We start from the raw sequence: 115343 nt of genomic DNA on the forward strand, positions 1-115343 counted from the left end.
GCCTCAAGCGCTACATCGTCCGCGAGGTCCACACCGCCCTCCTCGCTGACTTCACCACCCTCAACACCCCTTGACTTCTATAGGAGCATCCCCCGGCCCCCGCCACCCCGCTCCTCGTTGATCAAGGAGTTTGCGTCTGTCCCGGTGCCCCGGCAGACGCAAACTCCTTGATCAACGCTCAGGCCGCGGGGGCCGGGTGGGGGTGGGGTGGGTGGGGTGGGTGGGGTGGTGGTGCTCGATCGGCGGGCAGACGGGGAGCGGCCCGCCCGGTGCGGAGCACTGGGCGGGCCGCTCCTGTCATGCTGCGGTCAGCAGCGGGTGGGGGAGAGGGTGAAGTCCTCGACGGTGGGCGTGGTGGAGTTGATCTTCGTCGGGCGGGTCTGGGGCTTCCAGCCGTCCTTGGCGACGATCAGCGTGAGCGGGTTGTTGCGCCGGTCCATCCAGTAGGCGTACCGGCCGTCGGCGTCGGTGGTGAACGTGTAGGAGCTCGCCCAGGAGTCGACCTGCACGGTCGCGCCCGGCAGCGGGGCGGTGGCGCCCTGGCAGCTCTTGCCGGAGACCGTGCCGGACAGCTTGCCCCAGGTGGTCGGCGGCTGCGCGACCATGGTGACCGCCACCGGCGCCACCGTGTACGGGGTGTTCTCCTTGATCATGATGGACGCCGAGTACGTGCCCGGCTGGTCCACGTTCGCGGTCATGCCGACCGTGACCGTGACCGTCGCGCCAGGTGCCAGCGTGACCTTCGACTTGTCGACGGTCAGCCAGCTCACGTCGGCCGCCACCTCGGCGCACTCGGAGAAGCCGGGCAGGACCTCGCTGTCCTTGGTGGCCGTGAAGCCGCCCGACGAGCCGCCGACCTTGTAGAACCCGCAGGCCGCGCCGCCCCGGTAGCGGGGTGCGTTGGCGTTGGGCAGGTTGGCCCAGGAACTGGTCGCCGGGTCGTACGCGAAACCGGCGTTGGTGATGGCGCCGCCCTGCGACCCGCCGACGACCAGCAACTTGCCGTTCGCCACCGCGTACGAGGCGGCCCAGTTGTCGGCCGGCGCGTCGGCGATCGCGGTCCAGGCGTTGGCGCCCGGGTCGAACGCGTAGCCGGCCTTCTGCGAGTTCGTGCCGTCGTTGCCGCCGGTGCAGTAGACGGTGCCGTCGATCCCGCCGCAGGACAGGAACGCCACCGACTTCGGGTAGGCGGGCAGCGTCTCCCAGGTGTTGGCGCCCGGGTCGTACCGGACGACCGAGTTGGACATCGGCAGGCAGCTCGCCGTGGTGCAGCCACCGATCGCGTACAGCTTGCCGCCCGCGACGGCCTGGCCGGCGGCCGACCGGGGCGCCGGGTTGCCCGCCTTCGCGGTCCAGGTGTTCGCCGCCGGGTCGTACGACCAGGTGGCGCCGTCCGGGCCGGAGGCGCCCCAGCCGCCGGTGGCGACGATCTTGCCGTCGATCACGCCGACCGTCATGGCGGTACGGGCGCCGGGCAGGTCGGCGATGGCGGTCCAGGTCTGCGCGATCGGGTCGTACCGGTAGTTCTTCGCGCTGGACGTGGTGCCGTCGCCGCCACCGATGGAGTAGACCTTGCCGTCGACGGTGACGACCCGGTTGTCCATCACGTTCGCCGGGTAGCCCGGGATGGCGGTCCACGGGTCGGCCTGGGGACCGGCCGACGCGACCGACGTCGAGGACTTGCCGGACGAGCGGGCCGCGAACGACGTCGCCGCGGTCAACCGCTGCGCCGGCGCACCGGTCGAGCCGAGCAGCGCCTGCTCGGAGAGCCGGGACCCGTCGGCGCGTTGCAGCACGAACCCGCCGTCACGCTCGGAGAACTCGACGTCGACCGGCGCGCCGCCGGTGTTGGTGACGGTGAACGTCTTGCTGACCTTGCCGCTGGGCATCCGGGCCGTCCCGGTCAGCGACGTCGGCTGCACCGAGAGCCGGCCGGCGGCCAGTTGGAACGTGGCCGTGGTGGCCCAGTCCGTCTCGACCGTGACCTGCTTGGTCTGGCTCACGTAGTTGCCGGCGCTGGCGGTGAACGGGTGCGTGCCGGTCAGCGACGAGAACATCCAGTAGAAGCCGTCGGGCAGCTCGGTGTCGTCCGGGGTGGCGACCGTGGTGGCCTTCTCCGCCGGGCGGTCCTTGCTGGTCACCGTGGCGCCGTTGACGTAGCTGTTGTCGTTCTTGTCGCGCACGTGGCCGAGCACCAGGCCGCCGTCGACCGGCTTGCAGACCAGCTTGCTGCCGATCAGCACGTTGTCGACCTCCCACCACCACTCCCAACTGGCGTCGTAGTAGTGGAAGCGGACCCGCACCTGCGACTGGTTCGCCGCCTGCGGGATCGGCACCTCGGTCACCTTGCCGCGTACGTCGGCCGCCTGCCGGAGCACGTTGCTCCAGGTGGTGCCGCCGTCGAGGCTCAGGTCGACGTCCGCGCGGTCACTGTTCAGCCAGTTGTAGTCCTGGTTGAACCGGATCACCGGCGTGCTCACCCCGGTCAGGTCGACCACCGGGCTGACCAGCGAGGTGTCCTGCCTCCCGCCGTTGCCGTAGTTGTCGCTGTCGATGATGGCGAAACGGCCGCTGCCGCCGGTCAGGTTGCCGCGCTCACCGGCGTCGGTGAACTCCCAGACCTGGCCGGAGCCGGCGTTGTCCACCACCGACCAGCCGTCCGGCACGCCGGTGCCGTCGAACGTCTCGTACTCGCCGTCCGAGCTGACCGTGTAGCCGGGGGCGGTGGCGCACTTCTCCGGGTCCGCAGGCACCGCGACGTTCGCGGTCAGGTTGCCGGTGCCGACCGTGACCTCCTTGGTGACCGTCAGGTAGCCGGCGTACTGCGGCTCGATCGTGAGCCGGTAGGTCGACCCGGCCGGCACCTTCAGGCTGTAGCGACCGGTGGCCGGCGTGGTGTAGTCCGAGATCGGCGTGCCCGCCACGCTCACCTTCGCGTAGAGCGGCCAGCCGTGCCCCGACCCGTCGGTGACCTGCCCGCTGACCGTGACGCTCGGCACCGCGGTGAGCACCACGTCGAGCGTGGTGGTCGTGTTCTTGGTGACGGTCGCGGTCAGCGTGCGGCTCGCGTACCCGAACGCGGAGACCACCACCTGGTAGTCGCCGGCGGGCAGCAGCGAGGAGTAGGTGCCGTCGGCGCCGGTGGTCAGCGTCCGGTCCGCCGCGCCGGTCAGGGTGACCGTCGCGCCGGCGACCGCGGCGCCGGCCGCGTCGGTGACCTTGCCGGCCAGCGTGCCGTTGTCGCCGATCGGGGCGGCGGCGAGCAGCGCGAGCGCGTCCAGGCGACCCTCGCCGTAGACGTTGTTGTCGCCCGCGGTGCCGCCGCACTGCGTGTCGGCCTTGTCGACCGCCGCGCCGTCGAGCAGCGCGCGCGTCGCGGCGACGTCACCGACGAGCGTGGGCGCCGCGGACCAGAGCAGCGCGATCGCGCCGGCCAGGTGCGGCGCCGCCATCGAGGTGCCGCTGATGCTGGCGTACGAGTTGTCCGGCACGCTGGAGCGGACGTTGACGCCGGGGGCGGAGATGTTCGGCTTGATCTCGCCGTTCTGTCCGGTGCCCCGGGACGAGAAACTGGCGATGTTGTTGTTGATGTCGTACGCGCCGGCCGAGTAGTTGCTGGCCAGGCTGCCCGGCGACCCGCTGGTCTGGCAGGCCGGGCCGTTGTTGCCGTTGGACCAGACACCGAAGATGCCGGACGCGGTCCACGCGTCGGTGACGTCCTCCATGAACGGCTCGTTGGACGGCTGCGTGGTGCCCCACGAGTTGTTGATGATGTTGGGCCGCTTGCTGGCGTCCGGGTTCTCGCCGGCCAGGTCGGTGGGCTCCAGCATCCACTGGCCGGAGGAGATCAGCGCGGCGTCGGTCGGGCAGCACCCGTTCGCGGCGATCCACTTGACCTCGGGGGCGACGCCGATCTGGTTGGCGCCGTCCGAGCCGGCCATGGTGCCCATGGTGTGGGTGCCGTGCCCGTCGGAGTCGCAGGGCCCGTCGTCGCACTCGCCGGCCGCGTCGTACCAGTTGTAGTTGTGGTCGAACGTGCCGTCGCCGTTGTTGCCCCGGTACGCGTTCACCAGCGCCGGGTGGTCGAACTGGACACCGCTGTCGATGCTGGCCACGGTGATGCCGGCGCCCTTGACGCCGTACTGGGACCAGACGTCGTCGGCGTTGATGTTGGCGATGCCCCACTCCAGGGCGTTCGTCGACTTCTGGTCGGTGCCCGGGGTGGTCTCCGGCAGCTTGTACTCCACCGGCGCGTAGATGCCGTCCACCTCGGTGTGGGCGGCGAAGTTCTGCGCCATGGTCAGCGACCCGCCGGTCACCTTGATGGCGTTGGTGACCCAGAACGTCTGGTACTTCGTGCCCGAGCGGTCCAGCTCGGCGCGGATCTTCGCCTGGCTCTCGGCGGCGGTCTTCTTGAGGGCCGCGGCGACCGCCGCGCCCCGCTGGTTCCAGTCCTTGACCGCGCCGGCCTTGCCCAGGTCGGCCTGGTCGCCGAAGTGGATCCAGAAGTCGCCCTCGCTCTTGCCCTGGAGCTGCCGGGTCAGTTCGGGACGGATCTTGTCGCCGGCCGACGCGCCGGCGCCGGTCTGCGCCTGCGCCTGCGCCGGGGCGCCGGTGGCGGCCAGCGCGGTCGCGGCGAGCAGCAGGGCGGTGCCCGCGCTCACCAGCCGCCCGGCCAGTCCCGTTCGGTGTGGACGTCTCAGCATCGGTGCTGCCTCCTCCGATGACCCGCGCTTGATCGAGCCACGACAGAAGGGCCAGGAGACTGCGCTCCCGACTGGTCACACCGGTTTGAGAAACCCCCCAGGCCCCCTGGGCGCCGTGCGGGTCTACGCCGGCCACCCGAGTGGACACTATGATCGACACCAACGGGCGATCAATGACCGTACGTAAGCAACTTGTCACCAACAGGTCCCCGACTCGGTGACCCGGTTGACAGTCACTGTCACGGTGGGGGGCGGCGTGACGACGGACGACCCGGACGCGACGTCCCCCGGCACCGACCCGGCGGGGCACCACTTCTCGCTTGTCATCGGCGTGACACCGTCGCCCGCCGAACGGCTCCGGCTCACCGAGCTGCTGGGCGGCGTGGCACCGCTGCTGCTGGTCGCCGACCTGGACGAGCTGCGCGAGGTGATCGCTCCCGAGGAGGATGGTAGGCGGCGGCCGGCGTCCACGCATCCGGAGGCGGCGGGGGACCCCCGGCCCGACGGCGCGCTGGTGATCGACGTGGCCCGGTCCACCGCCCGCTGGGCCGGCCGGGAGGTCGCCCTGACCCGGCTGGAGCGCGACCTGCTGGCCTGCCTGACCACCGAGCCGGTACGCGTGTGGAGCTACCCGGAGCTGCGCCACGCGGTCTGGCACGACGCGCCGACCCAGCGCCGCGCCGACGTGCAGTCCTTGGTCAAGCGGTTGCGCCGTAAGCTCGGCGAGCTGGGCACCGGCGTCACCATCGTCGCGGTCCGCGGCGTCGGGCTGCGGCTCACCGACCACCGTGGTCCCCGGGTGCGGGGCGAATGACGCGACTCGTCCACACAGGATTCCATTTGGCGAGAAAGGGCAGTATCGGGACATGGCACGCTGGCGTTGGCTCCTGGCGGACCAGCTCGGTCCCCACTTCCTCGACGACGACGCGCAACGCGTCCTGCTGGTGGAGAGCCGAACCCTGTTCGCCGCCCGCCCGATGCACCGGCAGAAGGCGCACCTGATCCTGTCGGCGCTGCGGCACCGGGCCGCCGAACTCGGCGACCGGGCCCGGCTGGTGCGCGCCGACACGTTCCGGACGGCCCTCACCGACCTGGGTGAACCGGCCGAGGTGGTGCACCCGTCGTCGCGGGCGGCGCTCGCGTTCGCGCGTACCGTCGACGGGTTGGCCGTGCTGCCGCCGCGCGGCTTCGTGACCGACCGCGCCGACTTCGCGGCCTGGGCCGACCGGCGGCGGGGCCGGCTCCGGATGGCCGACTTCTACCGGTACGCGCGGGACCGGCACGACGTGCTGCCGGACCTGCCCGCCCCGGCCGGTCGGTCCCGTCGCCGGCCGCCGACCGACGTGCCGCCACCGCCGCCGATCGTCGAGGACGACATCGACGCGGCGGTGCGCCGGGACCTCGACCGTTGGCAGACCGAGGGGATCCGCTTCGTCGGTCGGGACGCCCCGCGCCGCTACCCGGCCACGCACGCCGAGGCGCAGGCCCGGCTCGCGCACTTCCTCGACCACCGGCTGTCCGCGTACGCCGACAGCGAGGGCGTGCTCAGCGACGCCGACGGCCTGCTCGCGCACAGCGTGCTGTCGTCCTCGTTCAACCTCGGCCTGCTCGACCCGGAACCGGCGATCCGCGCCGCCGAGCGCGCCGGCCGCGCCGGGACCGCGCCGCCGGCGGCGGTGCACCGCTTCGTGCGCGGCCTGTTCGGCTGGCGGGAGTTCCTGTGGCAGCTCTACTGGTACTTCGATCCGCGCTTCCGGGGCGCCGACTGGCTCGCCGCCACCCGGCCGTTGCCGGAGTGGTTCGACCGGCTCGACGCGGACGCGGTGGAGGCCCGCTGCCTGGCCGACGTGCTGGCCGGCGTCCGGGACACCGGCTGGGCGCACCAGACCGCGCGGCTGACCGTGCTCGCCAACTACGGCCTGCAACGCGGCTGGCGCGCCGCCGAGCTGGCCGACTGGTTCCGGCGCAGCTTCGTCGACGGCACCGACTGGGTCATGAACGCCACCGTCATCGGCATGAGCCAGTACGCCGACCTGGCCCGCATCGACACCAAACCGTGGGCGTTCGACGGCGGTCACCTGAACCGGATCGGCGACCACTGCGGCGGCTGCCGGTACGTGCCGAAGCAGGTGCTCGGCGACGACGCGTGCCCGTACACCGGTGGGTTCGAGGCGTTCCTGCACCGCAACCGGGAACGGCTCGCCGGTGACCCGCGGCTCGCCGCCGACCTGGCCGCGCGCACCGACCCGCAGCGGCGCGACGCGGTGCTGGCCCAGGAGGAGAAGCGCGGCGACGAGGCCCCCTGAGTCGTCAGGCCGGCGCCCCGTCGAGCGCCGCCAGGAAGTCGGCCACCAGGTCGGCGGTGTCCTCGATGCCGGTGGAGACGCGGACCAGGCCGTCGGCGATCCCGGCGGCGGCGAGCTGCTCGGGGTCCACGATGCCGGCCCACATCGAACGCGGGTGCACCACCAGCGTGCTGACGCTGCCGAGGCTGGCCGCCCGCTTGGCCAGCCGCAGCCCGGCCAGCAGCGCCGCCGCACCGGCCCGCCCGGCGGCCAGCTCGACGCCGAGCACGCCGCCGAAGCCGGTCATCTGCCGGCGGGCCAGCGCGTGCTGCGGATGCGAGGGCAGCCCCGGGTAGCGGACCCGGGCCACCGCCGGGTGACCCGCCAACGCCTCGGCCAGCGCGAGCGCGTTGGCGTTGTGCCGCTGCACCCGCAGCGGCAGCGTCCGCAGGCCGCGTAGCAGCAGCCAGGCGTCGACCGGGCCGAGCGTGGCGCCGGTGACGATCGCCGTCCGCCACACCCGCTCGACCAGGTCCGCGCCGCCGACCACCACCCCGGCGGACACGTCGGAGTGCCCGCCGAGGAACTTCGTGGCGCTGTGCCAGACCAGGTCCGCGCCGGCGGCCAGCGGGCGCTGGTTGACCGGCGTGGCGAACGTGTTGTCCACCACCACCAGCGCGTCGGCCGCGTGCGCGGACGTCACCACGGCGGCCAGGTCGGTCAGCTCCAGCAGCGGGTTGCTCGGCGTCTCCACCAGCACCAACCGCGTCTCCGGCCGCAGCGCCCGGGTGAACGCGTCCGCGTCGGTCTGGTCCACCTGGGTGTACCCGACGCCGAAACGGGGCAGCAGCCCGGTGGCCAGTGAGGTGGTGCCGCCGTAGGTGCTGCGTTGCACCACCACGTGGTCGCCGGCGGCGAGCAGGGCCAGCGCGACAGTGCTGATCGCGCCCATGCCGGACGCGGTGACCAGCCCGGTCTCCGCGCCCTCCAGCTCGGCCACCACGGCGGCCACCTGCGCGTGGTTCGGGTTGCCGTAGCGGGTGTAGAACGCGCTGCCCCGCGCCTCGGTGGCGATCTCGGTGAACCGCTCGTCGGACTCGGCGCTGAACGTGGCGCTCTGCACGATCGGCGGCGCGACCGCCCCGCCGGGAACCAGGCCGTCGTCGCCGTGCACCGCGGCGGTGCCGAAGCCGGTCATCCGCGCGCCACCCGGTCCACCAGCGCCCGGTAGCTGCCCAGCGCGGTGAACTCCGGCAGCGTCAGGTCGCTGCCGTGGCGCTGCCGGAGCAGGGTGACCAGCCGCAGCGCGCGCAGCGAGTCGCCACCGGCGGCCAGGAAGCCGGTCGCCGGGTCACGCGGCGCGGTGCCGAGCACCTCCTGCCAGGCCACCGACACCCGGTCGGCCCACTCCTGCCGGGCGTCGTCGCCGGGCGCCGGCGTGCCCCCGGCCACCGGGGGCAGCGGCGCGTCCGGATCGGCGGCCAGCAGCCGGCGGAAGCCGTCGGCCAGCGCGTCCACCCGGTCGGCCGGGACGTGCCGGTGGTCGTACTGCACCATCAGCCCGAGCCGCCCGTCGGCCAGCTCGGCGTCGACGGCGAGACTGAACGCCACGTCCACGGTGACGCCCCGGCTGTCCACGACGCGACTGCCGCCGTCGACCGGACGCGACGGGAAGTGCGTCCAGTTGAAGAAGTGATCGAAGCGCGGCCCCGCGCCGCCGGCCCGGACGATCTCGGCGAGCGGGAAGCGGTGGTGCCCCATCAGGTCCCGTTCGGCCCGCCACGCCTCGGCGGCCAACTCGGCCACCGACCGGGAGCCCAGCGCCAGGCGCACCGGCAGCGTGTTGAGGAACAGGCCGAGCGTGGCGGCGCTGCCCTCACCCTCCGGCCGGCCGCCGACCACCAGGCCGCTGACCACGTCGTCCCGCCCGGCCAGCTCGCCGATCAGGCGCAGGTGCACGGCGAACAGCCAGGACTTGACCGGCACCCCGGCCGTCCGGGCGACCTCGGCGACCCGCTCGGTGGTGCCGGCCCGCAGCGGCACCCGCTGGGTGGTGGTGGTCCGCGGCTGCGCGCCGCCGAGCAGCAGCGGTGGCGCGGCGCCGGCGCCGTCCAACCAGAACCGTCGGGTCGCCGCGTCGGCCAGGGCCGCCCGCTCGGCGGCCACGTACTCCCGGAACGGCAGCCCTGGATCGGCGGCGGCGGTCACCCCGGCCCGCTCCCCGTCGTACGCGTCGAGCAGGTCGGCCAGGAACAGGTGCAGGCTCCAGCCGTCCAGGACGCTGTGGTGCTCGGCGACCAGCAGCGTGAACCCGTCGGCGTCGGTGCGGACCGCGTGCAGCCGCAGCAACGGCGGCCGGGCCCAGTCGAACGGGCGACGGCGCTCCTCGGCGACCAGCGCGTCGATCCGGGCCTGCCGGGCCGGCGCGTCCACCCCGGTCAGGTCCGTCACCGGCAGCTCCACCGGCACCCGCGCGTGCACGAGCTGCAACGGCTCGGCGTACGTGCCGAGCGCGAAGCCGGTCCGCAGCACCGGGTGGGCGTCCACCAGCGTGGCCAGCGCCCGGCGCAGCGCCGCCACGTCCAGCGGCCCGGCGACCCGGTGCGCGGTGACGTTGTGGTAGACGGCCGGGTCGCCGGTCAGCTCACCGTGGTAGACCATGCCGAGCTGGAGCGCGGTCATCGGGTACGCGTCGGCCAGCCCGTCCGGCAGCCGGTCCCGGTCGGCGGCGGTGACAAGCGAGAACCGGCCGTCGTGGGCGGCCGGCTCGGGCGCCACGCCGTCCAGTGTGATCCGGCCGTGCGTGACCAGGTCCCGGATCGTCTGGTGCGTGAAGATGTCGTTGAGCTGGAACGACAGCCCGCGCTTCTGCGCCGCCACCTGCATCTGGATGCTGCGGATGGAGTCGCCGCCGAGCGCGAAGAAGCTGTCCGTGACGCCGAACGACGCCACCCCGAGCACCTCGCGCCACGCCTCGACCAGGATCTCCTCGGCCCGGTTGGCAGGTGTCGCCGCCGGGTCGCCGGCCGGCCGGTCCAGCCGGGGCGCGGGCAGCGCGGCCCGGTCCAGCTTGCCGTTGCGGGTCAACGGCAGCTCGTCGAGGACCACCACCGCGGCCGGCACCAGGTGCGCCGGGAGCCGCTCCGCGAGCCACTCCCGAGGCGGCGCGACGCGCCCCGCGGCGGGCGCGGCGTCCACCACCGCGCCCCCGGCGGCGGCGTACCCGGGGCGGACCGCGTGCAGCGTGTGCCGGTCGGTGCCGGTCAGCAGGTCGTCCTGGCGGGTGACCACGGTGAAGCCCCGCGCCTCCAGCAACGCCACCAGCCCGGCCAGCCGGCCGGCGGTCGCCGTGCCCGGCGCGTCGTGCACCTCCATGGCGACCTGCGCGACAAGCGGCCAGTGCCGGTCGTCCAGGCCGGCCAGCACGTCCGCCTCGGCCCGCTGCACGTCGATCTTCAACAGGTCGATCCGGGTCGGCGCCAGCTCGTCCAGCACCGCCGACAGCGGCCGGACCGGCACGGTCAGCTCCCGGCCGGCGAAACGCTCGGCGAGCAGCTCGTCCGCGCGGTCGAGCAGCAGGTCCCGCTCGCCCGCTCCGGCGTCCCGCTCGTTGGCCAGGTACCGCTTGATCACCCCGATCTCGGCGTCCGGGTCGGCGTACGCGGCGTGGCCGGACATCATCGAGTAGCCCGGGTAGTAGGTGAACGAGACCTCGCCGGCCGCCCGCGACAGCCCGTACGCGTGCACGGTGGCCGGCACGCCGAACCCGTCGACGTTGCGGCGCAGGACCTCGGCCACGGCCGGCACCGGCTCGAACGCGTGGATCGTCGCGTCCGGGCAGACCTGGTGCACGAAGAGCGAGAACATGCCGATGTTCGCGCCCACGTCGAGCACCGTCGCGCCGGGCCGCAGCACGATCCCGTCCCGCAGGTAGACCCGCTGCACGAAGATCTCGTCGTACAGGTAGCGGGTCTCGTGCGGGTTGACGCCGGCCACCCGGTCGAGGTCGAGCGCGACGCCGGCCCGCGGCCGGACGTAGGCGACCAACCGGTCGCCGTACCCGTCGTCGTCGCGGGCGACCACCGCGGCGTCGGCCACCTCCGGGTGGCCGCGCAGCACGGCGGCCACCTCGCCCGGCTCCACCCGGAAACCGTGGATCTTCACCTGGTCGTCGAGCCGGCCCAGGTAGCGCAGCCGCCGCTCGGCGTCGAAGCGCACCCGGTCGCCGGTGCGGTAGACCCGCTCGACGCCGCCGTCGGGCAGCGGCAGCTCCACGAACCGGCGGGCGGTCGCCGCCGCGTCACCGAGGTAGCCGTCGGCGAGCTGCGGACCGGCGACGCACAGCTCCCCGGCCACCCCCGGCGGCACCGGACGCAGCCGCTCGTCCAGCACCCGCACCGCGACGCCGGGCAGCGGCCGGCCGATCGTCGGCGGGTCCCCGGCGCGGATCTCCGCCGCCGTGGTGTCCACCGTGCACTCGGTCGGGCCGTACAGGTTGACCGCGTGGACGTCCGGCCGCGTCGCCACCGCGTGCCACAGGTCCTCCGGCACCGGCTCGCCACCGACCAGCAGCAGGCCGGGCAGCCGGGAGTCGCCCGCGCCGGCGAGCAGGATACGGAGCTGGGAAGGGGTCAGATCGAGCACGTCCACCCGCTGCCCGGCCAGCGTGGCGGCGAGCGCGGCGCCGTCGCGGCGCACGTCGTCCGGCACCAGGAAGAGGGCGCGGCCGTGGGCGAGCTGCACGAGCTGCTTCACCGAGGCGTCGAACGTCAGCGGCGCGTTGACCGCCACCCGCAGGCCCGGCGCGCGGTCCGCGTACACGGTGGACTCCAGCGCGCCGGTCAGGTGCGCGGCGGCGGCGTGCGACACCCGGACCGGCCGGGGCGTGCCGGTGGAGCCGGAGGTGAAGATGACGTACGCCGGATCGGCCGGGGCCGGCGCGGTCGCGGGCGGCGGTCCGCCGGCCGCGACCAGCTCGGCCACCGACACGGTCGCCGGGCCCCGGTCGCCGACCACGCACTCCGCGCCGACCGCCGCGAGCTGCGCGGCCAGGCGTGGCGGCGGGGCGTCCGGGTCGAGCGGCACGAACACCGCGCCGGCCCGCAGCACGCCGAGGAACGTCACCACGGTCTCCCGGGACCGGACGGCCAGCACGCCCACCGGCCGGCCGGCCAGACCGCGGGCGGCCAGCGCCGCGGCCACCCGCGCGGCCCGCGCGTCCAGCTCCCCGGCCGGGTACGCGCCGTCGGCCGCCACCACCGCCGGGGCGCCGGCGGCCATCCCGGCCAGGCCCGCGTCGAGCAGGTCGACGAGGGTACGCGTCGGCGCGGCTCCCGCCGTGCCGCCGGCCCCGGCCAGCCAGCCGGCCTCCCCGGCGCCGAGCACGGCCAGCGGGGCGTCCCCGGCCAGCGCGGCCGGCAGGCTGCGCAGCACGGCCACCAGCGAGTCGAGCAGCCACTGCCCGCCGGTCACCCGCAGAACGACCTCCTCGTCCCCGGGAAGCACGGTGAGTCGCGGCCCGGCGGGCGGGGGCGGGACCGGCACCTCCACCGCTGTCGCGCCGAGCGCGGCGACGCCGGCCGGCGCGACGGTCGGCTCGACCGCGAAGCCGGCCACCGCGCCGGTGCTCTCGTCGACCGGGTCGACCAGGTGGAACGTCTCGTCGGCGGTGATCGCGGCGGCGCGTACGGCGGCCAGCAGCCCGGCCGGGTCGGCCGGCAGCGGCAACGCCAGCCGCAGCGGCCCGTAGCCGCCCAGCGGGCCGACCACGCCGCCGGTGCCCTCGGCCTGCCGGCCGTCGTGCCAGCGGGCCAGCACCAGGTCTGTCTCCTCGGCCCCGTCCGGCGCCTCGGCCCGGCGGGCCACCGCGAGCGCCCACGCGGCGAGCAGCAGCGTCCCGACGTCGCCGTCGGCGGCGCGGGCGGTCGCGGCCAGCTCGGCGGCCGGCAACGCGGTGGTGACCGTCGCGCCCGGATCGTCGCCGTGTGGCTCGACCAGCCGCGCGGCCGGTGCGCCCGGCGCGGGCGGGGACGCCTGGTCGCGCTCCTCGACCTGCCACTCGGTGACGTCGAGGAACTGCAACGCCTCCGGGTCGGCCGGCGGCAGCTCGCCGGCGTACGCGTGGGCCAGGTCGGCGAGGAGCAGGCGCAGGCTGGCCGGGTCGGCGATCAGCGGGGTGGCGGCCAGCTCCAACGCGTCGTCGGTGAGCGTGACCGACAGCTCGCCCTGCGCGCCGACCGGGACCGTCCGGTCGTCGTCCACGTCCTGCAACGGCACCCGCAGCCCGGGGTGGTGCACCAGCGTCAGCCGCAGCGCCTCGTGCCGGGCCACCACCTCGTCGACGGCGGCCTGCAACCGGGCCCGGTCGAGCGGCCGGTCGAGCCGGACCCGGGCCCGCACCAGATCCTGCTTGCCGGACCAGGCCAGTCGCTGGACCGGGGACAGACGGTATCCGTTCACCACACACTCCGGTTGACGTAGAGGTCGGACATGGCGACCAGGATCTGCCGGTCGCCGGTGAAGGGTTCCCGGCCGTGGGTGGCCAGGAAGTTGTCCACCACCAGCACGTCGCCGCGCCGCCACGGCACGGACAGGGCGTGCTGCCGGTACAGCTCACGGATGCCGGTGACCACCTCGTCGGGGATCGGCTCGCCGTCGCCGTGGTACGCGTTGCGCGGCAGCCCGTCCGGGCCGTACTCGCGTCTCAGCGCGTCGGCCACCTCGGGCGGCATGTTCGACACGTGGAACAGGTGGGCGTGGTTGAACCACACCGTCTCCCCGGTCCGCGGATGGGTGGCCGTCGCCTGCCGTCGCGCCACGGTCCGCAGGCCGTCGTCGCCCAGCCAGGTGAACTCCGTCGCCGACGCGGCGCAGTACGCCTCCACCTCCGCCCGGTCGGTGGTCTGGAACGCCTCCTGCCAGGGCAGGTCCAGGTGCGGGCCGTAGTTGCGCACGTAGCGCACGCCGTCGCGGTCGAACCGCTCCCGCACCTCGGCCGGGATCAGCGGGGTGATCACCCGTTCGGCGGCCAGCGGGGTCGCGCCGCCGTCCCCGGTGGCCGGCTGCGCGCAGTGGAAGAACAGGTGCGTCGGCCAGTTGTGCGAGTACGACATCTCGTGGTGCAGCGGGATCCACTGGGCCGCGTTGAACTCGGTGGAGGTGAACACCCGGTCGGCCACCTCGTGCCGGGGCGCGGCCCGCTCCAGGTAGCCGAGCAGCTCCGGGCCGACCTCCCGGGCGGCCCGGCCGAAGTCGTCGGCGCTGCGCACGTCGAAGCCGCGGAAGAACACCGCCGCGTGCCGGTCCAGGTCGGCCAGCAGCTCGGCCCGCCGCCCGGCGAGCCAGCCGGCCAGGTCGAGGTCGGGCACGGCGGCCTCGACCAGCAGCACGAAGCCGTCCGGGCCGAGCGTGCGCCGGGTCACCGGCGCGGTGACACCGCCGCTCCCGCGCCGCCGCGGTCCCGGGGCGCTCACGCGGCACCACCCTTCGTTCGCGACTGCGGGGCTCGCAGGACCGGCTCACTCCTCGCGCTCACGCGGCACCACCTTTCGTTCGCGACTGCGGGGCTCGCAGGACCGGCTCACTCCTCGCGCTCACGCGGCACCACCTTTCGTTCGCGACTGCGGGGCTCGCAGGACCGGCTCACTCCTCGCGCTCACGCGGCACCACCGGTGGAGGTCAGCTCGGGCGCGGCGACCGGGTCGGCCATCGCGGTGAGGATCCGCCGGGGCGGGGTGAACGGCTCCCGCGCGTGCGCGGCCAGCATGTTCTCCACCAGCAGCACGTCGCCGGCCCGCCAGTCGAACGAGCGGGTCTCCGCCGCGTACGCGGCGCGCAGCTCGGCCAGCACCTCGTCCGGGATGGGCGTGCCGTCCCCGTACGCGGTCTGGTAGGGCAGGTCCTCCTCGGCCAGCGCGGCCCGCAGCCCGGCGCTCACCTCCGCCGGCAGCGACGTGACATGGAAGAACAACGCGTGGTTGAACCAGGTGCGTTCCCCGGTGACCGGGTGCCGGCGGACCGCCGGGCGCACCTGCCGGGTCCGCAGTTGCGTGTCGCCCACCCACTCGACGTCGATCAGCGCCCGCGCGCAGTACGCCTCGACCTCGGCGCGGGAGTCGGTCTGGAACGCGGTCTGCCAGGACAGGCTGATGCCGGGCAGGTAGTTGCGCCGGTAGAGCACGCCGCGCTCCTCGAACTCCGCGACCGTCTCGGGGCGCAGCCGGGCCAGCACCCGACGACTGTCCGCCAGCGGTGTACGCCCACCGGCGGCCGGGGCCACCTCGCAGTGGAACACGATCCGCAGCGGCCAGGTCACCGTGTACGACTGCTCGTTGTGCAGCACGATCGGCTGGTCGGCGGGGTGCTCGGTGGAGGTGTAGACGCCATCGGCGACCCGGCTGCGCGGCGAGGACCGCTCGCCGTAGGACAGCACGTCGTCGGAGAGCGCCGCCATCACGGTGCGGAAGTCGTCCGCGCCGGCCACCGCGAAGCCGCGGAACAGCACCGCGCCGGCGCGACGGGCCAGCCCGTCCACCTCGTCGCGGTGCCCGGCCAGCCAGCCGGCCAGGTCGACGTCGGGCACGTTGGCGTGCACCAGCGCCGGCAACGGGCCGTCCGGCCAGTCCGGCCGTACGTCCACCAGGTTCCGTTCCCGGCCGCGGCGGGGGACGGGCCGCGCGACCCGGATCTGATCGGTCATCTCTCACTCCCAGCGGTGTCGGCGCAGTCGGCCAGACTGCGCCGGGGGTCGGCGGCGGCGGTACGCAGCAGCGCGGTGAGGCGGCGGTGCCACGTCGTCACTCCGTCGTGGTCGAACAGGTCGGTGCGGTAGGTCCAGAGCGCGTCCAGCGCGTCCCGCCGGTCGTCCAGCCAGAGCGTCAGGTCGAGGCGGGCCGCGTCGGGGGTCAGCTCCACGCCGGTGAACTCGCCGCCGGCGACGCTGCGGTGCCGGGCCGGCGGCGCGTTCTGCACCCCGAACGCCACCTGGACGAGTGGGTTGCGGCCCGGCCGGCGGGTCGGGTTGAGCCGCTCCACCAGCAGGTCGAACGGGACGTCCTGGCGGGCGGCGGCGAACAGCGTGACCCGTCGGGCCTCGGCCAGCAGGTCGGCGAATGTCCGGTCCGGGGCCGGGCGCAGCCGTAGCGGCAGCGTGTTCACGTGGCAGCCGACGCCGCGTTCGGCGGCCACGCTGGTGCGGCCGGCGAAGGCCACGCCGACCAGCAGGTCGTCCCGGCCGGTGGCGGCGCCGAGCAGCGCGGCGAACCCGGCCAGCCCGACCATGTGCAGGCTGGCCCGGTGCGTGCGGGCGAGGTCCCGTACCGCCGTGGCGGTCGCCGGGTCCACGGTGGTCCGCAGCGCGGCCCCGCCGGTGTTAAGAAGGGGCCCCTGCTCTACCGCAGGCGTTAAGCGGGGGCCCTTCCTTTCCAGCTCCAGCAGGTGGGGGGCGCCGCGCAGGTCGCGCAGCAGCTCGTTGGTCGCGCGGTGGCCGGCCGGCGAGGCCAGCCAGGCGCGTTGCGCGGCGGCGAGGACGGCCGGGCCGGGCGCCGGCTCGCCGGGCGGCGCGTCCGGGTCGTCGTAGGCCACCGCCAGGTCCCGGACCAGCACCCCGAACGACCAGTCGTCGGCGACCGCGTGGTGCACGACCAGCAGCAGCGCCTCCGCGCGCCCGTCGCCGTCGGGCAGCAGGCACGCGCGCAGCAGTGGCCCGGTGGCCAGGTCCATCGGGGTACGCGTGCCCTCGGCGGCGAGCCGGGCCAGCCGGGCGTCGATCGGGACGCCCGGGTCGGCCGGCGCGACCACGAGGTCCGGCCGGGCGTCGGGGCGGACCACCTGCACCGGCCCGTCCGGTCCGGCGGGCAGGACGGTGCGCAGCGCGGGATGCCTGTCGACCACCCGGTGCAGCGCCCGCCCCAGCCGCTCCGGATCCAGCGGCGCGGCGAACCGGATCGCGAACGCCAGCAGGTAGGACGTGTCGGCCGGGTCGAGCCGGTGCAGGAACCAGAACCGCCGCTGCGCCGCGGACAGCGGTGCGGGCCCGCCCGCCGGCTCACCGGCCGCGTCCCTGTCACCGGCCGGCCCGGTGGTCGTCGGCGGGCCGATGACGTCCCCGCCGCGCCACCCGGGGTCCACCGGCGTGCCGTCCGGATCGGCGGGCACGTCGATCCGGACGGCCAGCGCGGCGACTGTCGGATGGGCGAACAGGTCGCCGGGGTGGACCCGGCGGCCGGTGGCGGCGGTCAGCCGGGTGGCGCAGCGGACCGCCAGCAGCGAGTCGCCGCCGAGCGCGAGGAAGTCGTCGTCCGGCCCGGTGACCGGCACGCCGAGCAGCTCCCGCCAGACCGTCGCGACCAGCGCGCCGGTCGGGCCGAGCGAACCGGGGTCGGCGGCGGGGCCGAACGTCGGCGCGGGCAGCGCGGACCGGTCCACCTTGCCGTTGGGCAGCGTGGGCAGCCGGTCCAGCCAGAGCACGGCCGCCGGCACCAGCGGCGCCGGCAGCACCTCGGCCAGCCGGGCCCGCACGTCGTCGCGCCGCTCGCCGGTCAGGTAGCCGACCAGCAGCGGGTCACCGCTCGGGCCGGGCCGGACGGCGGCGGTCGCCTCGCGTACGCCGGGCAGCGCGGCGAGCCGGGCGGCCACCTCGCCCAGCTCGATCCGGTAGCCGCGCAGCTTCACCTGGTCGTCCAGCCGGCCCAGGTAGGCCAGTTGCCCGTCCGGGCGCAGCCGCACCCGGTCGCCGGTGCGGTACATCCGCTCGCCGGGGCGGAACGGATCCGGCCGGAACCGGGCCTCGGTCTCCGCCGGCCGGTCCAGGTAGCCGCGGGCCAGCCCGGCGCCGGCCAGGTACAACTCGCCGGCCTCACCGGGCGGCGCCGGTCGGCCGTCCGGGTCGAGCACGTACGCCCGGGTGCCCGGCAGCGGCCGGCCGATCGGCGGGTCGCCGCCGTCGCGTGGCACCTCGGCCCAGGTCGAGTAGGTGGTGTCCTCGGACGGGCCGTACAGGTTGCACAGCCGGCGCACGTGCGGGCGGGCCCACACCCGGGCGGCCAGCGCGGCGGTGAGCGGCTCACCGGCCAGGCAGACCGTGCGGACGCCCGGCGGCAGCGCGCCGGCGGTGAGCAGCTCGCCCATCGCCGCCGGCACGGTGTTGACGAGCGTGACGGGCAGGCGGTCCGCGCCGGGCGCGGCCAGCGCCAGCACGTCGTCGACAAGCAGCACCCGCCCGCCCCAGGCCAACGGCCCGAAGATCTCGAACACGGACAGGTCGAAGCAGACCGAGGTGGCGGCGAGCATGCCGCCCAGCTCGGTGTCGTCGAACGTCTGCCGGACCCAGTGCAGCAGCACCGACGCGGAGCGGTGCTCGATCGCCACCCCCTTGGGCCGCCCGGTGGAGCCGGACGTGTAGATGACGTACGCCAGGTCGGCCGGCGTGACCGGGGTCGCCGGGTCGGTGCCGTCCCCGGCCGGGTCGAGGCGGTCGGTCAGCACGGTCGGGCCGGGGAACCGGCCGGCCAGGTCGGCGCGGGTCAGCACCAGCCGGGCCCCCGAGTCGGCGGTCATGAACGCCACCCGGGCCGCCGGGTACGCCGGGTCCAGCGGCACGTACGCGGCGCCGGCCTTGAGCACGGCGAGCAGCGCGACCACCAGTTCCGGCGTACGCGGAAGGCAGACGCCGACCCGGTCGGCGCCTGTCACACCGGCGGCGCTCAGCACCCGTGCCAGCCGGTTCGCCGCCTGGTCGAGATCCCGGTAGGAGAGCGTGGCGTCGCCGTGCCGGACCGCCTCCGCGTCCGGGGTGCGGGCGGCCTGCGCGGCGACCATCCGGTGCAGGCAGTCGACAGGGGCCGCGCCGCCGCCGGTACGCCGGGTGGCGGCGCGGCGGGTCGGTCCGGGTCGGGCGGGCGCGCTCACCGGCCCCCACCCCCGACCGCCGCCGTGAGCCGGCGGTCCGCCTCCTCCTGGATGCGGTCCTTGTCGGCGAGGACCACGCGGCCCGGGTCGTTGTCCGGCAGTTCGTCCTCCAGCCGCCGGATCCGGCGGTACGCGATGCCGCCGGCGGCCAGCGCCAACGCGCAGATCCCGGCCAGGATCGCGGCCAGCGCCATGCCCCGGCCCGGCCCGGTGCCGACCAGCCCGGCGAGCGGACCGCCCGGCCGGGCCAGCGGGGCGAGCACGTGCTCGGCGAGCGGCCCGGCGCTGAGGAACCCGGCCGGCACCATCAGCCAGGACAGCATCTGCGCCATGGCCAGCACCCGGCCCTGCAACTCCAGGCCCACCTTGGCCTGCACGATGGCCAGCCAGTGCGTGTTCACCAGCGCGGTGGCCAGGCCCATGCCGAACAGGCCGAGCGCCGGGAACAGCGGGTCCGGCCGCAGCCCGACGGTGAGCAGCGAGACGCCGAGCAGCACGACGCTGGCCAGGATGCCGGTGGTCCGCCGGGCGGTGCCGCCCCAGACACCCATCAGCACCGACCCGACCACCATGCCGACGCCGCTGGCGGCCAGCACCCGGCCCAGCACCGCCGGGTCGCCGAAGGAGAGCGTGAGCGGCGTGACCAGCACCTCCACCATGGCGAAGAAGTAGTTGAGCGACGCCACCAGCACGACCAGGGCGACCAGCCCGTGCCGGCGGACGATGAACCGCCAGCCGCCCAGCACCTCGCGCCGGAACGGCTCCTCCCGGCGCACGAACAGCGTGTCCGGGAAGCGGACCGACAGCGTGACGGTCACCGCCACCGCGAACGTGACCAGGTCGATCACCACGACGCCGCGCAGCCCGACCGCGAGCACCAGCGCGCCGCCGACCAGCGGGGCCAGCACGGTGCTGGTGGCGGTGCCGAGCGAGACGATGCCGTTGGCCCGGCCGTAGTAGCGCTTCGGCACGAGCTGGGTGACCGCCGCCTGGTAGGCGGGTTGCTGGAACGCGGTGGCCACGGCGGTGACGGTGATCGCGGTGAGGATGTGCCAGAGATGGAGCTGGCCGAGCCAGAGCAGCAGCGCCAGGCTCACCGTGCCGGTGGCCGCCAGGCAGTCCGCCAGCACCATGATCCGTCGGCGGTCCCACCGGTCGGCGAGCGCGCCGGCGATCGGGGAGAGGACCACGGCCGGCAGCAGCGCCAGCACGGTCGCGGTGGCGAACAGCGACACGGACCCGGTGCGCTGGTAGACCCAGAGCCCCATGCCGAACGCGGTCAGCCCGCTGCCGATCAGCGAGACGAGCTGGCCGATCGCGACCAGGTAGAACACCGCCAGGCTGGGCGTCACGCGCCGTGCCGGCCGCCGGGGCGCGACGTCCGCCGCCGGCGGTCCGGGTACGGGTACGGGGACCGTGGCCCCGGTCGGCGTCGGTTCGGCCGGCGGTGGCGCGGCGGTGGGGGCGCAGTGCGCCAGGATGACCGCGGCCAGCTCGGCCGGCTGGTGCTTGGCGAAGTAGTGCCCGGCCCCGTCGATCACCGCCAGCGACACCCGGTCGGCGAAGAACTCCCACTCCAGGTAGCGCTCCTGGTACAGCTCGGTGGCCCGGTCGCCGCTGCCCACCACGCAGACCAGCGGCGCGGACAGCTTCCGGGGCAGCCCGGCGGCGTAGACGTCGGTGTAGTAGTCCTCGCCCCGCGCCGAGTCGGCCAGCACCACCCGCATCACGAAGTCCTTCTCGGCGGCGTCGAAGACCTCGGTGAAGAAGCCCATCGCGCGCAGCGACTCCAGCGTCCGCCGCTTCGACGCCCAGCGCTCCACCGGGAACCACCGGCGCAGCCAGCCGAACACCCGGCCGGGCAAGCGGGGCGCGGGGAAGTGCGCGCCGATCGCCACACCTGTCACGTCGACGCCGGCCGCCTCCAGCCGGCGGGTCAGCTCCACCGCCTCGGCGCCACCGACGCAGTGCCCGTAGACCGCCACCGGGCCGGTGATCTGCTCGGCCACCTCGGCCACGCAGCGGTCCACCAGCTCGTCCAGGTCGAGCATCGGCTCGTCCGGGCGGTTCAGGTCGTGGCCGGGGCGTTCCAGCGCGTACAGCGACACGCCGGCCGGCAGGGCGTCCGCCAGCGGCTGGAACGTGATCGCGGAGCCGCCGCCGAACGGCACGCAGAGCAGCGTCAGCGTGGTCGGGGTGCCCGGCCGGGCCGGGGTCAGCTCGTGCAACAGCTTCCCGGCCGAACCGCCGGTGGCGGTCAGGTGCTCGGTCAGCGCCCGGATGGTCGGGTGCCGGAACAGGTCGAGCACGCTGATCGCCGGGTCGCTGCCGGCCAGCGCCTTGATCGCCCGGAACGAGTCGCCGCCCAGGTCGAAGAAGTCGTCGTCGATGCCGACCCGGTCGTAGCCGAGCACCTCGGCCCAGCGCCGCGCCAGCGCCGCCCGCAGCGGCGTGTCCGGCTCACCGGCGCCGGCCGCGGCGCGGTCCCGGCGGGGCGCGGGCAGGGCCGCCCGGTCGACCTTGCCGTTGGCGTTGAGCGGCATCCGGTTGAGCGGCACGAACGCCGACGGCACCATGTAGTCCGGCAGCCAGGTGCGCGCGTACGCCCGCCACGGCGCCGGGTCGGCGGCGAAGTCGGCGGTCACGTCCCGCCCGGCGTCCGGCTCCGGCCCGTCGGTGAGCGTCAGGTACGCCACCACGGCCTTCTCGCCGGCGTCCTCGCGGACCACCACGGCGGCGTCGCGGACCGCGTCGTGCCGGCGCAGCACCGCCTCGATCTCGCCCAGCTCGATCCGGAACCCGCGCACCTTCACCTGCGAGTCGCCCCGGCCGAGGAACTCGATCCGGCCGTCGGCCAACCGGCGGCCCAGGTCCCCGGTGCGGTACAACCGCCCGCCGCCGGCCGGGTCCGGCACGAACCGCGCGGCGGTCAGCGCCGGATCGGCGTGGTAGTCCCGGGCCAGCCCCGGCCCGCCCAGGAAGATCTCACCCGGCACGCCGACCGGGACCGGATCCAGTCCGGCGTCGAGCACGTGGACCCGCATGTTGGCGATCGGGCGGCCGATGGTGGGCCGGGACCCGTCCGGGGCGATCCGGTCCATGGTGGCCCAGACGGCGGCCTCGGTCGGGCCGTACAGGTTCCACAGCGCGTCCACCCGCTCGGCCAGTTGCCGGGCCAGCGGCGCGGGCACCGCCTCGCCGCCGCAGACCGCGGTCAGCCCCGGCGTGCCGGTCCAGCCCGACTCGATCAGCAGCCGCCAGGTCGTCGGCGTGCCCTGGGCCAGCGTGACGCGCTCGGCGGCGAGCAGCGCCGCCAGCCGGGGCGCGTCGTACGCGACGTCGCGGTCCACCAGCAGCATCCGCGCGCCGACCACCAGCGGCAGGAACAGCTCCGGCACGGACATGTCGAACGCGAAGCTCGCCATCGCCAGCATGGTGCCGTCGCGGGTCAGGCCGGGCCGCTCGCGCATCGTGGCCAGCGTGTTGACCACCGCGCGGTGGCTCACCCGGACGCCCTTGGGCCGGCCGGTCGAGCCGGACGTGTAGATCAGGTACGCCAGGTGGTCCGGCCCGGCCGACGAGGCGACGGCGGTGTCCGGCTCCCCGGTCGGGTCCACCCCGGTCACCACCGTGCCGGCGAAGTCGAGCCGGTCGGCCAGGGCCGGCTCGGTGACCAGCACCGTGGCGCCGCTGTGCGTCACCACGTACCGCTGCCGCTCCACCGGGTACTCCGGATCCACCGGCACGTACGCGCCGCCGGCCTTGAGCACGCCGAGCAACGCGACCGGCAGCTCGGCCGAGCGGGGCAGGCAGACCGCGACCGGCACGTCCGGCCCGACCCCGGCCCGGCGCAGCCGGTGCGCGAGCCGGTTGGCGCGGGCGTCCAGCGTGGCGTAGTCGAGCGTGGTCCCGCCGAACGTCACGGCCGGCCGGTCGGGGCCGGTCGCCACCTGACGCGCGAACAGGTCGACGAGCGTCGGGACCCGGTCGGGCGGGGTGTCCCAGCCGGCCGGCGCCGCGGTGTCGTTCCACTCGGCGAACCGGTCGCGCTCGGCGGCGGTGAGCAGCGGCAGCGCCGCCAACCGGGTGCCCGGGTCGGCGACCGCGGCGGCGAGCAGCGTCTCCAGGTGCCCGACCATCCGGTCGGCGGTCGCCGGGTCGAACAGCGCGGTGTTGTACTCCAACCGGAAGCGCAGCCCCTCGGTCACCTCGTACGCGTACAGCGCCAGGTCCTGCTGGGCGATGCCCGGCTCGACCGCGAACGGCGTCATCCGCACCCCGGCCGCCGTCACGTCCCGCTGCTCGGGCACGTTGAGCAGGTTGAACATCACCTGGAACAGCGGGTTGCGGCTCAGGTCGCGGGGCGCGTCGACCAGGTCCACAAGCCGTTCGAACGGCACCTCCTGGTGGTCGTACGCGCCCAGCGCGGTGCCGCGGACCCGCCCGAGCAGCTCGGCGAACGTCCAGTCGGCGTCCAGCACGGTCCGCATCGGCAGCATGTTGACGAAGAAGCCGACCATCGGCTCCAGCTCGGCCCGGACCCGGCCGGCCACCGGCGTGCCGACGCAGACGTCGCGCTGGCCGGTCCAGCGCCACAGCAGCGTCTGCCACGCGGCCAGCAACGTCATCGCCAGCGTGACGCCGTGCCGCTGGCTGAACCGGCGCAGCTCGTCGGCGGTCGCCGGGGCCAGGACCAGCGTGCGGACCGCGCCGTCGAACGTCTGCACCGGCGGGCGCGGCCGGTCGGTGGGCAGCTCCAGGGCGGCGGGCACACCGGCGAGCTGCCGCCGCCAGTACCGCAGGTCGGGGTGGTCCGGATCGGCCAGCCGGCCACGCTGCCAGCGCGCGTAGTCGCCGTACTGGACGGCCAGTTCGGGCAGCGGGTCGCCGCCTCCGGCGCGGGCGGCGGCGTAGCGGGTGGCCACCTCGCCGGCCACCACACCGAGCGACCAGCCGTCGGAGACGGCGTGGTGCATGGTCAGCGACAGCACGTGCCGGTCGGCGGTGACGCGCAGCAGCACGGCCCGGAACAGCGGCCCGGCGGCCAGGTCGAACGGGCGTCGCACGTCGGCGGCGAGGGCGGCGTGCACCCAGCCGGGCACCGCCGCGGCGACCGCCGGCTCGACGATGCTCACCGGCGCGGCCGGGTCCGGGTCGGTCGGCGCGGTCAGCACCGGCAGGTCCACCGGCCCGGCCGGGAGCACCCGCTGCACCGGGTCGCCGTCCGGCCCGAGCGGGAACACGGTCCGCAGCGCCTCGTGCCGGCGCACCAGCCCGGCCAGCGCGGTCCGCAGCGCGTCCAGGTCGAGCCGGCCGTCGAGCAGCAGCGTGGTGCCGACCGTGTAGGCGCTCTGCGCGTACGCCTGGTCCAGGAACCACAGCCGGTGCTGGCCGGAGGAGAGCGGCGCCGGGCCGGCGTCCGGCTCGGCCCGGGGAATCCGCCCCCCGGCGTCGGACGCGACGCTCGGGTCGGGTGGGCCCGCCACAGGCGGCGTCGCCGGCGCGACAGCGGTCGGCTCGTCGGCGGCGGCGGTCGCGGCGTCGACCGGGACCGCCACGGGCGGCGTCGTCGGCACGGCGGCCACGGTCGCCGGCAGTGCCGCCGCGAGCGCCGCGACGGTCGGCCGGGCGAAGACGGTCTCCAGCGGCACCGCCACGCCGAGGCGGGCGCGCAGCCGCACCACCACCTGGGTGGCGAGCAGCGAGTGCCCGCCCAGCTCGAAGAAGTCGTCGAGCGCGCCGATCGGCGCGATGCCGAGCAGGTCGCTCCAGACCGCCGCCACCGCTTCCTGCACCGCCCCACCCGGCGCCACGAACGCGCTGCTCAGCGCCGGCCGGTTGCCCGTCTCCTCCGCGCGCTGATTCACGGAAAGAGTGGCCATGGCGCCCGGAATAGCCACTCTTTCCGTGAAACAGGCTCCGGCGTCGGTGGGGGTGCGGGTGGGGGCGGGGGCGATCCAGTAGCGGTGCCGCTCGAACGGGTAGCCGGGCAGCGGCACCCGCCGGGTGCCGGTGCCGTGGAAACGGTCCGGGTCGACCGGCACGCCGGCCAGCCAGAGCCGCCCCACCGCGTCGAGCAGCGTGGACACGTCGTCGGACTCGGCGCGGGGATGCCGCATCGCCGCGACCGTCCGGGCCGGCGGTAGTCCGGCCAGCCGGGCCAGCCCACCGAGCGCGTGCCCGGGGCCCACCTCGACCACTACCGCGTCCTGCTCGGCGAGGAACGCGGCCGACTCGGCGAACCGGACCGGCTCGCGTAGGTGCCGCACCCAGTACGCCGCATCGGTGACCAGCCCGGGAGTGACCGGGCCGCCGGTCAGGTTGCTGAGGTAGGGCCGCTGCGGTTCGGCGTACCCGACCCGGGCGGCGTGCGCGGCGAACTCGTCCCGCACCGGGTCGAGCAGCGCCGAGTGGTAGCCCCGGGTCACCCGCAGCGGGCGGCAGTCCACCCCGTCCGCGGTCAGCCGCTCGCGCAGCCGCCCGACCGCCGCCGGGTCGCCGGAGACCACGCACAGCTCCGGGGCGTTCACCGCGGCCAGCGACAGCCCCTCGTCGAGCAGCCCGGTCACCGTCGCCTCGGGCAGGCCCACCGCGAGCATCGCCCCGGCCGGCGTGCGCGCCACCAGCTCGCCGCGCACCCGCACCAGGCGCAGCGCGTCGGCGAGCGGAAGGACGCCGGCCAGGCAGGCGGCCACGTACTCGCCGAGGCTGTGGCCGACCATCAGGTCCGGGGTGACGCCCCGGGCCAGCAGCGTGCGGGCCAGCGCGTACTCCGTCACGAACAGCGCGGGCTGCACCAGCTCCGGGCGGGCCAGCAGATCCTCCGCCGCCGGGTGCCCGCCGGGCGGCGGGTCGAGCACGGCGCGCAGGTGGCGGCCGAGGTCGTCGCCGAGCAGCGCGGCGCACGCGTCCACCTCGGCCCGGTAGGTCGGCTCGGCCCGGTAGAGCCCCGCGCCCATCGCCACGTGCTGGGCGCCGTGCCCGGGGAAGGCGAACACCAGCGTCCGCCGGCCGCCCGGACGGGTCCCGGTGAACCGGCGGGCCGGCGTGTCCAGGGCGGACACCGCGTCGGCCCGATCCGCCGCGACCACGTACCGGCGGTGGGTCAGCGCCGCCCGACGGCCCAGCGCCGACGCGACGTCCGCGAGCAACACCCCGGGGTGGGCGTCGAGGTGGTCGCGGAGCTGCCGGGTGGCGGTCTCCAGCGCCGCCGGGGTACGCGCGGACAGCATCAGCAGGCGCGGCCCCGGCGCGGGCGGGGCGACCGGGCCGGACGGCGCCGGCGGCTCCTCCAGCACCACGTGCGCGTTCGTGCCGCCCATGCCGAACGAGCTGACGCCGGCCCGGCGTGGCCCGTCGGCGACCCACGGCCGCGCGGCGGGCTCGAAGCGGAACGGGCCGGTCCCGACGTCGATCGCCGGATGCGGCCGGTCCAGGTTCACGGCCGGCGGCAGCGTCCGCGTCCACAGGGCCATCACGGTCTTGATCAGACCGGCCACCCCGGCCGCCGCGTCGGTGTGCCCGATGTTGGCCTTGACCGAGCCGAGCGCGCAGAAGCCGCGCTCGTCGGTTCCGCGCCGGAACGCCTCGGTCAGCGCGGCCACCTCGATCGGGTCGCCCAGGCTGGTGCCGGTGCCGTGCGCCTCCACGTAGCCCACCGAGCGTGGGTGCACGCCGGCCGTGGCCAGCGCACGACTGATCACCTCGACCTGTCCGGCGACGCCCGGCGCGGTGTAGCCGGTGCGGCGGGCCCCGTCGTTGTTGATCGCCGAGCCGCGGATCACCGCGTAGACCGTGTCGCCGGCGGCGACGGCGTCGGCCAGCCGCTTCAGCACGACGACGCCCACGCCGCTGGACTCGATGCTGCCGCGTGCGTCGGCGCTGAACGGGCGGCAGTGCCCGTCGGGGGAGTAGATGCCGCCGTCGTGCCACAGGTAGCCGCGCCGCTGGGCCGGGAAGACACTCACGCCGCCGGCCAGCACCACGTCGGACTCGCCGGCCAGCAGGCTCTGCCGGCCCAGGTGTACGGCCACCAGCGAGGTGGAACAGGCGGTGGCCACGGTGACCGCCGGCCCGGTCAGGTCGAGCTGGTATGCGACGCGGCTGAGCAGGAAGTCCTTGTCGTTGCCGAGCGAGAGCTGGTGCTCGCTGAGCCCGCCGGTCAGCTCCGGGTGGCCGCTGAGGTGGTCCAGCAGGTAGGAGCTGCGACCGGAGCCGGCGAACAGGCCGACCCGACCGGGGTGGCGGGACGGATCGTGCCCGGCGTGCTCCAACGCGTGCCAGGCGCACTCCAGCAGCAGCCGGTGCTGCGGGTCCAGCGTCTCCGCCTCACGCGGCGTGAAGCCGAAGAACGCCGCGTCGAACTCGTCGACGCCGGGCAGGAAGGTGCCGGTCCGGACGTACGCCGGGTCGTCGATGCGGGCCGGGTCCGCGCCGTCGGCGAGCATCTGCTCCACGGTGAACTCCTCGACCGACTCCACGCCGTCGCGGATGTTCACCCAGAACTCGTCGACGGTCCGGGCGCCCGGGAATCGGCCGGCCATGCCCACCACCGCGATCGGCCCGTCCGCCGGGGCGGCGGACGCGGTCGCCGCGCGCACCGGCGGGGCCTGCGGCGTCACGCCGGTCGTGGTGACCGTGACCAGGTACGCGGCCAGCGACTCCACGGTGGGGTGGCGGAACAGGTCGGTGGCGGTCAGCACGTCACCGAGCCGGGCACGCAGCCGGTCCAGCACGGCCAGCAGCCGCATCGAGTGGCCGCCCAGGTCGAAGAAGCTGTCCCGGGTGCCGACCTGCTCGACGCCCAGCACCTCGCGCCACACGTCGCCGACCAGGCGTTCCAGGCGTATCCGGTCGGCGTCCCACCGGTCGGGCGTCCCCGCCGTCGGGGTGCTCGTGCCGATCCGGTGGCCGTCCGGGGCGGCACTGCCGGCGCTGCCCGGGGCGGCGGGACCGGCCGGCGTGGCCGGTCCGGCGGGGCGACGGGTGGCCGGGGTGTCGGCCGGCGCGGGCAGCGCGTCGGCGTCCACCTTGCCGTTGCCGGTCAGCGGCAGCGCGTCCAGCCGCACGAACGCGGCCGGCACCAGCCAGGACGGCAGCTCGGCGACGAGCGCGGCGCGCAGCTCCGCCGGGTCTCCCGCGTCGCCGGCCAGGTACCCGACCAGCCGCGGGTCGGTCGGGTCGTCCCGGCGCAGGTGGACGGTCACCTCGACGCCCGGCCGGTGCCGTCGGATCGCCGCCTCGATCTCGCCGCACTCCACCCGGTAGCCGCGCACCTTGACCTGCCGGTCGGTGCGGCCCAGGTACTCCAGGACGCCGTCCGGACGGCGACGGGCCAGGTCGCCGGTGCGGTAGAGGCGCGCGCCGGGCACCCCGGAGAACGGGTCGGGCAGGAACCGCTCGGTGGTGCGGTCGGGCTGGCCCAGGTAGCCGCGGGCCACCCCGGCCCCGCCGACGTACAGCTCGCCGACCACGCCCACCGGTACCGGGTTGCCCCAGTCGTCGAGCACGTGCAGCGCGGTGTTCGCGATCGGCCGGCCGATCGGCACCGAGCCGTCGGCCGGCGTGTCCGGCTCCACCTCGTACGCGGCGCAGCCGACCACGGCCTCGGTCGGCCCGTACTCGTTGACCAGCGCGGTCCGTGGCGCGTGGGTCCGCCACGGCGCGACCTGGTCGGCGCGCAGGTTCTCGCCGCCGATGACGAAGCACCGGGTGCGACCGGCCAGCTCGTCCGGGCGGAGCTGGTGGGTGACCAGTTCGAGCTGGGCCGGTGTGATCTTGACCAGGCCGAACGGCGTGGTGGTGTCGCGCAGCGCCTCGCCCAGCGCCGCCGGGCCGAGGTGCTCGCCGATCATCCGGACCGTGGCGCCGGCGGCCAGCGGCACCAGCAGGCTGGTCACGGTCAGGTCGAACCCGACCGAGGAGTGCAGCGGGACCACGTCACCGGCGCGCAGCCGGTACGCCTGGGTAGCCCAGCGCACGTAGTTGGCCACCCCCCGGTGGGTGACCATCACGCCCTTCGGCCGGCCGGTCGAGCCGGACGTGTGGATGACGTACGCCAGGTCGTCCCCGGTCGGCGCGGGCCGGCGACGCGGCCGACGCCGGGGTCCACCGCCGACGCGCGCCGCGCCGGCCCCGGGCATCGGCGCGTCCGGCCCCGGCACCAGCAGTGCCACGTCGCCGGGCACCAGGTGCGCCAGTTCGGCGCAGGTGAGCACCACCGACGCGGCGGTGTCGTCCATCAGGTGCCGCAGCCGGGCCGGCGGGTTCGCCGGGTCCATCGGCACGTAGGCCGCGCCGGCCCGGAGCACCGCCAGCACCGCCACGGTGAATCCGACCGCGCGGGGCAGCAGCACGCCGACCAGGCCACCGACGCCGACGCCCCGCGCGCGCAGCGTCTCCGCCAACGCCTCGGCCCGCGCGTGCAGCTCCCGGTAGCTCAGCGTGGCGTCGCCGTCGGTCACCGCCACCCCGTCGGGGGTACGCCGGGACTGCTCCTCGATCAACGCGTGCACCAGCTCGTCCGGCTCGGCCGGCGTGGCGGTCCGGTTCCACTCGCCGACCAGCCGCCGGTGCTCCGCGGGGGTCAGCATCGCGACCGAGCCGACCGGCGCGTCCGGGTCGGTCAGCAGCCCCGCCAGCAGCGTCCGGAAGTGGCCGGCGAAGCGGGTCACCAGGTCGGCGTCGAACAGCTCGGTGCGGTACTCCAGCACGGTCCGCAGACCCCTGTCGTCCTCCCGGACGGCCACCGTGAGATCGAACTTGGCGTTCTCGACCGGCACCTCGACGGTGCTCACCTGGAGGCCGTCCAGGCGGGGCGGGGCGGTCTCCCGGCCGTACACGAACATCACCTGGAACAGCGGGCTGAAGCCGGCCCGGCGGGCCGGGCGCAGCGTCTCCAGCACCGTCGAGAAGGGCAGTTCCTCCCGGCTCAGCGCGTCGAGGACGGCGGCGCGTACCCGCTCCAGCAGCGTGGCGAAGGGCGGGTCGTCGTCCAGTCGGGCCCGGATCGCGACGGTGTTCAGCAGCAGGCCGACGAGCCGCCGTGTCTCGGGGCCGCGCCGGCCGGACACCGGCGTGCCGACCACGACGTCCCGCGCGCCGGTCCACCGGGCCAGCAGCACGTGCAGCACCGCCAGCAGCACCATGTACGGCGACACCCGCGCCCGCCGGCAGTACGCGGCCAGTTCCTCGGTGGACACGTCCAGCGGCACCGACAGCGTGCCGCCGGCCCCGGACGGCGCCGCCGGGCGGGGACCCCGGGTGGGCAGGTCCAGCGCGGCGGGCACGCCCGCGAGCTGCTCCCGCCAGTAGTCGAGCTGGGCGGACGCCTCCGGGCCGGCGAGCCACTCCCGCTGCCGGCGGGCGTGGTCGCGGCAGTCGCCCTCGACCGGGTCGAGGGCCGCCGGTCGTCCGGCCCGGTGTGCCGCGTAGAGCCGTTCCCACTCCTCGTGCAGCAGGCCCAGCGACCACTCGTCGACGGCGACGTGGTGGAACGTCAGCAGGAGCACGTGCTCCTCCGGCGCGCAGCGCACCAGGTCGGCCCGGAGCACCGGCCCGCGGGCCAGGTCGAGCGGCTCTCGGGCGGCGGCGCGCAGCCGGGCGTCCACCTCCCGGTCCCGCTGCCAGCTCGGCAGTCCGCTGAGGTCGTGCACCCGCAGCAGTCCCGGGCGCGGCTCGTGGACCACCTGGACGAGCCGGGTGTCCGCGCCGTCGTCGCCCGGGTCCGGCGTTCCGGCACCCGCCGCGGCTCGGTCGACGGCGGGGGGCGGCTCGGCGGCGAGCGTGGTCCGCAGCGCGGCGTGGCGGGCCACCAGGTCGTCAAGCGTCGCGGAGAGCGCCGCCACGTCGAGCGGGCCGTGCAGCCGGTAGGCCAGCGGCACCAGATAGCCGGCCGAGCCCGGGTCGAGGCGGTCCAACTGCCACATCTGGCGCTGCGCGGCGGTCGCCGGCGCGGGGCCGCCGGAGTGGGGCCGCGCCGGTGGGACGGGCACCGGCCGGGCCCGCAGGACGTCGGTCATCGCCTCCGCCTTCGTCGCTGCCGGCCGTCGCGTGGGTCGCATCCGGGCGCGGGCGGTCGCCGCGCCGGACCGTCAGGTCGGCCGGGGTGGTGGAAAGATCAGGATTCCTCGATGGGGAACCGGGTTCATCATGTCACCGGCGATCTTTGTCCGCCGATCCCCGAATCGTGCCGCCGGTCGATGCTTTCGGTGTCGGGCGCTGCACGTTCGGCCAGTTCCCGGCGGCCGGTAAGAAATGTGATTGCGGCGGCTCGACGCGCACTCCGGGGCGGTCCCCGGGGTGATGTCGCCCGTATCGGTCATCGGGAGCTTCCGCCGCCTCGACACCATTGTGGAGGGATATGCCGGATGCGGGCGGCGGGCGGCGACGAGCCGCACCGACTGCTCATTGTGGCTGTTCACGGCGTCGTTGACAGCGTGATCTTCGATGGAATACGGTTCCTGGCGTAGCTGGCGCGGTTTCTGGCCGCCGACAATCGGTGCGCGTTCCGGCGGCGGCGTGCCGAATTTCCGCGATCGATTCGGTAATTGCTCCGACGCGCCCGCTGCTGTCGGATGTTCGGCGTTCGCCGAAAACGGTTTCCCCGCTCGGCGCTTTGTGTCGGCAGGTGACGCCCGACCGTCGTCGGCCCGGTCCTCGCCCCGCCCTCCGCCGCCGCGCCGACGACGGGATCGATCATGGCGGATGGACCGGACGGCGCGGGACGGGCCGAAAGGCGCGACGGGGGTCCGGGCGGTAGGCGGGCGGCCAGCCGATCGGTGGAGCGGGGTCGCCGTGTGGCCGGAATTGATGACGAGCGGTCGATTACCGGTGCGGCAACGTATCGCGAGAACCCCTTGCCTCCTACGGTGACGTCCGGCACGCGGACGGAGGGAAGTCGGGAGCCACCCGAGGGCGCCGTCCGGGCGGACAGGGAGAGTTGTCTCGATGCGAGTTTGGAGTCGCGCGGTAGCGGTGCTCGCCGCCGGCGTGGTCGTGGTGGCGGGGGTGCCGGCGTTGGCCGGCGTCGTCACCGTCACCGACGCCGGTGTCACCGGGCGCACCGGCGCCCAGGCGACGGGGGGCCGCGCCGCGCTCGGCGCCGCCCGGACGGTCGCCACCAGGGCGCAGGTCACGCCGGGGGACACCCGGCTGATGCCGAGCACGCCCCGCACCGACACGCCGCGGATCACCAACGGCGAGATCACCGACATCGAGGTGATCGGCAACCGGGTCTTCATCGCCGGCACGTTCACCTCGATCGCGAACGTCGGCGGCACGGCGATCGCGCAGAAGTCGCTGGCCTCGTACAACCTGGACACCGGCAAGGTGGACACCGGCTTCAAGCCGACCATCGACGGCGCGGTGGCGGCCGTCGAGGCGTCGCCGGACGGCACGTCGCTCTACATCGCCGGCTCGTTCAACACGATCAACGGCGTCACCAAGCGCAAGATCGCCCGGCTCAACCCGACCACCGGCGCGCCGGTGGCCGCGTTCACCGCGACCGCCAGCGCGCGGGCGACCGCGCTGGCGGTGAGCCCCACCGCCGTCTACGTCGGCGGCCAGTTCGCCACCGTCAACGGCGTCGCCCGCAGCGGCCTGGCCGCGCTGAACCCGACCACCGGCGCCGTCGACACCGCGTTCAACCTGCCGGTCACCGGTGGCATCGGCGTCGGCGGCATGCTCACCGTGCAGCAGCTCAAGCTCACCCACGACCGCAGCAAGCTGCTGGTCGTGCACACCGGTCGCCAGATCGCCGGGCAGGACCGCTACGGCGTGGCCCTGATCGGTACGGCCAGCAAGGCGCTGCTGCCGTGGCGGACCCGGCTGTGGGAGGACAACCTCTCCTTCGTCGGCGGCATCCAGCGTGTCTTCGCCGGTGACATCGCGCCGGACGACTCGTACTTCGTGGTCACCAGCGGGTCGGGCGGCGACCGGCCGCCGATCAACGACACCGCCATCGCGTACTCGCTGACCGGAAACGACCACGTCGAGCCGCTCTGGATCTCCCGGCACTTCGACAGCATCTACTCGGTCGCGATCACCGACACCGCCGTCTACGTCGGCGGTCACTTCAGCTGGCAGGAGTCGCCCACCTCGAACGTGCCGTGGCCCGGGCTGGACAACGTCGGCTACGGCACCGGCCAGGGCCTGAGCGGCTACGGCCTCGGCGACCAGGTGGTCCGCCGCGACCACCTCGGCGCGCTGGACCCGCTCACCGGCACCGCGCTGGAGTGGAACCCCGGCTCCAACTCGTACGAGGGGGAGAAGGCGATGCTGGCCACCGCGCGTGGCCTGCTGGTCGGCGGCGACGGCAACGTCAAGGGCGGCAAGACGACCGGTCGGGTCGCGTTCTTCGACCTGTCCAAGGAGCCGGCGCCGGCCGCGCTGGACACCACGATCACCACGCCGATCGAGGGCGCGGTGAAGCAGGCCGGCGAGTCGTTCGACCTGGGTGGCCAGGCGCTCGCCCCGGCCGGCGTGTCCAAGGTCCAGGTCGAGGTCATGGACCGCAACAGCGGACAGTACCTCCAGGCCGACCTGACGACCTGGGGTGCGTTCAAGTCGCTGAACGCCACGGTCGCCGCGCCGAACGCCACGTCCACCACCTGGCAGCTCCCGGTGTCGCTGCCGGCCGGCGTCTACCAGATCCAGGCGAAGACGGTCGGCCGCGACGGGGCCGGCGACACCACCAAGGCGATCAAGAAGATCGAGGCGTTCCGCTTCGACGACCTGCCGCCGGCCACCCGGATCACCGCGCCGACCGCCGGCCTGATCGCCACCCAGAGCTTCGTCGCCACCGGCACCGCGACCGACGACAAGGGCGTCAGCTCGATGATCTACTCGTTCCGCACGCCGGACAACCGGTACCTGCAGGACGACGGCAGCGTCGCGGCGGTCTACAACACGTTCCGGGGCGAGCCGGACGTGCTCGGCGCGACGTCCGCCACCTGGCAGTACGAGGTGACGCTGCCGACCGAGGGGCAGTGGCGGATGACCGCCACCGCGGTCGACACGGCCGGACAGAGCGACCTGCGCGGTGACACCCGGGACTGGACCGTCTCGGCGACCGGTGTCCCGCCGACCGTGGCGATCACCGCGCCGGTGGCGATGACCCCGCCCACCGCCGCCGCGCCGCTGACCGTGGCGCCGGGCGCGACGGTCACGTTCGCCGGCACCGCCGCCGACGAGGACGCGCTGAAGTCGGTCGAGATCTACCTGCGCAACAACACCACCCGCGAGGCGCTGGCCGCGGACGGCACCTGGGGCGCCGACTCGGTCGCCGCGTACCACCGGATCTCCCCGACCAACCTCGACGCCGCCACGTTCGACTGGTCCTTCACCACGGTTCCGCTCACCCCCGGCGTCTACGACTTCCGGGTGCGCGCCACCGACAGGCTGGGCCTGACCACGTCCACCACCAACCTGGGCCGGCTCACCGTCACCGCGCAGGTGCCCGGCGACGCCTTCCCGAACGGGCTGCTCAGCTTCACCGGGACCGACCAGAACGTCGACCGGCTGCACCTCGACCTGGCCGGCACGGCGACCGACGACAAGGGCGTCAAGACCGTCCGGGTGGCGCTGCGCGACCTGGACACCGGCCGGTACGTCCAGCCGAACGGCACGATGGCCGCCGCGTTCGCCACGCTCGACGCGACGCTCGCCGCCCCGGACGCCACCAGCACCACGTTCACGCTCCCGGTCGACCTGCCCACGAAGGGCACCTACAGCGTCGAGGCGTGGGCGGTGGACACGGCCGGCCAGCAGGACGGCTCGACCAGTGGCGCCACCGCGAAGTACCTGGTCTACCCCGGTGACGCCGACCCGACGCTGGAGCCGAGCATCACGCCGGTCGAGGGCGAGGTCTACACCGGTGGCCGGATCGTGGTGACCGGCCGGGCGGTCGACGACGTCGGCATGCAGAAGGTGGAGTTGCAGATCACCAACGCCGCCGGGCAGGGCATGAACGCGGCCGGCACGTTCGGCCGGGCCGGCACGTGGATCGCGGCGTTCCTCACCAGCCCGGGTTCGCCGGGGTCGAACTTCGCGTACACGTCGCCGGTGGTGCCGGCCGGCACGTACACGGTGACGATCCGGGGCATGGACAACTACGGGCAGTACCAGCAGCCGGTCCGTACCGTCTCGGTGACCGTCACCGACTGATCCCCGGTCGGCCGCGGGCCGGTCCGCGTCGGGTCCTCCCGACGTCGGGCCGGCCCGTCGCCGTCAGGGGCGGACGAGCCGCATCCCGGCGGTGGCCGGCCGGTCCATGGTGGCCAGCGCCGCGGGCGCGTCGGCCAGCCCGATGACGCCGGTGACCAGCTCGCCGGGGCGCAGCACCCCGGCGGTGACCAGCCGCAGCAGCTCGGGATAGGCGTGGGCGGGCATCCCGTGGCTGCCCCGCAACTCCAGTTCGTGGGCGATCACCAGATCCATCGGCAGCGCGGGCCGGCCCTGCGCGGCGGGCAGCAGCCCGACCTGCACGTGCCGGCCCCGCCGGCGCAGGCTTTCGATCGAGGCGACGCAGGTGGCGTGACTGCCCAACGCGTCGAGTGAGAGGTGGGCGCCGCCGCCGGTCGCGTCGCGGACCGCGGCGGCCACCTCGCCGGGTCCGCCGAGCGCGGACCCGTCCAGGCAGACCGCGGCGCCGCTGCGCCGGGCCAGCGCCAGCGCGGCGGGCGCGACGTCCACGGCCACCACCCGGGCGCCGCCCGCCGCCGCGATCATCACGGCGGACAGGCCCACCCCACCGCACCCGTGTACGGCCACCCACTCGCCCGCGGCCACCCGGCCCTGCGCGACCACGGCCCGGAACGCGGTGGCGAACCGGCAGCCGAGCGCGGCGGCGGTCCCGTCGTCCACCTCGTCCGGCAGCCGGACCAGGTTGACGTCGGCGTGCCGCACCGCCACGTACTCCGCGAACGAGCCCCAGCCGGTGAAGCCCGGCTGGGTCTGCCGCTCACAGACCTGCTGGTCGCCGGCGAGGCAGGTGGGGCACCGCCCGCAGGCGCAGACGAACGGCGCGGTGACCCGGTCGCCCGGCCGCCAGCCGCGTACGTCGGCGCCGACCGCGGCGACGACACCGGCGAACTCGTGCCCGGGTACGTGCGGGAGCCGGATGTCCGGGTCGTGGCCCTGCCAGCCGTGCCAGTCGCTGCGGCACAGCCCGGTCGCGCCGACCCGGACGACCACCCCGTCGCGCGCCGGGGCGGGGTCGGCCACTTCCCGCACCTCGGGCCACGCGTTGAACTCCTCGAACACCACCGCCCGCATCCCACCATCCTCCCCCGCGCCGGGTGTGCGGAGGGCAAGGGGCAGGGCGCAAGTTGCGGGAAAGCGGCAGAAATATATTGATGCCGGCAAATCTTGACGCGTGTTCGTGTGGTGGCGCACGGTAAGGAAAGCGGTCGGTAGTGCAGGAGGCGGTCATGCGGTTGAATCCGTTCGCGGGAGCGTATCTCACCGACCCGGCCGGCGTCTGGGCCCGCCTGCTGGCCGCCGACGGCGGCGTGCACCACGACGACGAACTCGGGTTGTGGCTGATCACCCGGCACGCCGACGTCCGGCGGGCGCTGGCCGACGCGCGGGCGTTCGGCAACGCGCTCACGCTCGCCCCGGTGTATGACATCTGCCCCGAGGCGCTCGCCCTGGTCGCCGGGATCGACGCGCCACCCACCACCGCCGCGGCCGACCCGCCGGTGCACCCCCGTACCCGCCGGGCGCTGCGGGTCACGTTCGCCAACACCCCGGAACGGGTGGAGCAGCGTTACGGCCGGATCGTGCGTCGCCGGGTGGACGAGCTGGTGGCGCGGCTGGCCGCCCGGGCCGGCGACGAGGTCGACCTGGTCCCGGCGTTCACCGCCGAGCTGCCGCTGCTGGTGCTGCTCGACATCCTCGGCGTGCCGGCGGGCGACGTGCCGCGCATCCGGGCCTGGGCGGACGGGCAGATCGCCCTGATCTGGGGCAGCCCCGACCCGGCCGAGCAGGTCCGGCTCGCCGGCGGGCTGCTGGAGTTCTGGCACTACTGCCAGGACCTGGTGCGGCGCCGGCTGGACGGCGGCGGTGACGACTACGTCGCCGAGCTGCTGGCGTACCGGGGCGGCGACGACGAGGTGCTGACCGTGGCCGAGGCGTCGAGCATCGTGTTCAACCTGCTGGTCGCCGGGCACGAGACCACGGCCGGGCTGCTCGCCCACGCGGTGGACCGGGCGCTGTCCGAGCCGGGCCGGTGGCGCTCGCTCGCCGAGCGTCCGGACCGGGTCCCGGCGTTCGTCACCGAGACGCTGCGCTTCGCGCCCGCCATCGACGGCTGGCTGCGGGTCACCAACCACCCGGTCACGCTGGGCGGCGTGGCCATCCCGGCCGGGGCGCGCTGCCTGTTGCTGATCGGCGCCGCCAACCGGGACCCGGCGGTGTTCGGCCACCCGGACCGGTTCGACCCGGACCGGCCGGACGCGCACGACCACCTCTCCTTCGGTCACGGCCCGCACTTCTGCATCGGCGCGGCGCTGGCCCGGCTGGAGGCGGGCACCGCGCTCGCCCGGCTCGCCGCGGCCCTGCCGGACCTGCGGCCGGCCCCGGGGCATCCCCGCGTCTTCCGGCCCAACCTGGCGTTCCGCGCGCACCGCGGGCTGCCGGTGACCGTCGCGCCGCGGGTGTCGACCGACCGCCGTCCGGTCGCGCGGCCGGTGGCGTGACCGGGCGGCGGCGGCGGACACGCAGCGCAGTCACGTCTTCACACCCGTACGCCGGTGGGTTAAGAATGACCCCCTGCGAACGCCCAGTCATCGCCCGTCCTCGATCTGTTGCCGATGCCGGTCCGGCGTCGCGAAGGTGAGCACATGGATCGCACGCCCGCGTCGAGCGCCGCTCCCTCCGCCGCCAGCCGCCAGTTCCGTGCCGAGCTGCGCCGCTGGCGGACCCGGCGTGGCCTGACCCAGCGGGCGCTGGCCGAGCGGGTGCGGTTCAGCCGGGAGACGGTCGCCGCGGTCGAGTCCGGCCGGCGGTTCGGCAGCCAGGAGTTCGCCGTCCGGTGCGACGAGGTGCTCGCCACCGGCGGGCGGCTCGCCGAGCTGTGGCCGCAGGTCGCCGCCGAGCAGTTGGCGGCGGACGGCCGGCGGGGGCCCCGGCTCGGCGAGGTGGACCCGGCCGGCCCACCGGCCGCGCGGCGCGATCCGCGCGATCCGCAGGCGGTGGTGGCGGCCATCGACGAGCTGCGGGAACTGATCGGTCAGGTGCTCGGACAGCCCGAGCCGGAGGGCCCGCCGCCGTCGGCGGCCAACCGGCACTGACCGGGGTCGATGCCCCGGTCGGGGGTTGCCGTCGGCGTCGCCGCCTCTGGGTACAGATGCTGGTACGGCCTGTTTGTACCACGGTCGGGTCTGGCCTCGGCGCGCGGCTTCCGGCGGAATGAGACGTGCAATCCGCAAGTGCAGATAGAAGTTTGCCGATCAGCGCGGGGAGTCAGCAGTGGCGTCGAGCACGAGGTCCCACGCGGCCCGACCCTACCCGCCCCGCCGCCGTCGGTGGCGCATCGGCGGCCGGATGCGCCTCATCGTGGCGGCCCCGCTCGTCGCCGTGATGGGTTTCGCCGGACTGGCACTGACCGAGAGCGCCCGACAGACCGCCCGCGCCAGCGATCTCGGCCAGCTCGCCCAGCTCGGCGCCGAGGCGGGTGGCCTGGCCCACCGGTTGCAGTACGAACGGATCGTCGCCGCCGACCTGCTCACCCGGGGCGCCCCCGACCAGCAGGACGCGTTCGCGGACGCCACCACCGCCACCGACGCGGCGGTCGCCGGATACCGCCGGCAGCGGGCCCGGGTGCCCGCCGGCACCGCCGCCGAACGGGCCGTCCTGCCGCGGATCGACGCGGCGCTGGCCAACCTCGCCCCGCTGCGCGCGCAGGTCCGCACCGCCGAACGCGCCTCGGTCTCGGCGATGACGTTCAGCTACCGCATCGTCATCGCCGACCTGCTCGGCCTCCGGGAGAGCGTCACGCTCGGCGTGGTCGAGCCGCGGATCGCGGACGGCATCCGCGCCTCCGCCGCGTTGTCCAAAGTGGCCGAGGCGGTCGGCCAGCAGCAGGTGGCCGTGCTGCGCGCGGTCACCGCCGGCCAGGTGACGCCCGCGCTCCAGCAGGACATCACCGCCGCCCGGACCGGCGTCACCGAGGCGTCGCTGGCCTTCCAGGCACTCGCCCGGCCGGCCTGGCAGGGCTGGTGGGAGCAGGCCGGCAGCGGCGAGAACGCGCTGCGGCTGCAACGGCTCCTCGACCAGGTGGCCCGGACGGCGGCCGGCGACCGCCTCGAACTGGACCTCGGCACCTGGCTCACCGCCACCCAGCAGTGGGCGGTCCGCCTGGCCGAGCTGCGCCTACGGGTCGACGGGGCGGTGCTCGACGACATCCGGGCCGCGCACGCGGACCAACGTCGCCGGACCGTGGTGGAGGCGGCGGCTGCCCTGCTGGCCCTGCTGCTCACCGCGCTTGTCACCTGGGCGGTGGCCCGCCAGATCACCCGGCGGCTGCGCCGGCTGCGGGACGCGGCCAACGCGGTCGCGTTCGAGCGGCTGCCCCAGGTGGTGGCCCGGCTCCAAGAGCCGGACAGCGCCTCGGTCGACCCGGACGACCTGGCCCGTCGCCAGGCCGTCGACGCGCTGGAGGTCTCCGGCGACGACGAGATCGGCGAGGTCGGGCAGGCGTTCAACGCGGTGCACCGGGCCGCCGTCCGGACCGCCGCGGAGCAGGCCGTGATGCGGGCCAACACGGCGGAGATCTTCATCCACCTGAGCCGGCGGGAACAGCGCCTGGTCGACGCCGTGCTGGCCCAGGTGGACCGCGTCGAGCGGGACGAGACCGACCCGGACCGGCTGCACCAGCTCTACGCGCTGGACAATCTCGCCACCCGGATGGGCCGGATCAACGCCAGCCTGCTCGTGCTGGGCGGGGTGGGCGTCGGTCGGGTCCGCCACCACGACGTGCCGCTGCCGCAGGTGCTCCAGGCCGCGCAGAGCCAGATCGAGCACTACGCCCGCATCCGTCTCGGCCTGGTCGACGGCGACGTCGCGGTGGCCGCCGAGTCGGTCGACGAGGTGGTGCACCTGCTGGCCGAGCTGATGGAGAACGCCACCGGCTACTCCCCGCCGGCGACCGAGGCGTGGGTGACCGGCCGGAGCCTCGGCGACCGGGTGATCGTGCAGATCAGCGACGAGGGCGTCGGCCTGCCCCCGCACCGGCGGCAGCAGCTCAACGACCTGCTCGCCCAGCCGCCCGCCATCGACGTGGCCACCGTGCGGGCGATGGGACTGGTCGTGGTGGGGCAGCTCGCCACCCGGCTGGGCGCCGCCGTGCAGCTCCGGTCCGGGCCGCGGCGCGGCACCATCGCCGAGGTGGCCCTGCCGGCCGCGCTGCTCCGGCCGCTGCCGCCCGAGGAGTTCCTGCTCACCCCCGAGCGACCGTCCCGCCGGGCGGCCCGCGCAACGGTCGCGTCCCCGGTCGTGCCGGCCACCGTCGTGCCCGCCGGCGCGCGGCCCGCTGCGGTGCCCGCCGGCGCGCGGCCCGCCCCGCAGCCCTGGGCCGGTGGCCCGGCCGCCGACCGGTCGCTCCCGGTCGCTCCGGTGTTCCAGCCGGCGTCGTCGGCCGCCGCCGACGCCCCCACCGAGGAGCTGATCATCTTCGACCAGGTCAACCACTGGTTCCAGGCCGACCGGCCGGGCGACGCCGCGTCCTGGGCCGGCCCGGCGGACGACGCCTGGCGCACCGCGGCGCGCGCCGACGAGCCCCGGGTCGCCGGCACCACCACGTCCGGGCTGCCGCGCCGGCAGCCGCAGGAGCACCTGGTGCCCGGCGGTGTCCCGGCGCCCCGGCAGGCCACCGAGCACCGGGACCCGGCGCGGGTGGCCACCGCCATGGCGGCGTACGCCCGCGGGGTCGCCGGTCGCCGGACCAACCTGATCACCAACTGACCGGACAGGGAGTGCACGTGACCGACCACCAGGATCTCGGCTGGCTGCTGGACGCGTTCGCCGAGCGCGCCGCCGAGGTCACCCACGCGATCGCCATCTCCAGCGACGGTCTGATGGTGGCCGCCACCCGCGGCCTCCCGCCGGACCGGGCCGACCAGTTGGCGGCCACCGGCAGCGGGCTGGTCAGCCTGCTGCGCGGCGCGGCGGCGTTCTTCGACGCCGGCGCGGTGATCTCCAACGTCACCCAGCTGGAGGGCGGCTTCATGTTCTCCATGGCGTTCAACGACGGCGCCTCCCTGCTCGTGCTCGCCGATCCGCGGTGCGACGTCGGCAAGGTCTCCTACGAGATGGCCGAGTTGGCGAACCGCATCGGCGACGCGCTCACCCCCGCGGCCCGGGCGGCCCTGAGCCGCAGCCGCTGACCGCCGGCCTCCCGCCGGACTCCGCATCCCTGACACCTGGAGAGACACCATGTCCCTGACCCTGACCCGGCGCAGCCGTGCCCGCACCGCGGCGCTGCTCGCGCTCGTCCTGCTCGCGGCGCCCGCCTGCGCCGACGACGGCCCGGCCGCCGGTCCCGGCGGCACCGTCAAGATCGGCCTGCTCGCGTCGCTCTCCGGCACCTACCAGTCGGTGGGCAAGGACATCCGCGACGGTTTCCAGCTCTACCTGTCCGCCCACGACGGCAAGCTCGGCGGGCGGACGGTCGAGCTGGTCGTCGCCGACGAGGGCAACGGCGCGGCCACCGCCGTGCCCGCCGCCACCAAGCTGCTCAAACAGGACCGGGTGGTGGCGCTCACCGGCATCGTCGGCGGCGGCTCGGTGGCCGCGGTCCAACCGCTGCTCACCGAGACGAAGGTGCCGTTCGTCGGCTCCAACGGGCGGCCGGAACTCAAGGACGTGTCCCGGGTCTGGCACACCTCCTACCTCTCCGACGAGCCCGGCGAGGCGATCGCGGCGCACGTGCGCGAGGACGTCAAGGGCAGCGTCTACGCGATCGGCCCGGACTACCAGGGCGGCTGGGACGAGTTGCGGGGCTTCACCGAGGCGTACGCGAAGGCCGGCGGGAAGCTCGCCAACCCGGACGGCAAGACCACGTTCACGCCGTTCCCGGCGACCACCAACTTCACCCCGTACTTCGCCCGGATCAAGGCGTCCGGCGCGGACGCGGTCTACACGTTCTACGCCGGCAGCGCCGCCGTCGACTTCGTCAAGCAGTACGCCCGCTCGGAGATCAGGGACGTGCCGCTCTACGCCGCCGGCTTCCTGACCGAGGGCGGTGTGCTCGACGCGCAGGGCGACGCCGCGCGGGACATCTACTCGGTGCTGAACTACTCACCGGACCTGGACAACGCGGAGAACCGAGCCTTCGTGGCCGCCTGGAAGGCCGAGCACGACGGCTCGCCGACGACGTACGCGATGGCCTCCTACGACGCGGCGGCGGTGCTGGACCGGGCGATCGCGGCGGCCGGCGACGACGCCACCCCGGACCGGATCAACGCGGCCGTCGGTCAGCTCGGGCAGATCGCCAGCCCGCGCGGCACCTGGCAGTTCTCGCCGACCACCCACGCCCCGGTGCAGAAGTGGTACCTGCGTCAGGTCCGCCCGGACGGCCGGGCGCTGTCCAACACCGTGGTCGGCGACCTCGCCACCGTGGGCGGCTGAGACGTGCCGGTCGACCCGTACGTCGTCCCGGCCGTGGACGGGGTCGCCTACGGGCTGCTGGTGTTCGTCGCCGCGTCCGGGCTGGTGCTCTGCTTCGGCGTGGCCGGCATCCTGAACCTGGCCCACGGCACGCTGTTCGCGATCGGCGGCTACACCGCCGCCGCGCTGCTGGACGGCGGCTGGGCCAGCCTGGCGCTTGCGCTGGCGGTCGGCGTGCTCGCCGCCACCGCCGCCGGCGCGCTGGTCGCGGTGCTGCTCACCCGTGTCGCGGCGGCCGGGCACCTCACCCAGGCGCTTGTCACCTTCGGCGTCGCGCTGGCCGGCGGCAGCCTGCTGGTGGCCGCGTTCGGCCCGGACGACCCGCCGGTCCGGGTACCGGCCGCGCTGGACGGGTCGGTGGCGGTGGCGGGGCACCGCTACGCCGCGTACCGGCTGGTCTTCATCCTGGTGGCCGCGTTGCTCGCCGGCCTGCTGCACCTGGTGGTGCGTCGCACCCGGGCCGGCATGCTGGTGCGGGCCGCGGTCGACGACGCCGAGATGGTCGCCACGCTCGGGGTGAGCCCGGCCGTGGTGCGGGTCGGCGTGCTGGCCGCGGCCGGTGCGCTGGCCGGGGCCGCGGGCGTGCTCGGCGCGCCGATCATCGGTCCGGGGCCGGGCACCGCCGACGCGGTGCTGCTGCTCTCCCTGGTCGTGGTGGTCCTCGGTGGCCTCGGCTCGATGAGCGGCACGCTGCTCGCGGCGCTGGCGGTCGGCCAGATCCAGACGCTCGGCGTGGCGCTCGTCCCGTCGGCCGCCCCGTTCCTGCTCTTCGCCGCCATGGCGGTGGTGCTCGCGGTCCGGGCGCGCGGCCTGGCCACCGCCCGGCGGGCGACATGAGGGACCGGGCGGTGCGGGTGGCCACGCGGTCCGGTCGGCGCGCGGTGGACGTCGTGCGGGAGCGGGTCGTGGGGGCGCTGCGCGTGACCGTCGCCGTGGCGGTGCTGGTCGGCCTGGTCGCCGCGCCCTGGACGGTGGACGACTACACCGTGGCGTTGCTGGCCCGCACGCTGGCGTTGGGCCTGGTCGCGGTGAGCGTCGCGCTGCTGACCGGCGTCGCCGGGCTGCCCACGCTCGGCCAGACCGCGCCCTACGCGGCCGGCGCGTACGCCGGCGCGGTGGTCGGCGGCCAGCTCTCCGACGTCGGGCCGGTGCACCTGCTCGTCGCGGCCGGGGCGGGGGCGGCGCTGGCCGTGGTGGCGCTGCCGCTGGTGCTCCCGGCCCGCGGCGTGGTGCTCCTGATGATCACGCTGGCGGTCGGCGAGCTGGCGGTGGTCCTCGCCGGCCGGTGGACGTCGGTGACCGGGGGCACGGACGGTCTCGCCGGCATCGCCGCGACCCGGCCGCTGTGGGGGCTGCCGGTGCTGGCCACCGACCGGTCCCGTTACCTCTACACGCTGGTGGTGGTGGCGGTGCTGGCCGGCCTGGTGCTGCTGGTGCTGCGCGGCCGGGTCGGGCTGCTGCTGCGGGCCGGCCGGGACGACGAGGCGCGGCTGCGGGCCAGCGGACACCGGGTGGCGGCGCACGTGGCCGGCGTCCACGTCGCCGCCGGCGCGATCGCCGGCGCCGCCGGCTCGCTGCTGGTCACCGCGCAGCAGTACGTCTCGCCAGCCGACTTCGGGTTCGACACCTCCGCGCTGCTGCTGCTCGGCGTGGTCGTCGGCGGGACCGCCTCGGTCGGTGGCGCGCTGGTCGGCGCCGTGCTGGTGGTCGCCGCCCGGGACTGGTTGTTCGGCGCGTTGCCCGGCCAGGCGCCGCTGGTGCTGGGCCTGGCCTTCGTCGTGGTCGCGCACCTGCTGCCCACCGCCCGCCGCAGCCGCCGGGCCGGGCGTGCCCGGCCGCCGTCCGCCCCGGACGACGCGCGTCCCGGCGACGTCCGCCGGCCACCCGCCGTGACCGGGGTACGCGCATGACGCCGCTGCTCACCGCCGAGGCGGTCACCGTGCGGTACGGGTCGCTGACCGCGCTGGACGGCGTCGACCTGCGGCTGCCGCTCGGGCAGCGGCACGCGCTGATCGGGCCGAACGGCGCGGGCAAGACCACGCTGCTCGACGTGGTGGCCGGCGCCACCCGGCCGACCGCCGGCCGGATCAGGCTGGGCGGGCGGGACGTCACGGGGCTCGGGCCGGCCGCCCGGGCCCGGCGCGGCGTCGGCCGGATCCACCAGCGGCCCGCCGTCTGGGGTTCGCTTACCGCCCGGGAGAACGTGCTGGTCGCCGCGCTGCCCCGGCGAGCCGGCCGGTGGCAGCCGGCGGCGCGACGACGGGCCGCCGGGCGTACCGCGGACGCGCTGCTGGACCGGGTCGGCCTCGGCGACCTCGCCGCGACGCCGGCCGGGCAGTTCGCCCACGGGCAGCGCCGGCAACTGGAGATCGCGGTGGCGTTGGCCGGGCGGCCCCGGCTGCTGCTGCTCGACGAGCCGGCCGCCGGGCTGTCCGCGGCGGAGGTCGGCTGGCTGGCGGAGTTCCTGCGCGGGCTGCCCCGCGCGGTCGCGGTGCTGCTGGTCGAGCACCGGCTGGACCTGGTCTACGCGCTCTGCGACACGGTGACCGTGCTGCGCGACGGCCGGACGCTCGCCACCGGGTCGCCCGCCGAGATCCGCGCGTCCGGCCCGGTCCGGGAGGCGTACGCGGAGGGAGTGACGTGATGCTGCGCATCGACCGGCTCTGCGCCGGTTACGCCGGTGGCACCGTGCTGCACGAGGTGAGCCTCGACGTGCGGCCCGGCACGGTGCAGGTGCTGGTGGGCCGCAACGGCGCCGGCAAGAGCACGCTCGTGCACTGCGTGGCCGGCCTGGTCCGGCCGCACGCCGGGCGGATCGAGCTGGGCGGCGTACCGGTCACCGGCCGGCAGCCGCACCGGATCGCCCGCGCCGGGGTGGGGCTGGTGCCGCAGGGCCGGCGCGTCTTCTCCCGGCTGACCGTGGCCGAGCACCTGGTCCTGGCCGCCGCGCCGTGGCGGGCGGCGACGCCGGGCGGCGAGGGCTGGACGGTCGCCCGGGTGCTGGAGCTGCTGCCCCGGCTCTCCGAACGGCTACGGCACCGGGGCGACCAGCTCTCCGGCGGCGAACAGCAGATGCTGGCGATCGCCCGGGCGCTGCTCGGCCAGCCCCGCGTGCTGCTGCTCGACGAGCCCTGTGAAGGGCTCGCACCGGACCTGGCGCTACGGGTCCGCGACCTGGTCCGGTCGCTGGCCGGGGCCGGGCTGACCGTGCTGCTGGTGGAGCAGCAGATCCGGCACGCGGTCGAGGTCGCCGACCGGGTCGCGGTGCTGGAGTACGGCCGGGTGGTCTACGACCGGCCGGCCGACGAGGCCCGGGCCGACCCGGGCGCGGTGGCGGCGCTGCTCAGCGTCGCCGCGGTCGCGGAGCCACCGGCTCCCCGGCCCCGGCCCGGGCTGCCCACGCCCTCGGGCCCGTGAACCGACCGACCGCGAACACAGGAATGAGGAACGATGCCGACCGACGTCCCCGAGACCGAGTCCGCCCCCGGGACCGACTACGCCTTCGACACCGGCGCCGCCGACGCGGTGCCCCAACTGCACGCGCTCGAAGCCTTCCTCGACCCGATCACCACCGGCCGGCTCGCCGCGCCGCTGCTCGCCCCCGGTGTCAGGTGCTGGGAGGTCGGCGCCGGCGGCGGCTCGGTGGCCCGCGCCATGGCCGCCGCCGTCGGCCCGAGCGGCCGGGTGCTCGCCACCGACCTCGACCTGACGCACCTGCGGCCGGCCGGCAACCTCGACGTCCGCCGGCACGACGTGCGCCGCGAGCCGCCGCCGGGGGACGGGTTCGACGTGATCCACGCCCGGCTGGTGCTGCTGCACCTGCCGGAGCGGCGCCGGGTCCTGCGTACGCTGGCCGGCGCGCTCGCGCCGGGCGGGTGGCTGGTGGTCGAGGAGTTCGACTGCACCGCGCCGCTGCGGGTGCTCACCGCGCCGAGCGACGACGCGGCGAAACTCTTCGCCCAGGTCACGGACGCGATGCTGAGCATCCTCCAGAGCCACGGCGCGGACCTGGCCTGGGCGCAGGACGTGCACGCCGAACTGGCCGCCGCCGGCCTGGTCGACGTCGACACCGTCAGCCACGCGCAGAGCTGGGCGGGCGGCTCCCTCGGCATCTCGCTGTACGGCACGAACTCCCGTCAGCTCGAACCGGAACTGCTCGACGCCGGGCTGTCGCCGGGCCAGCTCGACGCGTTCCGCCGGCTGCTGCGCGACCCCGGGTTCGCGGCGATGTCGTACCAGTTCGTGTCGACCCGGGGCCGACGTCGGGGTCCGGTACGGCGGTGACGCGCGGGCCTCGGCGTAGCGGGCTCCCCGCCGAGGCCAGTGCCACCCGGTCTGGTGGTGCGGGTCGGCCTCGGCGGGTGCTTGGATGGACGGCATGCCCAACCCCGCGATCCTCACCGTCGACGACGACCCGGCCGTCTCCCGGGCGGTCGCCCGCGACATCCGGCGTCGCTACGGCGACCGTTACCGGGTGGTCCGGGCCGACTCCGCCGAGGCGGCGTTGGACGCGCTGCGCGAGTTGAAGCTGCGCGGCGAGCAGGTGGCGGTGCTGCTCGCCGACTACCGGATGCCGCAGATGAACGGCATCGAGTTCCTCGAGGCGGCGATGGACCTGTTCCCCGCCGCGCGCCGGGTCCTGCTCACCGCGTACGCCGACACGGACGCCGCGATCAACGCGATCAACGTGGTGGACCTGGACCACTACCTGCTCAAACCGTGGCACCCGCCGGAGGAGAAGCTCTACCCGGTGCTGGACCAGCTCCTGGCGGCGTGGACCGCGGAGGGCGCCACGGCCACGCCCGAGCTGCGGGTGGTCGGGCACCGCTGGTCGGCGCCGTCGTTCACGGCGCGTGACTTCCTGGCCCGCAACCTGGTGCCGTTCCGCTGGGTGCTCGCCGACGAGCCGGAGGGCGCCGGGCTGCTCAGTGCCGCGGGCGTGACCGCTGAGGACGTACCCCTGGTGGTGACCGCGGACGGCACGTCGCTGGTGCGGCCGACGACGGCCGACCTGGCCGCGCGGGTCGGCCTCGCCACCACGCCGGCCGCCGAGTTCTACGACCTGGTGGTGGTCGGCGCCGGCCCGGCCGGGCTGGGCGCGGCGGTCTACGGCGCCTCGGAGGGGCTGCGGACCGTGCTGATCGAGCGGCGGGCGACCGGCGGGCAGGCCGGGCAGAGCAGCCGGATCGAGAACTACCTCGGCTTCCCGGACGGCGTCTCCGGCGCCCAGCTCACCGACCGGGCCCGCCGGCAGGCGCTGCGGTTCGGCGCGGAACTGCTGAGCGCGCGCGAGGTGGTGTCGCTGGAGAACGCGGGCGGCGCGCGGGTGCTGCGGTTCAGCGACGGCAGCAGCGTCGCCGCGCACACCGTGGTGCTGGCCACCGGCGTCTCCTACCGGATGCTGCCGGCACCCGGGCTGGCCGAGCTGACCGGGCGCGGCTGCTTCTACGGCTCGGTGGCGAGCGAGGCGCCGAGCTGCGCCGGGGAGGACGTCTACATCGTCGGCGGGGCGAACTCGGCCGGCCAGGCGGCGGTGCACTTCTCCCGGTACGCCCGCCGGGTGCACCTGCTCATCCGCGGCGACGACCTGTCCCGGTCGATGTCCAGCTACCTGATCGACCAGATCGCCCGGATCGACGCCATCGAGGTGCACCCGTGCACCGAGGTGGTCGGCGGCGCCGGGCAGGAGCACCTGGAGCGGGTGACGCTGCGGGACATGCGCACCGGCGAGACCCGGGACGCGGACACCTCGTGGCTGTTCGTCTTCATCGGCGCGGAGCCGCACACCGACTGGCTCGACGGCGCGGTGGTCCGGGACCGTCGGGGCTTCGTGCTGACCGGGCCGGACCTCACCCGGGGCGGCCACCGGCCGGCCGGCTGGTCCCTGCCGCGCGACCCCTACCACCTGGAGTCCAGCATGCCGGGCGTGTTCGCCGCCGGGGACGTGCGGGCCGACTCGGTGAAGCGGGTCGCGTCGGCGGTGGGGGAGGGCGCGATGGCGGTCTCACTGGTCCACCGGTACCTGGAGGCGCAATGAGTGCCGATCGGCTCACCACCGACGAGCTTCGCGGGCTGTTCCTGTTCGAGTCGCTGACCCCGGAGCAGCTCGCCCACCTGGCCGAGCACGGCCGGGTGGAGCGGCGTCGCGCCGGCGAGGCGGTCTACGTCGAGGGCGAGCCGGCGAGCTGCTTCTACGTGCTGCTGGACGGCACCGTGGCGATGCACCAGCGGGTCCAGGGCGACGAGGTGGAGGTGAGCCGCACCAGCCAGCGCGGCGTCTACGGCGGCGCCATGCAGGCGTACGTCGGCGACCCGGCCGAGCAGCGCTACCGCAACAGCCTGCGCGCGGTCACCGACTGCGCGGTGTTCGCGCTGCCGGCGGCGATCATCGCGGACGCCATGCGCGGCTGGTTCCCGATGGCCACCCACCTGCTGGAGGGACTGTTCATCGGGATGCGCAACACGCAGACCATCGTCGGCGAGCGGGAACGGCTGCTGGCGCTGGGCGCGCTCTCCGCCGGGCTCACCCACGAGCTGAACAATCCGGCGGCGGCGGCGGTCCGGGCCACGTCGGCGCTGCGCGGCCGGGTGGCCAAGATGCGGCACAAGCTCGCCATGATCGCCGACGGTCGGCTCGACGGGCGGCGCCTGCACGACCTGGTCGCGTTGCAGGAGGAGGCGGTGAAGCGGGCCGCCGCCGCGCCCACGCTGTCGCCGCTGGCGGCCAGCGACGCCGAGGACGAGCTGGCCGACTGGCTCGACGAGCGCGGCGTACGCGGGGCCTGGGAGCTGGCCCCGACGCTGGTGGCCGGCGGGCTCGACACCGGCTGGCTGGCCCAGGTCGACGCCGCGGTCGGCGGCGACGACCTGGAGTCGGCGGTGCACTGGATCACCTACACCATCGACACCGAGCTGCTGATGGGCGAGATCGACGACGCGGTCACCCGGGTGTCCGGGCTGGTCGGCGCCGCGAAGCAGTACTCCCAGCTCGACCGCGCGCCCTTCCAGACGGTGGACGTGCACGAGCTGCTCGACGCCACGCTGGTCATGCTCCAGGCGAAGATCCCGGCGGGTGTCCGGGTGGTCCGGGAGTACGACCGGAGTCTGCCCACGGTGTCGGCGTACGCGGCCGAACTCAACCAGGTCTGGACGAACCTCATCGACAACGCGCTGGGCGCGATGGCCGGCGAGGGCACCTTGACGGTGCGCACCGGCCGCACCGACGAGCGGCTGACCGTGGAGATCGCCGACACCGGTCCGGGCATCCCACCGGCGGTCCGGCCGCGCATATTCGAGCCGTTCTTCACCACCAAGGCGGTCGGCGAGGGCACCGGTCTCGGGTTGGACATCTCGTACCGGATCGTGGTCAACAAGCACCACGGCGACATCCGGGTCCGGTCGGAGCCCGGCGACACCCGGTTCACGGTGCTGCTGCCGCTCACGCCGGCCTGACCGGGCGCGGCCGGCCCGTGCCCGGGTCCGGCCGCCCGGCCGATGCCGGCCGGGCGGCCCGCGACGGCGGTCAGAACAGCGTGGCCGGGCCGACCGGGGCCGGCTCGGGCGGTGGCGCCAGCTCGGGCAGGCGGGCGCGGACCTGGTCGTGGAAGCGCCGGGCCAGCTCGGGGGCGTCCGCGTTGTCCGGCGTGTGCACGAACACGGTCGGCGAGCGGCCCTCGCGCAGCCAGCCGACGACCACGTCCAGCCACGGCTGCCAGCCCTCGACCGTCGCGGCCGGGTCGTCCCGGCCGAGGTAGCGCACCACCGGCCGGTCGGTCAGCGCCCCGGTGCGTCTCGGCAGGCGCGGCTTGCGCGTCCACGCCTCCCGCTCCGCGTCGCTGGTCGGCGGCGTCCGGAAGAACGCGGTGGTGTCGAACGGGACCCACTCCGCGTCGGCCCGGCCGAGCATCCGCTCCAGCGGCCGGGCCGCGTCGGGGTCGGTGAAGAAGGCGGGGTGTCGGACCTCGACCGCGTAGCGGTGGGTGGCGGGCAGGGTACGCAGGAACCGGTCGAGGTCGGGCAGGTCGGTCGGGCCGAACGAGCCGGGCAGTTGCACCCAGAGCATGTGCGCCCGTGGGCCGAGCGGTTCCATCGCGTCCAGGAACGCCCGCAGCTCGGCCTCGCCACCGGTGAGGCGGCGCTCGTGCGTGACCACCTTGGGCAGCTTCGCCAGGAAGCGGAACTCCGGGTCGGTCTGTTCCGCCCAGGACGCCACCGTCTCCCGGGCCGGGGTGGCGTAGAACGTGGTGTTGCCCTCGACCGCGTCGCACCAGCCGGCGTACGCGTGCAGCCGCTCGCCGGCCGGCAGCGGGTGCGGCAGGAACCGGCCTGCCCAGGACCGGTGGGTCCACATGGCACACCCGACGTGCAGCCGCATCCGGTCTCCTCCCGCGCCGCGTCGGACGGGGACCGCCCGAGCCGGTGCCCACCGTATCCGGCTGGGACATCGGGCCGTATCTCGGCACCGGTCACCGTGCGTGACCTCGGCGGAGGAACAATCGGGTCCGAGCCGTTATACCTGAGCGTCATATTTATGACTCTCAGGTATAACGCTTCACGCCCTGCGATGCCGCCGGCCCCGACCCGCCGGGAACCAGCCCCGGGGGCGTCGACTCGCAGCCGCGGATCAGAGCGCGGCGGTACGCGTCACGGCCGCTCCACCCGCGTCGGGTCGCCCCGGACCAGCTCGTCGTGGGTCCGCCAGCGGGCCGTCGCGCCGTCGCGCCGGGTGGCCTCGTCGTCCTCGGCGACCCGCCGGCGCAGCAGCTCGACCGCGATCCGGCGGTTGAGGTGCAGGTGCCGTTCGGTATCCACCACCACGGTTCGGCCGGAGGGCCGGTGGGTGGCCCGGACGGCCGTGCTGGCCTTGTTCCGGTGCTGCCCGCCGGGTCCGCCGGTGCGGCAGGGCACGAACGCGACGTCGCGTTCGTGGAACGGCGTGCCCTCGGCGTCGGCCCGGTACGGGCGGGCGGTGACGTACCAGTTCTTGCGCCCGTGGCCCGGCCGGTAGGGGCTGGGCGCCTGCCAGCAGAGCGTGCCGGTCCAGCCGGCGGCGAACTCCTCCGCGCCGGCACCGGTGATCCGCAGCCGCACCGACCGCCAGGTGCCCGGCCGGTCACCCGGCACGCTCTCCACCCGGGTCGTGCCCAGGCGATGCCGGGCGGCGTCGGCCTCCAGGCGGGACAGCAGCCGGGCCAGCGCCCACGCGCACTCCGCCGGGCCGTGCCCGGCGGACAGGAACAGCTCCGTCACCGCCGCCCCCGGCGGCGACCCGGCGCGACATCAGGCGTCTTGTAGGTGACCAGGGGCACCGTGGTGGTGACCGGCGTGGCCAGACGGTGCGCCACCAGGTCTTCGATCACCTGCTCGATCCGCTTGTACGCGGTGGGCGCCTCCTCGAACAGCAGTTGCCGGTCGCCGCACACCACGATCGAGCCGACCGGCGTGCGACGCAGCTCCTCGACGGTGTGCTTGGCCTTGCCCCGGCGCAGCGCGTCGGCGCGGGACATCTTCCGGCCGGCGCCGTGCGCCACCGAGTGGTTGGCGTCCGCGCCGGCATGCGCGGCCACCAGGTGGGACGGGGTGCCCCGGGTGCCGGCGACCAGCACGTCCCGGCCGTCGCCCGGGGCCGCGCCCTTGCGGTGCAGGTAGTGCCCGTCACGGCGTTCCACCAGGTTGTGGCACTGGTCGACGACCGGCTCGGTGGGCTCGGCGCCCAGCGCGTACGCGACCCGGGCGGCCAGCAGCCGCCGGTTGAGCGAGCCCCACCGGACGGCGTCGTCGTGCCGGGCCAGGTAGGCGTCCGGATCGGGCGCGGGGCCGGCGCCGTGCGTCTCGGTGTGCTCGCGCAGGATCATCTCGCCCAGCCCGCGTGACCCGGAGTGCACCACCAGCACCAGGTCGCCGGTGGCCAGCCCGAGCCGCTCGGCGTGCTCCGGCGCGGCGAGCGCGCCGACGCGGGCCAGCTCGACGAAGTGGTTGCCCCGGCCGACCGTGCCGAGGCCGTCGAGGTGGCCGGTGGGCACGTCGCCGGTCAGCACCGACCAGGCCGGGTCGTCGGCGTCCCGCTCGGGGTGCAGCGCACGGTCCAGGTCGGGGAAGCGGGCGGCGAGCCGTTCCGGTACGGCTCGGCGCAGCGCGATCGGGAACACCGCGATGCCGCACCCGATGTCGGAGCCGACCAGGAACGGGTAGAGCACTGTCGAGGCCATGGCGGCGCCGATCGGGGCGCCCTTGCCGGGGTGCAGGTCGGGCATGGCGGCGACGTGCGTCATGCCGTCCAGCGCGGCGACCTGGTGGCACTGGTCGAGTGCGGCGGACTCGATCCAACTGCCGGGGGAGGAGAAGACGGAGACGGAGGCAGGCACGGACCGTCACCCTCCCGGACCCCGCCGCGCCCGGCAACCGACTTTCGTCGACATCGGGTCACCGGCTCCATAGACTCCGGTCGTTCTGGTACCACGAGTCCAGGGAGGACCCACGTGTCGAGCGAAACCCGACCGCACGCCGCCCCGCTGCTGGCCCGCCTCGCCGGGGTGACGGTGGCCGCCGTCGCACTTGTCGCCGGCTCCGCCGTCGCCGCGAGCGCGGCCCCGGCCGCCGACCCCGCACCGACCAAGGGGCCGTGCGCGTACACGCCGACGCCGGACGAGCCGGCGGCCCGGCCGGTGCCGCTGCCGCCGGACCCGCGCCGTACGCCGGACCGGGGCACGGTTCGGGTCACGCTGCGCACCAACCAGGGGCCGATCGGGCTGACCCTCGACCGCGAGCAGGCGCCGTGCACCGTGCAGAGCTTCCTGCACCTGGCCCGGCACCGGTTCTACGACCGGACGCCCTGCCACCGGCTCACCGCGTACCCGACGTTGACGGTGCTCCAGTGCGGTGACCCGTCCGGCACCGGCGAGGGCGGCCCGGGTTACCGGTACCGCGACGAGCTGCCCACCGACCTGCCGCCCGCGCCGACCGACCCGACCGGTGTACGCCGCCTCTACGCCCGCGGCACGCTGGCCATGGCGAACGCCGGCCCGGACACCAACGGTAGCCAGTTCTTCCTGGTCCAGGCCGACTCGGCGCTGCGCCCGAACTACACCGTCTTCGGGCGGGTCGACGCGGCCGGACTGGCCACGCTGGACCGGATCGCGGCCGGCGGCATCGCCGCCACGCCGGAGGACCCGGCGCCGGTGGACGGCGCGCCCGCCCAGCCGGTGGAGATCTGCAAGACCACCCGGGGCCGCTGACGACGCCGGCCCGGCGGGGCGGCTGACGTCCCGCCGGGCCGCCGGGCGGCTGTCGTCGTCCCGCCGTCCCGCCCGGTAGCCTGCGGCGGTGACGCACGAGCGGGAGATCACCGAGCCGGTCGACCTGTGCCGCCCCGACGGGCGGTTGAACCCGGCGGCGGTCGGGTGGAGCCGCCGCCCGCTGCACCGGTCGAACCTGCGCGGCTGGGGCCGGGCCAAGCGGTGGGAGCACTGGGGCGTGGTCACCCCGACGCACATCCTCGGCCTGGTCGCGTCCTCGCTGGACTATGCCGGCGTGCAGAGCCTCTACCTGCTCGACCGGCGGACCGGCCGGGAGACCGTCACCGAGGCGGTGGTCCCGTTCGCGCGGGGCGCGGTGTTGCCGCCGGTCAGCGGCGTGGGAGCGGTCCGGGCCCGTGGTGGCGGACTGGTCGTCGAGGTGGACCAGGGACCCGAGGGCAGCGCTGTCCGGGCCACCGCGCCCGGTGTCGAGGTCGACCTGACGGTGCCGCTGCCACCGGGGCACGAGTCGCTCGGCGTGGTGGTGCCGTGGAGCACCCGCCGGTTCCAGTACACGGTCAAGGACGTGGGCCGCCCGGTGCACGGCACCCTGCGGGTGGACGGCACCACGTATCCGGTGGGGGAGGGGGCGTTCGCGGCGCTGGACCACGGTCGCGGCAAGTGGCGGTACGCGGTGCGGTGGAACTGGGCGGCGGGCAGCGCGCCCGGCCGGGCGATCCAGCTCGGCGGGAAGTGGACCGACGGGACCGGCTCGACCGAGAACGCGGTCTTCGTCGACGGGCGGCTGCACAAGATCGGCGCGGACCTCGCCTGGCGGTACGACCGGGCCGACTGGCTGCGGCCGTGGCGGATCACCGGCGACCGGGTGGACGTCACCTTCCATCCGTTCCACGAGCGGGTGGGGCGCACGAACCTGGTGGTGCTGGCCGGCGAGACCCACCAGTGCTTCGGGCACTTCACCGGCTGGGCCGCCACCGACGACGGTGCGCGGGTGGACCTCGACGGCCTGGTCGGCTGGGCCGAGGAGGCGCGTAACCGCTGGTGACACGCGTCCCCGCCGGGGTCGGCGGGGACGCGTGGCCGGGCGGTCAGGCCGGCAGTCGCCAGACCTGGTTGGCGCCGCCGAAGCAGTCCCAGATCTGCAACCGGGTGCCGTCGGCGGAACTGTTGTCGGTGGCGTCCAGGCACCGGTTCGACACCGGGTTGCGCAGCGTGCCGTTGCTCTGCGCCTGCCAGACCTGCGCGCCGGTGCCGTTGCAGTCCCAGAGCTGGATCTTCGTGCCGTTCGCGGTGCCGGCGCTGGTCACGTCGAGGCACTTGCCCAGCGACCGCAGGGTGCCGTCGCCGCCCACGGTCCAGCTCTGCGCGGCGGTGCCGTTGCAGGAGTAGAGCTGGACCGCGGTGCCGTTGGCGGTGCCGGCGGCGGCGACGTCGACGCACTTGCCGCCGATGCCGGTGATCGGCCCGGTCCGCCCGGACGGCGGTAGCGTGGTGCCGCCGCCGGTGACCGTGTCGTAGATGGCGCCGACCAGCGATGTCGCGCCGGTGGTGTCCTGGGACAGCTCCCAGTTCATCATGCCGCCGGCGTTCGCCAGGGCCCACTGCGTCTTGCGCTTGACCGTCGGGATGCCGTTGTAGCACTGCTGCGCGCCGCCGGCCGTGGTGCAGTCCCGGTTGGCGTTGGCCGGGTCCATGCCGACAAGCGCCGCGTACGTGTAGTAGCCGGGCCGGCTGTAGAACGGCACGCCGAGCACCGCCTTGGCGGCGGGCAGGCCGCGCGCCTTCCACCCGTTCACGGCGGCGATCGACCAGTCGTAGTTGGCGTGCGGGCTGCCGCCGTCGTACGCCATGATGTTGAGCCAGTCCACCGAGCCGAAGACCGCGGTGGGTACGCCGTTGACGTAGTAGCCCTCGGCGACCACGGCGGCGGTGAGCAGTTTGCCGCGGCTGTGCAGGGCGCTGCCGAGCTGCTGCATCAGCAGTGTGTAGTTGCTGGCGGACGCGCCCGGGTCGGGGTATTCCCAGTCGATGTCGACCCCGTCGAGGTTGTACTGGTTGACGAAGGCGACCACGTTGTTCACGAACGCGCCGCGGGCGCCGGAGTTGGCGGCGAGCGCCTCGAACGCGGAGTCGTCGCCGTCGTTCCAGCCGCCGATGGCGATGGAGACCTTGACGTTGTTGGCGTGCCCGAGCGAGACCAGCGAGGAGAGTTTGCTCGGGTTCTCCACCGCGCGCAGGCTGCCGTCGCCGTTGGGCAGCACGAAGGCGTAGTTGACGTGGGTGAGTTTGCCGTACTGGATGCTGGTGACGCTGCCGCTCCACGACGGCATGTAGCCGACGCTCTTGAAGCCGTTGGGCAGCACCACCGCCTCGGCGGCGGAGGGGGTGAGGGCGAGCGTCGCGGCGGCGGTGGCCAGCGCGAGCGCACCGGCGGCGAGGCGGCGCCGGAGGTGGGGTGTGGGCATCGAGGGCCTTCCCGGGGGACGGGGGCGGACAGGGGGTGTTCCTCGAGGTGGACCAAATATTAAAGACTATTAACTAAGCCGTCAATGATGGGCTTAGATGAGTCAGGCGGCGTACGCGGAGAGTTGCGCGAGCTGTCCGGCGGGCCAGCCGGTGTTGCCGGTGAACCGCACCCGCAGGTACCGGACCGGGGCGGCGGTGAACGTCAGCGTCGCCTGGTTGCCGGTGGCCGGGTCGAACCGGACGCCGACCGGCCCGGTCAGCGTGGTGAACGTCGTGCCGTCCGTGCCGCCCTGCACCGCGAGCGTCTGGGTCCGGGCCTCCCAGCCGGCCGGCAGCGCGAGCACCAGGCGGGCCACCGGCCCGGTCGCGCCGAGGTCGACCTGCCACCACTGCGGGAACGCGCCGTTGGCCGACTCCCAGTACGTGCCCCGGTCGCCGTCGACCGCGTTGCCCGCGCCGAACGGCCCGTTCTGTTGGCTGCTCGCCGACGCCGGCCGACCGGCCGCCAGGTCGCCGCCGGGCGGCTGCCCGCCCCCGGTCACCGGCGGCGTGGGCCGCACCGCCGTGAGCGCCAACTGGCCCTTGAGCATCCGGCCACCGTCGGCGGTGATCCGCAGGTAGTAGTCCGCCGAGCAGGCGGTGCCGTCCTCGTCGAGCGCCCGGATCCCGGTCCCGGCCGGGGTGGCCGCCGCGGTCTCGCTGGTCTTGGCGATCTGGTTGCCCTCGTTGAACTCGTCGAACATGGACACGTAGAGGCCCTGCGCGCCGAGCCGCACCATGTTGTAGAGGTGCCGCCAGTAGAAGTCGCCGTGCCGTCGGTGGCCGGCGGACAGGTCGCCCGGCATCACGCAGGGCTGGTAGTCGATGCCGTGCGCGGCGCAGTCGGCCAGGTCGGGCGCGTTGACGTTGGCGAGGAACCAGTCCAGCCCGTCGAGCGTGCCGGTGCGCCCGACCATCCACGGCGACAGCATGTCGAACGCGTGGTAGACGTCGGCGAAACCGGGGCGGGAGTCGTTGATCCCCTGCCGCCAGTACGTCGGCACGCCACCGATGACGTAGCAGCCCTGGGCCTTGAGCCACCGCACCACGTCCAGGCAGGCGGCGGGCGCGAACGGCCGGCCGTCGTCGGCGAAGCCGAACCCCCACACGCAGACCACCGGCTTGCCGTTCTGCCGGGCGTACGCCGGTGAGGCGGTGTGCGCCGACATCTTCGTCGCCCAGTCCTCCTTGAGCTGCGACTGCATCGCCGTCCAGCCGGTCACGTCGTACATCACGTAGAACTTGCGGCCGAACCGCTCCGCCGCCGAGCGGACCTTCACCGCCATCGCGTCGCGGGTCGGCCCCTCGTCGCCGAACGGGTTGAACCGCTGTAACGCCGCGGTGTCGCAGCCGTACTCCTGCATCCAGCGGAAGTGGGTGTCCACGGTCTGCTGGTCGTAGGAGGAGAAGAGCGTGGCCGGCCGGCCGTCGCCGAGGTTCGGATAGGCGGTGGGGTAGCCGCGGGCGTACTCCCGCATGTCCGGCCAGGACACGATCGTGGTGTTCGACGGCGAGGGGGACTGGAACCGGTCCCGGCTCCAGTGCCACCAGCCGCCGATCGGGGCCCCGTCGCCGGGGCAACTGAACCAGCCCTGGTAGCCGACGGAGACCTTGCCGACCACGTCGCCGGGAGGACTGGCGGCGGCCGCGGGGGCGGGGGAGAGCGCGAGGTCGGGCAGCGCGGCGAGCGCGGACCCGGCCACCACGGACCGGATCAGGGTACGGCGGGTGGGCGCCATGTGGACCGCTCCTTCGAGGGGAGGAAGAAATTGACGGTCATCATGACAGCGCGCGACATGAAACTGCAATACTCAGACAGGTCGATGAAACAAACAGCGTGAGGGGCGGCCCGCCGGTGGCGGACCGCCCCTCGATCGTGCGTCGGTCAGGCGACCGAGGCCGGGAACCGCTCCCAGACCCGGTGCGCCGCCATCAGTTGCCGCACCGACTCCAGCGCCTCCGCGCCGGAGCCCCCGGTCACCACGCCCGGCGAACCGGCCACCCCGGCCAGTCGCAGCACCTCGGCGCCGGCGCCCCACGCGCCGATCGCCTTGGCGTGCCGCCACGCCTCCTCGACCAGCAGCGACACCCGCGGGTCGACGGCGGTCGCACCCGGCGCGCCGGCCTTGGCGTCCCGCGCCGGCAACGCGTCCGGCGCCGGCGCCGGCGCACCGGCCAGCAGGACCGCGTCGAACTCGACGGAACGGGCCGTGGCGAACGTACGCTGCACCGGCAGCCCGCCCACCGTGCCGCCGTGCGCGGCGATCAGCAGCGGCACCATGCCGGCCGCGAACACCGCGCGCTGGACCTGCGCGACGTCGTCGAGGTCACCGTCGGCGTCGACCACGATGCCCACCATCCGGCCGTCGGCCGGCCACTCCTGGCCGACCTGGGACAGCGCCGGACTGGGCTGCACCTCGGCCAGCGGCACGGTCGGCTGCGGCGCGGGCAGCCCCAGGCCGGTGGCGACCTGCTCGCAGAGCACCGGGTCGATATTGGCCAGGCACTGGAGCTGCCGCTCCTTGATCGCCTGGTGGTAGCACTTGCCCAGCTCGAACGTGTACGCCCGGATGATGTGCTCCTTCTCCACCGGCGACATGCTCGCCCAGAAGAGCCGGACCTGGCTGTAGTGGTCGTCGAAGGAGGCCGGCGCGGCCCGGACCTTCGGCGCCTCGGCCACCGTCACCGGCACGTCGACGAACGCGTGCTCCCGGTCACCGGCCGGGAACGGGTTGCCGCCGTCGAGCGAGTTCGGCCGGTAGGGCGCCACCCCGGCGTGCACCGCCTGCTGGTGGAAGCCGTCCCGGAGCATGTCGTTGACGTCGGCGTGCGGCCGGTTGATCGGGATCTGGGTGAAGTTCGGCCCGGCCAGCCGGGTGAGCTGGGTGTCCAGGTACGAGAAGAGCCGACCCTGCAACAGCGGGTCGTTGGTGACGTCGATGCCCGGCGGCAGGTGCCCCAGGTGGAACGCCACCTGCTCGGTCTCGGCGAAGAAGTTGCGCGGTGTCTTGTTGAGGGTGAGCGTGCCGATCGCCTGCACCGGCGCCAGCTCCTCCGGCACGATCTTCGTCGGGTCGAGCAGGTCGATCCCGGCGAACGTCTCCTCCGGCGTGTCCGGGAAGACCTGGATGCCCAGCTCCCACTGCGGGTACGCGCCGGCCTCGATGGCGTCGTACAGGTCGCGGCGGTGGAAGTCCGGGTCGATGCCGTTGATCAGCTGCGCCTCCTCCCACTCCAGCGAGTGCACCCCGAGCTTCGGCTTCCAGTGGAACTTGACGAGCACCGTCGCGCCGGCGTCGTCGACCAGGCGGAACGTGTGCACGCCGAAGCCCTCCATGGTCCGGTAGGACCGCGGGATGCCCCGGTCGGACATGTTCCAGATGGTGTGGTGCTGTGCCTCGGTGTGCAGCGAGACGAAGTCCCAGAACGTGTCGTGCGCGCTCTGCGCCTGCGGGATCTCCCGGTCCGGGTGCGGCTTGGCGGCGTGGATGATGTCCGGGAACTTGATCGCGTCCTGGATGAAGAAGACCGGCATGTTGTTGCCGACCAGGTCGAACGTTCCCTCGTCGGTGTAGAACTTGGTGGCGAAGCCCCGGGTGTCGCGGACCGTGTCCGCCGACCCGCGCGAGCCCAGCACGGTCGAGAAGCGGACGAAGACCGGCGTCTCGCGCCCCTTCTTCAGGAAGCCGGCGCGGGTGACCTGCTCGGCCGCGCCGTTGGCGACGAAGACACCGTGCGCGCCGGCGCCGCGGGCGTGCACCACCCGCTCCGGGATCCGCTCGTGGTCGAAGTGCATGATCTTCTCGCGCAGGTGGTGGTCCTGGAGCAGCACCGGGCCGCGCGGACCGGCCTTGAGCGAGTGGTCGGTGTCGCGCAGCCGGGCGCCGTTGGCGGTGGTGAGGTACGCCCCCTGCTGCCCCTTGGCGATCTTCGGCACGCCGGTCTCCGCGCCGGTCGGGGTACGCGTGTCCGGCGCGCCCTGCTCGTCCGTGGGCGGCAGCGGGCCGTGCGGCGCGGTCGGCTCCTCGAGCGATGGTGGGGCGCTGCCCGGCGCGCCCGGTACGTCCGGCGTCAGCGCCTCGCCGACCTTCTCGACGGCGGCCTCGACGACACCCTTGACGACCTGGGCGGGCTTGCTGGATTCCATCAGGACCTGTCCTCCGTTGCGGTGAAATGACCGGCCCCTCCGGCCCTACCCCCGAGGGGGCGGGACAAACAAGGATCACCCGGGCGGATGTCCCCGGTGCGGCACGACCACCGCGGTCACCACCAGCCCTCGCTCCACCAGCCAACGGCCGTCGAGCACGTCCAACGGCGGCCCGCCGTCGGTCCGCGTACCGTCGATCAGCACCCGGGCGGTGAACCGGCCGGTCGGGTCCAGCGTCAGCTCCGCCTCCTCGAAGCCGAGCCACCGGCTGGTCAACGGGTACCACGCCTTGTAGACGGACTCCTTCGCGCTGAACAGCAGTCGGTCCCAGTGCACGCCCGCGTCGGCGGCGCGCAGCCCGGCCAGGTGCGCCGGCTCGCCGGCGACGGTGACCGCGTCGGCCACCCCCTCGGGCAGCGGCCCGTGCGGCTCGGCGTCGATGCCCAGCCCGGCCAGCGCGGCGGCCGGGGCCACCACCGCCGCCCGGTACCCGGCGCAGTGGGTGATGCTGCCCACCACACCGGCCGGCCAGAGCGGCTCCCGCCGGGGGCCGGGGCGGATCGGGGCCGGCGGGTGCCCGAGCCGGGCCAGCGCCTCCCGTGCGCAGCGCCGGGCGGTGACGAACTCCTGACGGCGGCTGGCCACCGCGCGGGCCACCAGGTCCTCCTCCCCGGGGTACGGCTCGTCGCCGGCCCGGTCGGCGAACGCCTCGACGGCCACCGCCGCCGACGGCAGCAACGCCTCGATCACGGGGTGCCGCCGAGGATCCGCCGCATCGGGCGCGGCTCGTCGCCCCGGCGGCCCCACTCCCGCGGGTAGCCCAGCGACACCTCCTCGAACCGCACCCCGTCGTAGTGGGTGGTGCGGGGGATGTGCAGGTGGCCGTAGACCGCGACGGCGGCCCGGTGCCGCACGTGCCAGTCGGCGCTGCGCTCGGTGCCGCACCACTGCGCGAACTCCGGGAACCAGAGCACGTCGGTGGGCTGGCGGACCAGCGGCCAGTGGTTGATCAACACGGTCGGCAGCGCCGGGTCGGTCGCCGCCAGCCGCCGTTCGGTCGCCGCCAGCCGCGCCCAGCACCACGACTCCCGGTCCGGGTACGGGTCGGGATGCAGCAGCATCTCGTCGGTGCACACCACCCCGGACTCGTACGCCACCCGCAGCGACTCCTCCTTGGTGGACGTGCCCGGGGCCCGGAACGAGTAGTCGTAGAGCAGGAACAGCGGGGCCACGGTGACCGGCCCGTCCGCGCCCCGCCACACCGGATAGTCGTCCTCCGGGGTGAGCACGCCCAGGCCCCGGCACATGGCGACGAGCGCCTCGTAGCGTGCCACCCCGCGCAGCGTCACCGGGTCGGTGGGATGGGTCCACAGCTCGTGGTTGCCGGGCGCCCAGACCACCCGGGCGAACCGGTCGCGGAGCTGCGTCAACGTCCGCTCGATGTCGGCGAACAGCTCACCGACGTCGCCGGCCACGATCAGCCAGTCGTCCGCCGACTCCGGCCGCAGGCCGTCCACCACCGCCCGGTTCTCCGGGTACGACACGTGGAGATCACTGACCGCGTACAGCGCACCCGTCATTCGGCCGATCTTGCCAGCGACGGTCCCGAATGGCCAGGCGCGGGAGGGCGGTGTTCAGCCGATCAGGTCGGCGACCCGGTCGACGGCGCGCAGCAGCTCCCGCGCGATGCCCGGCTCGGCCGCCGAGTGGCCCGCGTCCGGCACGATCCGCAGTTCCGCCTCCGGCCACCGGCGGGCCAGGTCGTACGCGGACACCGGCGGGCAGCACAGGTCGTAGCGGCCGTTGACGATCACGGCCGGCAGGTGGCGGATCCGGTCCACGCCGTCGAGCAGTTGCCCCTCGGCGAGGAAGCCGCCGTGCACCGCGTAGTGCGACAGGATCCGGGCGATCGGCAACGCCCGCTCGTCGGCGGTGAAGTGGTCGAGCGCCGCCGGGTCGGGTCGCAGCGAGGAGTTCACCGCCTCCCACCGCCCCCAGGAGCGCGCGCAGGCCCGCGCCACGTCGGCGTCCGGGCCGTGCAACCGCCGGTGGTAGGCGGCCAGCACGTCGTCGCGTTCGGCCGGCGGGATCGGGGCGACGAACCGCGCCCACTCCTCGGGCTGGAGGTGACGCAGGCCGCCCTGGTAGAACCAGTCCCGCTCGCTGCGCCGCAGCAGCAGCACGCCGCGCAGCACCAGGCCGGTCACCCGGTCCGGGTGCGCCTGCGCGTACGCCAGGCCGAGCGTGACCCCCCACGAACCGCCGAACACCAGCCACCTGTCGATGCCGAGCCGCCGCCGGATGGTCTCCAGGTCGGCCACCAGGTGCCCGGTGGTGTTGGCCCGCAGCTCGCCGAACGGGGTGCTGCGGCCCGCGCCGCGCTGGTCGAACAGCACCGCGCGGTAGCGCCCGGGATCGAAGAACCGCCGCGCCGCCGGCACCAGACCACCGCCGGGCCCCCCGTGCAGGAACACCACGGGTACGCCGTCCGGCCGGCCGACCTCCTCCACGTGCAGGACGTGGCCGTCACCGACCGGGAGCCGGTGGGTGGCGTACGGCTCGACGGGCGGGTGGAGGGCGACTCCGGTCATGCCCGGTGATTCTGCCCGCCCGACCCGCGTCGCGTGGGCCGGCTCAACAGGCGACGTTGCCGCCGAGGTTGTCGAGCAGCGCGTCGGCGACCCAGCCGGAGACACCGGTGGTGGTGTCCCGCAGGTAGGTCCAGGTGTAGGTGGTGTGCCCGTTCGCGCTGACCCGGTCGCCGCTGGCGAAGCAGTGGAAGTCGACGTTGTGGCTGAGCTGGCCGTAGCCCAGGGAACCACAGGTGGTGTGCGGGCCGCTGCGGATGTTGACATTGGTGGCGTTGAAGAGCTGGCCGAACTTGGTGTCCACGTTGGAGTGGGAGTGGCTACAGCTCGCGCTGGCCGGCGCCGCCGCGCCCACCACCGCGACCCCGGCCGCGGCGACGGTCAGGAGCGCCGCCGCGCCTATCGAGGAGGCCTTCCGCATGTCGAACCCCCGAAGTCGAGGCGGCAAATCGATCCACATATTTGCATATCGCAAACGCGGGTGGCAAGGGCGCCGGCCGGTGGCCCCGACCGTCAGGCCGGGGCGCGGACGCCGGTGTCCGGCCCGGTGGTCTCCGCCTCGGGCACCGCGCGGGGTGCCGGCGTCCGCACCGCGAACGCGTCAAAGCTCGGCCCGTCCAGCCGCTCGATGAACGGCTCGGCGCGCGGCCGGTCGACGTCGTCCCGCTCGGCCTCCGCGCGTCCGGCCCGGGGCCGGTCGTTCTCGTCCCGCTCGACCTCCGCCCGGTCGGCGTCCGGCCGGTCGGTGTCGGTCCGCTCGACCGGCACCGGCTCGGCCGCCGCCGCCGCGACGGTCCCCATCAGCCGCGCCGCCACCTGCGGATACTCGGCGGTCTCGCCACCACCCGCGGCCGCCGCCATCACCGCCGCCGCGGCCAGGTCCGCCACCCGCTTCGCCTCCCGCTGCACCCGGGCCCGCGTCTCCTTGGCGTGCTGCTCGGCCAGCTCCGCCGCGCGTCGCGCCTCGTCCAGCCGCCTGGTCTCGGCGGTCAGGTCCCGGCGTACGCCGACCAGCCGTTCCTCCAGCTCGGCGCCGGCCCGCTCGATCGTGGTGATCTCCCCACGGGCCTGCTCCAACTGCTTGCCGACGGTCTCCAGCTCGCCCTTGAGCTGGGTCAACGCCTCCTGCCGCTGCTGGATCTCCCGCTGCACGGCGGTGAGCCGCACCTGGTGCGCCGCGGTCTCCTCGTCGGCCCGCTCACGCACCTCGGTGGCGTACTGCTGGGCCTCGGCGACCAGCGCGGCGATGTCCCGCTCGGCGGCCGTCGCCCGGTCGGCCAACTCCTGCTCGGCCGCGGCCCGCCGCTCGTCCAGCTCGCGGGCCATTGTCGCCTGCCACTGGGCCAGCTCCTGCTGGGCCTTGCTCCGGTTGGCCTGCACCTCCTGCTGGATCTGGGTGCGGGCGGCCTTCACCAGCGCCTCGGACGCGGACCGGGCCTGCTCGACCTGCTGCGTGGTCTGCTCGCTGATCCGCTTCGCCTCCTGCTGGGCCCGGTCGTGCACGGCCTGACCCTCGGCGCGCAGCTTCTCCGCCAGCTCCCGGACCGCGGCCAGCTCCGCCTGCGCGGCGACCCGGCGCTCCTCGTCGGCCCGCTCCCACTCGGCCCGGCGGCCGGACAGCTCCTCCTCCAGCTCGCGCCGGTCCCGGGCGGCCTGCTCCTGGGCCGCGGTCAGCACCCGCTCGGCCTGGGCCTGGACGTCGTCGGCGCGCTTGGTGGCCATCTCGGTGATCTGGCCGGCCTGCTTCTCGGCCAGGTCGAGGATCTGGTCGACCATCGGGCCGAGGTCGCGGAACGACGCCCGGTCCACCGCCGTCGGACGGTCCCGCAGCTCGACCGTCTCCGCCTGCGCCCGCTGCACCTGCGTGGTCAGGTCACGGATCTGGGCGTACGCCCGGTCCCGGGCGGCGGTCAACGCGCCGATCTCGCCGTCCATCTGCTCGACGTACCGGTCGACCTGCCGTTTGTCGTAGCCGCGCAGCGCCGGGTCGAACCGCGGTCGCGCGGACACGTCGTCGTGGGGTGCGAACGGTTCCTCACCGTTGGACATGCGCCATCCTCCGTCGGTTCGCCAGCGCCAGGCCGCGGGGCACGATGAGGCGCAACGGTACCGTGTGCGCGCGCGGCGCTCGCCCCGCCCCCGGCCCGCCGGTCGGTCCGACGGTCAGATCGGGAAGTGCGGATTCCCCGCCGTCAGGCGGATGGTGAAACCGTCGGCGTCCCGGTGGTGGGTCACGTGGTCGCAACTCTGGTGGCTGATCCACAACCCCAGGCCGCCCTCGGTGCCGTCACCGGCCGGCAGCAGCCCGGCGTACGGGTCCTTGGGGCCGGCGCCCCGGTCGTGGACACTCACCACCATCCGGTCCGCCGCGCACCACAACCGCAGGCGCACCGGCGGCCTCCCGTGCCGCGTCGCGTTGCACACCACCTCGCTGACGGCCATCACCAGGTCCTCGACGCCGTCGGGTGGAAGGTGCCCGGGGTCGGCGGCGCGGACCGCCTCGCGGGCGTGGGCCGGCGTCGGGTCGGTCAGCTCGACCAGCGGCGCCGTGTGCTGAACCGGGTCCAGCGGGACCGGCCGGCACTCGGCCAGATAGGTCGACGGCTCGGTGTAGACGCCGGTCGCCTCGTGGCCGCCGTCCGGCCGGGCGATCCGCGGATGGGTGCGCACCACGTCGGCCAGCACGTGCGGCGACGCCACCCGCCGGTCGTAGGCGCAGATGCCCCAGAGCGGGAAACCGTCGTAGGCGTGGTTGATCGCCGACTCGTAGCGGGCCCACGCGTCCCAGGTGGCGCCGAGCAGCGCCGGTGGCAGCTCGCCGACCATCCGGAGCTGCGCCCGGCCCAGCGTGGCCGAACCGAGCCACTCCCGGTAGGCCCGGATCGCCGCGGCGGGCCGGGCGTAGACGCCCCCGCCGGGCAGGAAGGCGACCTCCGCGCCGAGGGGCAACGCCCGGCGCACCAGCTCGGCGTGCGGCGCGTCCAGGCTCACCGCGACGCGTTCGCCGGCCTCGATGCCGCCCAACAGGAACGGCAGCGCCACGGCCAGCAACTCCTCGTCGGAGTCGTAGAGGAGCGCCTCGTGGAAGTAGCCCACGTGGCCGGCCGCCGCGCCGGTCCTCACCGGACCACCTCCACCGGTACCTCGGTCAGGCCCAGCAGCTCGACCAGCCGGGCCGCGGCCGGCCGGCGGGTGCGCAGCACCGCGACCGCGTCGTGTCGACGGGCGTGGTCGCGCAGGTGCAGCAGGCTGCGGTGGTCGACGAAGCGCAGCCGGGTCGCGTCGAACACCAGCCGCCCGGCCGTCGGCCGTGGATCGGCCCGCTCCAGCGCGGCGGCGAAGAGCCGGTGGGCGGTCGGGTCCAGCTCGCCGCCGAGCGCCACCACCGCGTCACCGCCGCCGGCGTACAACCGGAACGGCACGTCGGTGTTGGTCTCCGGATGCATGCAGGCCAGCTCCGCGATCGCCGCGTCGCCGAGCACCCGCCGGTCGTAGGCGCAGACCGCCGACATCGGCCGGTGCCGCAGCCAGTGGTCGATGCGGTGCTCGTAGCGGGCGAAGGCGTCGCGCTGCGCGACGGTGCGGACCAGGCTGGTCGCCTCGGCCAGCACCCGCAGGCCGGTGTGGCCGGCGGCCAGCGCCTCGGTGGTGGCCCGCACGTACGCCTGCACCTGCCGCTCCGGGTCGACGACCTCGTCGTGGCGGTAGGCGTGGCCGACCGGGAACAGCCGCACCGCGCCACCTCGCCGCGCGGCGTCGAAGCCGGGCACCGAGCCCAGTCGACGGGCCACGGTGTCGGCCTCCTCCGGGCCGACCAGCCAGACCTGCTCGCCCGCGGCGAGACCGGTGGTGACCTGCTCGACCGCCCAGGCGTGGAACACCGCCGGGTCGTCGTAGGCGAGGCAGGCATGGCCGTGGCCCGGGTCCGTCACGCCCCCGTCGGTCACCGGCTCCACCTCATCGACCCATCCTATGCCGCGACGAAGTGGAGATCGCGCCAGGCGGTGGCGTCGAGCGGCGGGTCGAGGTGGTCTGACACGCCATGCGGGAACTCACCGGCCCGGCGCGGCCTACCCGGATGGCCTGTCGAGCTGATAGCGGAGACAACTCATCCAAGTTGCGTCTGCCAGCTGTGCGAGCCATGGCGGCGCGGCGGTCAGCGGTCGGCGATGGGGGAGCCGGCCGTGGAGGGAGCGCCGACGCGGCACGGGCCGCCTGAGTCGTTTGCGCTCTCAACTCGAAAGGGAGCTGACGGGGAGAGAGCGGCGCCGGCGGGGACGGGACGGCCGTTTCGCGCGCTGGCGGATCAGGGAAGGGGTCGGGCGATGTCGCGGGCGTGGTCGGTCACGGCGGCGCCGACCACGGTGGCGGTCAGCGGCAGCACCTCCAGGCAGCGACGCACCGCGGCGGCCATCAGCGGGTTCGGCACCCGCATGGAGAGCGTGCAGTGCGGCACCCAGCGTCCCGGCCGGTAGTGCTCCACCACGTCGACGCCGGCCCGGGCCAGCCGTTCGTGCACCCCGGCGTGGTGGGCCAGCAGCTCCGACGTGGGCGCCGGCCCGAGCCAGAGCACCCGTCCGACGAACTGGCCGGCGTGCTGGAACTCCAGGCGCAGCGGCGCGGCCACCACCGTCCCGGCGAGCGCCGCGGCCACCCGTTCCGGGTCGAGGCGGGGCGCGACGGCCAGCGAGACGTGCGGGCGGTGCCGCTGCGCCAGCAGCGACCGCATGCTCGGCACCCCCTCGGACTCCAGCAGGTCCCACAACACCCGGATCCGCCGGGAGGCGTCGGTGTCCAGATACAGCTCCAGCGCCGCGACCACCCGACCACCCTAGGCGGCGAGGTTTGCCGCTCCCGCTGGGCGGTACTGCCCCGGGGGACGACACGAGACGGTGGGGGAGTGAGGCGCACGTGGACGTGAACGACCTGCTGACCGAGGCGTACGGGCGACTGCCGGACCTGGTCGCCGGAGCACTCGACGGGCTCGACCCGGAACAGCTACGGCAGGCCCCGGCGGACGGGGCGAACCCGGTGGGCTGGCTCGTCTGGCACCTGACCCGGATCCAGGACCACCACGTCGCCGACCTGCTCGGCGAGCGGCAGCTCTGGGTCACCGGCGACTGGGCGGGCCGGTGCGGCCTGCGCCCCGATCCGGACGACACCGGCTACGGCCACGGGCCCGCGCAGATCGCCGCCGTGCGCCCGGAGAACGCTGACGTGCTGCTCGACTACCACCGGGCGGTGGTGGAGCGGAGCGTGGCGTACCTGCGCGGGCTGCGTCCGGCCGACCTGGACCGGGTGGTGGACGAGAACTGGGACCCGCCGGTCACGCTCGGTGTCCGGCTGGTGAGCGTGCTGGACGACGACCTCCAGCACGCCGGGCAGGCCGCCTACGTGCGCGGGCTCATCCGGCAGCGCTGACCACCGCCCGCGCGCGACCCAGCGCGGCCTGCCCGAGCAGGAAGCACGCCTGCGCCTCGGGGGAGGTACCCGGGCCGGCGAAGTCCGGCGCGCCGCTGACGCCGGTCACCCGCCCGTACCGGTCCACCCGCCGGGCGGCGGCGGCCAGCAGCTCCGCGCCGGTGTCGAACCACGACGGCGGCAGCCACCCGTCGGCCACCCCGGTCAACGCCGCGTAGCCGAGCAGTTGGGCGGTGTTCGCCTCGCGGAACGTGCCCGGGTCGTCCAGCACGTCGGGAAAGAGGCCGTCGTCGGTGCGGTACCGCAGGCAGGCGGTCAGCACCTCCGCGGCGTGCCCGGCCAGCTCGGCGCGCGTTCCCGCCGGCCAGCCCGACGCCAGGCGCAGCGCCCGGGCGATCCCGGCCACCACCCAGCCGTTGCCGGTGCCCCATGGCTGCGGGCGGCCCAACTCGCCCCGGTCGGCGTCCCACCGGGCCGCGTAGAGGCCGGTACGCGCGTCGTGCAGCCGGCGCCGGTGCCCCGTCACCTGGGCGGCGGCCAGCTCCGTCCGGCCGGTCAGCGCCAGCAGCGGCGCCACCATGTAGACCGTGTCGGCCCACACCTGGCGGCCGTCCAGCAGGTGGAACAGCGTGCCGTCGGCGTCCCGGGGGGCCCGGCGCGTCAGCCAGTCGAGCTGGGCGTCGAGCGCGGCGGCGTACCTCGGATCGCCGGTGTTGATCGCGGCGTGCCGGACCACCTCGCCGCAGGCTGCGCCGTTCACCGCGCCCACCGACCCGGCCGGCTCACCGAGCCGGCCGTCGGGCCGTTGCCGGGTCACCGCGGCGTCCGCGACGAGCGTCGCCGCGTCGAGGCGGCCCAGGTCGAGCAACGCCTGCCCGGTGATCCCCTGCTCCCAGGACTCCCGCTGCATGGTCAGCAGCGCGAGCAGCACCCGGTCGGTGGTGGCGTCAGCGGTCGTCGACATGCCCGTCCGGTACCCGCCCCGGCGGCCCGTCTCACCCGGACCGGGTGAGTTGGACTCACCCGGGCGGCGGGAACGCTGCGGCCACGGGCGGAGCCGCGCGTCGGGCCGCCGCGACGACGCACGAGGGAGGACCGATGAGCACCTCCGCCGCGGAGCACCTCGCCGGGAGGGCGGCCGGCCGGCACCCCGAGTTGCCGGAGACCACCTCCGGCACCATCCGCCTGGACCTGCGGGAGGGCGGCCGGACCGAACACTGGTACCTGAGCATCGACCGGCAGGACGTGCGGGTGGCCCGCTCGGCCGAGGAGGCGGACCTGATGGTCCACGCCGACCGGGAGGTGTTCGACCGGATCGCCGCGGGCCACCTGCACCTCGCCGCGGCGTTCCTGAGCAACGCCATCACCGTGCAGGGCAACCTGAGACTGCTGATGTCGTTGCGCCGGATCTTCCCCGGCCCGCCGGGGGCCCGGCACCCCCGGGACGTGGCCGGCTCCCTCCGCCGGCCGGCGGCCCGATGAAGCAGGAACTGGTCTCCGTCCTCACCGGCAACACATTCGCCATGGGCGACGCGCAGGGCGACATGGAGGTTCACCCGTGCGCGCCGGTCGGCCTGTTCTCCTTCGACACCCGGTTCCTGTCCCGCTGGGTGCTCACGGTCGACGGCGAGCGGTTGCAGTCGTTGTCCCGCGACGACCTGACCTACTTCGAGACCCGCTACGTGCTGGTGCCCGGCGCCGCCAGTCACTACGTGGACGCGGACGTCTCGGTGATCCGTTACCGCTCGCTCGGGGAGACGTTCCACGAGCGGATCATGGTGCTGAACCACGCCGCCGAACCGGTCGACTTCGTCGTACGGATGGAGATCGCCAGCGACTTCGCCGACACCGCCGAGATCCGCCATCCCGCCCCGCGCCGGCCGGCGGCCACCGCCGACCCGGAGCACCGGGAGCTGCGGATCCGCTACCAGCGCGGACGGTTCACCCGGGAGACCCGCGTCTCCAGCACCGCCCCGGTCGAGGTCGACCAGCGGGGGATGACGTTCCGCATCCGGGTCGACCCGAACGGCGCGTGGCACACCGACCTGCACGTCCGAATGATCATCCAGGGCGCCGGGGAACGGGACCTGCGAGCCGACATCGAGGCGCACCGCAAGCGGGTCTGGCAGGGCATGCACGACGACCTGGCCCGTTGGCGCGACCAGGCGCCGCAACTCGTCGCCGAACGCCAACCCCTGGCCGCCGCGTACCGGCAGGCGCTGACCGACCTGGCCGCGCTGCGGTACACCCCCCTGGCGTACGCCGAGCGGGTGCCGGTCGGCGGGCTGCCCTGGGCGATGACGCTGTACGGACGCGACGCGCTGATCACCTGCCTGGAGACGCTGCCGTTCACGCCCGAACTGACGCCGCCGACGCTGCGGATGCTCGCGCTGGTACAGGGCGGGCAACTCGACGACTACCACGACGAGGAGCCCGGCAAGATCCTCGGCGAGCTGCGGTACGGCGAGGCAGCCGCGTTCGACGAGGAGCCGACCGCGCTCTACTACGGGGCGGCCGACACCACGCCGCTCTTCGTCGTCCTGCTCGACGAGTACGAACGCTGGAGCGGCGACGCGGACCTGGTCCGGCAACTGCGGCACCCGGCCCGGATGGCGCTGGACTGGCTGACCGAGTACGGCGACCCGTACGGCGACGGCTACCTGCGCTACCAGCCGCGAAACACGGTCAACGGGCTGGCCAACCAGACCTGGCGCAACTCGCCGGAGGCGATCGTCGACCGGCACGGCGTCGAGCCGCCGTTCCCGCGCGCCACCGCCGAACTCCAGGGGTACGCGTACGACGCGCGGATCCGGGGCGCCCGGTTGGCCCGGGAGTGCTGGAACGACCCGGAGTACGCCGAGCGGCTGGAGGCCGACGCGGCGCGGCTGCGGGAACGGTTCAACCGGGACTTCTGGCTCCCGCAGCGGGGCTACTACGCGCTGGCCCTCACCCCCGACGGGGAGCCGGTCGACGCGCTCACCTCCACCCTCGGGCACCTGCTCTGGAGCGGCATCGTGGAACCCGAGCGGGCCGACTCGCTCGCCGCCCACCTGTGCGGGCCGGCCCTCTTCTCCGGCTGGGGCGTGCGCACGTACGCCGAGGGGCAGCGGCCGTACAACCCGGTCGGCGCGCACCTCGGCGCGGTCTGGCCGTCGGACAACGCGCTCGTCGCGGCCGGTCTGCGCCGCTACGGGTACGACGCGGAGGCCGCCCAGATCGCCGCCGGCGTGCTCGGGATGGCGGAGACGCTCGGCGGGTCGGTGCCGGAGGTGATCGCCGGCTACCCGCGCCGGGTCACCAAGTACCCGGTGCAGCTCCCGGCCGCCGGCCGACCGCAGTCGTGGGCCTCCGGCGGCCTGCTGATGCTGGTCGCGGTCATGCTGGGACTGCGTCCGTGCGGGGACAACCTGCTGGTGGACCCCGCCATCCCGACCGGCTACGGCCGGATCGAGCTGCTCGACGTGCCGGGCCGGTGGGGGCGGGTCGACTCGTACGGCCGGGAACGCGCCAGCGGCCGGCGGCTGCGGGCCGGTACCCGGAACGCGGCCTGACCCCGCTGTCAGCCGGCGCCGCGGCTCGCCGGTGTCGTCGGCTCGATGGCCGGGGACGCCGGCCCGCCCACCGGGGCCGCCGGTGCCGCACCCGCCCGGGCGAGCAGCCGGTCGACGCCCACGAACAGGAGGCCCAGCAGCCAGAACACCGCGGCGAACCCGAGCGCGCTGAGCCCGACACCGTCGTAGCCGAGCTGCCCGGCGTCGAGGAACGGGTACGGATAGCGGTGCACGACAAGCCCGCGCACCAGCGCGAACCCCAGGTACGCCAGCGGGAACACCAGCCACCAGGCCGCGTACCGGGGGCGCAGCCGGCCGCGCCTGTCGAACAGCGCCCAGTCGGCGATCGCGAGCAGCGGCACCACGGTGTGCAGGAGTTGGTTGCCCCACCACTCGCCCGGCTCGCGGTGCGGCTGGGCCATCGCGAACGGGCTCGCCGGATTGGCCAGCACCAGGTGGTAGACCGTGCCGGTGATGGTGATGTAGAGCGTCACCGCGCCCTTGAGCACGCTCGGCGGCTCCGGCCGGCCGCGCGCCGCGCACCAGGCGGCGTAGCCGGTGAGGACGCCGACCGCCACGTTGCTCTGGATGGTGAAGTACGGCAGCAGGCCGGTCACCGTGGCCGGGCCGAGCGCGGTGAGCACGATGCCGGCCACCACGCCGAGGACCACGGCCAGGCGGAGGAGGATCGCCGGTCGGCGACGCCGCGGGGTCACCGGGGCAAGTTACCAGCCGGTCCTCAACCGGCGCGCCGGCCGGTCGGGTCGGGTGCGGCGTCGTCAGGTGTCCGGTCGGCGCCGGAGCCGGGGCCGCCCGGTGTCCGCGCGGCACCGGAGCCGGAGCCGCCCGGCGTCCGCGCGGTGTCGGAGCCGGGGCCGCCCGGCGTCCGTGCCGTGTCGGCGGTGGGGCTGACCGGCGGTTCGGCGGTGGTGGGGGCGGTCGGTGGCCGTACGGTGCCGGCCGGAGGGCCGGACGGCACCGAGGTGGGAACGACACCGGTCGGTGGCCCGCCCGTCGGATGCTCCGCCGGCCCGCTCGGGTCACCCGGCGCCGGGGAGCCGGAGCCGCTCGGCGCACCGGTGCCGTCGAGCAGGGCGGCGCAGTAGCCGGCCACCCGGTCCGGGCCGCCGGCGGCGGCGACCAGCCCGGCGAAGGCCGGGGTGCCCAGCGCACGCCGTCGCTCGGTCCCGGCTACCGCCCGGTACGCGGCGCAGAGCCCGGCCGGGGCGGACGCATCGGGGACGCCGGCGGTGGGACCGGGGACCGGACGGCTCGGGCGGCCCGGGGGCGTGGCCGCGGCCGTGGTTCGGGCGCCGGTGCTGGCGCCGACCGGTGGCGCCTCGTCGCGGGTGGTGCCGGGCAGGTTGCCGGTCACCGCGGCCAGCGCGACGCCACCGGTGAGCGACGCGGCCAGCGTGGCGACGGCGAGCTTGACGCCCAGCAGCCCGGCGAACCGGCGGGCCGGACGACCGCCCGTGGCGGGGCGTCCCGCCGCCGGCCGTCGACCGGGGGCGCCGGCCGCCGGCCGCAGCTCCGGGATGCCGGCCGCCCGACCGATGGCCGGGACGCTCGCCCGGAACGCCGCGACGGCGGCGGCCTCGCCGTCGAGCTCCCCGGCGTCGGGCCCCGCCCGGACGGCATCGAGGAACCTGACCAGCGCGGGGGGAGCGGTCTGCGCACCGTCGGCGGAGCCGGCGAGCAGTCGCTCGACGGTTTCCTGGTCCAGGCGGGATGCGTCCATCTCGTGACCCTCAGCGCCGCCACCTGTGGGAGCGTCACACGTCGGACCCGGCGGGCGGCGTGAGACCGGTCACCCTGACCTGCGCCGCCGCCCCGCCCCGGGGACGGCTGGGGGGTCAGCCCATGGTCTTCGCGCCGTCGATCGACTCGCGGATGATGTCGGCGTGGCCGGCGTGCTGGGCGATCTCGGCGATCAGGTGCAGCAGCACCCGACGGACCGTCCAGGCGGCGCCCGGCTCGAACCACGGCTCGTCGGGCAGCGGATGCGCGGCATCCAGGTCGAGCGTGGTGACCAGCGCGTCCGTCGCGGCGGCCACCCGGTCGAACTCGGCGAGCAACGCGACCAGGGTGTCGCCCTCGTCCATCCGGAACTGGCCGGCCCAGTCGACCGGCTCGCTCCGCATCGCCTCGGCGCCGCCCTCCGCGAAGCGCGCCCAGCTCCGCTCCGTGATCGCCACGTGCTTGACGATCCCGCCGAGGCACAGCTCGCTGGCCGTGCCGCGGAGCGCGGCCTGCGCGTCGTCGAGCCCGGCCACGGTCTGGCGCAGGAAGCCGCGGTGCCGGCGCAGGGCGGCGAGCAGATCGGCCCGCTCGCCGGTGGGCACCCGGTCGGTGACAGCCATGCCATTCGTGACAGCCATGCCGTTCGTCCCTTCGATCGTTCCCGGGTCACGGTACGACCCGGCACCGACAACTCCGGCGATCCACCCCGGAGCCTCCGGTTGCCGGTCCGTCCGGTTCGCGGTGAACTGAACGACATGGGTGTCATCGAGGTGGGCACGTCCTCGTGGGCCGATCAGATGCTGGTCCGTTCCGGCTGGTATCCGCGCGGGGCCAACACCCCCGCCGGCCGGCTGCGCTGGTACGCCGAGCACTTCGCTCTGGTCGAGGTGGACACCTCGTACTACGCCGTGCCGGCGCCGGAGACCACGACGGCGTGGGCGGACGCCACCCCGCCCGGCTTCACCTTCGACGTCAAGGCGTTCCGGCTCTTCACCGGCCACCACACGCCTGTCGACGCGCTCCCGAAGGACCTGCGGCCGGCCGGTGGCCCGAGCCGGATCCGGTGGCGCGACCTGTCCGCCGGGGCGTACGACCAGCTCTGGGAACGGTTCCACGCGGCGCTGGCGCCGCTCGCGGCGGCCGACCGGCTCGGCGCGGTGCTGTTGCAGTTCCCGCCGTGGCTGGCCCGCGGCGACGCGGCCCGGCGGCGGATCCTGGCCGCCGCCGAGCGGTGCCGGCCCTTTCCGGTCACCGTCGAGCTGCGCCACTCCTCCTGGTTCACCGAGGACGCCGTGGTCGACACCGTGACGTTCCTGCGCGAGCACGGCCTCGGATACGGCTGTGTGGACATGCCGCAGGGGCACGTCTCCTCGGTGCCGCCGATCCTGGTCGCCACCACCGACCTGGCGGTGGTCCGGTTCCACGGGCACAGCGACGCCTGGGAGAGCGGCGACAAGCAGGAGCGGTTCCGTTACGCGTACGGCGAGTCGGAGCTGCGGCACTGGTCCGTGCTGCTGCGCGAGCTGGCCGACCAGTGCGCCGAGCTGCACGTGCTGACCAACAACTGCTGCGGTGACCAGGCCCAACGGGACGCCGCCCGTCTCGCCGAGCTGCTCGGGGTGGTGCCCGCCGCCGTGCGTGCCTAGCGTCCGACCGGCCCCCGCGCCGTGGGGCGAGCCCGGGTTTTCCCGGCCGCCGCACGGGTACCGGCCAGGGACGACAGCGAGGGGGGCGAGCAGGTGGACGAACGGCGGGACGAGACGACCCCGGACGGCCGGGACGCCCGGGCGACCCGGGAGGCCGAGGAGGCGCACGGCGGCAGCATGGCCCCGGGCCTGGTGGACGACACCGGGCGACCGGTGACCGGGTCGCCGGTGCCGGACAACGAACCGTCCGCGCCCGGCGCGCCGGGGGAGGACGGCACCGGCTCCTGACCGGGCACCGCGCGGCCGGCGACCCACCCCGATGTGGGTCGCCGGCCGCGCGGTGGGCTCAGCGGCCGGACGCGACCAGATGGCGGCCGGCCGCGCCCACGGCGGCCATCTTGCCGAGGTTCTTCGGCCCGGACATCAGCCCGCCGGCGCGGTCCAGCATGCCGCGGAACACCTGGCCGGGCTTCTGCTGCTCGCTCATGTACGCGGTCATCACGACGAGCGCGCCGGTCAGCGCCGGCACCGCCCACTGGAGCAGCTTCATCTGCCGCTGACTGGCCGCGACGGTGGCCGGCGTGTGGTGGTTCGGTTCGGTGATCCCGTCGACGGGCGGCCCGCCCGCCTTCTCCAGCCGCATGCCGATCAGCCGGCTGTAGCCGGTCACCGCCAGCGCGCCGACGGTCAGCGCGGTCTTCACCGCGCTGGCCTTCCCCACCCCGGACTGCCGGGCCATCCGCGGGGTCTCGGTGACCAGTTCACCGACCGCGCCGGCCAGGTGGGCGCCGATCGCCGCCGCGTTCACCGGGGTCCACCGCGCCCAGCCGGCCGAGGCCACCGGCAGTCGCTGAGTCGTGTCGTCGATTCGTGCCGCCGCGCCGTTGACGCCGAGCGCCCCCATCAGTGAGCCGCCGAACCAGGCCGCCAGGCCCAGGTCGTGCATCGAGCGCAACGCGGTGTGCCGTTCGGACATCTGATCCCCCTCCGCCGTGTTCGGGCGGTGCGGCATACCCGTCCTCGGCCGGCTCACGCCCCCGGGATGCGTCCCGGCAGCGCGCCGGCGAACGCGGCCACCCGGGCGGCCAGCGGCGTCGCCGCGCGGACCCAGGTGAAGTGGTCCAGCGCGGCGCCCGCCTCGGCGACGGTGTAGCGGTGCCGGGTCACCGGCGCGCCGGTCAGCTTGTCGCAGAGGTGGTCCAGCGTCTCGTGCGGCGTGTACTGGTCGTCGTCGACGCTGACCGCGAGCACCGGCGTCCGGATCCGCCGCACGGCGGCCTCCGCGTCGACGCCGTCGAGCGTCGGGAACCGGCCGGTACGGGCGGTGTGCGCCCAGTCGCGGATCACGCCGCTCGCCTGCCGGCCGCCGAACCCCCAGCCGGGCCAGACCCCCAGCAGCCGGGCCACCGCCGCGATGCCCTGGGTGTACGGCAGCACGCCCCAGCCGCGCCGTCCCGGGTAGCGGCGCCACCACGGCAGGCCCACCGCCACCAGCGCCAGCCCGTCCACCCGGCCGGCGTCGTGCAGCGCCTGGTGCAGCACGGCCACCTGCCCGCCGAGGGAGTGCCCGAGCAGCACCCGGACGCGGCCGTCCAGCCGGGGCTTGAGCGCGTCCAGCACCGCGCCGACGTCGGTGGCCAGCTCGGCGTAGCCGTACCGGCAGGTGCGCGCCGGCGCGGGGGTACTCTCCCCGGTGCCGCGCAGGTCCGCCACGATCACCGCGAGCCCGGCGGCGCGCAGCGCGGCGGCGAACGGGCGGTAGTAGCGGGCCCGGACGCCCATCGCCGGCCAGATCACCACCACCGGCGCGCCGGGCGGCCCGGCCGGCTCCGGATAGACCTGGACGCCGAGCCGGGCGCCGTCGACGTCCACGTACTCCTGCGCGTACTCGCCACTCACCGGCCCAGCGTAGCTACCGGCGGGTAGCAAGCGGTGGGTGGACCCCGTCGCGCCGGCCCCGGCCGGTCAGCCGGGCAGCATCCCGGGGCCGAACACCTCGTAGGCGATCCGCCGGGCCGGCACGCCCCGGCGCAGCAGGTCACCCCGGACCAGGTTCATGAACGCGATCGGGCCGCACAGGTGGGCAGTGGCCCCGGCGGCGACCGGGATCCGGTCCGGCTCGACCAGGCCGGCGCGTACCTCCGCCTTCAGCGGGGGCAGTTCGGCGTCGGCGGTGTCCTCGTACCAGAGGTGGACCGCCAGGTTCGGCAGCCGCTCCTGCATCGCGGGCAGTTCGTGCCGCAGCGCGTGGGCGGCGGCGGCGCGGTCTGCGTGCACCACCGTCACCTCGCGGCGCGGGTCCCGCTCGGCCAGGTGCGCCAGCGTGGCCATCGCCGGGGTGAGCCCGATGCCGGCGCTGACCAGCAGCAGCGGCCCGCCGTCACCTGTCGCGTCGACCTCGCCGAACGCCGGGCTCAGCCGGAGCGTGTCGCCCACGGCCACCCGGTCGTGCAGGTACCCGGAGACCAGGCCGTCCGGCGCGCCGGCCTGACCACGGACCCGCTTCACGGTGATCCGCCACTCGGCGGCGCCCGGTCGGCCGGAGAGGCTGTACTGCCGGATCTGCCGTCCCCGACCGTCGTCCAGGTCGACCGCGACCGAGACGTACCGGCCGGGCGTGAAGTCGGGGGCCGCGCCGCCGTCGGCCGGCGCGAGCGTGAACGAGACGACGTCGGCGGTCTCCCGGGCCCGGCCGGTCACCCGCCAGTCCCGCCACACCGGGCCGCCCTCCGGCACGCCCGCGCCGACGTACAGTCGCGCCTCCCGGGCGATCAGCTCGCAGGCGAGCAGCCAGTAGACCTCGTCCCAGGCGGCGGCGACCGCCGGCGTGACGGCCTCGCCGAGCACCTCGGCGACCGCGGCGAGCAGATGCCGGCCGACGATCGGGTACTGGGTGGCGGTGATGCCGAGCGAGGCGTGCTTGTGCGCGATCCGGTCCAGGACCGGCCCCCACGGCAGGCCGGCGGCGTCCCCGGTCAGGTGCCCGGCGTACGCGACCACCGCCGCGGCGAGCGCGGCCTTCTGCTGGCCGGTCGCCTGGTTGCCCCGGTTGAACAGGTCGAGCAGTTCCGGGTGGGCGTCGAACATCCGCCGGTAGAACCGGCCGGTGATCGCCTCGCCGTGGGCCCGGACGGCGGGCAGGGTCGCGGTCACCACGGCGGCGGAGGATTCCGAGAGCACGGCGTGTCTCCTTCTGGCGTCGAACGGGTCGACCACCACGAAACAGGAATCGAAGATTCCTCTTCAGGGTCCAAGGTCCCGGAACGGGCGTGGCGCGGATCACCGTCGATCGGCCCGTGTCACGTACGGCGTCCAGTGACTACTGTCGTGGTGTGAGGCTCAACCGGTCGACCGACATGGCGCTGCGGATCGCCATGCTGACCGCGGCGTCCCCGGTCCGGGCCACGGTGGACGAGTTGGCGACCCGGCTCGCCCTGCCCCGCAGCCACGTGGCCAAGGTGGTGCAACGGCTGCAACGGCTCGGCGTCCTGGTCACCATCCGGGGCCGCTCCGGCGGGGTGGCCTTCGCCGAGCACGCCGGCGACGTGACCGTCGCCGCGGTGGTGCGCGCCTTCGAGGGCGACGACGAGGTGGTCAACTGCGCCGAGCCGGCCTGCCCGCTGGTCACCGGCTGCCGGCTGCGCGGCGAGCTGCGCCGGGCCCAGGCCGCGTTCCTCGCCGTGCTCGACGGCGTACGCCTCGGCGACCTGGTCGACGGCCCGGCCGGCCCGCTCCTGCTCAGCCTCGGCGCCCGGCCGGCCATCCCCTGATGGGCGTCTCGCACCCGGTCTTCGCCCGGCTCTTCGCCCGGGCCAGCGTCGCGATGGACGCCGCCGGCGCAGCCGCGCACCGGGGCCGCCTGGTCGCCGGGTTGCCCGGCCGGGTGGTCGAGGTCGGCGCCGGCAACGGACGCAACCTGCCGCACTACCCGCCGACCGTGACCCGGGTGCTCGCGGTGGAGCCGGAACCCCGGCTGCGCGCCCTCGCCCGGGCCGCCGCGGCCACCGCCCCGGTCCCGGTGACGGTCGCCGCCGGCCTGGCCGAGGCGCTCCCGGTCGCCGACGGCGCCGCCGACGCGGTGGTGCTGTCGCTGGTGCTCTGCTCGGTGCCCGACCAGGCGGCGGCGCTGCGCGAGGCGCGCCGGGTGCTCCGGCCCGGCGGCGAGCTGCGCTTCTACGAGCACGTGGTCGCGTCGACACCGGGCCTGCGCCGGGCCCAGCGTCTCGCCGACGCGACGCTCTGGCCGCTGCTCTGCGCCGGCTGCCACACCGCCCGCGACACCGTCGGCGCGATCCGGGCCGCCGGCTTCACCGTGACCGGGCTGGACCGGTTCCGTTTCCCCGCCTCCGGGATCCCGGCGCCCGCCTCGCCGCACGTGCTCGGCACCGCGACCCGCGCCTGACCGTCCGCCTGCCCATGCGCGGGGACGCCGGCCGGTGACTACCGGCCGGCGTCCCCGGCGCACGCTGGTCGGGTGGCGTCAGCTCACGCTGATCGTGCCGTCCGGGGCGCGGACGCAGGACACGGCGCGGGCGCCGGTCACCGCCGCTCCGCTCAGGCACCGGCCGAGCACCTGGTGGCCGGCGGCGCTCGGGTGCCACGACTCCTGGCAGGTCTGGAAGTAGGTGCCGCAGGCGTTCGCGATCCGCTGGATGTCCAGCTTGTCGTAGCCGGAGAGGCTGGTCACGAAGGTGCCGCTCGGGCCGTCCATCAGCCGGATCGGGGTGGCCAGCGCGTTGGCCGGGCTGCCCGCCGACTCGCAGAGGCGGGCGCCGTCGAACGCCCGCTGCACGTTCAGGTAGACCAGGTCGTCGGCCGGGAACTCGGCGGCCAGCGTGCCGCGCACGGAGCTGACCAGCGTGCCGAGCCCCTGGGAGAAGCGCTGGCCCGGGGCCAGGCTGGCGCGGTGGATGGGGCAGCCGGCCGCGTACCGCTCCGCCCCCAGCGCGCGGAACTTGTCCCGGGTGTCGTCCCGGCTGTCCTCGCTCCAGTAGCTCTGGTCCAGCTCGTACGGCAGCGGGTTGGTGTAGTCCTGGAACACCACCCGGTGCTGGCCGTCCGCGTCGACCTCGTCGAGCGTGGTGAGCAGTTGCCGCAGCGCCGCCGTGGTCTCCGCGGTGGCGGCCGAGAACTGCGCGGCGGTGCCCAGGTCGGCGTCGGTGCACGGCTTCTGCTCCACCGGCCCGCCCAGGTACGCCCAGAACTCCCACCAGCCCGTCCACGCGTCCGCGATGAACCGGTTGGCGCACTTCTCCGCCACGCTGCCGAACGTGAAGGAGCTGTTGTTCGAGCCGAGCCCGACGAGCACCAGGTCGATGTCGTGGGTCCGGGCCACCGAGCGGAGCTGGTCGAGCTGGGCGGCCACCTGCCGGCCCTTGGTCCGGCTGGCCGAGGCGTTGGCGATGTCGTACGGCTGCCCACCCGAGCAGGCCAGGTTGAACCGCGCGGCGATGCCCGGCAGCTCGGCCCGGAACAGCGAGGCGTTCGGTGAGCGGTGGCAGAAGTAGGCGTTGGCGTTCGCCGCCGACCATCCGGGGAAGCCCTGCGCGACGCCGTTGACGTCGACCACCGGGGAGTACCCGCCGGCGCCCTCGCCACTGATGAAGCTGTCACCCAACGCCACCGCGGCGGTGGGCAGCGCCGCGGCGGCGGGCGCGGCGGGCACCACGGCGGCCGGCAGCGCTGCCGTGGCGAGCGCCAGCGCCGCCACGAGCACGGAACGACGGAACACGGACATGCCCCACCTCACCCTCACACATAGAAACGTGAAAGATCCTCTGAGGTGGCGATCACATCACGGGCGTGTGACGGGCGTCAATGCCCGGACACGCGGTCACGACCGGTGTTAACAATCCGCCCGCGAGCGACCGGGAAGACGAGCGGCGGCCCGGTCGTTGTCGGGCAGGGACGCCCTTCCGTCGTCGTCGGACACCGCCGCCGGGGGTGGCCCGCAGGTCGACCGGGCAACACCGCACCCGGGTGCATCGGACCTGTCGGAGCGCCGGGCTAGGCTCGCTGCGGCGCGCCGCGCCCGGCGATCGCCGTGGGACCGCTCACGGTGAACGGCACCACACCGCCGAGACCTGGGAGTACGACCAGTTGACCGCACAGCCTGAGATGCTCTACGGGGCCGACGACCTGACCCACCTGGAGGGCCTCGACGCCGTCCGCAAGCGCCCCGGCATGTACATCGGCTCCACCGACAGCCGTGGCGTGGGTCACCTCGTCAACGAGATCCTCGACAACTCCACCGACGAGGGTGTCGCGGGTCACGCCACCGCCGTCGACGTGATCCTGCACGCCGACGGTTCGGTCCAGGTCGACGACGACGGCCGCGGCATCCCCACCGACGTGCACGCCAAGTCCGGCATCTCCGGCGTCGAGCTGGTGCTCACCCGGCTGCACGCCGGAGGCAAGTTCGGCGGCTCGGGTTACAAGACCTCCGGCGGCCTGCACGGTGTCGGCGCCTCCGCCGTCAACGCGCTCTCCCGCCGCTTCGACGTCACGGTCCGCCGTGCCGGCAAGGTGCACGCCATGTCGTTCCGCCACGGCGTACCGGGGATCTTCGACGGCGACGGCCCGGACGCGCCGTTCACCCCCGGTCCCGGTCTCCAGGTCGTCGGCGCGGTGAAGCGCGGCCAGCGCACCGGCACCTCGATCCGCTGGTGGCACGACCCGCGATACTTCGAGACCGGCGCCAGCCTCGACACCGAGGCGGTCCGGCTCAAGCTGCGCAACACCGCCTTCCTGGTCCCCGGGGTGGCCTACCGGCTGCGCGACGAGACCGGCGAGCAGGCGGTCGAGGAGCGCTTCCACTACCCCGACGGCCTGACCGACATGGTGGAGTTCCTCGCCCCGGCCGGTGACCGCCCGGTCTCCGGCACGCTGCTGGTCACCGGCGAGGGCACCTACCGCGAGAACGCCGCCGACGCCAACGGCGTCATGCAGTCCAACGTGCAGCGTCGCGCCGAGGTCGAGATCGCGTTCCGCTGGGGCACCGGCTACGACCGCACCGTCGAGTGCTTCACCAACACCATCCGCAACGCCCACGGCGGCACCCACCGCAAGGGCTTCGAGCGGGCGCTGGCCCGCACCCTCGCCGAGGCCGCCCGCACCACCCGGGGCCTGCTCAGGCCCAAGGAGGACGCGCCCACCCTGGACGACGTCCTGGAGGGCATGACCGCGGTGGTGCACGTGCGGCTCCCGGAGCCGCAGTTCACCTCGCAGACCAAGGACGAGCTCTCCACCGCCGGCATCACCAAGGTGCTCCAGGGCCTGGTCGAGGCGCACCTCAAGAGCTGGCTGGACGACCGCCGCACCAAGGCCGAGGCCCGCACGGTGCTCCAGAAGATCGTCGACGCGGCCCGGGTCCGGCTCACCCAGAAGCAGCAGAAGGACGCCGCCCGCCGCAAGACCGCGCTGGAGGGCGCGGCCATGCCGGCCAAGCTGGTCGACTGCCGCGCGTCAGGCATCGACAGAAGTGAGTTGTTCATCGTCGAGGGGGACAGCGCCCTCGGCACGGGGCGCCTGGCCCGATCCTCCGAGTACCAGGCGCTGCTGCCGATCCGGGGCAAGATCCTCAACGTGCAGAAGGCCAACCTCCAGCAGGTGCTGGACAATGCCGAGTGCGCGGCGATCGTGCAGGTGCTGGGCGCCGGCTCCGGGCGGACGTTCGACCTGTCCACGCTGCGCTACGGCCGCGTCCTGATCATGGCGGACGCGGATGTCGACGGCGCGCACATCCGGACGCTGCTGATCACGCTCTTCGCCCGCTACATGCGACCGCTGATCGAGGCCGGCCGGCTCTACGCCGCGATGCCGCCCCTGCACAAGATCACCACCAGGGGGCGTAACCCGCAGACCGTCTACACCTACACCCAGGCCGAGATGGAGGCGACGGTCCGCAAGCTGGAGAAGGCCGGCAAGCAGATCGTCACCCCGATCCCGCGCTTCAAGGGCCTCGGCGAGATGGACGCCGACGAGCTGTGGGAGACCACCATGAACCCGGCCACCCGGGCGGTCCGCCGGATCACGCTCGACGACATCGACGCCGCCGAGCGGATCCTCGAACTGCTCATGGGGGAGAAGGTCGAGCCCCGCCGCAACTGGCTCATCGACTCCGCCGACCGCGTCGACCGCGACGCCATCGACGCCTGACCACCGCGTTCGTTTCGGAAGGAAGCTGCACCATGGCACGCCGCAAGGACGACCGCGCGAAGGCCGATCTCTCCGCCTTCGACCAGGCCGGCGCCCGGGTCTTCGACAACCCGCTGGTCACCGAGGTTTCCGACTCCTACCTGGAGTACGCGTTCTCGGTCATCCACTCCCGCGCCCTGCCGGACGCCCGGGACGGGCTCAAGCCCGTGCACCGGCGCATCCTGTGGTCGATGCACGAGTCGGGGTTCCGGCCGGACCGGTCACACGTCAAGTCGGCCCGCGTGGTCGGTGACGTGATGGGTCGCTACCACCCGCACGGCGACACCGCGATCTACGACGCGATGGTCCGACTCGCGCAGGACTTCTCGCTCAACGTCCCGCTCATCGACGGGCACGGCAACTTCGGCAGCCCGGACGACGGCCCGGCCGCGGCGCGCTACACCGAGGCCCGGATGTCGCGGGAGGCCATGCTGCTCGTCGGCGAGCTGGGTGAGGACACCGTCGACGTCGAGCCCAACTACGACGGCTCGCTGACCCAGCCCACCGTGCTGCCGGCCGCCTTCCCGAACCTGCTGGTCAACGGCGCGTCCGGGATCGCGGTCGGGATGGCGACCAACATGATCCCGCACAACCTCGGCGAGGTGGTCCAGGCCGCCCGCTGGCTGATCAACCACCCGGACGCCACGCTCGACAAGCTCATGGAGTTCGTGCCCGGCCCCGACCTGCCCACCGGCGGGCTGCTGCTCGGTCTGGACGAGGTGCGCCGGGCGTACGAGACCGGGCGCGGCGTGGTGCGGATGCGTGGCCGGGTGGAGATCGGCCCGCTGGAGGGCAGCCGGGGCCGGCAGGCCATCACCGTCACCGAGCTGCCGTACGGCGTCGGTGCCGAGAAGGTCATCGCGGCCATCACCAACGAGGTCAACAAGACCAAGCGGCTGACCGGCATCGCCGACGTCAAGGACCTCACCGACCGGGAGAACGGCACCCGCCTGGTGGTCGAGTGCAAGGTCGGGGTCAACCCGCAGGCACTGCTGGCCGACCTCTACCGGCTGACCCCGCTGGAGCAGTCCTTCGGCGTGAACAACCTGGTGCTGGTGGACGGCCAGCCGCGCACGCTCGGGCTCAAGGAGCTGCTGGAGGTGTTCCTGGCCCACCGCTACGAGGTGGTGACCCGGCGCACCGCGTACCGCAAGCGCAAGCGGGAGGAGCGGCTGCACCTGGTCGACGGCCTGCTGATCGCGCTGCTCGACATCGACAAGGTCGTGAAGCTGATCCGGGCCAGCGAGGACGCCCAGGCCGCCAAGGACGGCCTGATGCAGAAGTTCAAGCTCTCCGAGATCCAGGCCAGCTACATCCTGGACACCCCGCTGCGCCGGCTGACGAGGTACGACCGGCTGGAGCTGGAGGCCGAGCAGGAGAAGCTGCGCGGGGAGATCGCCGAGCTGTCGACGATCCTGGACGATGAGAAGGTGCTGCGGAAGCTGGTCTCCGACGAGCTGGCCGCGGTGGTGAAGCAGTTCGGCGTGCCGCGGCGCACCACGCTCGTCGACGGCGATCTGAAGGAGGTCCTCGCCGCCTCGGTGCCGGCCGGCCCGCTGGAGGTCGCCGACGACCCGTGCCAGGTGATCCTCTCCGCGACCGGGCTGGTCGCCCGCACCGCGGCCGAGTCGGAGGAGGCGGCCGAGGCGCGTCGCCGCAGCGGCCGGGTCAAGCACGACGCGGTACGCGCGGTGGTGCACTCCACCGCCCGGGGGCGGGTGCTGCTGGTCACCAGCGCCGGCCGGGCCTTCAAGATCGACGTCCTGCCGTTGCCGGTGCTGCCGGAGCAGTCCGGCACGGTGTCGCTGCGCGGCGGTATGTCGGCCGCCGAGCTGGCGCCGTTGGCGCCGGGGGAGACCGTGGTCGGGTTGGCGCCGCTGGGCCCGTCCGCCGAGGGGTCGCCCGGTCTGGCGCTGGGCACCCGGCAGGGCGTGGTGAAGGTGTGCGCGCCCGACTGGCCGGTCCGCTCCGACGAGTTCGAGGTGATCTCGTTGCGGGAGGGCGACGAGGTGGTCGGCGCGTCCTGGCTGACCGACGGCACCGAGGCGCTGGCGTTCGTCTCCTCGGAGGCGTCGTTGCTGCGCTTCCCGGCGTCCCTGGTCCGTCCGCAGGGCGTCAAGGGCGGCGGGATGGCCGGCATCAACCTCCCGGCGGGGGCGCGGGTGGTCTTCTTCGGCGCGGTCCGCACCGACGACCCGCGGCACGGCGAGCCGATGGTGGTCACCTCGACCGGCGCCACGGTCAAGGTGACGCCGATGACGGCGTACCCGGCGAAGGGCCGGGCGACCGGCGGCGTGCGCGCGCAGCGGCTCCTCAAGGGCGAGGTGGAGCTGTCGGTGGCCTGGATCGGCCCGCGGCCGGTCGGCGCGACGGCCAACGGTGACCCGGTGGACCTGCCCCCGGCCGACCCGCGCCGCGACGGTTCCGGCTTCGCCGTGATGCTCGGCCCCACCGTCATCGGCCACCACATCGACCGCGACTGACCCACCCACCCCACCCCCCACCCCCCACCCCACCCGGCGCGCGCTGATTCACGGAAAGAGTGGCTATTCCGCCCCGGACAGCCACTCTTTCCGTGAAAGAGGGCCCGGGGGGTGAGGGTCAGGGGGTGGTGCCGCGCAGGTGGGCGATCAGGCGCATGCCGTGGTAGATCGCCAGGGCGGCGGCGGTGCCCAGCGCGATGCCGTTGAAGGACAGGTCACCGGCGGTCAGCGTGTAGTTGGCGGCGCCGACGATCACCGCGACCGCGGCGGTGAACAGGTTGACCGGGTCGTGGAAGTCGACCCGGTTCTCGATCCAGATGCGGGCGCCGAGCACCGCGATCAGGCCGTACAACGCGGTGGTGGCGCCGCCGAGCACCCCGGCCGGCACGGTGAGGATCAGCGCGCCGAACTTCGGGCAGAGCCCGAGCAGGATCGCCGTGCCGCCGGCCACCCAGTACGCGGCGGTGGAGTAGACGCGGGTCGCGGCCATCACGCCGATGTTCTCCGCGTACGTGGTGGTGCCGGAACCGCCGCCGGAGCCGGCCAACACGGTGGCGACGCCGTCGCCGAGGAACGCGCGGCCCATCTGCCGGTCGAGGTTCCGGCCGGTCATCGCCGCGACCGCCTTGACGTGCCCGGCGTTCTCCGCGATCAGCACCAGGATGACCGGGATGACCAGCACGACGGCGCGCAGGCTGAAGCTGGGCGTGTGGAACTCCGGCAGCCCCACCCAGGCGGCCTGCCGCAGCCCGGTGACCGCCTGCTGGTCGAGCTGGCCGGTCAGCGCCGCGACCAGCCAGCCGACCACCACGCCGAGCAGGATCGACAGCCGGGCCAGGAAGCCGCGGAACAGCACGGTGGCGACCAGGATCGCCAGCAGCGTGACCACGGCGATCAGCGGTTGCGCCTTGACGCCGGTGCCGGCGCCGCCGCCGTCCCAGGCGACCGGCGCGAGGTTGAGCCCGATCAGCGCGACGATCGCGCCGGTGACCACCGGCGGCATCAGGGCGTCGATCCACCGGGCGCCGGCCACGTGCACCACGACGCCGACCAGCGCCAGCGCGGCGCCCGCGACCACGATGCCGCCGAGAGCCGCGCCGATGCCGCCGTCGGTCTTGGCGGCGATCACCGGGGCGATGAACGCGAACGACGAACCGAGGTACGACGGCAGCCGGTTACCGGTGATCAGCAGGAACAGCAGCGTGCCCAGGCCGGAGAAGAACAGCGTGGTGGCCGGCGGGAAGCCGGTGATCAGCGGCACGGTGAAGGTGGCGCCGAACATGGCGACCACGTGCTGCACGCCCACCCCGACGGTGCGCGGCCAGGAGAGCCGTTCGTCGGGATGGACCACGTCGCCGGGGCGTACCGACCGGCCGTCGCCGTGCACGGCCCACGTGGGGAACTGGGTCATCGCCTCGCCCTTTGTCTCGGGTGACGGGGGCGTGATCGACCCTGGGAGTTGTTTCTAGCACGGGGCCGGGTCAGGCCACCCCGGCGGGGCGGAACTGGACGCTGACCCGGGGCCCGACCGGGCGGGTGGTCTTCGGCACGGCGTGTTCCCAGGTGCGTTGGCAGGAGCCGCCCATCACCACCAGGTCGCCGTGGCCGAGCGGAAAACGCAGGCCGGGGCCGCCCCCGCCGCGCGGGCGCAGCAGCAGCGGGCGGGGCGAGCCGAACGAGACGATCGCCACCATGGTGTCGGTGTGCGCGGAGCGGCCCTTGGTGTCGCCGTGCCAGGCGACGCTGTCCCGGCCGTCGCGGTAGAGGCACAAACCGGCGGTGACGAACGGTTCCCCCAGCTCGGGCGCGTAGTGCCGGGTGAGCGCGTCGCGGGCGGCGGTGAGCACCGGGTGCGGCAGCGGTCGGCCGCCGGCGTACCAGCAGAGCAGGCGCGGCACGTCGACCTCGGTGTCGTACATGGTGCGACGCTCGGCCCGCCACGGCACGTCGTGCCGGAGCGTGTCGAGCACCGCGTCGGAGCCCCGCACCCAGCCGGGCAGGTGGTCGACCCAGGCGCCCCGGCTCAGCTCGTGCCGGGTCCGCCCCGCGAGCGGGCCGAGGGTCGGCCCGTGCTCGGCCAGGTCGAGCATCGAGGGCTGGTACGCGACGTCGGACACGCAGGCGATCGTACCCCGACGATCGAACAGGCGTACGACGGATCAGCGTCGCAGCATCCGGCGGACCGGGTCCGGGACGGCCTGCTTGATCCGCTCGCGCAGCCCCTGCGCGCGCAGCGTGCGCACGGTGTCGGTGAGCCGGCGGTTCTCGTCGTGGAGCCGCTGGATGCGGGTCAGCAGCTCGGCCGGCGGGGTGGCGGCGGCCGGGCGGACGGCCGGCGGGAACTCGGTCTCCGCGACCCGCCTGTCGAACGCCGCGGCGCTGTCGCCGTCGGCGAACGAGGTGCCCAGGTCGTGCTTGGTCAGGAACGCGGTGATGGTGTCGAAGCGGGCCTTGTGGCCCTCGGTCAGCGCGGTGTAGTCGGCCTCGGCGTAGAGGTCGGCGGCGTCGACGTCGGCCGGCACGTCCCGCATGATCCGGTGCGGGATGCCGAAGTAGCGGGCCAGCTCCAGGGTGCGTGAGTCGTGCGCGAACAGGTAGCCCGGCGTGCCGGCGATCAGCGCCGTGATGGTGCCGTGGATCCGGGTGCCGAAGTTGAAGTCGAAGCCGGACAGGTGCGCCATCCAGGTCCACGGGTCGACGAACATCCGCACCTTGTCCTCGACGAAGAGCGGGTGCGAGGTGTGCAGCGGCATCTCGCTGTGCTTGCCCCGGTGCTCGGGCGCGTCGCCGTAGAGCAGCGTGCCGAGCGTGCGCAGGTCCTGCGGCACGTAGCACAGGTTCGGGTAGCGCTCCCGGTGGTGGCGGACGACCGGGGCCATCGACGAGACGTACGGGGAGATGGTCAGCGCGATCCGGGCGTCGGTGGTCAGCTCCGGCCGGGTCTTCTCCAGCGTGAACGTGTCGCCGTGCAGGAACATCGACGGGCAGCCGATCTGCTCCACCGCGGAGAAACCGAGCGTACGCAGGTAGCTCTCGGTGATCTCGCCGCGCACCCCGATGCTGTGCGACCGGTCGAGCACCGCCCGGCAGAACGCGCTCACCGGCTCGTCGATCTGGCGGAGGTACTCCCGGTCGCCGTCGACGTTCGTCTGCACGCCGACGCCGAGGACCACCACCGGGATGCGGAGCCGCTCGATCAGCCGGGTCATCGGTTCGAGGCGGTTGACGAAGCTGCGCCGGAACGCGTTGGCCAGCGGAATGACGAAGACGTCGTACAGTTCGTTGATCTCGTCGGCGTCGCGCGGGTCGGCGAGCTTCCGGGTCGACGTGACCTCCGCCGTGGAGGTGGCCAGCAGCTTGTTCGCGGCGTGGCTGAAGACCAGGTTGCCGGTGTTGTCGCTGATCCAGTTGCCGGCGAAGGTCTCCTCGGGCGTCAGGACGTCGAACGGGCCCTTGCGGGCGCGGAGGAGGATCCGCTGGTGCATCCGGTTGCTCACCTTCCGTACGGGCCCGGCGGGCCCGGTGGGCCCCACCGCGCGGGAACGGAAATCCTATCCGCCGCCCGCCGGAACCGGCCCGGACGTCGCCGCGCCGGAATCCGCCCCCGGCCACCCGGTAAGGTGCCCGGGATGACCAGCGCCCCGACCACCACCCGTGCTCCGCGTCTGCCGTCGCTGACCGGGCTTCGGTGGATGGGGGCCCTGCTGGTCTTCGGCTTCCACGCGGGCACCATGCGGATCATCGCGGAGCCGCAGTGGCAGGCGGTGATGGGCAAGGTCTTCAGCCTCGGCCTCTCCGGCGTCGAGTTCTTCTTCATCCTCAGTGGCTTCGTGCTCGTCTGGTCGTACCGGGACGGCGAGTCGGGGTGGACGTTCCTGCGCCGCCGGGCGGCCAAGATCTACCCGAACCACGTGGTGACGTTCCTGGCGGCGCTGGCCGTGGCGGCCTGGTTCGCCGACCCGGTGCTGCCGTGGGCCGCGATCGGGAACCTGTTCCTGGTCCAGGCGTGGATCCCGCTCAACGGCTACTTCTACAGCATCAACAACGTGAGCTGGTCGCTCTCCTGCGAGCTGGCCTTCTACCTGTGCCTGCCGCTGGTGGTGCCGTGGCTGCGCCGGGCGCGTACCGGCGTGCTCCGGGCCGTGCTGGTCGCCGCGCCGCTGCTCATCCTGGCGCTCTGGCCGGGCCAGCACCTGGTGCCCGAGGAGCAGCGGTGGTGGTTCACGCAGATCTTCCCGGTGACCCGCTCGTTCGAGTTCTGGATGGGGGCGGCGGCGGCCGAGCTGATGCGCCGCAACCGCTGGCGTGGCCCCGGGCTGACCACCGCCGGCCTGGCCTTCGTCGCCACCTGGGCGGTCGCCGCGCTGTGGATCCGGGCCGAGTTCTGGGCGGCGTTGCTCGCCGTCGCGTACCTGCTGGTCATCACCGCGGCGGCGGACGCCGACGTGCGGGGTCGGCGGACCCCGTGGCGGTCCCGGCCGATGCGCTGGCTCGGTGAGGTCTCGTTCGCGTTCTACCTGGTCCACGTGTTGGTCATGGTGACCGTGCTGCGGCTCACCGGTGACTGGGGGACCGGGCTGCCCGGGTGGCGGGGCCCGCTCGCGGTGCTCGGCTTCCTGCTGCTCACCCTGGCGCTCGCCGCCGTGCTGCACCGCTGGGTGGAGGAGCCGATGATGCGCCGCCTCGGCCCGTCGCGCCGGGCCCGCGGCGGTCCGGCCGCCGCCGCGCCGGCACCGGGCGTGCCCGCACCGCGCGCGGCCGTCGACGACACCGGCGCGGCGTCCGCCGGGGAGCCGGACCCGTCGATCGAGTACGCCGGGCGGCGCCGGCCGGACTGAGCGGTCCACCCTGGTCAACGGCGTCGCGACACGCCGGGCGACGATGCGCTGTGCCCGGATCGGCGGTATTTTGTTCCCGTGGCTCCGATTGCGCTCACCTGTCCCGTGTGGTGGGTGGCGCGCTGGGTCGCACGGATGCTGGCCAGCCTGGCCGTGGTCGTCGCCTGTTCGCTGGGCGCCGCCACGCTGCCGACCGGCGTGTCCCCGATCGCACCCGCGGCGGCCGGCCCGGTCGCCGGATTGCGGGCCGACGTCGACGCCGAACGGCCGAACGGCAGTGTCGCCGAGCGGCAGGTCGACACCGCCGCCGAGCGGCAGGGCGTCATCGTCGCCGAGCGGCAGGGCGTCGCCGTCGCCGAGCGGCAGGGCGTCCTCGCCTTCGATCGGCAGCGGAGCCGCGTCGGCGTTCCCGAGCCGCAGCCGGTGGGCGATGTCCCGCCTCCGACCGGGCGGCACCCGTTCCCGGTCGGCCAGCCGCCGGCTCCGGCCGGCCCGCGGGCCCCGCCCGCCCGCTGACCCGCCCCGGGCCCGGCCCGTGACCGCGCCCACCGAACCTCACCCCGCAACGCCCCCTCGGCGGCCCGGCGGCGCCCGAACTCCGGCCGCGCCCCGCCCCCGACCGGCCGTGCGGGGTTACCCGCCACTGTCTCCCGTGAGGTGCCGACCATGTCGCAGACCGTTCTCCTCAATTTCCTCACCGCCGTCCCCGAGGCCGCCGCCATCTGGTCGGCGCTGACCGTGCTCGCCCTCGTCCTGCTCGCCGTGCTGGTCGCGCGACCGGAACGGGACGGCGCGGGGGAGCCGGCACCCGAACCGGTCGACGCGGAGGCGCTCCACCGCGCCGACCTGGCCCGGTACGCCGACGAGGTGGCGGTGGCCGCCGCCGGGGCCGCGCAGACCGCCCGTCGCCGTCGCGAGCAGTGGCTGGCCGCCCAGAGCGAGGCCGACCGGGCCTGGACGGCCTACGACGAGGCGGACGCCGCCGCCCGCCGCCTGGCCGGCGCCGGCGCGCTGCCCGCCCCGCACACCCCCCGCACCCCCGCCGAGTACGCGGCGCGCGAACGCTGGCTGCACCACGCCGCCATGACGGCGCACTGGCGGGGGGAGCTGACCGCCCGCCAGCTCGCCGACGTGCTCGCCCACCGCAACGGGTGGGACCCGCGGCGGCACCCGGCCGAGCAGGAGATCGTGCTGGCCCGGACCGTCCGCGACGGGCGGCGGGCCGGCTGGGAGACGGCCGCCGAGCGGGAACGCCTGGCGTGGCGGGACGCCGAACTGGCCGCCGAGGCGGCCCGGACGCTCGCCGCCGAGGCGTACGCGGCCACCACGGCGCTGTGGCCGGTGCCCACGTCCCGCGTCTCGACGGCGAGCCGCGTCCCGGTCCCGTCGGCGGTGCGGGGGGCCCGGTGGCGTCCGGCCCGCGTCGGCTGAGCGGCCCAGGGGAGCACGTCGACCGAATCGTTACCCGAAACCGGTGAGGCCGGTCACCGGTGCCGTCCGCCGGCGGCCGTCCGGCTCGATGGCCCCTGCTGCGCCCGCTGCCCGATTCTTCGTCGGCCGGATGTCCGCTTCCTGCCGTGCGGCGCCGACGTGGCCGCTTGTCCCATTGAGGGAGGTCGGTGACCGGCTGTTCCGAATCCGTAGTCGTCGAAGACGTTTACGCAGGTGGGAGCGCTTGGCAGGGCGTGTACCCACCGGTAGTGTCGGCGCGTCCGGTGCGGTTCCCGATCGCAGATGGCGACGCCGCGCCGACCCGCCTAATCGTGCATACGAACCGGGGACCCAACGCAACACCGGGGTGAATCCGCGAGCCCACGGCCGCGGTAGGGCGTACTTCCCGCCCGAATCCGTCAGCTAACCCGGTCGGCGGCCACGGAAGGAGTTCCATTCCCGTGCCCACCACCCCCCGAACGTCTCCCCGCCTCCACGGCCCCGGGGTGCCGGCGCTCGCCTGACGCGACGCGCTTCCGACCCCGTCCCGCCCGGCATCCGGGCGACTTCCCGCGGCCGTCCCGCCCGCCAGCGCGTGTGAGTTCCTCCACGCGCGGGGTCGGCGCGTGCCGCCCACCCCGTGGAGGAAACCCGTGAAGTACCACCTGAAGCGCCACCTGCGTCGCCTCGCGACCGAGCGTCCGTACCAGATCATCGCCGGTTCGGCGGCGGCCCTCGTGCTGGCCGGCGGCACCGGCGCCGCGCTGACCGCCACCGACGACGCGCCGACCCGGCAGGAGAACACCGCCGCGGTGGCGGAACTCGGCTCCCGCCTCGGCGACACCGCCAGCCGCAGCGAGGCGCGCATCGCCGTCCCGTCGCCGAGCGCGTCGCCCAGCGCCTCGCCGAGCGCGTCGCCGCGCCGCTCGCCCAGCGCCTCGCTCACGGCCTCGCCGTCGGCGAAGGTCGCCGACCCGGACACCACCCGCAAGGCCACGCCGAAGCCGCCGTCGAGCAAGGTGCTCGACTACGACTACCAGGCGCAGACCACCTACTACTACTGCGGCCCGGCCGCGGTGCGGAACGCGCTCAGTGCCACCGGCATCGAGCGCAGCCAGGACACGCTCGCCGTCGCGCTCGGTACCACCGAGATGGGCACCAACTCGGCCGAGGACACCACCCGGGTGCTCAATCAGCAGGTCAAGGGCGACCCGTACCGGACCCGTATGATCCCCGGCACGGCCACCAAGGCGCAGATCGACCGGCTCCAGGCCGACGTGGTCAACGCGGTCCGCAACGGCCGGGCGGTGGTCTCGAACGTCGTCGGGGACACCACCGACACCAACGGCGGCTGGCACTCGTTCCCGGGCGGCCACTACATCGCCGTGGTCGGCTACCAGAACGACGGCCGGACCGTACGGATCGCCGACTCGGCCGACCCGTCGCTGCCGGCGTACTGGATCAGCACCATCGACCTGGCGAACTGGATGGCCACGCGCGGCTACTCCGCCTGAGCAGTACGCGTCGAAGGCCGGCACCCCTGTCCGGGGTGCCGGCCTTCGTGGCGTCTTAGCTGTTCCAGTGCTTGTTGACCAGGTCGGTGGCCTGCTTCTCCCACTGGGCGTACGCGTCCGGGTAGGCCGACACCTGCACCGTCTGGGCGGCCTTGGTCACCGGCATGTCCTGCCAGCCGTCGACCTGCTTCAGCCCCTTCAGGAACGCAAGTGTCGAGTACTCGGGGTCGGTGATCTGCTCCGGCGTGCCCCAACCCGAGGACGGACGCTGCTGGAACAGACCCAGCGAGTCGTGGTCGTTACGGTCGCCGAGGTGGCCCAGGTTCTCCAGCTTCGACTCCTGCAACGCCGTCGCGATCGAGACCACCGCCGCCCGCTCCGGCAGCCCGGCCTTCTTCGTCGCCGCGATGATCGCCTTGACGTTGGCCGTCTGCTCGTCGTTGAGGCTGATCGTGGACTGCTCACCCTGCACACTCGCGACCGCGATCGGCTTGCTGGCGGTGGCGGCGTGCGCGGACTCGACGTGACCGGCGATCGGACCGGCAAACACCACCGGTGAAAGCCAGACCAGCAATACCCAGCACACTCTTACGCAGCATCGTGTTCATGGCGAGGGCTCCATTCGGGGGTCAACGCACCGGGGGTGCGGGCACCGTCAGGCGCACAAGAAAGTCTTGGCTGCTCGCGGGGCGGGGGCCTCGACGCGGCGGCCGGAACTGTGTGTAACGACCGGGGGTCCACCGTCATTCCCGGGCGGGGCGGCGCGGGGGCGCTTGCCTTCCTCGGCCGTGCACCGGGATACAACGCCGCGACCCCCCGACCCATTCCACCGTCAGGGTGCCGCCCACCACCACCGAACCGGACAAGCCACCCAGTGAGGCACTGACACGCCAGGGATGTCTCACGCACGCCCACACATCCACCGCGTTCCACTCGCCGTCCCACCACGTGAACGACGCGGTGGTGTCTCCGGTGTCCGAGGGCAATCACCGCGTTCCATTCGCCCGGGCGGTGCCGGCCGTGCGTGGTCTCGCGCGGGGTGTCCGTGCGGTGGCAGACTGCGGCATATGGGCGATGCGACGGCGACCCGCCACCTGGTGCTCCTGCACGGCATGGGCGCCACCGGCGAGGTGTGGTTGCCCTGGGCGCCGCTGCTGGAGCGTCGCTGGCAGGGGCGTTGGCTCGCCCCCGACCTGGCCGGCCACGGCTGGTCACCGCCGTTGTCGGAGGCCGGGTACTCGTTCGCGGCCCTGGCGCGGCGCGTGGCGGACGGGCTCGACGCGCTCCGGCTCGGCCCGCACGACCGGCTGGTGCTGCTCGGGCACTCGCTCGGTGGCGTGGTGGCGCTGTCGCTCGCCGCCCGGCAGTGGGGCCTGCCGGTCGACGCGGTGGTCGGGCTGGGCATCAAGGTGGTCTGGTCACCGGCCGAGCTGGCCAAGGCGGACGAGTTGGCGGCCCGGCCGGTGACCTGGTTCGCCACCCGTGACGAGGCGGCCCGCCGCTACCTGCGGGTCTCCGGGCTCGCCGGCCTGTTCGCCCCCGACCACCCGGTGGTCGACGCGGGGCTGCGGCGGGAGGACGGCCACGGGCACCGGAGCCACCCCGGCGACGAGCGGGGCGGTGGACGGTGGCGGCTGGCCATGGATCCGGCCGCGTTCGCGGTGGGTGAGCCCGACGTGCCCGCCCTGCTGGCCGCCGCCGACGCGCCGGTGCTGCTGGCGCGCGGCGAGACGGATCCGATGGTGACGGACGCGCAGCTCACGGCGTTCGGCGTGCCGGTGGCCACCCTGCCCGGGTTGGGCCACCACGCCCACGTCGAGGACCCGGCTGCGGTGCTCGCCCTGCTCGACCCCTATCTCTAGGCCGGACGCGGCGCCGGGACGGCCCAGTCCGGTTCCAGCTCGCGGCGGGCGGCGGAGAGGAACGCCTCGGCGTAGCCGTCGGCGGGGAAGTCGCCCAGGTAGCGGGTCCGGGCCGTCCAGCGCTCGGGGGCCTTCGGGTCGGTGTCGAGCAGCGCGGTGAGCACGTCGTCCACGTTGGACATGTCGCGGCGCAGCACGTAGCCGGCGGTCGCGAGCGGGAACCGCTCGACGAAGTGCGCGCCGTCGGCGCCGGTGTCGGTGACCGCGTACGGCTTGCCGGAGTAGAGCCAGTCGGAGATGACCCCGGAGACGTCGGAGACCAGCGCGTCGGCGCGGTTGACGCACTCGGTGAGCGTCAGCTCCCGGGCCGCCGCCGCGCCCCACAGGTGCGGCCGGCCGGTCTTCGCTTTGTCGGCGGCGAGCAGTTCGGTGAGCCGGGCGAGCTGTCGCGCCGAGGCCGGGTTCCGGTCGGTGTACGGGTGGGCGCGCAGGATCACCGCCGCGCCGCGGTCGATCAGTCGCCGGATCAGCGTCTCGGCCACCGGCAGCGAACAGTAGTTGGCGTCGGCGTGGTGCCCGGTCCAGGTGGGGGTGTAGAGGACGGTCGGGTGCGCCGACGCCGGCCTCGGCTCCCCGCGTACCTCGATGGCCTCGACCTGGGGGCGGCCGACCACGACGAACTTCTCGGCGGGGATCTCCACGCCGGCTCGGGCGTACCTGTCGATCGCGGCCTGGCCGGCCACGAAGATCTTGTCGAAGATCGCCGACACCGGGTTGGCGCTGGGCGCCTTGTCGCTGTCGCCGTGGTGCAACTGCACGTGGGTGAGCTGGTGGAACCGGATCACGTGGGCGTTCTTCGCGCCGTGGTTGACGTAGAACGCCGCCCGCAGGCTGGGCACCAGCGCCTCGTCGAGCGCCTTCAGGGTGGGGCAGAGGACCACCGGCGCGCGGGTGGCGGCGGCCACGGTGGACAGGAACTCCGGCTCGCGCACCACCACCAGGAACGGCCGGCCGATCCGCTCCAGGTAGGGCAGCCACATGGTGACCTGGTACTCCGACCCGGGCGGGGCGGAGAAGTGCAGCACGAACTCCGGCTGCTGCCGACGCAACGCCCGGCCGACCGGACCGCCCCCGGCCGGCGGCCGGAACCGGCGCCGGGCGAGGTCGAACGCGATCGCGGCACAACCGGCGCCGACCAGCAGCGCGGCGGCCAGCGGCAGCCAGGCCGGCAGCGGCCACGCGGCGGCGAGCGCCACCAGGGCGAGCAGCACCAGCAGGGCGTCGCCGAGCCGGGCGGCGACCAGCGGCGTCCAGGAACGGACCGGCAGGTTCGCCGCCCGGATCTCCAGCGCGCCGGCCTGCCGCAGCGGGCCGACCAGCAGCACCAGGCCGAGCAGGACCAGCGCGGTGGCGGCCAGCGCCGGATCGAACCCGTCGTCGGCGCGGCGGGCGTAGCCGACCAGGATCCCGGCGGCCACCAGCACCGTCTCGACGAGCCCGTCGGCGCTGGGCCGGACCCGGCGCTCCCAGGCGGCGGCGGCCAGCGCGGCGACCGCCAGCGCCAGGCCGGCGCCGGTGGCGCCGGTGAGCGCCACGACGAGGAACGCCAGCACCGCCAGCCCGCTGGTCAGTACCCGGGCGAGCAGCTTCCGGACCAGGTCACCACGCATCTGCACGTCCCTCGGATCAGGCGCGGGTGGACAGTTCGGACCGGTGCGCGCCGGGCTGCGCCGGCACGTCGGCCACCGGCTCGCCGGGTGCCCGGCGGACGTCGACCACCTGACCGGTCAGTTCGGAGATCAGCACGTCCAGGGAGGCCCGGGCGACCGCCTCGGAGGCGAGCAGCGTGTGCTCCGGCTCCTCGCCGAACGCCTTGGTCCGCATCGGGGTGGCGGTGCGTTCCGGGTTGACGCAGTTGACCCGTACGCCGAACTCCGCCCACTCGTCGGCGAGCGCCTGGGTGAGGTTGACCAGCGCGGCCTTGGTGGCCGAGTAGAGCGCGTACCGGGCCCGGCCCCGGGTGTAGGAGCTGGACGTGTAGAGCAGCAACTGCCCCTTGGTCTGCTGGAGGTACGGCAGCGACTGGCGGGCGATGGTGACCGGGCCGACGAAGTTGACGTGCAGGAGCCGGTCCATCGTCTCGTCGTCCATCTCGGCGAGCGCGCCCTTCTCCAGGATGCCGGCGGTGACCACCACGTGGTCGATCCGGCCGGTCGCCTCGAACGCGGTCTTCAGCGCGGCGGCCACGTCCTCGGCGCGCTCCACGTGCGTGCCGGTGCTGGACCGGCTGAACGGGAAGACCTGGGCGCCGTAGCCGCGGGCCAGCTCGGTGAGGTCGTGCCCGATGCCGTAGCTGCCGCCGAAGACCACGATGGTCCGGCCGGTCAGCTCCTCGGCGTAGCCGCGGTGGCTGAGCCGGGGCGCCTGGGCGGCGGCGAGCTGGAACAGCTTGTCGGCCAGGTGCACGTCGACCGGGTGGGTGACCTTGATGTTCTCGTCCGAGCCGTCGATCACCTTGATCGGCGTGCCGGGCAGGTAGCGCAGCACCACACCGCAGTCGTCGGTGGCGGCGAAGTCGGGGTCGCCCTCGGCCCGCCGGTACGCCTCCCGGATGGTGCCGGAGCGGAACGCCTGCGGGGTCTGGCCGCGGCGCAGCCGGGACCGGACCGGGATGTCGGTGATGCAGTCGTCCGCGTCGACCTGGACGATCGTGTCGGCGGACGGGATGGCCACGTCGACGGCCGAGTAGCTCCAGAGCGCGTTCACGCACTCGCGCACGATCCGCGCGCTGACCAGCGGGCGGACCGCGTCGTGGAAGAGGATGTTGACGTCGCCCTCGCCGACCGCGTCGAGCGCGATCCGGGTGGTGTCGTTGCGCGTCTCGCCGCCCTCGATCACCTTGGTGACCTTGCGGAAGCCGGCGCCGGCGACGATCCGTTCGGCGTCCGGCACGTGCCCGGTGGCCATCAGCACGATGATCTCGTCGATCTCCGGCGCGGCCTCGAAGACGGCAAGCGTGTGCTCGATGATCGGCTTGCCGGCGATCTTCAGGAGCTGCTTCGGGATGCCCAGACCGAGGCGGGTCCCGGTGCCCCCGGCGAGGATCACGGCCACCGTACGCGTGGGGCGCCAGGGTGCCGGGCTCGCCGGCGCGGCGTCCGGTGCGGTGGTGTGGTCCTGCGTCATTGCCGTACCTCACTCTGGGTGAAGGGGATGGGTCCGGAAACCTTAACGCGAACGGCGGAGCGCACCGCCCGGACGGATCCCGGGTCGGTGCGCTCCGGCGGGTTACTTCTGGTTCTCGTAGGCGTCGCAGACCTCCTGGGTGGGGCCGTCCATCCGCAGGACGCCGCTCTCCAGCCAGATGGTCCGCTCGCAGGTGTCCCGGATCGAGCCGATCGAGTGGCTGACCAGGAACACGGTGCCGGCGCTGTCGCGCAGCTCGCGGACCCGCTGTTCGCTGCGGACCCGGAACTTGCGGTCGCCGGTGGCCAGCGCCTCGTCGATGAGCAGCACGTCGTGCTTCTTCGCCGACGAGATGGCGAAGCGCAGCCGGGCGCCCATGCCGGAGGAGTAGGTGCGCATCGGCAGCGAGGCGAAGTCGCCGCGCTCGTTGATCCCGGAGAACTCGATGATCTCCGGGGCGATGCGCTTGACCTCGTCCGGGTGCATGCCCATGGCGAGGCAGCCGAGCACCACGTTCCGCTCGCCGGAGAGGTCGTTGAGCAGCGCGGCGTTCACGCCGAGCAGGGACGGCTGGCCCTGCGTGTAGACCGCGCCCCGGGCCGGCGGGAGCAGGCCGGCGATGGCCCGCAGCAGGGTCGACTTGCCGGAGCCGTTGCTGCCGATCAGGCCGATGGCCTCACCCTCGTACGCGGTGAAGCTCACCCCCTTGACGGCGTGCACCTCGCGGATGTTCGGCGCCTTGGTGCGGGAGACGATCCGCTTGAGCGCGGAGACCGGGGTGGTGCCGCCGGCCGCGCCCTTGTGGATCCGGTAGATCACGTGCACGTCGTCCACCACCACGGTGGGGACGCGGCCCGAGTCGGTCACGGTGCCGGCGTTCACCGGCAGCGTCTGCTCAGCCACGGCCGTACTCCTTCTCTCCGCGCCAGAAGTAGACGAACCCGCCGACGCCCATCACGACCGCCCAGAACACGCCGAGCGCCCAGAGCCTCGGCGGGGAGCTCACCATGTTGGGCTGGTGCGAGTCGAGCAGCGCGTAGCGGGCCAGCTCGATGAAGACAAGCGGCGGGTTCCACTCCAGGATGCTGGCCGCCCAGGACGGCAGGTGCTCGCGCAGCAGCGCCACCGGGTAGAGCACGCCGGAGGCGTACAGCCAGGTGCGCATCACGAACGGCATGATCTGCTTGAGGTCGGCGACCTTGGAGCCGAGGCGGGCCATCACCATGCTCAGCCCGACGTTGAAGATCGTCTGGAGCAGCAGCATCGGGGGCAGCAGCAGCCAGCGGAACGTGACCGGCTCGCCGGTCAGCAGCACGATCGCGGCCAGCACCACCATCGACATGAGGAGCTGCTGGAGCTGCACCAGGGTGACCGTGATCGGCAGCGCGGCGCGCGGGAACTGCAACGCCCGGATCAGCCCCAGGTTGCCGGTGATGGCGCTGGTGCCGTTCGTGGCCGCGGTCTGGGTGAAGATGAAGATGAACACACCGGTGCACAGGTACGCGATGAAGTTGTTCACGTTCCGGTGCTGGGCCAGGATCAGCCCGAAGATCAGGAAGTAGACCGCCGCGTTGGTCAGCGGGGTCAGCACCTGCCAGAGCTGGCCGAGCTGGGTGTTGCTCAGCGAGGACGCGACCTTCGCCCGCGAGTACGCGGTCATGAAGTGCCGGTACGCCCAGAGCCGGCGGGCGTACTCGCCCAGGGGCGGTCGTTCGCCGGCGACCCGCAGTCCGTACCGCCCGGCCAGTTGGGCCCGGGTCAGTCCGGATTCGGGGTCGGCCACCGCGGTGTTGGCCATGGTCAGGCGCTCCGATCTTTTCGTGCCGATGGGGAGCAGTGCGGTGAAGACATCCAGCGTGGCCGGGCGGGGAGGAGCCGCCTCGCTGCTGGATGGAAGGTAGTCCACCGAACGTCGGGACGCAACCGTACCGTCGTTGCGCTACATTGTCCCACGTGACGACCGAGAAGAGGCGTGCCCCGGCCGGCGCGGCGGTGCTGCGCGGCGAGATCACCAGCGCCATCCGCACCGCCGTGATGCAGGAGTTGGCCCAGGTCGGCTATGGTCGCCTCTCGATCGAGGCGGTGGCCCGCCGGGCCGGCGTGAGCAAGACCGCGATCTACCGACGTTGGCGTTCCAAGCTCGACCTGGTGCTGGACATGGTCTCCGCGGTGGCCGGGCGGAACATCCCGCTGCTGGACACCGGGAGCCTCCTGGGCGACCTGGAGATCCTGCTGCACGTGATGGCGCGTGCGTTGCGTCACCGGCTGGCCGCGCAGATCATCCCGGACCTGCTGGCCGAGGCGGCGCGCAACCCCCAGATCGCCGAGAAGTTGCAGGCCGCGCTGGACGACTACCAGCAGGCCGTCGGCCGGATCCTGATCGGTCGGGCGGTGGAGCGCGGCGAGCTGTCCCCGGACACCGACCGGCGGGCCGCGGTCGACCTGATCGTCGGGCCGGTCTACTGGCGGATGGCCATCTCCCGGGCCCCGCTGGAGGCGGCCGAGGTGCCCCGGATGGCCGCCGCGATCGTCGCGGCGCTGCGGGTAGCATGCTTGGGGCCTGCCCGCGACGAGGTGGAAGTATGAGTCACCCGTCGATCATGAACAGCGCGGAACATCCGATCGGACACTGAGCGCGAACGCAGCGTTTTCCGTCCAGACCGTTACCATCCCCCCGAACGTCCCCCACAGTCACGCGTCGACAGGAGGAAGCCCCCATGGCCGGGCCGCATCCAGAGTTCATTCCCCCAGCACGACCGATCATCGGCGAGGCCGAGATCGAGGCGGCTGTCCGGGTGCTGCGGAGCGGCCGGGTGGTGCAGGGCCCCGAGGTCGCCGCGTTCGAGGAGGAGTTCGGCGACCTGGTCGCCGGCCGGCACTGCGTCGCCGTCAACTCCGGCACGTCCGCGCTCCAGCTCACCCTGATGGCGCTCGGCTTCGGCCCGGGCGACGAGATCATCGTGCCCTCGTTCTCGTTCGCCGCCAGCGGCAACGCGGTCCGGCTGGTCGGCGCCGAGCCGGTCTTCGTGGACATCGAGCCGGGCAGCTTCTGCGTCGACCCGGAGGCGGTCGCCGCCGCGATCACCCCGAAGACGGTCGCCATCATGCCGGTGCACCTCTACGGCCACCCCGCCGCGATGGACCGGATCATGGCGATCGCGCAGCAGCACGGTCTGGCCGTCGTCGAGGACGCCGCCCAGGCGCACGGCGCCGAGCTGAACGGCACCCCGGTCGGCGCGTTCGGCACCGCCGGCTGCTTCAGCTTCTACCCGACCAAGAACATGCACTCCCTCGAGGGCGGCATGATCACCACCGCCGACGCCGGGCTCGCCCGCACGCTGCGGCTGCTGCGCAACCAGGGCATGGAGCAGCGGTACGCCAACGAGATCGTCGGCGCCAACATGCGGATGACCGACGTGGCCGCCGCCATCGGCCGGGTGCAGCTCGGCCAGCTCGCCGGGTGGACCGAGCAGCGTCGCGCGAACGCCAAGTTCCTCGACTCCGCGATCACCGGCATGGTCACCCCGCCGGTCGCCGACGGCGCGAAGCACGTCTACCACCAGTACACGGTGCGGGTGACCGGCGACCGCGACGCCGCCCAGGCCCGCCTCACGGAGCTGGGCATCGGCAACGCGGTCTACTACCCGACCCCGATCCACCGGCTCAAGCCCTACCTGAACGCCGACGGCCAGCCCGGCCCGTGGGAGCTGCCGGAGACCGAGCGGGCCGCCGCCGAAGTGGTCTCGCTGCCGGTGCACCCGTCGCTGAGCCAGGCCGAGCTGGAGCGGATCGCCGACGCGGCGAACGTCGCGGGCGGTGCCCGATGAGCGGGGGACGCAAGCTGCGCGCCGGGCTGATCGGCCTCGGCGCCATGGGCCGCAACCACGCCCGGGTGTTGTCCAACCTGGACGGCGTCGAGCTGGTCGGCATCGTCGACCCGGCCGGTGACACCACCGGCACGCTGCGCGCGCCGGTGGTGGCCGAGCTGAGCGACCTGCTGGCGCTGGGCGTCGACTACGCGGTGGTCGCCTGCCCGACCGCGCTGCACGAGTCGATCGGCCTGGAGCTGGCCGCCAACGGCGTCTGCGCGCTGATCGAGAAGCCGCTCGCGCAGTCCGTCGAGGCGGCCACCAAGCTGGTCGACGCGTTCGAGGCGGCCGGCCTGGTCGCCGGCGTCGGCCACATCGAGCGCTACAACCCGGCGTTGCAGAGCCTGCGTACCCGGCTGGAGGCCGGTGAGCTGGGCGAGGTCTTCCAGGTGGTCACCCGCCGGCAGGGCCCGTTCCCGCACCGCATCGCCGACGTCGGCGTGGTGATGGACCTGGCCACCCACGACATCGACCTGACCGCCTGGGTGACCGGCCAGGAATACGCCTCGGTCGCCGCCCGCACGGTCTCCCGCAGCGGCCGGCTGCACGAGGATATGGTCGCCGTGGTCGGCACGCTCGCCGACGGCACCATGGTCAACCACCTGGTCAACTGGCTGAGCCCGCTCAAGGAGCGGTCCACCGTGGTCACCGGCGACAAGGGCTGCTTCGTCGCCGACACGCTCACCGCGGACCTCACCTTCTACGCCAACGCCGCCATCGACACCGAGTGGGAGGCGCTGCGCGCGTTCCGCGGCGTGGCCGAGGGCGACATGGTCCGCTACGCCATCCCGAAGCGGGAACCGCTGCTGGTCGAGCACGAGCGCTTCCGCGACGCGGTCGAGGGCAAGCAGAGCGACATCGTCACGCTGCGGCAGGGTCTGCGTACCGTGCAGGTGGCGGCGGCGCTGCTGGAGTCCGCGTCCGACGGCAAGGTCGTGTCGGTCGTGTCGAGCGGCAGCGACGCGGAGCCGGCGCTGCGATGAGCCCCGCGCCGGTGCGGCGGACGGTCTCGGCGGTACGGCGGCGGATCCCCCGGCGGTGGCGCATCGCGCTCCGCCGGGCCGCCGCCGGCACGCGGCCCTTCCAGACCCCGTCGGTACGCGAGCTGTGTGAGCTGCCCGCCGGCACGCCGCTCCTGGTGCACGCCGGCGGGATCACGGCGGACCGGGCGCTGGACGGGGTGGTCCGTACGCTCGACCGGTTGCCCGAGTTCCACCTCGCGTTGGTCTGCGACGAGGCGGAGCGGACGGCGGCCCAGGCCCTGGTCGACCGCGCCGGCAAGGCCCGTCGCCGGATCCACCAGGTGCCACGCCCACCCGCGGTGACCGCCGCGTTCCTCGCCTCGGCGGACGTGGCGGTGTTCGGCTTCGACCCGGACGCCGGCCTGGCGCTGCTCGACACCTACCTCGCCGCCGGGCTGCGGGTCGTCGCGGCGGACAGCCGGGTGGTCCGCGAGCACCTGGCTGCCCGACACGGGACCGGCGAACTCTTCGCGCCCGGCTCGCTGCCCTCCTTCGTGAAGGCGGTGCAGCGGGCCGGGCAGAGCGGCGACGGGCCACCCACACCGGACGGGCCCGCCGTCGCGCCGATCGAGGCCGGCACCCCGGGCCCCTGGCGGGCGCTCGGCGCCGGCCCGGTCCGGTTGGGGCTGGGCACCGCCAACTACGCCGGGCAGCTCTCCGCCCTGGCGGTGGCGCTCACCACCGCCCGGACGGACGTCGGCGTCGAGCTGGTGATGGCCAAGCCGCCGGAGACCTACCGCTACCCGGCCGACCGTTACCTCAACTACCCGGGCGAACACCGGCTCGACGTGCAGACGGAACAGGCCCGCCGGGTGCTCGGCTGGTACACCCACCTGATCGTGGACGCGTTCCGTCCGGTGCTCGGCCGGGCCAACGGCGACGACATCGCCGCCGACCTGCCCGCGCTGCGCCGGGCCCGGCTCAAGGTCGCGTTGCTGGCGCACGGCAGCGAGATCCGTCACCCCGGCGCGCACCTGGAACGGCACGCCGAGTCGGCGTTCCGGGACGCCGACCCCGAACTGCGCGAGCGGCTCACCACGGTCGCCGAGCGGAACCGGCGCACCGCCGAGGAGAGCGGCCTGCCGTTCTTCGTGACCACCCCCGACCTGCTGGACGACGTGCCGTTCGCCACCTGGGCGCCGCTGATCGTCGACGTGGACGGTTGGGCCTGCGACCGCCCGGTGCTGGAGCGCGCCCGGCCGGTGGTGCTGCACGCGCCGTCGAACCGGTGGACCAAGGGCACCGACCGGCTCCTACCCCGGTTGCGGGAGCTGCACGACCGGCGTGTGGTCGAACTCCGCCTGGTGGAGGGGCTGCCGTACCACGAGATGCGCCGCCAGGTGCAGGACTGCGACATCGTGGTCGACCAGCTCGTGATGGGCAGCTACGGCACCCTCTCCTGCGAGGGGATGGCCGCCGGCAAAGTCGTCGTGGCGTACGTCAGCGAGGGCCCGCACCGGGTGGCGGGCGTCCGCCCGCCGATCGCCAACGCCACACCCGACACCCTGGTCGAGGCCATCGAGTCGCTGCTCGACGACCGGCCCGCCGCGATCGCTCTCGCCGCCGAGGGCACGCGTTACGTCCGAGACCACCACGACGGGCGACGGACCGCCGAGGTCTTCGACGCCTTCCTCCGTTAACCCGGCCCCCACCCGTGCCCGCCCCCGTCAACGAGGAGAAGCACCCGATGCAAGCTGGCTCGAACACCGATGCCCGACCGACCCGGGGACGGGTGGTGATGCTGGTCGACAACGGGGTCCACGGCGACTCCCGGGTGCAGAAGGCCGCCCGGTCGGCCGCCGAGGCCGGGTGGGAGGTGATCCTGGTGGGCATCCTCAAGGGCGCCGCCACCGAGGAGACCTGGCGCATCGGCGACGCGCAGGTACGCCTCATCCGGGTGTCCCGGCGGCTGACGCACCCGGTCGCCTACCGTCGGGCGCTGCTGCGCCGGCCGCTGGCGTACAAGCCGGGGCCCGAGGCGAAGCGGCGTCTGAACACACTCAAGGCCCGCCGGGACGACCTCAACTTCCGGCTCTCCGAGATCAAGGTCAACCGGGCGGGCGGCGGGCCGCGCTGGGCCGAGCTGGCCGGCAAGGCCCGGCTGGCGGCACCGTACGTCGTCAACAAGGCCATGTTCCGGTGGGCCCGGCTGCGCTCGGCGGAACTGCGGCGGCTCCAGGAACGGCAGCAGGACCCGAACTCCCGGTTCGACCGGGCGGCGCTGCGATTCTGGCAGGGCGTGCACGGCGACCGTGCCTGGCGCCGGCTCGACCCGGAGCTGTGGGACTTCGAACTGGCCTTCGCCCCGGTGGTGGACGAGCTGCGACCGGACCTCATCCACGCGCACGACTTCCGCATGCTGGGGGTCGGTGCCCGGGCTGTCATGCGGGCCCGCGCCAGCGGTCGGGACGTCAAGCTGGTGTGGGACGCACACGAGTTCGTTCCCGGCATCATCGGCCGGCCCACCAACCTGCGCTGGCTGCCCGCCCAGATCGCCTACGTGCGGGAACACGCCCGCTACGCCGACGCGGTCATGACCGTCTCGTCGACCCTGGCGGACCTGCTCCGCGAGAGCCACGACCTCCCTGAGCAGCCGGCCGTGGTGTTGAACGCCCCGCCCCGCGCGCTCACCGCGGAGCAGCGGGCCACGCCGGTGCCCGACATCCGCGCGATGTGCGGCATCGACGCGGCCACGCCGCTGCTGGTCTACTGCGGCGGCATCAACCCGTCACGGGGCGTGGACATCATGATCCGAGGGCTCACCGCATTGCCCGACGCGCACGTCGCGCTGGTGTCCGTGCACCCGAACGGCAAGGCCCCGATCATGTACGAGCTGGAAGACCTCGCCGCCGAACTGGGCGTGGCCGACCGGGTGCATCTGCTGCCGTACGTGCCGCACTGGCAGGTGCCCGCGTTCGTCTCCCCGGCCGACCTCGGGGTCATCCCGATCCACCACAAGCCCAACCACGAGATCGCGCTGATCACCAAGTTCTTCGAGTACGCGCACGGCGGGCTGCCGATGGTGGTGAGTGACGTGCGGACGATGGCGGAGGCGACCCGGGACACCGGGCACGGTGAGGTCTACCGAGCCGAGGACCTCGACGACTACCTGCGGGCGGTGCGCGCCGTGCTGGCCGACCCGGAGAAGTACCGGGCCGCGTACGACCGGCCGGGCGTGCTGGAGCAGTGGACCTGGGAGGCGCAGGCCCGGGTGATGGACGACGTCTACACCCGGCTGCTGCCGAAGGCCCCGAAGGTGGCCGGGCCGGCGGAGACCGTCCCCGAGCCGGTGCCGCAGCAGCGGGCCTCCGTGCCGGCGCGCTGAACCCCGGCGTACACGAAGGAGAGCCCGGCCGATCCGGCCGGGCTCTCCGCGTCTGAGCCTGCTCAGTCGTCCAGCAGCAGCCGGTCGTAGTCGGCCTGGGTGACGCTCCAGTCCCAGGTCTTCAGCACGTGCTCGGAAGCGGCCCGGCCCGCCTCCGCCCACGCCTCCTCCGTCGCGGTGACGGCCAGGATCCGCTCCGCCGCCGCCGCTGGCGTGTCGACCAACCAATCGGCCGGGAAGAGGGAACGGGCCCCGTGCGGCCCACCGGCGAAGAACGGCCAGTCCCGGACCACCGGCACCGCGCCACTCGCGGCGCCCTCGACGAGGCCGCAGTGGAAGCTCTCCCGCACCGACGTGCTGAGAATCACGCCCACCTCCCGCAGCGCGCCCGGCACGTCGTCGGTCTGCCCGTAGCGTCGCACCGCGCCCAACGGCTCCAGCTCGGCCAGATCCTTGGCGAACAGCTTGCCGTAGTCCTTGGCGGGCTTGCTGGTCCGGTTGTTGAAGTTGCTGCCGATGAACGTCAGCCGATAGCGCTCGTCGTGTTCCCGCAGCTTCCGGAGGACCTCGACCGCCCAGCGCGGGTCCTTCGCCACCGAGCTGAACCCGACCAGACCGAGGCTGAACCGGGCGTCGGCGGGTTTCGCGCCCGGATAACGCTGAAGGTCCATCGCGTTGTAGACCACGTGCAGCCGGGGCGCGCCGGCGCCGGTGAGCGGCGGCAGCACGGCGGTGGACAGGTCCCGGAGGTGCTCGGAGACGAAGACCACGTCGTCGACCCGGGAGAAGTCCACCAGATGCGGCCAGAAGTTGAACGCCTCGAAGCTGTGCAGCCGGACGATGATCCGGGCAGTGCCGGGATCGTGCAGGGTGAACAGCGCGGCGGTGGCCTGACACCAGTCGACGAACACCGTGTCCGCCCAGTCCAGGTGCGGTCGCAGCCACTGTTCGATCTTGTCACCGTACGACGACTCGGCGCCCAGCAGGTGCTCCATGACGGTGCTGCCGCTGAGCGCCAGCGGCCGGGTGTCCGGGTCCTCGTAGAGGTCCAGGAAACGCACCTCGACGTTCGGCATCGCCCGGTAGCGCTCCAGGATCTCCTGGAGGAAGTTGTCGTTGATCAGCGTGGTGACCAGCAGCCGCAGGGGCCGGTCGGTGGGCGCCGGCGCCGCGGGCGCGACCCGGCCCCGCGGCTCGGACAGTTTCCGGGCCGCCGGGCTCTCCCGGAACGGGGCCAGGAACACGTCCGGGCCGTCGCTCATCGGCGAGGAGAGTCGGTCGAAGTGCAGCACCCGGTTGGACGCCAGGCTCCACGCCCGGGACACCGCGGCGGCTGCCTTCTTCGGGTCCTTCGCCAGCAGACCGTCGGCAAGCGTCAACTGGGCGCGGATCGCCTCGTGCAGGCCGACCGGCACCTGCCCGAGCGCCAGCTCGGCCTGTGCCGCCCTGGTCAGCACGTCGGCTCGGGTGGCGGCGCTGCTGATCCGGCTCACCGCCGCCGAGGCGGTGCGGTTGGCGACCGCCGGCCGCCCGGCCTTGACCGCGCTGTCGTGCAGCCGGACGGCGAGCTTGCTGCGGAGCCGCTCCGGGACGCGCGGTGCGGCCACCGCCCGGGACCAGAACCACGCGCCCGCCGGGTTGCTCATGACCCGCTGGCCGGTGGCCTTCTGCACGGTGGTCCGCACGGTCTCCGCCGCCGCCCGCTTGGCGCCCCGCGTGCCGATGCCGGCGACGGCCGCGAGCTGCCGCTCCAGCCGCTTGCCGACCGGCTCGGAGCGGGACGCGTCGAGCGCGCGTTGCGCCGGCACCAGCCCGTAGTGGGCCCCGGCCCGGGTGTTGCGCTGGGCCATCTCCCACACCGTGTGCACGGAGCGGGGGTCGAGGGCCACCAGCAGGTCGGCCGCGCGGTAGCGCTGCCGCAGCCACGCGTTGCGCTGCGCGTGCAGCCAGATCTTCCGGTTGGCCTGCGCCCGCCCGAGTGCCCGCCGAAGCCGGGCATCCCGCTTCTCGGCGGGCACCACGAACGAGCGCACCTCCGCCAGCGCCGGGTCGATCGGCAGTTCCTCGGCGTCGAAGAAGCAGGCCACAGTGACGCGGGCGCCCCGACTACGGAAGCGTTCCAACGACTCGATCAGCACGGCCGGCTGCTTCGGCGCGGCGGCAGCCACGATGAGCACGGAGGTCACGGTCGGACATCTCCCGTCGAGGAGGTTGCGGCCGGGACGGCCGCGTCGGCGCCGATCGGCCGGGCAAGTTCGGTCAGGTGGCGGACCGCCGGGGCGATCACGGCCGGTCGGGCGAACCGGCGGGCCAGCTCCCGGGCAGCGGCCCGGTCGGCGTCGGTCGCCTTCACGGCCAGCCGACCGGCCTCGGTGAAGGAGTGGGCGAGCCGGTGCGGTTCGAGCCCGACCGCGCCGGTCCACAGCGGATGGCCGGCCAGCACGTTGCTGGCGTCGTGCTCGATGTCGTGGGCGGAGAGCACGGGCAGCCCGCTGGCCATGAACTCATACACCTTGCCGGAGGTGACGAAGCGTCCGCCGACGAGCATCAGCACCAGCGCGTCCCAGGAGCCGTACGTCGCCGCCAGCTCGGCCTTCGGCACCGGCCCGCCGAAGCTCACCCCGTCGACGGCGGCCTCCTTCAGCAGGTCCATGTGCCGGTTGGCCTCACGCGCGGCGCCGGCGCCGATGTGCCCGCGCACCTCAAACCGCGACCGGGCCAGGAGCGGGTCGTCGCGCCGGGCGATCCGCCAGGCGTCCAGCACCGACTCCAGGAACGCCGGGGAGAAGTTGACCGAGCCCAGGTAGCCGAAGGTCAGCCCGGCGGCCGGGTCCGGCGAGCGGCCGGAGATGTCCGGGAGGCTGTCCTCGTCGTAGCCGTTGCGTACCACGTGCACCCGCTCGGCCAGGTGCGGGTACCGCTCGCGGTAGAAGCCGGCGATCGGGTCGTTGACGCACCACACCGCCTGCGCGTGCTCCAGCACCGTGGACTCCCACCGGCCGGACACCGAGTCGCGGGTGAACGCCTCACCGCCGCCGATCACGTCGAGCGACCAGCCGTCGCGGAAGTCGACCGCGTACGGGATCTTGTGCTCCTCCCACAGCTTCCAGGTGGCCGCCAGGTTCACGTACGGGGCGCAGGAGGCGAGCAGCAGGTCGGCCGGGTGCTCGCGGTGCAGCCGCAGCACCGCCTTCTCCAGCTCGTACCGCCAGCCGCCGAACACCGGCTCTGGGAACGCCTTCTGCTCGCGCTTGCGCAGCCGCTTGATCCAGCCCGCCGGGTCGAGTGAGCGCTCCTCCGAGAACGCCCGGATGTCGGTCTCCAGGTCCTCCCGGATCAGCGGCAGCTCGACCACCCGCACCCGGGGGTCGACCTTCTCGGAGAGTGTGTGGTCCAAGCCGTACTCCCGCTCCCACGCCTGCTGGCAGATCGTGATGACGGTGATGTCCCAGCCCTGGGCGACGAACTGGTTCGCCGTCTCACGCAGCCGGTACGCGCTGCTCTTCGCTGCGGGCGGGAAGCCGATCGCGAGGTAGATCGCGTGGGGCCGCCGCCCGTTGCCGGAGCGGGGGAGTGGGACGGTGCGGTTGGTCATCGCGGATCGCCGATCATGAGAAGGGGGCGCGTCGTCATGCCAGGTGCCGTCGCAGCGTCTCGGCGACCCGCCGGGCCGCCCGGCCGTCGCCGTACGGGGTGCCGCGCGGCGTTTCGGGTGCGGGGCGCGTCGCGGTGGCGGCCCACCGCGCGTCCCGCTCGCGCGGGTCGGGAACGAGCACGTTCCAGCCGCCGGCCAGCGTTTCGACCCACTCCGTCTCGGTGCGCAGCGTGGTGCAGGGGCGCTCCAGCAGATAGGCCTCCTTCTGCAGGCCCCCCGAGTCGGTGACCACGCCGACGGAGCCGACCACCGCCGCCACCATCGCGGCGTACGGCAGCGGTCGACCGGCGTGCAGCGCGCCGCGGGACAGCTTCAGACCGTGCGCCTCGGCGCGGGCGACCAGGCGGGGGTGGGCCAGCAACGCCACCGGCACAGGCAGGTCGGCGAGCGCGTCGAGCAGCGAGGCGAGCCGCTGCGGGTCGTCGGTGTTCTCCGCGCGGTGCAACGTGGCCAGCAGGTAGGGCGCGTCCGGGTCGATGCCCTCGGGCAGCACCGGCCGGGGCTGGTCGCCGCGTGCGATGTCGTTCCGGACGCGCAGGCAGACGTCGACCATGACGTCGCCGACCAGTTCGGTCCGGGCGGCCAGCCCCTCCGTCGCGAGGTGCCGGACGGCCTCCTCGGTGGGGGCGAGCAGCAGGTCGGCGGCGTGGTCGGTGAGCACCCGGTTGTGCTCCTCCGGCATCCTTCGGTTGAACGATCGCAGCCCGGCCTCCAGGTGGGCCACCCGCAGGTGCTGCTTGACCGCCGACAGGGTGCCGGCCAGGGTCGAGTTGGTGTCGCCGTAGACCAGCACCCAGTCCGGCGCCTCGGCGGCGAGCACCGGGTCCAGCGCGGCGAGGGTGTTGCCGGTCTGCACGCCGTGGCTGCCTGAGCCGATGCCCAGGTGCACGTCCGGATCGGGGATGCCGAGACCGGAGAAGAAGACGTCGGACAGGTCGGCGTCGTAGTGCTGGCCGGTGTGCACGATCACATGCGCACACCCGTCCTCGGCGAAGGCGGCCGCGATGGGCGCCAGCTTCACCAACTGCGGTCGGGCGCCGACGATGCTGACGACCTTCACACGTGACTCCTCTTCATCTTCGGCTGATTGACCGGTAGGGGGCCGGCGCTGCACGCGGCGTGGACTCCGCAGCCGGCCGGATGGCCGGCTGCGGCCCTGCGGCCCTAGAAATAGTAGTGCCCCGTCCGGTGCCGGACGACGGACGCGAACGCGGGTGGCTCGCGGTAGTGGGCCCGCGTCGCCGGGCGGAAACGGATGTATCGGCCGGAACGGTCGATGTGGTGACCGACAGCGTGGTGTGGGACACGGGGCACCACACTAACCGACCGTGCCGCCCGTCCGGGCGTCGGCGGCACCGGTTCGCGCCGTGGTCGTCGGCCCTTCGCAGTCCGTTCACGTCGGTGGCACCGACCCGGACCGCGAGTCGCGAGCCCGACCCGGAGGATCTACCCGGCCTGCGTAAACTACGGCGCCATGACCGTGCCCGGGCCCGACATCCGTACTCATACCTCCGAGCAGGGAGGATCGGCGGCCACCGCCGACGCGCCGCCGGAGCGCCCATCGGCAACGGCCGGTGAGACGGCGGAGTCGGTCGAGGCGGTCGACGGCGCCACCGGGCCGGGGTTCGGCCGGTGGCGGCCGGACCTGTTGGCTGCGGCGATCTACCTGGCCGGCGCCTTCTGGGTGACCGGACGCGGCTGGTTGAACCACGACGGTCGGCTGCTCGGCAGCCGACCGAACGACCAGGGCTTCAACGAGTGGATGCTCGCGTACGCGGCGCACGCCGTGAGTCACCTGGAGAACCCGTTCTTCACCACCCTGCAGAACGCGCCGAGTGGCGTGAACCTGATGACGAACGTCGGCATGCAGCTACCCGGCCTGGTGCTGTCCCCGGTCACGCTGCTGTTCGGCGCGTCCTTCTCGTACCTGTTGTTCATCACGCTCAACCTGGCCGGCACCGGCTACGCCTGGTACCACGTCCTCTCCCGGCACCTCGTCGTATCCCGGGCGGCGGCGTTCGCCGGTGGCCTGTTCTGCGCGTTCGCGCCGGCGCTGGTGTCGCACAGCAACGGGCACCCGCACATCACCGCCCAGTGGCTGGTGCCGTTCATCGTCTGGCGCGTGGTCAAGCTGGCCCGGGACGGTCGTCCGCTGCGCGACGGGCTGGTGTTGGGCGGGCTCGTGGTGGCGCAGTTCTTCGTCAGCCTGGAGATCCTCTTCCTGGCCGCGCTCGGGTGCCTCATGATGGTGATCGCCTACGTGATCTTCCGCCCGCGGGAGGCGGTGCGCCGGGCCCGCCCGCTGCTCGGCGGGCTCGCCGTAGCCGGGGTGCTTGTCGGCGCCGCCGCCGCGTACCCGCTGTGGATGCAGTTCGCCGGGCCGCAGCACCGGGTCGGCCACCCCGGTAACCCGGACGTCTACGCGCTGACCGTCGGCTCGTTCGTGCGCTACGCCACCGAGTCGGTGGCCGGCAGCCCCACCAGCGCCCTGCGCTGGGGCCCGAACACCACCGAGCAGGCGAGCTTCTACGGCTGGTCCGTGGTGGTGCTCGCGCTGGGCGCCGCCTGGTGGCTGCGCCGCGAGATCCTGGTCCGCGTGCTCACGGTGGTGGCCGTGATCTCGGCGGTCTTCTCGATCGGCACGACCTGGACGGTGGGTACCCGGCGCACCGACGTGCCCGCGCCGTTCGCCCTGGTCTCCGAGCTGCCGGTGTTCGACTCGGTGGTCGTCTCCCGGTTCGCGCTGATCACGACGGTGACCCTCGGTGTGCTGTTCGCCGTGGCCGGTGACCGGTTGGCCCGGGTGCGGGTGGGTAGGGCCGGCCAGGAGTCGCTGGTGGCTCGCCTGGCCGCCGTCGCGCTGCTCGCAGCGCTGCTGCCGATCCTGCCGACGCCGCTGGAGGCGCGGGGCCGGGCGCCGGTGCCGGAGTTCGTCACCGGCGGGGCGTGGCGCGACCACGTGGCGCCCGGCCGCACCCTGGTGCCGGTGCCGGTCAGCGGCATGACGTCGCTGTACTGGAGTTCGGCCGCACTGGCCGGCTTCGCGGTGCCCGAGGGCTACTTCCTCGGGCCGGTCTCCGCCACCGACGCGACCGGACGCTGGGGCGTCGACCCGCAGCCCACCGCCAAGCTGCTCACCGCCGTGTCCCGGGGTGAACGGGACACCACGGTCGGACCGGCCGACGTCGCCCAGGCCCGCGCCGACGTGCGGTACTGGAAGGCCGACGCGGTGGTGCTGCCGGACCGGGGGGCCCGCCGCCACGACGACCTGAAGGTCGTGCTCGACGTGTTGTACGGCCCCGGCCGGCGGGTCGACGACGTGTGGCTCTGGGACGTCCGGCCGGTCACCCGCTGACCGCCCGGCGGCGGGCCGGTCAGGGCGACTTCGTCCAGATCAGCAGCAGGTAGCCGCCGAAGTAGCTGGAGAACACGACGAGCGTCACCAGGATCGTGACGGCCCGGGCCCGACCGGCCCGGGCCAGGCCCACGGCCGCCGGCAGCAGCAGTGGGAACGCCGGCAGCAGGAACCGCGCCTTGGAGTGGTAGTAGCCGGCCGCGCCGAGCGTGGTCACCAGCAGCAGGCCGCTGTAGAGCAGCAGTGGCCAGGGCTGCCGGTCGAGCACGCTCAGCGCGAAGAACATCAGCGACACCAACGCCACCACGGTGACCACCAGCAGCGGCAGCGCGGCCACCTGCACCAGCGTCTGCTGCCCCCGTTCGACGGTGTAGACGCCGAAGTCGAAACTGGTCCCCCAGCCGGCCGACTGGATGTGGAACCAGCCGTCCGGCCGTCCGGTCCGCGCCCCCACCCAGGCCAGGTACGCCAGCCAGCCGGCGGGCGCGAGCAGCAGCGCCGCGTACGGCCGCCAGCCGTCCCGCCGCCGGACCACCGCCAGCAGCGCGGCCAGCCCGACCACCGGGATCAGGGACGAGGCGGTGGGCCGGGTCAGGCCGGCGAACAGGCAGACCACCCCGGCGGTGACCCAGTGCCGGCGCAGCAGCGCGTACAGCGTCCACGCGGCGAGCGCGGTGAACAGGCTCTCGCTGTAGCCCATCGACTCCACCACCGCGTGCGGCATCGCCGCCCAGAGCGCGGCGAGCAGGACGCCGGTGCGCCGGTCGTGCAGGTACGCGCCGATCGCGAAAAGCGCCCACGCGGCGGCCAGCCCGGCCAGCCACGCCACCAGCAGCGCCGACTCACGTGGGCTGAGCGGGGAGATCCGGTCCAGGGCCGCGGACAGGCCCGGGTAGAGCGGGAAGAAGGCCATGTTGCTCTGCGCCTTCTCGTACCCGTCGTACCCGTGTCGCGCGATGGCGAGGTACCAGTCGCCGTCGGCCCGGGTGAGCTCCTTGACCGGGTTGCGCCCCACGTTGCCGGCCCAGATCCAGACGGTCAGCAGCCCGATCAGGCGGATCACGGCGTAGACCGCCAACGCGGGCAGCGCGGCGCGGGCGGCGTGGCGCAGCCGCCCGGCGGGCGTGGGCCGGGCCGGGTCGGGCGCTGCCGACGCCGCGCGGCTCGGTTCCTCGGTCGTCACCAC

The 115343-nt window shown here is 74.4% G+C and carries 78 protein-coding genes, 1 pseudogene and 1 riboswitch (1 of these 80 running past the window's edge); of the genes and pseudogenes, 37 read left to right on the plus strand and 42 right to left on the minus strand.

The window, feature by feature from the left end; genetic code table 11:
• Nucleotides 1-308 precede the first annotated feature (308 nt).
• On the minus strand, nt 309-4706 hold the full coding sequence (locus ACZ6O5_RS16200) for a S8 family serine peptidase (protein WP_465977898.1): 4398 nt from the start codon (nt 4704-4706) through the stop codon (nt 309-311).
• A 256-nt stretch (nt 4707-4962) separates the two neighbouring features.
• On the opposite strand from ACZ6O5_RS16200, the gene ACZ6O5_RS16205 reads away from it, so the two are divergent.
• Nucleotides 4963-5520 carry a winged helix-turn-helix domain-containing protein gene (locus tag ACZ6O5_RS16205; RefSeq protein ID WP_465977900.1) on the plus strand — a complete coding sequence of 186 codons (558 nt, stop codon included), beginning with the start codon at nt 4963-4965 and terminating at the stop codon, nt 5518-5520.
• A gap of 52 nt (nt 5521-5572) precedes the next feature.
• Nucleotides 5573-7012 (plus strand): cryptochrome/photolyase family protein, encoded by a 1440-nt coding sequence (locus tag ACZ6O5_RS16210; RefSeq protein WP_465977902.1) that lies wholly within the window; start codon nt 5573-5575, stop codon nt 7010-7012.
• A 4-nt stretch (nt 7013-7016) separates the two neighbouring features.
• Here the strand turns inward: ACZ6O5_RS16210 and ACZ6O5_RS16215 are convergent, their stop codons facing one another.
• The 6 genes from ACZ6O5_RS16215 to ACZ6O5_RS16240 form a co-directional block, all read right to left on the minus strand.
• Nucleotides 7017-8189, minus strand: coding sequence for a trans-sulfuration enzyme family protein (locus ACZ6O5_RS16215; RefSeq protein ID WP_465977904.1), 1173 nt, complete (start codon nt 8187-8189; stop codon nt 7017-7019).
• Nucleotides 8186-13450 carry an amino acid adenylation domain-containing protein gene (locus ACZ6O5_RS16220; RefSeq protein WP_465977906.1) on the minus strand — a complete coding sequence of 1755 codons (5265 nt, stop codon included), beginning with the start codon at nt 13448-13450 and terminating at the stop codon, nt 8186-8188. The genes ACZ6O5_RS16215 and ACZ6O5_RS16220 overlap by 4 nt, the downstream gene beginning before the upstream one ends.
• Nucleotides 13447-14463, minus strand: coding sequence for a TauD/TfdA family dioxygenase (locus tag ACZ6O5_RS16225; protein ID WP_465977908.1), 1017 nt, complete (start codon nt 14461-14463; stop codon nt 13447-13449). The genes ACZ6O5_RS16220 and ACZ6O5_RS16225 overlap by 4 nt, the downstream gene beginning before the upstream one ends.
• A gap of 182 nt (nt 14464-14645) precedes the next feature.
• Complete coding sequence (locus ACZ6O5_RS16230; protein ID WP_465977910.1) at nt 14646-15689, minus strand: TauD/TfdA family dioxygenase; 1044 nt, start codon at nt 15687-15689, stop codon at nt 14646-14648.
• Nucleotides 15686-18898, minus strand: coding sequence for an amino acid adenylation domain-containing protein (locus tag ACZ6O5_RS16235; protein ID WP_465977912.1), 3213 nt, complete (start codon nt 18896-18898; stop codon nt 15686-15688). Before ACZ6O5_RS16235 ends, ACZ6O5_RS16230 begins: the two co-directional genes overlap by 4 nt.
• Complete coding sequence (locus ACZ6O5_RS16240) at nt 18895-30918, minus strand: amino acid adenylation domain-containing protein (RefSeq protein WP_465977914.1); 12024 nt, start codon at nt 30916-30918, stop codon at nt 18895-18897. Before ACZ6O5_RS16240 ends, ACZ6O5_RS16235 begins: the two co-directional genes overlap by 4 nt.
• Before the next feature lie 928 nt (nt 30919-31846).
• On the opposite strand from ACZ6O5_RS16240, the gene ACZ6O5_RS16245 reads away from it, so the two are divergent.
• The gene (locus tag ACZ6O5_RS16245) at nt 31847-35062 is read left to right on the plus strand and encodes an Ig-like domain-containing protein (RefSeq protein WP_465977916.1); all 3216 of its coding nucleotides are present in this window, start codon (nt 31847-31849) and stop codon (nt 35060-35062) included.
• Between the two features lie 63 nt (nt 35063-35125).
• On the opposite strand, the gene ACZ6O5_RS16250 is transcribed toward ACZ6O5_RS16245, so the two are convergent.
• Nucleotides 35126-36172: a zinc-dependent alcohol dehydrogenase family protein gene (locus ACZ6O5_RS16250; RefSeq protein ID WP_465977917.1), complete on the minus strand. Its 1047-nt coding sequence runs from the start codon at nt 36170-36172 to the stop codon at nt 35126-35128.
• Between the two features lie 155 nt (nt 36173-36327).
• Here ACZ6O5_RS16250 and ACZ6O5_RS16255 point away from each other — a divergent pair, with 155 nt between their 5' ends.
• From ACZ6O5_RS16255 to ACZ6O5_RS16310, 12 genes are all read left to right on the plus strand, one after another.
• Nucleotides 36328-37596 carry a cytochrome P450 gene (locus ACZ6O5_RS16255; RefSeq protein ID WP_465977919.1) on the plus strand — a complete coding sequence of 423 codons (1269 nt, stop codon included), beginning with the start codon at nt 36328-36330 and terminating at the stop codon, nt 37594-37596.
• Nucleotides 37597-37740: 144 nt separating this feature from the next.
• Nucleotides 37741-38190, plus strand: coding sequence for a helix-turn-helix transcriptional regulator (locus ACZ6O5_RS16260; protein ID WP_465977921.1), 450 nt, complete (start codon nt 37741-37743; stop codon nt 38188-38190).
• A gap of 253 nt (nt 38191-38443) precedes the next feature.
• Nucleotides 38444-40861, plus strand: coding sequence for a sensor histidine kinase (locus tag ACZ6O5_RS16265; protein WP_465977923.1), 2418 nt, complete (start codon nt 38444-38446; stop codon nt 40859-40861).
• Between the two features lie 17 nt (nt 40862-40878).
• Nucleotides 40879-41283, plus strand: coding sequence for a roadblock/LC7 domain-containing protein (locus tag ACZ6O5_RS16270; RefSeq protein WP_107156703.1), 405 nt, complete (start codon nt 40879-40881; stop codon nt 41281-41283).
• Nucleotides 41284-41332: 49 nt separating this feature from the next.
• Nucleotides 41333-42526: an ABC transporter substrate-binding protein gene (locus ACZ6O5_RS16275; RefSeq protein WP_465977925.1), complete on the plus strand. Its 1194-nt coding sequence runs from the start codon at nt 41333-41335 to the stop codon at nt 42524-42526.
• Nucleotides 42527-42529: 3 nt separating this feature from the next.
• Entirely contained in the window at nt 42530-43402 is an 873-nt protein-coding gene (locus tag ACZ6O5_RS16280) for a branched-chain amino acid ABC transporter permease (RefSeq protein ID WP_465977927.1), read from the plus strand.
• 11 nt (nt 43403-43413) lie between these two features.
• Entirely contained in the window at nt 43414-44475 is a 1062-nt protein-coding gene (locus tag ACZ6O5_RS16285) for a branched-chain amino acid ABC transporter permease (protein ID WP_465977929.1), read from the plus strand.
• The gene (locus tag ACZ6O5_RS16290) at nt 44472-45209 is read left to right on the plus strand and encodes an ABC transporter ATP-binding protein (protein WP_465977931.1); all 738 of its coding nucleotides are present in this window, start codon (nt 44472-44474) and stop codon (nt 45207-45209) included. Before ACZ6O5_RS16285 ends, ACZ6O5_RS16290 begins: the two co-directional genes overlap by 4 nt.
• Nucleotides 45209-45982, plus strand: a complete 774-nt coding sequence (locus tag ACZ6O5_RS16295; RefSeq protein WP_465977933.1) for an ABC transporter ATP-binding protein — start codon at nt 45209-45211, stop codon at nt 45980-45982. The genes ACZ6O5_RS16290 and ACZ6O5_RS16295 overlap by 1 nt, the downstream gene beginning before the upstream one ends.
• A 33-nt stretch (nt 45983-46015) precedes the next feature.
• Nucleotides 46016-46849 (plus strand): methyltransferase domain-containing protein, encoded by an 834-nt coding sequence (locus ACZ6O5_RS16300; RefSeq protein WP_465977935.1) that lies wholly within the window; start codon nt 46016-46018, stop codon nt 46847-46849.
• A 94-nt stretch (nt 46850-46943) separates the two neighbouring features.
• Nucleotides 46944-48602 (plus strand): NAD(P)/FAD-dependent oxidoreductase, encoded by a 1659-nt coding sequence (locus ACZ6O5_RS16305; RefSeq protein WP_465977937.1) that lies wholly within the window; start codon nt 46944-46946, stop codon nt 48600-48602.
• Nucleotides 48599-50017: an ATP-binding protein gene (locus ACZ6O5_RS16310; protein WP_465977938.1), complete on the plus strand. Its 1419-nt coding sequence runs from the start codon at nt 48599-48601 to the stop codon at nt 50015-50017. Before ACZ6O5_RS16305 ends, ACZ6O5_RS16310 begins: the two co-directional genes overlap by 4 nt.
• A 70-nt stretch (nt 50018-50087) precedes the next feature.
• Here ACZ6O5_RS16310 and ACZ6O5_RS16315 read toward each other — a convergent pair whose 3' ends face one another.
• The 3 genes from ACZ6O5_RS16315 to ACZ6O5_RS16325 form a co-directional block, all read right to left on the minus strand.
• On the minus strand, nt 50088-50915 hold the full coding sequence (locus ACZ6O5_RS16315) for a DUF72 domain-containing protein (RefSeq protein ID WP_465978474.1): 828 nt from the start codon (nt 50913-50915) through the stop codon (nt 50088-50090).
• 293 nt (nt 50916-51208) lie between these two features.
• Nucleotides 51209-51814: a peptide chain release factor H gene (prfH, locus tag ACZ6O5_RS16320; RefSeq protein WP_465977940.1), complete on the minus strand. Its 606-nt coding sequence runs from the start codon at nt 51812-51814 to the stop codon at nt 51209-51211.
• The gene (locus ACZ6O5_RS16325; protein ID WP_465977942.1) at nt 51811-52929 is read right to left on the minus strand and encodes an RNA ligase RtcB family protein; all 1119 of its coding nucleotides are present in this window, start codon (nt 52927-52929) and stop codon (nt 51811-51813) included. Before ACZ6O5_RS16325 ends, prfH begins: the two co-directional genes overlap by 4 nt.
• 114 nt (nt 52930-53043) lie before the next feature.
• On the opposite strand from ACZ6O5_RS16325, the gene ACZ6O5_RS16330 reads away from it, so the two are divergent.
• Entirely contained in the window at nt 53044-53799 is a 756-nt protein-coding gene (locus tag ACZ6O5_RS16330) for a peptidylprolyl isomerase (protein WP_465977944.1), read from the plus strand.
• A gap of 88 nt (nt 53800-53887) precedes the next feature.
• On the plus strand, nt 53888-54865 hold the full coding sequence (locus tag ACZ6O5_RS16335) for a DUF2804 domain-containing protein (protein WP_465977946.1): 978 nt from the start codon (nt 53888-53890) through the stop codon (nt 54863-54865).
• 43 nt (nt 54866-54908) lie between these two features.
• Here ACZ6O5_RS16335 and ACZ6O5_RS16340 read toward each other — a convergent pair whose 3' ends face one another.
• The 11 genes from ACZ6O5_RS16340 to ACZ6O5_RS16390 all read right to left on the minus strand — a co-directional run bounded on the left by ACZ6O5_RS16340 (nt 54909) and on the right by ACZ6O5_RS16390 (nt 67882).
• Entirely contained in the window at nt 54909-56285 is a 1377-nt protein-coding gene (locus tag ACZ6O5_RS16340; RefSeq protein WP_465977948.1) for a glycosyl hydrolase family 18 protein, read from the minus strand.
• 102 nt (nt 56286-56387) lie between these two features.
• Nucleotides 56388-58064, minus strand: coding sequence for a glycoside hydrolase family 99 protein (locus ACZ6O5_RS16345; protein ID WP_465977950.1), 1677 nt, complete (start codon nt 58062-58064; stop codon nt 56388-56390).
• A gap of 146 nt (nt 58065-58210) precedes the next feature.
• Nucleotides 58211-60472, minus strand: coding sequence for a catalase (locus ACZ6O5_RS16350; RefSeq protein WP_465977952.1), 2262 nt, complete (start codon nt 60470-60472; stop codon nt 58211-58213).
• A gap of 75 nt (nt 60473-60547) precedes the next feature.
• Entirely contained in the window at nt 60548-61222 is a 675-nt protein-coding gene (locus ACZ6O5_RS16355) for a 4'-phosphopantetheinyl transferase family protein (protein WP_465977954.1), read from the minus strand.
• Entirely contained in the window at nt 61219-62052 is an 834-nt protein-coding gene (locus ACZ6O5_RS16360) for a metallophosphoesterase family protein (RefSeq protein ID WP_465977956.1), read from the minus strand. The genes ACZ6O5_RS16355 and ACZ6O5_RS16360 overlap by 4 nt, the downstream gene beginning before the upstream one ends.
• Before the next feature lie 54 nt (nt 62053-62106).
• Complete coding sequence (gene pip / locus ACZ6O5_RS16365; RefSeq protein ID WP_465977958.1) at nt 62107-63063, minus strand: prolyl aminopeptidase; 957 nt, start codon at nt 63061-63063, stop codon at nt 62107-62109.
• Nucleotides 63064-63106: 43 nt separating this feature from the next.
• Complete coding sequence (locus tag ACZ6O5_RS16370) at nt 63107-63481, minus strand: hypothetical protein (RefSeq protein ID WP_357303829.1); 375 nt, start codon at nt 63479-63481, stop codon at nt 63107-63109.
• Between the two features lie 92 nt (nt 63482-63573).
• Entirely contained in the window at nt 63574-65109 is a 1536-nt protein-coding gene (locus tag ACZ6O5_RS16375; RefSeq protein ID WP_465977960.1) for a hypothetical protein, read from the minus strand.
• Between the two features lie 114 nt (nt 65110-65223).
• Nucleotides 65224-66183, minus strand: a complete 960-nt coding sequence (locus ACZ6O5_RS16380) for an anti-sigma factor RsbA family regulatory protein (protein WP_465977962.1) — start codon at nt 66181-66183, stop codon at nt 65224-65226.
• Nucleotides 66180-67007, minus strand: coding sequence for an MEDS domain-containing protein (locus ACZ6O5_RS16385; RefSeq protein WP_465977964.1), 828 nt, complete (start codon nt 67005-67007; stop codon nt 66180-66182). The genes ACZ6O5_RS16380 and ACZ6O5_RS16385 overlap by 4 nt, the downstream gene beginning before the upstream one ends.
• 359 nt (nt 67008-67366) lie before the next feature.
• Nucleotides 67367-67882 (minus strand): 2'-5' RNA ligase family protein, encoded by a 516-nt coding sequence (locus tag ACZ6O5_RS16390; protein ID WP_465977966.1) that lies wholly within the window; start codon nt 67880-67882, stop codon nt 67367-67369.
• An 89-nt stretch (nt 67883-67971) separates the two neighbouring features.
• Between ACZ6O5_RS16390 and ACZ6O5_RS16395 the strand changes: the two genes are divergently transcribed.
• On the plus strand, nt 67972-68481 hold the full coding sequence (locus tag ACZ6O5_RS16395) for a mycothiol transferase (RefSeq protein WP_465977968.1): 510 nt from the start codon (nt 67972-67974) through the stop codon (nt 68479-68481).
• On the opposite strand, the gene ACZ6O5_RS16400 is transcribed toward ACZ6O5_RS16395, so the two are convergent.
• Nucleotides 68465-69445, minus strand: coding sequence for a glycoside hydrolase family 88 protein (locus tag ACZ6O5_RS16400; protein WP_465977970.1), 981 nt, complete (start codon nt 69443-69445; stop codon nt 68465-68467). The two genes, ACZ6O5_RS16395 and ACZ6O5_RS16400, sit on opposite strands and share 17 nt — an antisense overlap.
• 134 nt (nt 69446-69579) lie before the next feature.
• Here ACZ6O5_RS16400 and ACZ6O5_RS16405 point away from each other — a divergent pair, with 134 nt between their 5' ends.
• Nucleotides 69580-69963, plus strand: a complete 384-nt coding sequence (locus ACZ6O5_RS16405) for an SCP2 sterol-binding domain-containing protein (protein ID WP_465977972.1) — start codon at nt 69580-69582, stop codon at nt 69961-69963.
• On the plus strand, nt 69960-72032 hold the full coding sequence (locus ACZ6O5_RS16410; protein ID WP_465977974.1) for an amylo-alpha-1,6-glucosidase: 2073 nt from the start codon (nt 69960-69962) through the stop codon (nt 72030-72032). Before ACZ6O5_RS16405 ends, ACZ6O5_RS16410 begins: the two co-directional genes overlap by 4 nt.
• Nucleotides 72033-72040: 8 nt before the next feature.
• Here ACZ6O5_RS16410 and ACZ6O5_RS16415 read toward each other — a convergent pair whose 3' ends face one another.
• The 3 genes from ACZ6O5_RS16415 to ACZ6O5_RS16425 all read right to left on the minus strand — a co-directional run bounded on the left by ACZ6O5_RS16415 (nt 72041) and on the right by ACZ6O5_RS16425 (nt 74413).
• Nucleotides 72041-72748: a Pr6Pr family membrane protein gene (locus tag ACZ6O5_RS16415; protein WP_465977976.1), complete on the minus strand. Its 708-nt coding sequence runs from the start codon at nt 72746-72748 to the stop codon at nt 72041-72043.
• 23 nt (nt 72749-72771) lie between these two features.
• Complete coding sequence (locus ACZ6O5_RS16420; RefSeq protein ID WP_465977978.1) at nt 72772-73773, minus strand: hypothetical protein; 1002 nt, start codon at nt 73771-73773, stop codon at nt 72772-72774.
• 115 nt (nt 73774-73888) lie between these two features.
• Nucleotides 73889-74413: a DinB family protein gene (locus ACZ6O5_RS16425; RefSeq protein WP_465977980.1), complete on the minus strand. Its 525-nt coding sequence runs from the start codon at nt 74411-74413 to the stop codon at nt 73889-73891.
• Nucleotides 74414-74530: 117 nt separating this feature from the next.
• Here ACZ6O5_RS16425 and ACZ6O5_RS16430 point away from each other — a divergent pair, with 117 nt between their 5' ends.
• Both ACZ6O5_RS16430 and ACZ6O5_RS16435 read left to right on the plus strand, forming a co-directional pair.
• Nucleotides 74531-75421 carry a DUF72 domain-containing protein gene (locus ACZ6O5_RS16430; protein WP_465977982.1) on the plus strand — a complete coding sequence of 297 codons (891 nt, stop codon included), beginning with the start codon at nt 74531-74533 and terminating at the stop codon, nt 75419-75421.
• A 93-nt stretch (nt 75422-75514) separates the two neighbouring features.
• Entirely contained in the window at nt 75515-75709 is a 195-nt protein-coding gene (locus ACZ6O5_RS16435; RefSeq protein WP_465977984.1) for a GTPase activator, read from the plus strand.
• Nucleotides 75710-75767: 58 nt separating this feature from the next.
• Here ACZ6O5_RS16435 and ACZ6O5_RS16440 read toward each other — a convergent pair whose 3' ends face one another.
• The 3 genes from ACZ6O5_RS16440 to ACZ6O5_RS16450 all read right to left on the minus strand — a co-directional run bounded on the left by ACZ6O5_RS16440 (nt 75768) and on the right by ACZ6O5_RS16450 (nt 78601).
• Nucleotides 75768-76397, minus strand: coding sequence for a hypothetical protein (locus tag ACZ6O5_RS16440; protein WP_465977986.1), 630 nt, complete (start codon nt 76395-76397; stop codon nt 75768-75770).
• Between the two features lie 53 nt (nt 76398-76450).
• On the minus strand, nt 76451-77320 hold the full coding sequence (locus ACZ6O5_RS16445; protein ID WP_465977988.1) for an alpha/beta hydrolase family protein: 870 nt from the start codon (nt 77318-77320) through the stop codon (nt 76451-76453).
• A 66-nt stretch (nt 77321-77386) separates the two neighbouring features.
• Nucleotides 77387-78601: a globin domain-containing protein gene (locus ACZ6O5_RS16450; protein WP_465977990.1), complete on the minus strand. Its 1215-nt coding sequence runs from the start codon at nt 78599-78601 to the stop codon at nt 77387-77389.
• A gap of 152 nt (nt 78602-78753) precedes the next feature.
• Here ACZ6O5_RS16450 and ACZ6O5_RS16455 point away from each other — a divergent pair, with 152 nt between their 5' ends.
• Both ACZ6O5_RS16455 and ACZ6O5_RS16460 read left to right on the plus strand, forming a co-directional pair.
• Nucleotides 78754-79191: an RrF2 family transcriptional regulator gene (locus ACZ6O5_RS16455; RefSeq protein WP_405093405.1), complete on the plus strand. Its 438-nt coding sequence runs from the start codon at nt 78754-78756 to the stop codon at nt 79189-79191.
• Nucleotides 79191-79823 (plus strand): class I SAM-dependent methyltransferase, encoded by a 633-nt coding sequence (locus ACZ6O5_RS16460; protein WP_465977992.1) that lies wholly within the window; start codon nt 79191-79193, stop codon nt 79821-79823. Before ACZ6O5_RS16455 ends, ACZ6O5_RS16460 begins: the two co-directional genes overlap by 1 nt.
• Nucleotides 79824-79901: 78 nt before the next feature.
• On the opposite strand, the gene ACZ6O5_RS16465 is transcribed toward ACZ6O5_RS16460, so the two are convergent.
• Nucleotides 79902-81158, minus strand: coding sequence for an SGNH/GDSL hydrolase family protein (locus tag ACZ6O5_RS16465; protein ID WP_465977994.1), 1257 nt, complete (start codon nt 81156-81158; stop codon nt 79902-79904).
• 380 nt (nt 81159-81538) lie between these two features.
• Here ACZ6O5_RS16465 and ACZ6O5_RS16470 point away from each other — a divergent pair, with 380 nt between their 5' ends.
• Together ACZ6O5_RS16470 and ACZ6O5_RS16475 are read left to right on the plus strand one after the other, a co-directional pair.
• The gene (locus ACZ6O5_RS16470) at nt 81539-83578 is read left to right on the plus strand and encodes a DNA gyrase/topoisomerase IV subunit B (RefSeq protein ID WP_465978476.1); all 2040 of its coding nucleotides are present in this window, start codon (nt 81539-81541) and stop codon (nt 83576-83578) included.
• 32 nt (nt 83579-83610) lie between these two features.
• Nucleotides 83611-86100, plus strand: a complete 2490-nt coding sequence (locus ACZ6O5_RS16475) for a DNA gyrase/topoisomerase IV subunit A (RefSeq protein ID WP_465977996.1) — start codon at nt 83611-83613, stop codon at nt 86098-86100.
• Nucleotides 86101-86218: 118 nt separating this feature from the next.
• On the opposite strand, the gene ACZ6O5_RS16480 is transcribed toward ACZ6O5_RS16475, so the two are convergent.
• The 3 genes from ACZ6O5_RS16480 to ACZ6O5_RS16490 form a co-directional block, all read right to left on the minus strand.
• Nucleotides 86219-87511: a uracil-xanthine permease family protein gene (locus tag ACZ6O5_RS16480; protein WP_465977998.1), complete on the minus strand. Its 1293-nt coding sequence runs from the start codon at nt 87509-87511 to the stop codon at nt 86219-86221.
• 70 nt (nt 87512-87581) lie between these two features.
• On the minus strand, nt 87582-88217 hold the full coding sequence (locus ACZ6O5_RS16485) for an alpha-ketoglutarate-dependent dioxygenase AlkB (RefSeq protein ID WP_465978000.1): 636 nt from the start codon (nt 88215-88217) through the stop codon (nt 87582-87584).
• Nucleotides 88218-88259: 42 nt separating this feature from the next.
• The gene (locus ACZ6O5_RS16490; protein WP_465978002.1) at nt 88260-89585 is read right to left on the minus strand and encodes a polysaccharide pyruvyl transferase family protein; all 1326 of its coding nucleotides are present in this window, start codon (nt 89583-89585) and stop codon (nt 88260-88262) included.
• Nucleotides 89586-89729: 144 nt separating this feature from the next.
• On the opposite strand from ACZ6O5_RS16490, the gene ACZ6O5_RS16495 reads away from it, so the two are divergent.
• From ACZ6O5_RS16495 to ACZ6O5_RS16510, 4 genes are all read left to right on the plus strand, one after another.
• Nucleotides 89730-90938 carry an acyltransferase family protein gene (locus tag ACZ6O5_RS16495; RefSeq protein WP_465978004.1) on the plus strand — a complete coding sequence of 403 codons (1209 nt, stop codon included), beginning with the start codon at nt 89730-89732 and terminating at the stop codon, nt 90936-90938.
• Between the two features lie 114 nt (nt 90939-91052).
• The gene (locus tag ACZ6O5_RS16500) at nt 91053-91454 is read left to right on the plus strand and encodes a hypothetical protein (protein WP_465978006.1); all 402 of its coding nucleotides are present in this window, start codon (nt 91053-91055) and stop codon (nt 91452-91454) included.
• A gap of 150 nt (nt 91455-91604) precedes the next feature.
• Entirely contained in the window at nt 91605-92369 is a 765-nt protein-coding gene (locus tag ACZ6O5_RS16505; RefSeq protein WP_465978008.1) for a hypothetical protein, read from the plus strand.
• 313 nt (nt 92370-92682) lie between these two features.
• Nucleotides 92683-92822: riboswitch (cyclic di-AMP (ydaO/yuaA leader) on the plus strand.
• Nucleotides 92823-93022: 200 nt separating this feature from the next.
• On the plus strand, nt 93023-93883 hold the full coding sequence (locus ACZ6O5_RS16510; protein WP_465978010.1) for a C39 family peptidase: 861 nt from the start codon (nt 93023-93025) through the stop codon (nt 93881-93883).
• A gap of 55 nt (nt 93884-93938) precedes the next feature.
• On the opposite strand, the pseudogene ACZ6O5_RS16515 reads toward ACZ6O5_RS16510, so the two are convergent.
• Nucleotides 93939-94491: pseudogene (locus tag ACZ6O5_RS16515) on the minus strand (hypothetical protein).
• Between the two features lie 459 nt (nt 94492-94950).
• On the opposite strand from ACZ6O5_RS16515, the gene ACZ6O5_RS16520 reads away from it, so the two are divergent.
• Nucleotides 94951-95745, plus strand: coding sequence for an alpha/beta hydrolase (locus ACZ6O5_RS16520; RefSeq protein ID WP_465978012.1), 795 nt, complete (start codon nt 94951-94953; stop codon nt 95743-95745).
• Here ACZ6O5_RS16520 and ACZ6O5_RS16525 read toward each other — a convergent pair.
• From ACZ6O5_RS16525 to ACZ6O5_RS16540, 4 genes are all read right to left on the minus strand, one after another.
• Nucleotides 95742-97415, minus strand: a complete 1674-nt coding sequence (locus ACZ6O5_RS16525; RefSeq protein WP_465978014.1) for a CDP-glycerol glycerophosphotransferase family protein — start codon at nt 97413-97415, stop codon at nt 95742-95744. The genes ACZ6O5_RS16520 and ACZ6O5_RS16525 overlap by 4 nt on opposite strands.
• A gap of 16 nt (nt 97416-97431) precedes the next feature.
• The gene (locus tag ACZ6O5_RS16530; protein ID WP_465978016.1) at nt 97432-98931 is read right to left on the minus strand and encodes a D-ribitol-5-phosphate cytidylyltransferase; all 1500 of its coding nucleotides are present in this window, start codon (nt 98929-98931) and stop codon (nt 97432-97434) included.
• Between the two features lie 102 nt (nt 98932-99033).
• A complete protein-coding gene (locus tag ACZ6O5_RS16535) occupies nt 99034-99834 on the minus strand; it encodes an ABC transporter ATP-binding protein (protein WP_343442376.1) in 801 nt (266 codons plus the stop codon).
• On the minus strand, nt 99827-100729 hold the full coding sequence (locus ACZ6O5_RS16540) for an ABC transporter permease (protein WP_465978478.1): 903 nt from the start codon (nt 100727-100729) through the stop codon (nt 99827-99829). Before ACZ6O5_RS16540 ends, ACZ6O5_RS16535 begins: the two co-directional genes overlap by 8 nt.
• Nucleotides 100730-100884: 155 nt before the next feature.
• Between ACZ6O5_RS16540 and ACZ6O5_RS16545 the strand changes: the two genes are divergently transcribed.
• The 5 genes from ACZ6O5_RS16545 (at nt 100885) to ACZ6O5_RS16565 (ending at nt 107147) form a co-directional block, all read left to right on the plus strand.
• Nucleotides 100885-101517 carry a TetR/AcrR family transcriptional regulator gene (locus tag ACZ6O5_RS16545; RefSeq protein WP_431934920.1) on the plus strand — a complete coding sequence of 211 codons (633 nt, stop codon included), beginning with the start codon at nt 100885-100887 and terminating at the stop codon, nt 101515-101517.
• Nucleotides 101518-101648: 131 nt separating this feature from the next.
• Entirely contained in the window at nt 101649-102758 is a 1110-nt protein-coding gene (locus ACZ6O5_RS16550; RefSeq protein WP_107156659.1) for a DegT/DnrJ/EryC1/StrS family aminotransferase, read from the plus strand.
• The gene (locus ACZ6O5_RS16555) at nt 102755-103783 is read left to right on the plus strand and encodes a Gfo/Idh/MocA family protein (protein ID WP_465978018.1); all 1029 of its coding nucleotides are present in this window, start codon (nt 102755-102757) and stop codon (nt 103781-103783) included. Before ACZ6O5_RS16550 ends, ACZ6O5_RS16555 begins: the two co-directional genes overlap by 4 nt.
• A complete protein-coding gene (locus tag ACZ6O5_RS16560; protein ID WP_465978020.1) occupies nt 103780-105462 on the plus strand; it encodes a glycosyltransferase family protein in 1683 nt (560 codons plus the stop codon). Before ACZ6O5_RS16555 ends, ACZ6O5_RS16560 begins: the two co-directional genes overlap by 4 nt.
• Before the next feature lie 47 nt (nt 105463-105509).
• Complete coding sequence (locus tag ACZ6O5_RS16565; protein WP_465978022.1) at nt 105510-107147, plus strand: glycosyltransferase family 4 protein; 1638 nt, start codon at nt 105510-105512, stop codon at nt 107145-107147.
• 62 nt (nt 107148-107209) lie between these two features.
• Here the strand turns inward: ACZ6O5_RS16565 and ACZ6O5_RS16570 are convergent, their stop codons facing one another.
• Genes ACZ6O5_RS16570 through wecB form a run of 3 tightly spaced genes read right to left on the minus strand, consistent with a single transcriptional unit; the run spans nt 107210 to nt 111862 of the window.
• Nucleotides 107210-109333: a glycosyltransferase family protein gene (locus tag ACZ6O5_RS16570; protein WP_465978024.1), complete on the minus strand. Its 2124-nt coding sequence runs from the start codon at nt 109331-109333 to the stop codon at nt 107210-107212.
• Entirely contained in the window at nt 109330-110742 is a 1413-nt protein-coding gene (locus tag ACZ6O5_RS16575) for a glycosyltransferase family protein (RefSeq protein WP_465978026.1), read from the minus strand. Before ACZ6O5_RS16575 ends, ACZ6O5_RS16570 begins: the two co-directional genes overlap by 4 nt.
• A 34-nt stretch (nt 110743-110776) precedes the next feature.
• Entirely contained in the window at nt 110777-111862 is a 1086-nt protein-coding gene (gene wecB / locus ACZ6O5_RS16580) for a non-hydrolyzing UDP-N-acetylglucosamine 2-epimerase (protein WP_465978028.1), read from the minus strand.
• Between the two features lie 414 nt (nt 111863-112276).
• Between wecB and ACZ6O5_RS16585 the strand changes: the two genes are divergently transcribed.
• Complete coding sequence (locus ACZ6O5_RS16585) at nt 112277-114157, plus strand: DUF6311 domain-containing protein (RefSeq protein WP_465978030.1); 1881 nt, start codon at nt 112277-112279, stop codon at nt 114155-114157.
• Nucleotides 114158-114176: 19 nt separating this feature from the next.
• On the opposite strand, the gene ACZ6O5_RS16590 is transcribed toward ACZ6O5_RS16585, so the two are convergent.
• Nucleotides 114177-115343, minus strand: the 3' portion of a protein-coding gene (locus ACZ6O5_RS16590) for a hypothetical protein (protein ID WP_465978032.1). 18 nt of this gene lie beyond the right edge of the window; the window shows 1167 of its 1185 coding nt (coding positions 19-1185); its start codon lies off the right edge, out of view; the stop codon is at nt 114177-114179.

The sequence above is a fragment of the Micromonospora sp. NPDC049201 genome, assembly GCF_055586805.1.

Excerpts from the sequence above, each read along its gene's own strand:
- ACZ6O5_RS16525 (WP_465978014.1), bottom strand. The coding sequence starts at position 97,415 with ATGCGTGGTGACCTGGTCCGGAAGCTGCTCGCCCGGGTACTGACCAGC.
- ACZ6O5_RS16200 (WP_465977898.1), bottom strand. The coding sequence starts at position 4,706 with ATGCTGAGACGTCCACACCGAACGGGACTGGCCGGGCGGCTGGTGAGC.
- ACZ6O5_RS16250 (WP_465977917.1), bottom strand. The coding sequence starts at position 36,172 with ATGCGGGCGGTGGTGTTCGAGGAGTTCAACGCGTGGCCCGAGGTGCGG.
- ACZ6O5_RS16305 (WP_465977937.1), top strand. The coding sequence starts at position 46,944 with ATGCCCAACCCCGCGATCCTCACCGTCGACGACGACCCGGCCGTCTCC.
- ACZ6O5_RS16210 (WP_465977902.1), top strand. The coding sequence starts at position 5,573 with ATGGCACGCTGGCGTTGGCTCCTGGCGGACCAGCTCGGTCCCCACTTC.
- ACZ6O5_RS16310 (WP_465977938.1), top strand. The coding sequence starts at position 48,599 with ATGAGTGCCGATCGGCTCACCACCGACGAGCTTCGCGGGCTGTTCCTG.
- ACZ6O5_RS16215 (WP_465977904.1), bottom strand. The coding sequence starts at position 8,189 with ATGACCGGCTTCGGCACCGCCGCGGTGCACGGCGACGACGGCCTGGTT.
- ACZ6O5_RS16370 (WP_357303829.1), bottom strand. The coding sequence starts at position 63,481 with ATGCGGAAGGCCTCCTCGATAGGCGCGGCGGCGCTCCTGACCGTCGCC.
- ACZ6O5_RS16230 (WP_465977910.1), bottom strand. The coding sequence starts at position 15,689 with ATGACCGATCAGATCCGGGTCGCGCGGCCCGTCCCCCGCCGCGGCCGG.
- ACZ6O5_RS16275 (WP_465977925.1), top strand. The coding sequence starts at position 41,333 with ATGTCCCTGACCCTGACCCGGCGCAGCCGTGCCCGCACCGCGGCGCTG.
- ACZ6O5_RS16470 (WP_465978476.1), top strand. The coding sequence starts at position 81,539 with ATGCTCTACGGGGCCGACGACCTGACCCACCTGGAGGGCCTCGACGCC.
- ACZ6O5_RS16340 (WP_465977948.1), bottom strand. The coding sequence starts at position 56,285 with ATGCCCACACCCCACCTCCGGCGCCGCCTCGCCGCCGGTGCGCTCGCG.
- ACZ6O5_RS16350 (WP_465977952.1), bottom strand. The coding sequence starts at position 60,472 with ATGGAATCCAGCAAGCCCGCCCAGGTCGTCAAGGGTGTCGTCGAGGCC.
- pip (WP_465977958.1), bottom strand. The coding sequence starts at position 63,063 with ATGACCGGAGTCGCCCTCCACCCGCCCGTCGAGCCGTACGCCACCCAC.
- ACZ6O5_RS16260 (WP_465977921.1), top strand. The coding sequence starts at position 37,741 with ATGGATCGCACGCCCGCGTCGAGCGCCGCTCCCTCCGCCGCCAGCCGC.
- ACZ6O5_RS16300 (WP_465977935.1), top strand. The coding sequence starts at position 46,016 with ATGCCGACCGACGTCCCCGAGACCGAGTCCGCCCCCGGGACCGACTAC.
- ACZ6O5_RS16240 (WP_465977914.1), bottom strand. The coding sequence starts at position 30,918 with ATGACCGACGTCCTGCGGGCCCGGCCGGTGCCCGTCCCACCGGCGCGG.
- ACZ6O5_RS16315 (WP_465978474.1), bottom strand. The coding sequence starts at position 50,915 with ATGTGGACCCACCGGTCCTGGGCAGGCCGGTTCCTGCCGCACCCGCTG.
- ACZ6O5_RS16410 (WP_465977974.1), top strand. The coding sequence starts at position 69,960 with ATGAAGCAGGAACTGGTCTCCGTCCTCACCGGCAACACATTCGCCATG.
- ACZ6O5_RS16345 (WP_465977950.1), bottom strand. The coding sequence starts at position 58,064 with ATGGCGCCCACCCGCCGTACCCTGATCCGGTCCGTGGTGGCCGGGTCC.
- ACZ6O5_RS16375 (WP_465977960.1), bottom strand. The coding sequence starts at position 65,109 with ATGTCCAACGGTGAGGAACCGTTCGCACCCCACGACGACGTGTCCGCG.
- ACZ6O5_RS16585 (WP_465978030.1), top strand. The coding sequence starts at position 112,277 with ATGACCGTGCCCGGGCCCGACATCCGTACTCATACCTCCGAGCAGGGA.
- ACZ6O5_RS16475 (WP_465977996.1), top strand. The coding sequence starts at position 83,611 with ATGGCACGCCGCAAGGACGACCGCGCGAAGGCCGATCTCTCCGCCTTC.
- ACZ6O5_RS16400 (WP_465977970.1), bottom strand. The coding sequence starts at position 69,445 with ATGTCGACGACCGCTGACGCCACCACCGACCGGGTGCTGCTCGCGCTG.
- ACZ6O5_RS16540 (WP_465978478.1), bottom strand. The coding sequence starts at position 100,729 with ATGGCCAACACCGCGGTGGCCGACCCCGAATCCGGACTGACCCGGGCC.
- ACZ6O5_RS16295 (WP_465977933.1), top strand. The coding sequence starts at position 45,209 with ATGCTGCGCATCGACCGGCTCTGCGCCGGTTACGCCGGTGGCACCGTG.
- ACZ6O5_RS16290 (WP_465977931.1), top strand. The coding sequence starts at position 44,472 with ATGACGCCGCTGCTCACCGCCGAGGCGGTCACCGTGCGGTACGGGTCG.
- ACZ6O5_RS16425 (WP_465977980.1), bottom strand. The coding sequence starts at position 74,413 with ATGGCTGTCACGAATGGCATGGCTGTCACCGACCGGGTGCCCACCGGC.
- ACZ6O5_RS16255 (WP_465977919.1), top strand. The coding sequence starts at position 36,328 with ATGCGGTTGAATCCGTTCGCGGGAGCGTATCTCACCGACCCGGCCGGC.
- ACZ6O5_RS16265 (WP_465977923.1), top strand. The coding sequence starts at position 38,444 with ATGCGCCTCATCGTGGCGGCCCCGCTCGTCGCCGTGATGGGTTTCGCC.
- ACZ6O5_RS16505 (WP_465978008.1), top strand. The coding sequence starts at position 91,605 with ATGTCGCAGACCGTTCTCCTCAATTTCCTCACCGCCGTCCCCGAGGCC.
- ACZ6O5_RS16440 (WP_465977986.1), bottom strand. The coding sequence starts at position 76,397 with ATGTCCGAACGGCACACCGCGTTGCGCTCGATGCACGACCTGGGCCTG.
- ACZ6O5_RS16465 (WP_465977994.1), bottom strand. The coding sequence starts at position 81,158 with ATGTCCGTGTTCCGTCGTTCCGTGCTCGTGGCGGCGCTGGCGCTCGCC.
- ACZ6O5_RS16550 (WP_107156659.1), top strand. The coding sequence starts at position 101,649 with ATGGCCGGGCCGCATCCAGAGTTCATTCCCCCAGCACGACCGATCATC.
- ACZ6O5_RS16360 (WP_465977956.1), bottom strand. The coding sequence starts at position 62,052 with ATGACGGGTGCGCTGTACGCGGTCAGTGATCTCCACGTGTCGTACCCG.
- ACZ6O5_RS16560 (WP_465978020.1), top strand. The coding sequence starts at position 103,780 with ATGAGCCCCGCGCCGGTGCGGCGGACGGTCTCGGCGGTACGGCGGCGG.
- ACZ6O5_RS16575 (WP_465978026.1), bottom strand. The coding sequence starts at position 110,742 with ATGACCAACCGCACCGTCCCACTCCCCCGCTCCGGCAACGGGCGGCGG.
- ACZ6O5_RS16530 (WP_465978016.1), bottom strand. The coding sequence starts at position 98,931 with ATGACGCAGGACCACACCACCGCACCGGACGCCGCGCCGGCGAGCCCG.
- ACZ6O5_RS16420 (WP_465977978.1), bottom strand. The coding sequence starts at position 73,773 with ATGGACGCATCCCGCCTGGACCAGGAAACCGTCGAGCGACTGCTCGCC.
- ACZ6O5_RS16555 (WP_465978018.1), top strand. The coding sequence starts at position 102,755 with ATGAGCGGGGGACGCAAGCTGCGCGCCGGGCTGATCGGCCTCGGCGCC.
- ACZ6O5_RS16460 (WP_465977992.1), top strand. The coding sequence starts at position 79,191 with ATGGGCGTCTCGCACCCGGTCTTCGCCCGGCTCTTCGCCCGGGCCAGC.
- ACZ6O5_RS16490 (WP_465978002.1), bottom strand. The coding sequence starts at position 89,585 with ATGCACCAGCGGATCCTCCTCCGCGCCCGCAAGGGCCCGTTCGACGTC.
- ACZ6O5_RS16405 (WP_465977972.1), top strand. The coding sequence starts at position 69,580 with ATGAGCACCTCCGCCGCGGAGCACCTCGCCGGGAGGGCGGCCGGCCGG.
- ACZ6O5_RS16480 (WP_465977998.1), bottom strand. The coding sequence starts at position 87,511 with ATGACCCAGTTCCCCACGTGGGCCGTGCACGGCGACGGCCGGTCGGTA.
- ACZ6O5_RS16565 (WP_465978022.1), top strand. The coding sequence starts at position 105,510 with ATGCAAGCTGGCTCGAACACCGATGCCCGACCGACCCGGGGACGGGTG.
- ACZ6O5_RS16430 (WP_465977982.1), top strand. The coding sequence starts at position 74,531 with ATGGGTGTCATCGAGGTGGGCACGTCCTCGTGGGCCGATCAGATGCTG.
- ACZ6O5_RS16520 (WP_465978012.1), top strand. The coding sequence starts at position 94,951 with ATGGGCGATGCGACGGCGACCCGCCACCTGGTGCTCCTGCACGGCATG.
- ACZ6O5_RS16245 (WP_465977916.1), top strand. The coding sequence starts at position 31,847 with ATGCGAGTTTGGAGTCGCGCGGTAGCGGTGCTCGCCGCCGGCGTGGTC.
- ACZ6O5_RS16495 (WP_465978004.1), top strand. The coding sequence starts at position 89,730 with ATGACCAGCGCCCCGACCACCACCCGTGCTCCGCGTCTGCCGTCGCTG.